Origin of the sequence: Haladaptatus cibarius D43 (assembly GCF_000710615.1) — an archaeon.
Taxonomy (GTDB): Archaea; Halobacteriota; Halobacteria; order Halobacteriales; family Haladaptataceae; genus Haladaptatus; species Haladaptatus cibarius.
Genome location: NZ_JDTH01000001.1, coordinates 1 through 111835, shown reverse-complemented (window position 1 = coordinate 111835; position 111835 = coordinate 1). Strand labels below are relative to the sequence as shown.

The 111835-nt window shown below is 58.1% G+C and carries 116 protein-coding genes, 3 tRNA genes, 1 rRNA gene and 2 pseudogenes (1 of these 122 cut by a window edge); 66 read left to right on the top strand and 56 right to left on the bottom strand.

From position 1 onward, the window contains the following. Positions 1–119, bottom strand: partial view of a TAXI family TRAP transporter solute-binding subunit gene (locus HL45_RS00595; protein ID WP_049970030.1) — the beginning only. Its footprint begins 922 nt before the window's first position; the window shows 119 of its 1041 coding nt (coding positions 1–119); it begins with the start codon at positions 117–119; its stop codon lies beyond the left edge, outside the window. Between the two features lie 181 nt (positions 120–300). Here HL45_RS00595 and HL45_RS00590 point away from each other — a divergent pair, with 181 nt between their 5' ends. Next, positions 301–2343 (top strand): S9 family peptidase, encoded by a 2043-nt coding sequence (locus HL45_RS00590; RefSeq protein WP_049969181.1) that lies wholly within the window; start codon positions 301–303, stop codon positions 2341–2343. Positions 2344–2655: 312 nt separating this feature from the next. Here HL45_RS00590 and HL45_RS00585 read toward each other — a convergent pair whose 3' ends face one another. Together HL45_RS00585 and HL45_RS00580 are read right to left on the bottom strand one after the other, a co-directional pair. Beyond that, positions 2656–2871, bottom strand: coding sequence for a DUF7569 family protein (locus tag HL45_RS00585; protein ID WP_049969180.1), 216 nt, complete (start codon positions 2869–2871; stop codon positions 2656–2658). 61 nt (positions 2872–2932) lie between these two features. Next, positions 2933–3694: a S24/S26 family peptidase gene (locus HL45_RS00580; RefSeq protein ID WP_084156762.1), complete on the bottom strand. Its 762-nt coding sequence runs from the start codon at positions 3692–3694 to the stop codon at positions 2933–2935. A gap of 83 nt (positions 3695–3777) precedes the next feature. Here HL45_RS00580 and HL45_RS00575 point away from each other — a divergent pair, with 83 nt between their 5' ends. From HL45_RS00575 to HL45_RS00565, 3 genes are all read left to right on the top strand, one after another. Next, positions 3778–5337, top strand: coding sequence for a DNA-directed DNA polymerase II small subunit (locus HL45_RS00575; protein ID WP_049969179.1), 1560 nt, complete (start codon positions 3778–3780; stop codon positions 5335–5337). A 327-nt stretch (positions 5338–5664) separates the two neighbouring features. Beyond that, the gene (locus tag HL45_RS00570) at positions 5665–6228 is read left to right on the top strand and encodes a hypothetical protein (RefSeq protein ID WP_144239976.1); all 564 of its coding nucleotides are present in this window, start codon (positions 5665–5667) and stop codon (positions 6226–6228) included. A gap of 231 nt (positions 6229–6459) precedes the next feature. Continuing rightward, on the top strand, positions 6460–7065 hold the full coding sequence (locus HL45_RS00565) for a hypothetical protein (RefSeq protein WP_049969176.1): 606 nt from the start codon (positions 6460–6462) through the stop codon (positions 7063–7065). 63 nt (positions 7066–7128) lie between these two features. Here the strand turns inward: HL45_RS00565 and lpdA are convergent, their stop codons facing one another. Beyond that, positions 7129–8553 carry a dihydrolipoyl dehydrogenase gene (gene lpdA / locus HL45_RS00560; RefSeq protein WP_049969175.1) on the bottom strand — a complete coding sequence of 475 codons (1425 nt, stop codon included), beginning with the start codon at positions 8551–8553 and terminating at the stop codon, positions 7129–7131. Between the two features lie 143 nt (positions 8554–8696). On the opposite strand from lpdA, the gene HL45_RS00555 reads away from it, so the two are divergent. Then, the gene (locus HL45_RS00555; protein ID WP_049970029.1) at positions 8697–9050 is read left to right on the top strand and encodes a hypothetical protein; all 354 of its coding nucleotides are present in this window, start codon (positions 8697–8699) and stop codon (positions 9048–9050) included. A 63-nt stretch (positions 9051–9113) separates the two neighbouring features. On the opposite strand, the gene HL45_RS00550 is transcribed toward HL45_RS00555, so the two are convergent. From HL45_RS00550 to lipA, 4 genes are all read right to left on the bottom strand, one after another. Further along, positions 9114–10610: a dihydrolipoamide acetyltransferase family protein gene (locus HL45_RS00550; protein WP_049969174.1), complete on the bottom strand. Its 1497-nt coding sequence runs from the start codon at positions 10608–10610 to the stop codon at positions 9114–9116. A 1-nt stretch (position 10611) separates the two neighbouring features. After that, complete coding sequence (locus HL45_RS00545) at positions 10612–11607, bottom strand: alpha-ketoacid dehydrogenase subunit beta (RefSeq protein WP_049969173.1); 996 nt, start codon at positions 11605–11607, stop codon at positions 10612–10614. Positions 11608–11610: 3 nt separating this feature from the next. Then, positions 11611–12732, bottom strand: a complete 1122-nt coding sequence (gene pdhA / locus HL45_RS00540; protein ID WP_394324781.1) for a pyruvate dehydrogenase (acetyl-transferring) E1 component subunit alpha — start codon at positions 12730–12732, stop codon at positions 11611–11613. Between the two features lie 305 nt (positions 12733–13037). Further along, positions 13038–13976, bottom strand: a complete 939-nt coding sequence (gene lipA, locus HL45_RS00535; protein ID WP_049969172.1) for a lipoyl synthase — start codon at positions 13974–13976, stop codon at positions 13038–13040. 177 nt (positions 13977–14153) lie between these two features. Here lipA and HL45_RS00530 point away from each other — a divergent pair, with 177 nt between their 5' ends. Together HL45_RS00530 and HL45_RS00525 are read left to right on the top strand one after the other, a co-directional pair. Further along, positions 14154–14465 (top strand): DUF378 domain-containing protein, encoded by a 312-nt coding sequence (locus HL45_RS00530; protein WP_049969170.1) that lies wholly within the window; start codon positions 14154–14156, stop codon positions 14463–14465. 114 nt (positions 14466–14579) lie between these two features. Beyond that, a complete protein-coding gene (locus HL45_RS00525) occupies positions 14580–15983 on the top strand; it encodes an MATE family efflux transporter (protein WP_049969169.1) in 1404 nt (467 codons plus the stop codon). A gap of 192 nt (positions 15984–16175) precedes the next feature. Here the strand turns inward: HL45_RS00525 and HL45_RS00520 are convergent, their stop codons facing one another. Together HL45_RS00520 and HL45_RS00515 are read right to left on the bottom strand one after the other, a co-directional pair. Then, a complete protein-coding gene (locus HL45_RS00520) occupies positions 16176–16562 on the bottom strand; it encodes a gamma-glutamylcyclotransferase family protein (RefSeq protein WP_049969167.1) in 387 nt (128 codons plus the stop codon). Further along, positions 16556–16981, bottom strand: a complete 426-nt coding sequence (locus HL45_RS00515; protein ID WP_049969166.1) for a DUF6884 domain-containing protein — start codon at positions 16979–16981, stop codon at positions 16556–16558. The genes HL45_RS00520 and HL45_RS00515 overlap by 7 nt, the downstream gene beginning before the upstream one ends. A gap of 188 nt (positions 16982–17169) precedes the next feature. Between HL45_RS00515 and HL45_RS00510 the strand changes: the two genes are divergently transcribed. The 3 genes from HL45_RS00510 to HL45_RS20210 all read left to right on the top strand — a co-directional run bounded on the left by HL45_RS00510 (position 17170) and on the right by HL45_RS20210 (position 19762). After that, a complete protein-coding gene (locus tag HL45_RS00510; protein ID WP_049970027.1) occupies positions 17170–18480 on the top strand; it encodes an MATE family efflux transporter in 1311 nt (436 codons plus the stop codon). Positions 18481–18560: 80 nt separating this feature from the next. Beyond that, positions 18561–19232, top strand: a complete 672-nt coding sequence (locus tag HL45_RS00505; protein WP_049969165.1) for an alpha/beta hydrolase — start codon at positions 18561–18563, stop codon at positions 19230–19232. A gap of 134 nt (positions 19233–19366) precedes the next feature. After that, positions 19367–19762 carry a hypothetical protein gene (locus HL45_RS20210; RefSeq protein WP_144239975.1) on the top strand — a complete coding sequence of 132 codons (396 nt, stop codon included), beginning with the start codon at positions 19367–19369 and terminating at the stop codon, positions 19760–19762. Between the two features lie 21 nt (positions 19763–19783). Here HL45_RS20210 and citZ read toward each other — a convergent pair whose 3' ends face one another. Continuing rightward, complete coding sequence (citZ, locus tag HL45_RS00500) at positions 19784–20923, bottom strand: citrate synthase (protein WP_049969164.1); 1140 nt, start codon at positions 20921–20923, stop codon at positions 19784–19786. Between the two features lie 169 nt (positions 20924–21092). Here citZ and HL45_RS00495 point away from each other — a divergent pair, with 169 nt between their 5' ends. Further along, complete coding sequence (locus HL45_RS00495) at positions 21093–22298, top strand: potassium channel family protein (protein ID WP_049969163.1); 1206 nt, start codon at positions 21093–21095, stop codon at positions 22296–22298. Between the two features lie 25 nt (positions 22299–22323). Here HL45_RS00495 and HL45_RS00490 read toward each other — a convergent pair whose 3' ends face one another. The 3 genes and pseudogenes from HL45_RS00490 to HL45_RS00480 all read right to left on the bottom strand — a co-directional run bounded on the left by HL45_RS00490 (position 22324) and on the right by HL45_RS00480 (position 24417). After that, entirely contained in the window at positions 22324–22599 is a 276-nt protein-coding gene (locus HL45_RS00490) for a DUF7536 family protein (protein WP_049969162.1), read from the bottom strand. A gap of 38 nt (positions 22600–22637) precedes the next feature. After that, positions 22638–23025, bottom strand: a pseudogene (locus HL45_RS00485) (Rid family hydrolase). Between the two features lie 69 nt (positions 23026–23094). Next, positions 23095–24417 (bottom strand): MFS transporter, encoded by a 1323-nt coding sequence (locus tag HL45_RS00480; RefSeq protein ID WP_049969161.1) that lies wholly within the window; start codon positions 24415–24417, stop codon positions 23095–23097. A gap of 145 nt (positions 24418–24562) precedes the next feature. On the opposite strand from HL45_RS00480, the gene HL45_RS00475 reads away from it, so the two are divergent. Both HL45_RS00475 and HL45_RS00470 read left to right on the top strand, forming a co-directional pair. After that, a complete protein-coding gene (locus HL45_RS00475; protein WP_049969160.1) occupies positions 24563–25519 on the top strand; it encodes a succinylglutamate desuccinylase/aspartoacylase family protein in 957 nt (318 codons plus the stop codon). 10 nt (positions 25520–25529) lie between these two features. After that, on the top strand, positions 25530–26636 hold the full coding sequence (locus HL45_RS00470; protein WP_049969159.1) for a threonine synthase: 1107 nt from the start codon (positions 25530–25532) through the stop codon (positions 26634–26636). A gap of 25 nt (positions 26637–26661) precedes the next feature. Here the strand turns inward: HL45_RS00470 and HL45_RS00465 are convergent, their stop codons facing one another. Then, positions 26662–27969 (bottom strand): tRNA(Ile)(2)-agmatinylcytidine synthase, encoded by a 1308-nt coding sequence (locus tag HL45_RS00465; protein ID WP_049969158.1) that lies wholly within the window; start codon positions 27967–27969, stop codon positions 26662–26664. Positions 27970–28115: 146 nt separating this feature from the next. Here HL45_RS00465 and HL45_RS00460 point away from each other — a divergent pair, with 146 nt between their 5' ends. After that, positions 28116–29063: a transcriptional regulator gene (locus HL45_RS00460; protein WP_049969157.1), complete on the top strand. Its 948-nt coding sequence runs from the start codon at positions 28116–28118 to the stop codon at positions 29061–29063. A gap of 3 nt (positions 29064–29066) precedes the next feature. On the opposite strand, the gene HL45_RS21030 is transcribed toward HL45_RS00460, so the two are convergent. The 7 genes from HL45_RS21030 to HL45_RS00425 form a co-directional block, all read right to left on the bottom strand. After that, the gene (locus tag HL45_RS21030) at positions 29067–29240 is read right to left on the bottom strand and encodes a hypothetical protein (protein WP_162833829.1); all 174 of its coding nucleotides are present in this window, start codon (positions 29238–29240) and stop codon (positions 29067–29069) included. 216 nt (positions 29241–29456) lie between these two features. Continuing rightward, complete coding sequence (locus HL45_RS00455) at positions 29457–29705, bottom strand: glutathione S-transferase N-terminal domain-containing protein (RefSeq protein ID WP_049969156.1); 249 nt, start codon at positions 29703–29705, stop codon at positions 29457–29459. Between the two features lie 219 nt (positions 29706–29924). After that, the gene (locus HL45_RS00450) at positions 29925–31370 is read right to left on the bottom strand and encodes an NCS2 family permease (RefSeq protein ID WP_049969155.1); all 1446 of its coding nucleotides are present in this window, start codon (positions 31368–31370) and stop codon (positions 29925–29927) included. Positions 31371–31528: 158 nt separating this feature from the next. Beyond that, positions 31529–32242, bottom strand: coding sequence for a phosphoribosyltransferase family protein (locus HL45_RS00445; RefSeq protein WP_049969154.1), 714 nt, complete (start codon positions 32240–32242; stop codon positions 31529–31531). A 153-nt stretch (positions 32243–32395) separates the two neighbouring features. Next, positions 32396–34336, bottom strand: a complete 1941-nt coding sequence (gene thrS / locus HL45_RS00440) for a threonine--tRNA ligase (RefSeq protein ID WP_049969153.1) — start codon at positions 34334–34336, stop codon at positions 32396–32398. 648 nt (positions 34337–34984) lie between these two features. After that, a complete protein-coding gene (gene pyrE / locus HL45_RS00430; protein WP_049969151.1) occupies positions 34985–35500 on the bottom strand; it encodes an orotate phosphoribosyltransferase in 516 nt (171 codons plus the stop codon). Positions 35501–35548: 48 nt separating this feature from the next. After that, positions 35549–36115: a CDP-2,3-bis-(O-geranylgeranyl)-sn-glycerol synthase gene (locus tag HL45_RS00425; protein WP_049969150.1), complete on the bottom strand. Its 567-nt coding sequence runs from the start codon at positions 36113–36115 to the stop codon at positions 35549–35551. A gap of 89 nt (positions 36116–36204) precedes the next feature. On the opposite strand from HL45_RS00425, the gene HL45_RS00420 reads away from it, so the two are divergent. From HL45_RS00420 to HL45_RS00400, 5 genes are all read left to right on the top strand, one after another. After that, the gene (locus tag HL45_RS00420; RefSeq protein ID WP_049969148.1) at positions 36205–37035 is read left to right on the top strand and encodes a proline dehydrogenase family protein; all 831 of its coding nucleotides are present in this window, start codon (positions 36205–36207) and stop codon (positions 37033–37035) included. Between the two features lie 50 nt (positions 37036–37085). After that, positions 37086–37742: a DUF502 domain-containing protein gene (locus HL45_RS00415; protein WP_049969147.1), complete on the top strand. Its 657-nt coding sequence runs from the start codon at positions 37086–37088 to the stop codon at positions 37740–37742. A 52-nt stretch (positions 37743–37794) separates the two neighbouring features. Then, a complete protein-coding gene (locus HL45_RS00410; RefSeq protein WP_049969146.1) occupies positions 37795–38190 on the top strand; it encodes a DUF6276 family protein in 396 nt (131 codons plus the stop codon). Between the two features lie 76 nt (positions 38191–38266). Further along, positions 38267–38692: an HIT family protein gene (locus tag HL45_RS00405; RefSeq protein WP_049969145.1), complete on the top strand. Its 426-nt coding sequence runs from the start codon at positions 38267–38269 to the stop codon at positions 38690–38692. 46 nt (positions 38693–38738) lie between these two features. After that, entirely contained in the window at positions 38739–39521 is a 783-nt protein-coding gene (locus HL45_RS00400; protein ID WP_049969144.1) for an AAA family ATPase, read from the top strand. A 63-nt stretch (positions 39522–39584) separates the two neighbouring features. On the opposite strand, the gene HL45_RS00395 is transcribed toward HL45_RS00400, so the two are convergent. Beyond that, positions 39585–40100, bottom strand: a complete 516-nt coding sequence (locus tag HL45_RS00395) for a DUF7858 family protein (protein WP_049969143.1) — start codon at positions 40098–40100, stop codon at positions 39585–39587. Positions 40101–40272: 172 nt separating this feature from the next. Here HL45_RS00395 and HL45_RS00390 point away from each other — a divergent pair, with 172 nt between their 5' ends. Beyond that, positions 40273–41151 carry a transcription initiation factor IIB gene (locus HL45_RS00390; RefSeq protein WP_049969142.1) on the top strand — a complete coding sequence of 293 codons (879 nt, stop codon included), beginning with the start codon at positions 40273–40275 and terminating at the stop codon, positions 41149–41151. On the opposite strand, the gene HL45_RS00385 is transcribed toward HL45_RS00390, so the two are convergent. The 8 genes from HL45_RS00385 to HL45_RS00350 form a co-directional block, all read right to left on the bottom strand. Then, the gene (locus tag HL45_RS00385; protein WP_049969141.1) at positions 41133–41795 is read right to left on the bottom strand and encodes a MinD/ParA family ATP-binding protein; all 663 of its coding nucleotides are present in this window, start codon (positions 41793–41795) and stop codon (positions 41133–41135) included. The two genes, HL45_RS00390 and HL45_RS00385, sit on opposite strands and share 19 nt — an antisense overlap. Next, complete coding sequence (locus HL45_RS00380; RefSeq protein WP_049969140.1) at positions 41792–42409, bottom strand: DUF7857 domain-containing protein; 618 nt, start codon at positions 42407–42409, stop codon at positions 41792–41794. Before HL45_RS00380 ends, HL45_RS00385 begins: the two co-directional genes overlap by 4 nt. A 26-nt stretch (positions 42410–42435) precedes the next feature. Then, positions 42436–43293 carry a DUF7856 family protein gene (locus HL45_RS00375; protein WP_049969139.1) on the bottom strand — a complete coding sequence of 286 codons (858 nt, stop codon included), beginning with the start codon at positions 43291–43293 and terminating at the stop codon, positions 42436–42438. Positions 43294–43306: 13 nt separating this feature from the next. After that, complete coding sequence (locus tag HL45_RS00370; protein ID WP_049969138.1) at positions 43307–43645, bottom strand: DUF7855 family protein; 339 nt, start codon at positions 43643–43645, stop codon at positions 43307–43309. Between the two features lie 46 nt (positions 43646–43691). Beyond that, positions 43692–44297 (bottom strand): DUF7504 family protein, encoded by a 606-nt coding sequence (locus HL45_RS00365; RefSeq protein WP_049969137.1) that lies wholly within the window; start codon positions 44295–44297, stop codon positions 43692–43694. Between the two features lie 219 nt (positions 44298–44516). Then, positions 44517–44795 (bottom strand): DUF7854 family protein, encoded by a 279-nt coding sequence (locus HL45_RS00360; RefSeq protein WP_049969135.1) that lies wholly within the window; start codon positions 44793–44795, stop codon positions 44517–44519. Position 44796: 1 nt separating this feature from the next. Beyond that, positions 44797–46893: a minichromosome maintenance protein MCM gene (locus HL45_RS00355; protein ID WP_049969134.1), complete on the bottom strand. Its 2097-nt coding sequence runs from the start codon at positions 46891–46893 to the stop codon at positions 44797–44799. A 47-nt stretch (positions 46894–46940) separates the two neighbouring features. Further along, the gene (locus HL45_RS00350) at positions 46941–47354 is read right to left on the bottom strand and encodes a helix-turn-helix transcriptional regulator (RefSeq protein WP_158413645.1); all 414 of its coding nucleotides are present in this window, start codon (positions 47352–47354) and stop codon (positions 46941–46943) included. A gap of 231 nt (positions 47355–47585) precedes the next feature. On the opposite strand from HL45_RS00350, the gene HL45_RS00345 reads away from it, so the two are divergent. After that, a complete protein-coding gene (locus HL45_RS00345; RefSeq protein ID WP_049969131.1) occupies positions 47586–47792 on the top strand; it encodes a hypothetical protein in 207 nt (68 codons plus the stop codon). A gap of 89 nt (positions 47793–47881) precedes the next feature. On the opposite strand, the gene HL45_RS00340 is transcribed toward HL45_RS00345, so the two are convergent. Both HL45_RS00340 and HL45_RS00335 read right to left on the bottom strand, forming a co-directional pair. Then, a tRNA-Pro gene (locus HL45_RS00340) sits at positions 47882–47954 on the bottom strand. A gap of 56 nt (positions 47955–48010) precedes the next feature. Continuing rightward, positions 48011–50065, bottom strand: coding sequence for a DEAD/DEAH box helicase (locus HL45_RS00335; protein WP_049969130.1), 2055 nt, complete (start codon positions 50063–50065; stop codon positions 48011–48013). Positions 50066–50324: 259 nt separating this feature from the next. Here HL45_RS00335 and HL45_RS21025 point away from each other — a divergent pair, with 259 nt between their 5' ends. Next, positions 50325–50501, top strand: coding sequence for a hypothetical protein (locus HL45_RS21025; protein WP_162833828.1), 177 nt, complete (start codon positions 50325–50327; stop codon positions 50499–50501). On the opposite strand, the gene HL45_RS00330 is transcribed toward HL45_RS21025, so the two are convergent. Beyond that, a complete protein-coding gene (locus tag HL45_RS00330; RefSeq protein WP_049969129.1) occupies positions 50498–50860 on the bottom strand; it encodes a cupin domain-containing protein in 363 nt (120 codons plus the stop codon). The two genes, HL45_RS21025 and HL45_RS00330, sit on opposite strands and share 4 nt — an antisense overlap. Before the next feature lie 24 nt (positions 50861–50884). Further along, the gene (locus HL45_RS00325) at positions 50885–52126 is read right to left on the bottom strand and encodes an RNA-guided endonuclease InsQ/TnpB family protein (RefSeq protein WP_049969127.1); all 1242 of its coding nucleotides are present in this window, start codon (positions 52124–52126) and stop codon (positions 50885–50887) included. A gap of 90 nt (positions 52127–52216) precedes the next feature. On the opposite strand from HL45_RS00325, the gene HL45_RS00320 reads away from it, so the two are divergent. The 4 genes from HL45_RS00320 (at position 52217) to HL45_RS00305 (ending at position 55291) form a co-directional block, all read left to right on the top strand. Beyond that, a complete protein-coding gene (locus HL45_RS00320) occupies positions 52217–53383 on the top strand; it encodes a M50 family metallopeptidase (protein WP_049969126.1) in 1167 nt (388 codons plus the stop codon). 59 nt (positions 53384–53442) lie between these two features. Beyond that, positions 53443–54123, top strand: coding sequence for an SOS response-associated peptidase (locus HL45_RS00315; RefSeq protein ID WP_049969124.1), 681 nt, complete (start codon positions 53443–53445; stop codon positions 54121–54123). Between the two features lie 160 nt (positions 54124–54283). Beyond that, entirely contained in the window at positions 54284–54958 is a 675-nt protein-coding gene (locus tag HL45_RS00310) for a hypothetical protein (protein WP_049969123.1), read from the top strand. A gap of 102 nt (positions 54959–55060) precedes the next feature. After that, the gene (locus tag HL45_RS00305; RefSeq protein ID WP_049969122.1) at positions 55061–55291 is read left to right on the top strand and encodes a DUF7120 family protein; all 231 of its coding nucleotides are present in this window, start codon (positions 55061–55063) and stop codon (positions 55289–55291) included. Positions 55292–55398: 107 nt separating this feature from the next. On the opposite strand, the gene HL45_RS00300 is transcribed toward HL45_RS00305, so the two are convergent. Together HL45_RS00300 and HL45_RS00295 are read right to left on the bottom strand one after the other, a co-directional pair. Beyond that, positions 55399–55471, bottom strand: a tRNA-His gene (locus HL45_RS00300). Positions 55472–55557: 86 nt separating this feature from the next. Then, a complete protein-coding gene (locus HL45_RS00295; RefSeq protein WP_049969121.1) occupies positions 55558–55950 on the bottom strand; it encodes a hypothetical protein in 393 nt (130 codons plus the stop codon). 71 nt (positions 55951–56021) lie between these two features. Here HL45_RS00295 and HL45_RS21875 point away from each other — a divergent pair. The 3 genes and pseudogenes from HL45_RS21875 to HL45_RS21510 all read left to right on the top strand — a co-directional run. Beyond that, positions 56022–56321: pseudogene (locus HL45_RS21875) on the top strand (recombinase RecA); the annotation flags it as partial. 62 nt (positions 56322–56383) lie between these two features. Beyond that, complete coding sequence (locus HL45_RS21515) at positions 56384–56881, top strand: hypothetical protein (protein ID WP_233274692.1); 498 nt, start codon at positions 56384–56386, stop codon at positions 56879–56881. Between the two features lie 9 nt (positions 56882–56890). Next, positions 56891–57067 carry a hypothetical protein gene (locus tag HL45_RS21510; RefSeq protein WP_233274648.1) on the top strand — a complete coding sequence of 59 codons (177 nt, stop codon included), beginning with the start codon at positions 56891–56893 and terminating at the stop codon, positions 57065–57067. A gap of 37 nt (positions 57068–57104) precedes the next feature. On the opposite strand, the gene HL45_RS00285 is transcribed toward HL45_RS21510, so the two are convergent. Beyond that, on the bottom strand, positions 57105–59429 hold the full coding sequence (locus tag HL45_RS00285) for a hypothetical protein (protein WP_049969120.1): 2325 nt from the start codon (positions 59427–59429) through the stop codon (positions 57105–57107). A gap of 228 nt (positions 59430–59657) precedes the next feature. Here HL45_RS00285 and HL45_RS00280 point away from each other — a divergent pair, with 228 nt between their 5' ends. Together HL45_RS00280 and HL45_RS00275 are read left to right on the top strand one after the other, a co-directional pair. Further along, positions 59658–61349 (top strand): outer membrane protein assembly factor BamB family protein, encoded by a 1692-nt coding sequence (locus HL45_RS00280; RefSeq protein WP_233274647.1) that lies wholly within the window; start codon positions 59658–59660, stop codon positions 61347–61349. 153 nt (positions 61350–61502) lie between these two features. Then, complete coding sequence (locus tag HL45_RS00275; RefSeq protein WP_049970025.1) at positions 61503–62687, top strand: aspartate kinase; 1185 nt, start codon at positions 61503–61505, stop codon at positions 62685–62687. Positions 62688–62718: 31 nt separating this feature from the next. On the opposite strand, the gene HL45_RS00270 is transcribed toward HL45_RS00275, so the two are convergent. Continuing rightward, entirely contained in the window at positions 62719–62961 is a 243-nt protein-coding gene (locus tag HL45_RS00270) for a hypothetical protein (RefSeq protein ID WP_049969119.1), read from the bottom strand. A 207-nt stretch (positions 62962–63168) separates the two neighbouring features. Between HL45_RS00270 and hemL the strand changes: the two genes are divergently transcribed. The 6 genes from hemL to HL45_RS00235 all read left to right on the top strand — a co-directional run bounded on the left by hemL (position 63169) and on the right by HL45_RS00235 (position 70110). Further along, positions 63169–64509, top strand: coding sequence for a glutamate-1-semialdehyde 2,1-aminomutase (hemL, locus tag HL45_RS00265; protein ID WP_049969118.1), 1341 nt, complete (start codon positions 63169–63171; stop codon positions 64507–64509). Between the two features lie 92 nt (positions 64510–64601). Further along, a complete protein-coding gene (locus tag HL45_RS00260; RefSeq protein WP_049969117.1) occupies positions 64602–65414 on the top strand; it encodes a DUF7847 domain-containing protein in 813 nt (270 codons plus the stop codon). 60 nt (positions 65415–65474) lie between these two features. Then, positions 65475–65930 carry a hypothetical protein gene (locus HL45_RS00255; RefSeq protein WP_049969116.1) on the top strand — a complete coding sequence of 152 codons (456 nt, stop codon included), beginning with the start codon at positions 65475–65477 and terminating at the stop codon, positions 65928–65930. Between the two features lie 875 nt (positions 65931–66805). Then, positions 66806–67918: a hydroxymethylbilane synthase gene (hemC, locus tag HL45_RS00245; RefSeq protein ID WP_049969114.1), complete on the top strand. Its 1113-nt coding sequence runs from the start codon at positions 66806–66808 to the stop codon at positions 67916–67918. Next, on the top strand, positions 67915–68655 hold the full coding sequence (locus HL45_RS00240) for a uroporphyrinogen-III synthase (protein WP_049969113.1): 741 nt from the start codon (positions 67915–67917) through the stop codon (positions 68653–68655). The genes hemC and HL45_RS00240 overlap by 4 nt, the downstream gene beginning before the upstream one ends. 27 nt (positions 68656–68682) lie before the next feature. After that, positions 68683–70110 (top strand): single-stranded-DNA-specific exonuclease RecJ, encoded by a 1428-nt coding sequence (locus tag HL45_RS00235; protein ID WP_049969112.1) that lies wholly within the window; start codon positions 68683–68685, stop codon positions 70108–70110. 28 nt (positions 70111–70138) lie between these two features. Here HL45_RS00235 and HL45_RS00230 read toward each other — a convergent pair whose 3' ends face one another. Then, positions 70139–71134, bottom strand: a complete 996-nt coding sequence (locus tag HL45_RS00230) for a YeiH family protein (RefSeq protein WP_049969111.1) — start codon at positions 71132–71134, stop codon at positions 70139–70141. A 263-nt stretch (positions 71135–71397) separates the two neighbouring features. Between HL45_RS00230 and HL45_RS00225 the strand changes: the two genes are divergently transcribed. The 5 genes from HL45_RS00225 to HL45_RS00205 all read left to right on the top strand — a co-directional run bounded on the left by HL45_RS00225 (position 71398) and on the right by HL45_RS00205 (position 75222). Continuing rightward, positions 71398–71754 (top strand): hypothetical protein, encoded by a 357-nt coding sequence (locus HL45_RS00225; RefSeq protein WP_049969110.1) that lies wholly within the window; start codon positions 71398–71400, stop codon positions 71752–71754. 48 nt (positions 71755–71802) lie between these two features. Continuing rightward, positions 71803–72129 (top strand): DUF5783 family protein, encoded by a 327-nt coding sequence (locus tag HL45_RS00220; RefSeq protein WP_049969109.1) that lies wholly within the window; start codon positions 71803–71805, stop codon positions 72127–72129. 107 nt (positions 72130–72236) lie between these two features. Then, a complete protein-coding gene (locus tag HL45_RS00215; RefSeq protein WP_049969108.1) occupies positions 72237–72590 on the top strand; it encodes an iron-sulfur cluster biogenesis protein NfuA in 354 nt (117 codons plus the stop codon). An 81-nt stretch (positions 72591–72671) separates the two neighbouring features. Next, positions 72672–74174 carry a sulfatase gene (locus HL45_RS00210; protein ID WP_049969107.1) on the top strand — a complete coding sequence of 501 codons (1503 nt, stop codon included), beginning with the start codon at positions 72672–72674 and terminating at the stop codon, positions 74172–74174. A 1-nt stretch (position 74175) separates the two neighbouring features. Next, positions 74176–75222: a lysylphosphatidylglycerol synthase transmembrane domain-containing protein gene (locus HL45_RS00205; RefSeq protein ID WP_049969106.1), complete on the top strand. Its 1047-nt coding sequence runs from the start codon at positions 74176–74178 to the stop codon at positions 75220–75222. Between the two features lie 18 nt (positions 75223–75240). Here HL45_RS00205 and HL45_RS00200 read toward each other — a convergent pair whose 3' ends face one another. Both HL45_RS00200 and HL45_RS00195 read right to left on the bottom strand, forming a co-directional pair. Further along, positions 75241–76152 carry a ketopantoate reductase family protein gene (locus HL45_RS00200; protein ID WP_049969105.1) on the bottom strand — a complete coding sequence of 304 codons (912 nt, stop codon included), beginning with the start codon at positions 76150–76152 and terminating at the stop codon, positions 75241–75243. 55 nt (positions 76153–76207) lie between these two features. Beyond that, a complete protein-coding gene (locus tag HL45_RS00195) occupies positions 76208–76531 on the bottom strand; it encodes a DUF7130 family rubredoxin-like protein (protein ID WP_049969104.1) in 324 nt (107 codons plus the stop codon). Positions 76532–76758: 227 nt separating this feature from the next. Between HL45_RS00195 and HL45_RS00190 the strand changes: the two genes are divergently transcribed. The 4 genes from HL45_RS00190 to HL45_RS00175 all read left to right on the top strand — a co-directional run bounded on the left by HL45_RS00190 (position 76759) and on the right by HL45_RS00175 (position 78980). After that, on the top strand, positions 76759–77103 hold the full coding sequence (locus HL45_RS00190; protein WP_049969103.1) for a hypothetical protein: 345 nt from the start codon (positions 76759–76761) through the stop codon (positions 77101–77103). Between the two features lie 48 nt (positions 77104–77151). Further along, positions 77152–77964: a prephenate dehydratase gene (gene pheA, locus HL45_RS00185; protein ID WP_049969102.1), complete on the top strand. Its 813-nt coding sequence runs from the start codon at positions 77152–77154 to the stop codon at positions 77962–77964. Positions 77965–78041: 77 nt separating this feature from the next. Then, positions 78042–78476: an archaeal heat shock protein Hsp14 gene (gene hsp14 / locus HL45_RS00180; protein WP_049969101.1), complete on the top strand. Its 435-nt coding sequence runs from the start codon at positions 78042–78044 to the stop codon at positions 78474–78476. Between the two features lie 51 nt (positions 78477–78527). Continuing rightward, on the top strand, positions 78528–78980 hold the full coding sequence (locus HL45_RS00175) for a peroxiredoxin (RefSeq protein WP_049969100.1): 453 nt from the start codon (positions 78528–78530) through the stop codon (positions 78978–78980). Between the two features lie 487 nt (positions 78981–79467). Here HL45_RS00175 and HL45_RS00170 read toward each other — a convergent pair whose 3' ends face one another. After that, positions 79468–79935, bottom strand: coding sequence for a hypothetical protein (locus HL45_RS00170; protein ID WP_049970024.1), 468 nt, complete (start codon positions 79933–79935; stop codon positions 79468–79470). A gap of 176 nt (positions 79936–80111) precedes the next feature. Here HL45_RS00170 and ilvA point away from each other — a divergent pair, with 176 nt between their 5' ends. From ilvA to HL45_RS00150, 4 genes are all read left to right on the top strand, one after another. Continuing rightward, the gene (gene ilvA / locus HL45_RS00165) at positions 80112–81323 is read left to right on the top strand and encodes a threonine ammonia-lyase (RefSeq protein WP_049969099.1); all 1212 of its coding nucleotides are present in this window, start codon (positions 80112–80114) and stop codon (positions 81321–81323) included. A gap of 120 nt (positions 81324–81443) precedes the next feature. Continuing rightward, entirely contained in the window at positions 81444–81824 is a 381-nt protein-coding gene (locus HL45_RS00160) for a Rid family detoxifying hydrolase (RefSeq protein WP_049970023.1), read from the top strand. A 3-nt stretch (positions 81825–81827) separates the two neighbouring features. After that, a complete protein-coding gene (locus HL45_RS00155; RefSeq protein WP_049969098.1) occupies positions 81828–82016 on the top strand; it encodes a hypothetical protein in 189 nt (62 codons plus the stop codon). A 42-nt stretch (positions 82017–82058) separates the two neighbouring features. Further along, positions 82059–82140, top strand: a tRNA-Ser gene (locus tag HL45_RS00150). Between the two features lie 225 nt (positions 82141–82365). Here the strand turns inward: HL45_RS00150 and HL45_RS00145 are convergent. The 4 genes from HL45_RS00145 to HL45_RS00130 form a co-directional block, all read right to left on the bottom strand. Then, positions 82366–82569, bottom strand: coding sequence for a hypothetical protein (locus HL45_RS00145; protein ID WP_049969097.1), 204 nt, complete (start codon positions 82567–82569; stop codon positions 82366–82368). Positions 82570–82639: 70 nt separating this feature from the next. After that, entirely contained in the window at positions 82640–84001 is a 1362-nt protein-coding gene (locus HL45_RS00140) for an ABC transporter ATP-binding protein (protein ID WP_084156759.1), read from the bottom strand. Next, on the bottom strand, positions 83998–85032 hold the full coding sequence (locus tag HL45_RS00135; RefSeq protein ID WP_049969095.1) for an ABC transporter ATP-binding protein: 1035 nt from the start codon (positions 85030–85032) through the stop codon (positions 83998–84000). Before HL45_RS00135 ends, HL45_RS00140 begins: the two co-directional genes overlap by 4 nt. Further along, a complete protein-coding gene (locus HL45_RS00130; protein ID WP_049969094.1) occupies positions 85029–86234 on the bottom strand; it encodes an ABC transporter permease in 1206 nt (401 codons plus the stop codon). Before HL45_RS00130 ends, HL45_RS00135 begins: the two co-directional genes overlap by 4 nt. 317 nt (positions 86235–86551) lie before the next feature. On the opposite strand from HL45_RS00130, the gene HL45_RS00125 reads away from it, so the two are divergent. Next, positions 86552–87508, top strand: coding sequence for an ABC transporter permease (locus tag HL45_RS00125; protein WP_049969093.1), 957 nt, complete (start codon positions 86552–86554; stop codon positions 87506–87508). Between the two features lie 22 nt (positions 87509–87530). Here HL45_RS00125 and HL45_RS00120 read toward each other — a convergent pair whose 3' ends face one another. Beyond that, positions 87531–87716, bottom strand: coding sequence for an HVO_2922 family protein (locus tag HL45_RS00120; protein WP_049969092.1), 186 nt, complete (start codon positions 87714–87716; stop codon positions 87531–87533). 181 nt (positions 87717–87897) lie between these two features. Between HL45_RS00120 and HL45_RS00115 the strand changes: the two genes are divergently transcribed. Together HL45_RS00115 and HL45_RS00110 are read left to right on the top strand one after the other, a co-directional pair. Next, entirely contained in the window at positions 87898–88515 is a 618-nt protein-coding gene (locus HL45_RS00115) for a CAP domain-containing protein (protein WP_049969091.1), read from the top strand. A gap of 72 nt (positions 88516–88587) precedes the next feature. After that, entirely contained in the window at positions 88588–89157 is a 570-nt protein-coding gene (locus HL45_RS00110; protein WP_049969090.1) for a DUF7344 domain-containing protein, read from the top strand. Between the two features lie 4 nt (positions 89158–89161). Here the strand turns inward: HL45_RS00110 and rtcA are convergent, their stop codons facing one another. Further along, a complete protein-coding gene (rtcA, locus tag HL45_RS00105) occupies positions 89162–90184 on the bottom strand; it encodes an RNA 3'-terminal phosphate cyclase (protein WP_049969089.1) in 1023 nt (340 codons plus the stop codon). A gap of 237 nt (positions 90185–90421) precedes the next feature. Between rtcA and thsB the strand changes: the two genes are divergently transcribed. From thsB to HL45_RS00090, 3 genes are all read left to right on the top strand, one after another. Continuing rightward, complete coding sequence (thsB, locus tag HL45_RS00100; RefSeq protein WP_049969088.1) at positions 90422–92071, top strand: thermosome subunit beta; 1650 nt, start codon at positions 90422–90424, stop codon at positions 92069–92071. Positions 92072–92488: 417 nt separating this feature from the next. After that, a complete protein-coding gene (locus HL45_RS00095) occupies positions 92489–93034 on the top strand; it encodes a hypothetical protein (protein WP_233274646.1) in 546 nt (181 codons plus the stop codon). A 169-nt stretch (positions 93035–93203) separates the two neighbouring features. Continuing rightward, on the top strand, positions 93204–94193 hold the full coding sequence (locus HL45_RS00090) for an ornithine cyclodeaminase family protein (protein ID WP_049969087.1): 990 nt from the start codon (positions 93204–93206) through the stop codon (positions 94191–94193). A gap of 33 nt (positions 94194–94226) precedes the next feature. Here the strand turns inward: HL45_RS00090 and HL45_RS00085 are convergent, their stop codons facing one another. Further along, positions 94227–94457, bottom strand: a complete 231-nt coding sequence (locus tag HL45_RS00085) for a DUF7535 family protein (RefSeq protein ID WP_049969086.1) — start codon at positions 94455–94457, stop codon at positions 94227–94229. 150 nt (positions 94458–94607) lie between these two features. Between HL45_RS00085 and HL45_RS00080 the strand changes: the two genes are divergently transcribed. Further along, positions 94608–96950 carry a DEAD/DEAH box helicase gene (locus HL45_RS00080; RefSeq protein ID WP_049970022.1) on the top strand — a complete coding sequence of 781 codons (2343 nt, stop codon included), beginning with the start codon at positions 94608–94610 and terminating at the stop codon, positions 96948–96950. A gap of 194 nt (positions 96951–97144) precedes the next feature. Then, positions 97145–98155: a hypothetical protein gene (locus tag HL45_RS00075; RefSeq protein ID WP_049969085.1), complete on the top strand. Its 1011-nt coding sequence runs from the start codon at positions 97145–97147 to the stop codon at positions 98153–98155. 57 nt (positions 98156–98212) lie between these two features. Here the strand turns inward: HL45_RS00075 and HL45_RS00070 are convergent, their stop codons facing one another. Beyond that, positions 98213–98890, bottom strand: coding sequence for an HAD family hydrolase (locus HL45_RS00070; RefSeq protein ID WP_049969084.1), 678 nt, complete (start codon positions 98888–98890; stop codon positions 98213–98215). Positions 98891–98966: 76 nt separating this feature from the next. Here HL45_RS00070 and HL45_RS00065 point away from each other — a divergent pair, with 76 nt between their 5' ends. After that, positions 98967–99716: a PDDEXK family nuclease gene (locus HL45_RS00065; RefSeq protein WP_049969083.1), complete on the top strand. Its 750-nt coding sequence runs from the start codon at positions 98967–98969 to the stop codon at positions 99714–99716. 437 nt (positions 99717–100153) lie between these two features. On the opposite strand, the gene HL45_RS21020 is transcribed toward HL45_RS00065, so the two are convergent. Beyond that, positions 100154–100360 (bottom strand): hypothetical protein, encoded by a 207-nt coding sequence (locus tag HL45_RS21020; protein ID WP_049969082.1) that lies wholly within the window; start codon positions 100358–100360, stop codon positions 100154–100156. A 133-nt stretch (positions 100361–100493) separates the two neighbouring features. Between HL45_RS21020 and endA the strand changes: the two genes are divergently transcribed. Next, positions 100494–101525 (top strand): tRNA-intron lyase, encoded by a 1032-nt coding sequence (endA, locus tag HL45_RS00055; RefSeq protein ID WP_049969081.1) that lies wholly within the window; start codon positions 100494–100496, stop codon positions 101523–101525. Beyond that, a complete protein-coding gene (locus tag HL45_RS00050) occupies positions 101522–103150 on the top strand; it encodes a tryptophan--tRNA ligase (protein ID WP_049969080.1) in 1629 nt (542 codons plus the stop codon). Before endA ends, HL45_RS00050 begins: the two co-directional genes overlap by 4 nt. 60 nt (positions 103151–103210) lie before the next feature. Here the strand turns inward: HL45_RS00050 and HL45_RS00045 are convergent, their stop codons facing one another. Together HL45_RS00045 and HL45_RS00040 are read right to left on the bottom strand one after the other, a co-directional pair. Next, the gene (locus tag HL45_RS00045; protein WP_049969079.1) at positions 103211–103747 is read right to left on the bottom strand and encodes a hypothetical protein; all 537 of its coding nucleotides are present in this window, start codon (positions 103745–103747) and stop codon (positions 103211–103213) included. Between the two features lie 54 nt (positions 103748–103801). Beyond that, complete coding sequence (locus HL45_RS00040) at positions 103802–104524, bottom strand: class I SAM-dependent methyltransferase (protein WP_233274645.1); 723 nt, start codon at positions 104522–104524, stop codon at positions 103802–103804. A 242-nt stretch (positions 104525–104766) separates the two neighbouring features. Between HL45_RS00040 and pheS the strand changes: the two genes are divergently transcribed. Genes pheS through HL45_RS00025 form a run of 3 tightly spaced genes read left to right on the top strand, consistent with a single transcriptional unit; the run spans position 104767 to position 108539 of the window. Beyond that, positions 104767–106275, top strand: a complete 1509-nt coding sequence (gene pheS / locus HL45_RS00035) for a phenylalanine--tRNA ligase subunit alpha (RefSeq protein ID WP_049969078.1) — start codon at positions 104767–104769, stop codon at positions 106273–106275. Next, positions 106275–108023: a phenylalanine--tRNA ligase subunit beta gene (gene pheT, locus HL45_RS00030; protein WP_049969077.1), complete on the top strand. Its 1749-nt coding sequence runs from the start codon at positions 106275–106277 to the stop codon at positions 108021–108023. Before pheS ends, pheT begins: the two co-directional genes overlap by 1 nt. A 45-nt stretch (positions 108024–108068) precedes the next feature. After that, on the top strand, positions 108069–108539 hold the full coding sequence (locus HL45_RS00025; protein ID WP_049969076.1) for a GNAT family N-acetyltransferase: 471 nt from the start codon (positions 108069–108071) through the stop codon (positions 108537–108539). A gap of 317 nt (positions 108540–108856) precedes the next feature. Here the strand turns inward: HL45_RS00025 and HL45_RS00020 are convergent, their stop codons facing one another. Next, complete coding sequence (locus tag HL45_RS00020; RefSeq protein WP_049969075.1) at positions 108857–109915, bottom strand: quinone-dependent dihydroorotate dehydrogenase; 1059 nt, start codon at positions 109913–109915, stop codon at positions 108857–108859. A gap of 47 nt (positions 109916–109962) precedes the next feature. Beyond that, complete coding sequence (locus HL45_RS00015) at positions 109963–110160, bottom strand: hypothetical protein (protein WP_007982308.1); 198 nt, start codon at positions 110158–110160, stop codon at positions 109963–109965. Positions 110161–110405: 245 nt separating this feature from the next. On the opposite strand from HL45_RS00015, the gene HL45_RS00010 reads away from it, so the two are divergent. Together HL45_RS00010 and HL45_RS00005 are read left to right on the top strand one after the other, a co-directional pair. Then, positions 110406–110714, top strand: coding sequence for a non-histone chromosomal MC1 family protein (locus HL45_RS00010; protein WP_049970020.1), 309 nt, complete (start codon positions 110406–110408; stop codon positions 110712–110714). Positions 110715–111601: 887 nt separating this feature from the next. After that, positions 111602–111835, top strand: a 16S ribosomal RNA gene (locus HL45_RS00005); the annotation flags it as partial.

Here is a 111835-nt window from a genome sequence, read left to right as displayed (position 1 = left end):
CCGGTTCCGCCTGCGAACCACGTTAATCGCTGTTGTGCCAGTACAGTCCCCGAAAATCCGAGAAGCCCCGCTGCTCCCACGGTTTTCACAAATCTGCGTCGGTTGAGTTCCCCCACCATGGTTCTGACCTCTCCGTGAATGTTCATATAGCCAACCGACGCTTCGAAATCGAAATATCACGCTACCGTGGCGAAATCCCGCGATACCGGGCGGTAACGGGAAATGGCGATAGGAAACGCTTCCGTAACCCGAGTGTTTCGAATCGAAAGTATATTTTGCACTCGTTCCGAGAGACGGTGTATGGAAACGATACATGCCAACGAATATCACGATATAGTCAAAGCCAGCGACCCGCAGGTCGCCCCGGACGGCGAGCGAGTGGCGTTCGTGCGTTCCGTCCCGGAAGATGGTGAGGGGTACGAATCGACCATTCACGTCGTTCCGCTTGGCGGCGGCGAACCGACGCAATTCACCATCAGCGAAGGCGTGGACAGTAGTCCGCGATGGAGTCCGAGCGGCGACCGCCTCGCCTTCGTGAGCACCCGTGGTGCGGACGACGACCGTCCACAACTTTGGGTACTCCCGACCGCAGGTGGCGAGGCTCGACAGGTGACCGACGTTGCCGGTGGCGTCTCACAACTCGCGTGGTCGCCCGACGGAACGCGAATCGCGTTCGTCCAGCAGAGTACGGAGGACGACCGCGAGAAAGAGCGAGACATCTCCCTTAACGGCGAGGAGTACGAACCGGAAACGCCCGACCCGCGCGTCATCGACCGGAAAGTGTACCGAGCAGGCCAGCGGTACTTCGACGGCAAACGAAGCCACGTCTATACTGCTGACCTCGACGACGATTCTGTCTCCCGACTCACTGACGGCGATTTCGACTTTTCCGGCCCGGAGTGGGGCGACGAGACGACGCTCTACTACGGCGTCAAGCGCGAGGGCGACCCGGACGACAACATCATTGTCGATATTGTGGCCTACGACACCGATTCCGGCGAAGAGGAAACACTGTTTCAGACGAGCGGCTGGGGTGCGTCCATGGCGGCAACTGAAGACGGGCGAATCGCCTACGTCTACAGTCCCGAGGAAAACGCGACACTCCGCCAGTCGGAAATAAAACTGTTCGACCGCGCAACCGAAGAAACGGTCACACTCACCGAATCGCTCGACAGGACGCTCTCGAATCCACCGCAGTGGGACGCAGACGAGGAGCGCGTTTATTTCGGAACGCCCGACGAGGGCGACTACGTCATATGGCGAGTCGCTGGCGACGGAAGCGACGAACCCCAGCAGGTCGTCGGCGAGGGTCATATCACCGATTTCTCTGTCGGTGCCGATGCCATCGCCTACGCGAAATCCGAGTGGGACCATCCCGGCGACGTGTTCGTCTCGACACCCGGCGGGGCCGAAACCCACCGACTCACCCGTCTCAATGCGGAGTACTTGGACGAACGGGCGGTCGGGCAACCGGAGGAACTGTGGTTCGAATCGGACGATGGCACCGAGGTTCAGGGTTGGGTGCTGACGCCGCCGGATTTCGATTCGGACGAGCAGTATCCGCTGGTCGTGGAGATTCACGGCGGGCCACACTCGATGTGGTCTACCACCGGTACGATGTGGCACGAGTTCCAGACGCTCGCGGCACAGGGCTACGTCGTCTTCTGGTCTAACCCGCGCGGTTCAACCGGTTACGGCGAGGAACATATGGCCGCAATCGAACGCGGTTGGGGAACCGTCGATTACGACGACGTAATGGCGGGAACCGACGCCATCGCGGAGCGCGAGTACGTGGACACGGATAACATGTTCGTCACGGGCGGCAGTTACGGTGGCTATCTCACCTCGTGGATTATCGGGCAAACTGACCGATTCAAAGGAGCGGTCACACAGCGCGGCGTGTACGAACTCAACAGTTTCTACGGTTCGACGGACGCCTTCAAACTCATCGAGTGGGATTTCGACACGACGCCGTGGGAAGAACCGGAGTTCCTGTGGGAACGCTCGCCGATGGCGCACGTCCAGAACGTAACCACGCCGACGCTCGTCGTTCACAGCGACAACGACTTCCGCGTCCCGGTGAACAACGCGGAGATGCTCTATCTCCTCCTCAAGAAGAACGACGTGGAAACCCGACTCGTGCGCTATCCGCGCGAGGGCCACGAACTCTCCCGGAGCGGCGAACCCGGCCACGTCGTTGACCGATTGGAGCGCATCGTTCGCTGGTTCGACGGCTATTCCGATTACCACGAAGTGCCAACGGCGTTAGAGCGCGGCGACGACGGACTGTCCGCGGCGGAAGAAAACGGAGACGAAGAAACGGATAGCGAAGACGAACAGTGACCGAAGACAAACCGCGATAACTGTTGGCATAGGGTGGTACGTTTCGTCCGCGGCTTCGATACCGAAAAATCGCCCGCATGCGGGCGATTTTCACCCGAAACGAAGGGGTTCGACTGACGCTCAAATCTTTCTATCGGACAGTTGAGAAACCAATATTATACCGTCTGCTACTGCTCTCGGTGTTCATCCTGCAGTAACTGTTTCTCTACAGCAGTACCGAGCACTCTGTACTGTCCGGTGGTCGGTTTCACTAGCAACAAAACTTATCTCTTCCCGGTGCCCCCGTCCGTTTTCGACTCGAAAGAAGGGGGTTCAGTCCACGATGATTTCCGAACCGCTGTTCTCGGATTCGTGCGTCGGTTGCATCTCGCTTTCGTAGCGGTCTATCCAGTCGGCAAAACATTCGGGACAGAGTCGTTGGCTGTCGATTTGTGAACGGTCAACCGTCAATCGAATCGTTCTGGCGAGAGCGTCCGTCAGTGGTTCTTGACAGTCGTCACACAGTTCCGGTTCGTCTTCGTCGCTCATGCGCGGTCAATGTGACGCAGGATATATAAAACTCGTTGGGTATCGGGCAGCGCAACGACGGTTACGCAGGCGGCGCGTACTGGGTTCCGTTCGGTGTTACCTGTGCTGGTTGTTGCGATTGGTACTGCACGTCCACGGGGACGCCTGTAGTGGCGAAGAACAGGCGAACGTGGCCGAGCCATGGGATTTTCACTTCGGCGGTGCCGCGAATCCAACTCGGCTTGACGGGGTCGCTAATGGCGGAGACTTGGTCGTACTGGTCGTTCGCATCACCCTTCGTGATGAATCCGGCGTATGGTGCAGGGCAGTTCGGCAGTTCTTGACAACTGTCTGCACCGTTCATGTACTGTGGATTCCCTCTGTCGTACCAGTTTTCGCCTTCGTCAACCCAGAACCGCGCTCGATGAATAATCGGCGTTCGGTACGCGCTTCCGTCCGGACGGTAGATTATCACGTCTCCGGCTTGATTGAAACTGTTGTAGCCGCTTTGTTGTCCCTGTTGATACGTGACGATTCCCGTTCCCTCCTGTGCGGCGTCCGGAACGAAGCGACTCTCATCCATGATGAAAATCAGGTCACCGCGCTCCATCTGTGGCTCCATACTGCCGCTTTCGACGGCGACCATCGGCGGCCAGACGCCGCTGATAGCAAAGAGAACGAGGCCGATTGCGGCGACGACGGCGGCGCTCTCCAACATTTCTCGAACGAACACCACCGTCCCGTTATCGGTGTGTCGGAACCAACGAAGCCACGAGACGACCCCTGACCCCTCCGGGCCGGTGTCCCGTACGTCGTCTGACGACGACTCGTCTGGGGGACTCATTACGGTTCTCTAAACTACCACGGGTTGTCAACCTTCTGGGTTAGTTCGCTATATTTTTTGCTCATCCGCGTCTTTACCGACTCGTGCCATTAGAAACCCCGGCTCGAATCGTCAGAGAACTCACGAGTCGCGGGTACAACGCCGACCGAGAGGCCGTGACGCTTCTTGCAAACGCGCCAGACCCAGACGGCGCGCTCAACGAGGCAGTCGAGTCCGCCCCCGAACACGCGCTGAAAATCTCCGTCGAACACGTCAGGAACGTTCTCGACTCGGCTTCATCGGAGTCAGCTTCATCGGCATCGTCTCTATCGGAGAACGGAGATGTTTCCATCCCCGATAATACCCCCTTTTCTACTGGAACGAAAAACACCGAATCCTCAGTGCATGAGGTGACCTCTCCAGTTGAAACAGAGGGGTCCATCTCACGGAACGAAGCCCTTCAGTCGGTCGGTATCGAGGGCGACGTAACCGGACAGAGCACTGGAACCGGCGAGTACGACGATTTCGTTACGGTGTTCCGCGACCGTTTCCAGCGGCTTTCGGGACAACTTCGTGGTCGTGTCAATGCTCGTCCAACGAACGCAGTCGCCAGCATGCCGGGCGGAAGCGACGCCGCCATGGTCGGGATGATAAGCGACATTCGTTCGACGGCGAGCGGACACTGGCTTGTCGAACTCGAAGACACGAACGGCACGTTCCCGTGTCTCATCATGAAGGACAAGGAGTTCGCCAGCGTCGTGAACGAACTCCTGTTGGACGAGACGATTGCCGTCGAGGGAACGCTTTCGAGCGATGCCGGAATCCTGTTCGTTGACTCGCTTCATTTCCCCGACGTTCCGCGAACCTACAAACCATCGACCGCCGACCGCCACGTACAAGCCGCACTCATCAGCGACGTTCACGTCGGCAGTCAGGAGTTCATGGCCGACGCGTGGTCGCGGTTCACCAGTTGGCTGCACACCGAGGAGGCAGAACACGTCGAATATCTCCTCATCGCAGGCGACATGGTGGAGGGCGTCGGTATCTATCCGAATCAGGACGAGGAACTCGACATCATCGACATCTTCGAGCAGTACGAGAAGTTCTCGGAGTATCTGAAAGAAGTCCCCGGCGACATGGAAATCGTCATGATTCCCGGCAACCACGACGCGGTTCGACTCGCCGAACCGCAACCGGGATTCGACGAGGAACTCCGCGACATCATGGATGTTCACGATGCCCGAATCACGGGCAATCCCTCTACAGTTACAGTCGAAGGCGTCTCGGTACTGATGTACCACGGCGTCTCGCTGGACGAGGTAATCGCGGAGATGCCGGAGGAAAAAGCGAGTTACGAGGAACCGCACAAGGCGATGTACCAACTCCTGAAAAAGCGTCACGTCGCCCCGCAGTACGGTGGCCACACCCGCGTTGCACCGGAGGAAAAGGACTACCTCGTCATCGACGAGGTTCCCGACATCTTCCACACTGGTCACGTCCACAAACTCGGATTCGGCAAGTACCACAACGTCCTCGCCATGAACTCCGGTTGCTGGCAATCACAGACGGATTTCCAGAAAAGCGTCAACATCAATCCTGATTCGGGATTCGCGCCAGTCGTGGATTTGGATACGTTGGACGTGACGGTTCACAAATTTGCTTGAGATGGTCTTTTCCTCCAGTTGAAACGAGGGGATTGATTTCTCCACCGTTCTATTTGTAACTTTGAAAGCGTTGTGTCTTCTTTTGACCCCACTGCTATTGATATTCGTTGTATTCTGTCTTATTGTTCCCCATCACTGCCACTCCATAGGATACACGTCTAGGTTAATCATACTATCGAGCACTTCGTACCGTGAAATATAACACTAATAAAAATAGTACAACTTTTATATTATAAAAAATTATATAACTATGGGCTTATGTCCAGACAAAACAACAACGGTCTAAGTCGGCGACAGATTTTGAAAGGTTCAGCGACCGGTGCGTTGGTGGCTTTTGGCTCGGCGAACGTTTCAGCGGAGCAGACAACTGAAATATCACAGGTTGAACAGGAGAAGCTCCTACGAGATTATCGGGACGCATACGTCGTTCGGGACATCGTTCACCAGCATTCTGACCTCCTTGAAGAACTCTCGGACGACGGCGTCCTTGACAACCCACGTATCGACGACTTGGAAGAGTTAACCGAACCCAGTGGCGGCGTCGGTGAGCGACTGACGACGTACAACCTCGGTAAAGGCCACACACCGGAGATTAAGGTGTTCCGGCGCGTCGAATCCGGTTATCTCTCTCTTCTGTTGTTCCCTGAAAAGGGTACTGCACGTGCGCTGTTCAACCCAGTTGAAGACGGTGAACAACTCGGTGAAGACCACATCGTAAAGTACGGTAGCATGCCGGACATGGAAGTCGAACCGGAAGCGTGCTTGTCTCCGTGGCAGTGTTACGGGTGTCATGGTTGTTCCACCTACTGTTGTAAGTTCAATGGTGAAGGTACCATTTGCGAGGAGATGTGTGAAGAGTGTTACTGCAGTTGTAGCTCTACGTGGTGCTGAGAGACTCCTACTGACATCCTCGTCGGATTTCGATTTTTATGGTTAAATTATTGGATTCCGCGCAGTAGCTCGGCAGTATTATTCGCAAATACCTAAATTAAATAAAATTCTACATATCCAGAATGTATATTTTTTACCGTAGTATTCATATATTAATATGGTATGTAAAATCAAAACAATACCGAGCTGAGTCGGCGTCAAATCTTGAAAGGAACCGCAACCGGAGCATTGGTGACACTCGCTCCAGCGAGCGCCGCCGCAGAACGGAGTAATCTCGCTACCACACAGCGCTTCGACCTCACGCGGTCGGAGCAAGATGCGTTTCTTCGCGACTACCGCGACGCAGACATCGTCAAAGCCGCCGTCCAACAGCAGTCGGACGTTCTCGAAGAACTCTCGGACGACGGCGTTATCGAGGAAGCAAAAATCGGCGACCTCCACGAACTGACCGACCCGACCGGTAGAATAGAGGGTGAACGGTTGACCGCCAACCAACTCGGCGACAGCCATACGCCACGGATTCTCATCATCCGCCGCGTCGAGGACGGCTATCTCTCTCTTTCCGTCTTCCCCGAAGAGGACACTGCCCACGCGATTCTCAACCCGGTCGAAGACGGCGAACCCCTCGGTGAAGACCATCTCGTCAGATACGGTTCCCTACCGGAACCCGAAGTCGACTGTGACAGCTCGCTCGGTCTGTGTGAAACCTGTGACTGTGAAACCGTCTGCTGTGAACGTCATCCAGACGATAATTCGTGCATCGCAGTCTGTGACGAATGCGATTGCTACTGCGAGTGTTGTGATTGTAGCGACAACTCGTGCGTTTACGAGTGTTGAACGAAAGAGAGCTGAATTTTTGAACGTCGGTGCCGCGGCCAGTCGTTTACTGCGGACGAAACCTCACCGATTCAGCGTGTGAATCGCGTGTCCGAGCGCGTTCTCGGCACACTCCATCACGGCTTCCGAGAGCGTCGGGTGGGTGTGAACCGTCGCGGCGAGGTCTTCGAGCGTTGCACCCATCTCGATTGCCAGTCCCAACTCGGCAATCAGTTCGGAGGCTTCCGGCCCGACAATCTGCGCGCCGAGGACGAACCCGCTCGGTTCGTCGGCGACGATTCGGACGAATCCTTCGGCGTGGCCCGTGGTCAGTGCGCGACCACTGGCTTGGAACGGGAACTTGCCGACGACCGGTTCGAAGCCTTGTGCCTCGGCTTCCGCTTCCGTCATGCCGACCGTGCCGATTTCGGGGTCGGTGAACACCGCGGCGGGCATGGCCTGATAGTCGAGGGCCGAGGGTTTGCCCGCGATGACTTCCGCGGCGACCTGTCCTTCCTTGCTGGCTTTGTGCGCGAGCATCGGTTCGCCCGCCACGTCACCGATTGCGAAGATGTGTTCTTGCTCGGTTCGGGCGCGGTCGTCCGTCTGGATGAAGCCCTTCTCGTCAGTTTCGATGCCCGCGTTTTCGAGTTCGAGCGTGTCCGTCACGGGTTGGCGACCGACCGCCACGAGCGCCTTTTCGGCACCGAACTCCGAGACTTCGCCGTCCTCGTTCTCGGTCATGACCGTAATACCGTCGCCTGATTCTTCCCACTCCTTCGCCGCCTGCCCGAAGTGGAAGTCGATTCCCAACTCGTCGGCCTTCTTTTTGACCGGGCGTGCGAGGTCGTCCTCGTAGCCGGGAAGCACCGAATCGAGCATTTCGACCACGGTCACGTCGGAACCGAGTTTGGCGAAGACGCCCGCCAGTTCCATGCCGATGTAGCCTGCGCCGACGATGACGATGCTCTCCGGAACGTCGTCCAGCGCGAGTGCTTCCCGCGAACTAAGGATGTGCTCGCCGTCGAACTCGAAGCCGGGAACCTCGATTGCTCGGCTTCCGGTCGAGACGATTGCATTCTCGAACTCGACGGTTTCCGAACCCTGTCCTTCGCCGCCGTGGACGACGCGAACCGATTTGTCGTCAGCGAACTCGGCACGGCCTTCCATCAGCGAGACGCCGTTTGCCTTGCAGAGCTTTTCGACGCCGCCGGTCAACTGGGAGACGACGTCGTCTTTCCAATCGACCATCTCGCCGTAGTTCACGTCGAGTTTGGTGTAGATTCCCATGTCCTCGGCGTTGTTCGCGTCGTAGGCCAAGTCGGACGCCGTAATCATTGCCTTCGACGGGATGCACCCGTAGTTCAGGCAGGTTCCGCCGTAGGCGTCCTTTTCGACGAGCGTTACGTCCAGACCCAGTTGCCCGGCGCGAATCGCGGCGACGTAGCCACCCGGTCCTGCGCCGATAACCAGCACGTCCGTTCCTGTCGAGATGTCTCCGACGACCATTAGGTGGACGGATGCGCTACCGGGTAAAAAATCAGGTGGATTACGAACCGGCAACCGAACGTATGTTGGCAAATCGCATGATTTTGTAGCGAGTTCGTTCTCGCTACAAGAAATATTATATCCTGATGACATCGATCGAGATTATGAATCGCCTTCTCCGCCACGCTATCGCCTTACTCGTCAGTATCGTCGTAACCGGCAGTGTCGCTTTCTTCGAATCGCCGACGGATGAATCTCTCATCCTCCTCGTCGGTATCGCGTCGGTGTACGGCGTTGGAACCGCAGTTGCGCTTCAATATGGGTCGCTTCTTCGAAGCACCGACGGGCCGAACTGGTTGAGCGGTGCGTTCGCCGGAGTCATGACGTTTGGTTGTCTGAGTCTACTCAATGGCGTCACCCCGACACCTAATTTCACCGTAATGGTGCTCGGCTATGGTCTCTCGATATTCGGATTCATATCCGGTGTTGGATTCGAACACGAGCGAGAAACCGAGTAGCTATCACCTTCTTCTTGTCAAATCGAAAAAACACAAATCGAAAACTCTGCAACGACTTTCGGACTACTCCAACAGGAGCAGTTTCGGATTGTGCAGGTACTCCAACAACTGGTTGGCGAACTGCGCGACGATTGCACCGTCGATGATGCGGTGGTCGATGGACATCGAAATCGGGAGCACCGGCCGCGCTTCCACCTCATCGTCCACGACGACCGGGCGCTTTTTCAGCGACCCCAGTCCGAGGATACCGACTTCGGGGTGGTTGATGATAGGCGTCGCGTGTTTTCCGCCAATCGCGCCGAAGTTCGTGATGGTGAACGTTCCGCCCTGCATCTCCTCGCGGGAGATGGTGCGGTCGCGGGCTTTCTCGACCAGTTCGTTCATCTCCGAGGCGAGTTGGAGCATATCCTTCTGGTCTACGTTCTTGATGACGGGAACCATCAGGCCGTCGTCGGTCGCCACTGCGATACCGATGTTGTAGTAGTTCTTGACGACGATTTCCTCGTTCTCCTCGTCCAGTGCGGAGTTGAGGTACGGGAAGTCCTTGAGCGCGGCGACGACCGCCTTCAGCACGAACGGCATGTAGGTAAGCTTGATACCCTGTTCGTCGGCGATACCGCGCAGTTCCTCGCGCGTCTCGACCAGTTCCGACACTTCCGTCGTGTCGTGGTGAGTGACGTGCGGCGCGGTGAACTTCGACTTCTGCATCTGCTTGCCGATAGTTCGCCGAATGCCGCGGTACGGAATCCGCTCTTCGCGTGGGCCAGTCTCGCCCGTTGCGACTGCGGCGGCGTCCGCTGCCTGCGCTTGCTGTTGAGCCTCGGCGTACTCCCGCACGGCTTCCGGCGTGACGAACGCCTGTCCGTCGTGCTCTTCGACCGCGGGTACGGCATTAAGATTGACACCCTGCTCGTCGGCGAGTCGCCGGGTTGCGGGTGCGGCCAGTGTTCGTTCGCGGTCAGCAGGTTCGACCGAATCCGGTGCCGGTCCGCCACCACCTGAACTTATGTTTTCAGGTTGAATGTCGAGGTCATCGTCCGGTTGGACTTCGTCGGTTTCCTGCTCGACTTCGTCCGTCGTGCTTTCGGCCGTCGTGCGAACGTCGTGTTCGGTTACGCGACCGCTCGGCCCGGTGCCTTCGACGGTTGCAATATCCACACCGAGTTCACGCGCGAGTCGGCGTGCGCTCGGTGCCGCGAAGACGCGTCCTTCGGGAGTCTCGGTTTCCTCCGAAACTTCTGGCTCCTCGGCGACTTCCTCTTGTGATTCCGTCGGCTCTTCGGATTCGGCGCTCTCGGTGGCCGTGTCCTCATCGTCCTCGCCCTCCACGTTGAACGTGATGATGACGTTGCCGACGGGGACGACTTCGCCCTCCTCTGCGCGGAGTTCGCGGACGCTCCCGTTAACCGGGGAGGGAACCTCCACGATTGCCTTGTCCGTCTCGACTTCCGCGACGGGTTGGTCTTCGCTGACCTCGTCGCCTTCCTCGACAAGCCAACTGACGAGTTCACCTTCGGCGACACCTTCGCCGACGTCGGGGAGTTTGAATTCGCGTACCATATTAGAAGTTCACCGCGTCTCGGATGCCTTCCTTGATGCGTGCTGGTTCGGGCAGGTAGTAGTCTTCGAGGCTGTAGAGCGGGAACGGCGTGTCGAAGCCGGTGATTCGTTCGACTGGTGCCTCCTGATACAGCAGGGCTTCCTCTTGAATCGTCGCCGCGATTTCACCGGCCAAACCGCCAGTTTTCGGAGCCTCGTGGACGACTGCCGCGCGTCCGGTCTTCTTGAACGATTCGATGATGGTGTCCTCGTCGAGTGGCGACACCGTTCTGAGGTCGACGACTTCCACGTCGATTTCGCCTTCCAGTTCCTCCGCGGCTTCCATCGTCGGTCGGGTCATCGCACCCCACGTGAACACCGAAATGTCTGCCCCTTCGCGGCGGACTGCGGCCTCGCCGAGCGGGACTTCGTAAGATTCCGTCGGCACTTCGCCGCGGAACGCGCGATAGATGAGTTTCGGTTCGAGGAAGATGACCGGGTCGGGGTCGCGGATTGCGGACGTGAGCAGTCCCTTCGTGTCGTAGGGCGTACTCGGCATAACGACCTTGAGGCCGGGCTGATGGGTGTAGAACGCTTCCATCGACTCGGAGTGGTGTTCCGGCGCACGGATTCCGCCACCGTATGGCGCGCGAACGACCATCGGACAGGTGAACCGGCCGCGACTTCGCGTGCGAAGTCGCGCCGCGTGGGAGACGATTTGGTCGAATGCCGGGTACATGAAGCCGGAGAACTGCATTTCCGGAACGGGCTTCAGACCGTAGGCGGCCATACCGATAGCCGTTCCAACGATACCGGACTCTGCTAGCGGGGTGTCGATGACGCGGTCGTCGCCGAACTCCTCGTAGAGTCCTTCCGTGGCGCGGAACACGCCGCCGTTCTTGCCGACGTCCTCGCCCATAACGATGACGTCGTCGTCCTGTTGCATTTCAGTGTACAGTCCGTCGCGGACTGCCTGCACGAGCGTAAGATTCTCGGATTCGGTAGTTGCCTGACTCATGTTTTAATCCTCCAGAAGCGCTTCGTCTCCGTACTTTTCTCGGATTTGCTCGAACGACTCCATCTGTTCTCGGAGTCGCCGTGGCATATCCGCATAGACGTGATTGAAGATTTCCTCGGGTTCGGGTCGCTCAACTGCTTCGGCCTCGTCGATGGCGTCTGCGACCTGCTGTTTGATGTCGGCCTCGATTTCTTCGACGCCTTCTTCGTCCAGACGGCCCGTGTTGAGCAGGAATTTCTCCATCCGCGGAATCGGATCCTTTTTCTTCCACTTTTTGACTTCTTCGTCATCACGGTAGACAGTCGGGTCGTCGGCAGTGGTGTGTGCACCGAAGCGGTACTGAACCGCCTCGATGAGTGTCGGACGCAGTTCGTCCTCGCCGGGGTTTTTGGCCTTCTCGACGGCCTCTTTCGTCACCTGGTACACTGCGAGTGGGTCCATCCCATCGACCTGTACGCCTTCGAAGCCGTATGCAGTGGCTTTCTGCGCGATGGTCTTCGAGGCGGTCTGGCGCTCTCGTGGCACCGAAATCGCCCACTGGTTGTTGTTACAGAAGAAAACTGCAGGTGCGTCGAAGACGCCTGCGAAGTTGAGTCCTTCGTGGAAGTCACCCTCGCTGGTTGCACCGTCACCAAAGTAACACATGAACGCCTTACTTTCGTCTTTCAGGCGGGATGCCCACGCTCCTCCCGTCGCGTGAAGGATTTGCGTTGCAATTGGCACTGAGACGGTGAAGATGTTGGAATCCTCCGCGATTTCGTTGCCTTTCTCGTGACCCATCCAGTAAAGCATGGTCTGGGTCAGCGAAAGACCACGGACGAGTGCGGCCCCGTGTTCGCGGTAACTCGGGTACATCCAGTCGTCGTCGGCCAGCGCGTAGACACTGCCGATTTGGGCACCTTCCTGTCCCGAGAGGGGCGGGTAGGTTCCCATTCGGCCTTGCCGTTGGAGGCTGACTGCTCGTTCGTCGAAGTGACGGGCGAGGCGCATCTGGTGGTACATATCCACCAGTTCCTCGTCGGAGAGGTCCGGCACTTCCGCACCGTCCAACACCGTTCCGTCTTCGTCCAGTATCTGTACTCGTTCCTGGGGGTCTTGGTGTACGATGCTCACGGTCGAACCCATCCTGACATGTACGAAAGAACTCTGGCGCAGGTTATAGGGTTTTCGTAATTAACTTCCCATAGAGATTGCTCCGTCTGCCATTTTTCGTATATTGTTCTTCGAGAACCGAATTAATTTCTCTATTTAAAATTTCTGGCCGGTTGTAAGTCGAATGATGGACAGGTCATCCGTGCTGTCGATTTCCCACTTCCCCCGACTTGTGTCGTCTAAAACAAATTTGTAACTGCTTTGTGATTCGAAGTTCGCACCTCCCAACCCACCGTGCCGGTTTCTCTCGTGCGTTCCGTCTTCCGACTCGACCGTTTTTATACGGAGGCTCTTCGGGCCTCTTTCCTCGCCTGCTCCACGCTTTTTCCATCTCGGAGGATGGCGTCCACGAACAGTTCGCCCGCTTTGTACGACGAGCGAACCATCGCACCGCTGGCGCAGTAGAGGAAGGACAACTCGTCTTCCGCGACCTGTCGCCATGTTTCGAACTTCGATGGATGGACGTACTCCTCCACGTCGAGGTGCGTCCGCGACGGTTGGAGATACTGCCCAAGCGTGACGATGTCCACGTCCGTCTCCCGGAGATCCGAAAGCGCCTGATACACTTCGTGGTCGTATTCTCCGAGGCCGAGCATCAGACTCGTTTTCGTGTAGATGTTCGACTCGCGTTTGACCTGTTCGAGAACGCCCAAACTCTGTTCGTATCCCGCACGCGGGTCACGAACCGGACGCTGCAGTCGTTCGACCGTCTCGACGTTGTGCGCAATCACGTCCGGTTCGGCGTCGATAATTTTTCGAACCAACTTTTCTTCGCCTTGGAAGTCGGGAATCAGCACTTCCACGAGGATGCCGGGATGGCGCTTTTTGATTTCCCGAATCGTCTGCGCGAAGTGTTCTGCGCCCTGTCCGTCGAGATCGTCCCGGTCAACCGACGTGAGAACTACGTAATCGAGGCCGATTTCCGCGATGGCGCTCGCCACGTTTACGGGTTCGTCCGGATCGAGCGGTTCGCCGCCGCCCGTATCCACGTCGCAGAACCCACAACTTCGGGTGCATTTGTGACCCATCAACATGAACGTGGCCGTGCCACCGCCGTCCGAACCCCGACCGCTCCAACATTCTCCGAGGTTTGGACAGTTCGCTTCCTCACAGACGGTGTTCAAGTCGTGTTCGCGGAGCGTCTGTTTGATTCCTGTAAACTCCTGACCCGACGGGGGCCGCATCTTCAACCAATCGGGTTTGCGCCGCCCACTCATTGCTCACGGTTTGGGGCCGGTACGACAAAAGGGTAGGGTATTGGCGAAGCCAGTTTGCCTGTTCCGTTTACAATCTCCGTGTAGTTCGGCGTTGCCGAATGGAAATCTCAAAATACCCTCGCCGGACGGCGGATAACTGCCAAATAACAATACCTCTCCTTCGTTTACTCACAGGTCATGGCTACCGACAGTACCGTGAGGACGAGTGGAGCGATGGAAACCAACGGACTGGACTGGTTCAGTATCCTCCTCGTCGTCATTGGCGCGCTCAACTGGGGAATCGTCGGTATAACGAGTCTCATCGGTAGACAGGTAAACGTCGTGCGACAAGGGATGGGTATGCTGTTTCTTCCCGATGTTGCACAGATACTTACGAATCTTATCTACGTTCTCGTCGGATTAGCGGGACTGTACTTCATCTACACCAGCTACAAAATCAGGCGCGCGAGTCGTCAGACGACTCGCCAAACGGTACAGCAAACCGAATAATCGCTTTTCGATTCGCCGCTGAAATTCAGTGTTACGAGATAACTATTCTCATATTTTCACTGGGATACTTATAAATACTATCAAGATTTTATAATCTGTGTAACGGCAAAAACCATGGTCGATGTGTCACGTGAGGAAATAACTGATGGGTCACTGATACGCTCTCTTCTGCTTCTTGCCGCCCCTCTCGTCATGCAGAATTTCGTACAGGTCGCCCAACAGGTCGTCGATACATTTTGGGTCGGCCGACTCGGGGAAGATGCGGTTGCCGCGGTGGGGCTAAGCTTCCCGTTGACCGCGTTTTTGTTCGCCGTCCTCATGATGACTAACATCGGAACACAGGTTCTCGTCTCCCAGCGCGTCGGGGCTGAAGAGGATTCGCTCGCGCGCCGCGCGGTGTTTCACGGTGTCACCCTCGCGTTCGTCCTCGGTTTGGCGCTCACCATTCTCGTGTTGATTTTCGGTGCCGATGCCATTTCCTTGTTCAGTGCCGAACCTGAAGTCACGTCGCTGACCGTCATCTATTTCACGACGTTTTCGCTCGGCCTGCCACTCGTGGGAATGGGCGACGCCATCGAGATGGGATTCATCGGATCGGGCGATTCGCGCGCGGCCCTCTACATCAACGTCGCTGCGGTCGCTATCAACATTGTTCTCGACCCGATTCTCATCTTTGGCTACGGGATTCCCGGATTCTCAGGGTTCGAAATCGCGGGCGCTGCACTAGCAACTATCCTCGGATACGGTATTTCGTCGCTGTTGGGTCTTGGAATGATGCTTCGCGGGCGAAACGGCTTCTCGCTTACGAAAGAGTCGATGACGTTCGAAATGAACGATTACCGTGAAATCGTCGATATTGGCCTTCCTATCTGCGGCCAACGCGCCGCCGGGCAATCGGTTCGACTGCTCATCGTCGGGGTTGTCGCCGCCGCTGGCGGGTCTGCTGCTCTCGCGGCCTACACTGTCGGTGCCCGTATCGCCAGCGTTGCATTCATTCCTGCCAGTGGTCTTTCGCAGGCCGCACAGAGCGTCATCGGTCAGAATATCGGTGCAGAAAAACCGAACCGTGCACGCCTCACTACGTGGGTGGGCGCAGGCATCGCCGCTGTCGGTTTGACCCTAATCGGTGTCTTCCAGTGGGTTGCTCCCGAACTACTGGTCAGAACGTTCGTTCCGGATATGACTTCTCAAGGATTCGACTTGACTGTCGAATATCTCCGGATTCTGGTGTACGGCTACTGGGCCATCGGTGCGATGTATCTGTTCAACGCGGGCTTTAACGGCGCACGTCGGACGAAAGTGAGTTTGGTGGCCGACTTGGTAAAATACTGGGGACTACGGCTCCCTATCGCCGCAATCGGCGTCCTCTGGCTCGACTACGGCGTGTCTGCCGTGTTCTGGGCCGTCACGATCTCCAATTGTGTCGCGGCGGTCGGTGCCGGTCTGTACTACTATTATACGACTCATAACGGGATGCTCGAACGGGCGGTCGAAGTCGCATCGAGTCCCTCGGATTGAGTCGGCACTGGTTCGGTGGGGAAAGGGGAAAGAACGGAGAGCGCGGAGCGTGTAACCGCGTCCGGAGAGTGAACTCCCGAGTATATAAAGCCATGGAGGGTGGAGTGAAAGTGAAATCACAAGCAAGCACCGAAGAAAGCTGTGTGTCTGACGGAAGGCAGACATCGCTGTCTGACGAACGTCATACATAAATCATGTGGCCGATTCCACCTGAACCCCTTCCTCACGAACGTACCGACGGACGCGCTGTTCGAACGTTTCACCGTCCGGCCACGAAACTGGCTTTTTCACGCCTAATCGAGTCGGGTCGCCGACGTACACCGCGACTTCCGTTTCCTCCATCGGAACTGTAACTCTGACGTACAGTCCTCGCCCGACACCTTCGTATGCGTCTAACATCGCTATATCCGGCGTTTCGAGCAGTCGTCCTTCCGTCTCGCCATCCGGTGCCAGTGTCGGGTACTCCCCATCGACGCGATGTAGTCCCGAGAGAACTGCATCGCCGACGAACTCGAACGTCTCAACGACGCTATCGGCCCGATTCGGGTCGGTGAGTGTTCCGTAGACGAACACTAACATGTGGATTCGTTCGTCTCCTTCGCCCCCTCATGCGGCGTCTGCTCGATACGCACCTGAATGTCATTCCTCTCTAACTCCTTCCAGAGCGGGGACAGCGGGCGAACGTACTCCGAATCGAGAAGCGCGACCAGTGCGTCGTAGTTGTCTTCCTCTACGACGAGTCGCTTGATTTCAACGCGCACCGCTCGCGCCCAGTCGTTTCGCTCGGACGGTGTCAACGAAGCGAGCGTGGCCTCGTCCAGTCCGATTCTAGCGTCGGGAGAGAACAGACCATGCTTTTCGGAGACGATTCGCCAATCGTCACACGTTTCCGCGTATTTCGCTTTCGACCTGAACTGTGGCGAAGCGTACTGCTCGCGCGCAGGTCGCCATCCACCGTACTGCTCCTCGCTGCCGTTGACGATTGCCAGCGTCCTCATCGTTGATTGGTGGTACGTACCCCGATAGAAGGGATAGTTATGGGCCGGTTAATCGCATTTTGTCCATTTCGCGTCGGTTGCCCGTTCCGGTACAGCCAAACCCCGCCGGACGGAATCACGTTCCAGTGACGCTTCGCGCGCGAACGATTGCCGTCTGGCGTCGAGTGCTTTCGCTCTCGTGGCCGGTGATGGCCGAGCAGGTGCTCCGAACGCTGATGCGGACGACCGACATCATCGTTACTGCCTTGTTCTCGCCCGCCGCGGTCGCGGCAATCGGTCTTGCAGACCTCTACGCGCGCCTGCCACTCAGAATCGGACTCGGACTCGGTGGCGGAGCGATTGCGCTCTCCAGTCAGGATACCGGCGTCGGCGCGACCGCGAACCGCGACGAGGCAATTACCCAAGCAATTTTGGTCGGTACGGTCGCCGGGATTCCGTTCGTTCTCTTCGGTCTGTTGTTCGCAGAACCTGCAATCGCCATTCTCGGCGCGCCCGAAAACGTCGCGCGGATGGGCGGCACGTATCTTCTCATCATCTTCCTCACGGCACCAGCGCGACACGTCGCGCTGGTTGCCGCGCGCTCCTTACAGGGTACTGGCGACACGAAAACGCCGATGTACATCAACGTCGTCTCCAATCTGCTCAACATCGGTGGAACCGTGGCGCTCGGACTCGGCCTCGGCCCGTTTCCGAACCTGCAAATCGTCGGTGTCGGCATTGCCACCGCCGTCGGCAATTTGTTCACCGCGACCGCACTTTTGCTTGCGATTAGCACCAATTGGACGCAGGCATCGTTTGTCCGACCGCAAAATCGCACCATTACGAAGCAACTGCTCGTCGTCAGCGCGCCCCGAATCGGTGAAGGAATCGCCGCGACGATTGCGGAGTTCCCGTTCAACGCAATTCTGCTCGCCTTCGGAACGGAAGTCAACGCGGCCTATCAAATCGGTCGCCGGGTGTACCAGCAAGTGACCGGGCCGCTCTCCCGAGGGTACAGTGTCGCCTCCAGCGTCGTCGTCGGCCAAGCCCTCGGCAGTGGCGACCCAGACAGAGCGCGCTTCGAAGGCTGGGCAACCGCCGCCCTCGGACTGCTAACGGTCGGTGGAATCGGCGGCCTGCTCTTTCTCACTGCCGAGCCATTGGTTCGGCTTTTCACCTCCGACCCGCCGACCCTCGAATACGCCGCAGATTTCGCCCGGGTGTACGGATTGGCTGCGCCGTTCCTCGTCCTCTTCGTCATTCTCGCCGGGTCACTGCAAGGCGGAAGCGACACGAAAACGCCCTTTTTCGCGCGTACTTCTGGAATGTTTCTGTTCATGGTCGGCTTTTCGTGGCTGGTTGGAGTGCAGATGGACTACGGCGTGATGGGCGTGTACGCCGGAATTTTGCTTCACTACGTCTGGTCGATGGGCATCGTCAGCGCGGGATTTTATTGGGGCGGATGGGCCTCCCGTGCCGCCGCGATGATGGAAGAACGCGGGAGTGCCGAGGAAACCTGAGAGGAGACAGTAAAACACCTAACGGCAGAAAATTCGGGTGCAGAAAACGGTAGGATGGAGGAGCACTATTTCTGAGATAGATGACGGATTTCCAGTTCACCACGGACGACGTAGATGGCCCGCACGCCGGACAACCGGTTGCAACTACAGGGACGGCTATCGACGACGCCGACACAGCGATGGTGCTCGTCCACGGGCGCGGTGCGACCGCCGAAAGCATTTTCGAACTGACTCAAGAATTTCAACACCCGGAAATCGCCTATCTCGCTCCGCAAGCGTCAAGAAACACGTGGTACCCACAATCGTTCCTCGCGCCGATAGAATCGAATCAGCCGTATTTATCGTCGGCGTTGGCGCTGCTCGAAACGATTTTCTCCGACCTCGAAGACGCGGGCATTTCCCCGGAACGAACCTTCATCCTCGGCTTCTCGCAGGGTGCCTGTCTGACGACCGAGTTCGTTGCACGAAACGCGGAGCGATACGGCGGTGTCGCTGGATTCAGTGGCGGTCTTATCGGCCCGGACGGGACGTCCCGAGAGTACGACGGGTCACTCGATGGTACACCGGTCTATCTCGGCTGTAGCGACCGCGACCCGCATATTCCTGTCGAGCGCGTCCACGAGACGCGAGACGTGCTCCGCGAACTCGACGGCGACGTGACCGAGCAAATCTTCGAGGAAATGGGCCACGGCGTCATCCCGGAGGAAATCGACCACGTCGGTGGAATGTTGGATGAACTGCTGAACGACTGAAATCGACTGAACCACGCCAAATTCGACCGTTCAGAATCGTTTACCACGTTTCGAACTGTTCATCGGCGGAAGAATCAGTGGAACGGAGGGGGAGCGTTGACCCGGCTTATGTAGCTCGTAGAAAATCACGGTGTATGAGCAATCCTCGCGGCTTCTCTTCGTGGGTCGCTTCGCCGGAAGAGTTCCGGTCAACGTTGAAGTTGCTACTCGGTCTTCATCACGACTCCTCGGCGCTGTTCGACCGGGCGTGGACGTTTCGGTATCCCGACAGTCACTATCGTGACTTGATGGTCGAAATCACGCGTCTTCTTCCTCTTGAGCCGCGGACAACGTCTTCCGGGTCAGTAGGTGACGCATCTACATCTTCTTCACTACCTCAATTCGATTCCATGCTTAGAGAACTACTGATGAAGGCACAGGACGGTCGAGTAGCGTTCGACCGGTCGTGGCGGTTCCGGTTCTCGGACGCCGACCGTCCGGATCTGATGGTCGAAATAACGTATCTCGAAAAGAAAGCGTCTAGTGCGTAAACCGACTGCCGAACGAGTTCGTTATCGCTCGTCGAGCGGGACGAAGTCGGCGTCTTCTTCGCCGATGTACTTCGCACGGGGGCGAATTAGGCGGTTGTCGTCGTACTGTTCCAGCACGTGGGCAATCCAGCCACCGACGCGCGAGACGGCGAAAATCGGCGTGTAGATGTCGATTGGGATTCCCATCTGGTAGTACGTCGAGGCGGAGTAGAAGTCCACGTTCGGTGCGAGTCCTTTCTCTTCGCTGATGTAGTCCTCGATGGCGACGGACATCTCGTACCATTTGGTGTCGCCTGCGGCCTCGCCGAGTTCCTCGCTCTGTTCGCCGAGAATCTTTGCGCGCGGGTCTTTTACGTTGTAGACGCGGTGGCCGAATCCGGCGACGCGGCGTCCCTCGTCGAGCGCATCCTGCACCCATTCGACTGGGTCTTGGTTCGCGTCGTCCACTTCCTTCAGCATCCGCATGACGTTAGCGTTCGCGCCGCCGTGGAGCGAACCGGACAGCGTGCCGATTGCGCTCGTCACCGCGCTGTGGAGGTCGGCAAGCGTGCTCGCCGTGACCATCGCGGAGAACGTCGAGGCGTTCAGGCCGTGGTCTGCGTGCAGGACGAGTGCTTGGTCGAACACGTCTGCGAGCACGTCGTCGGGTTCCTCGTCGTTGAGCATGTAGAGGAAGTTCTCGGCGTGTCCGAGGTCGGTTCGCGGTTCGACCCGGTCGTCACCGTTTCGGATGCGTGTGAAGGCTGCGAGAATGGTCGGCATCTTCGCGGTGATTCGTCGGCCCTTCCTGAGGTTTGCCTCGCGGTCTGCCGGGTCGGAGTCGGAATCGTCCGCGTCGTACGTTGCGAGCATCGAAACCGCAGTCCGGAGCGCCGCCATCGGGTTCGAATCCGATTCAGCGAGTTCGCGCACAGTGTCCATGACGCCGTCGTCCACTGCGCGTTCTTCCGCCATCGACTCGCTGAACGATTCTAGCTCCTCACGATTCGGAAGAGTACCGTGCCAAAGGAGATACAGCACTTCTTCGTAACTCGCATCTCGCGCGAGGTCTTCTATCGTATATCCTCGATAAACGAGTTTTCCCACGTCTCCATCGATGTGGCTGAGTGCTGATTCCGCGACGACCACGCCCTCTAAGCCTTTTTTGACCTCGTCTGCCATACCACGACAATTCACGGGGTACCCGCAAAAGGATTATCTTTCGTGGTCGTTCTGTCGGGACTTGTTCCCTGCAACATCTTTATCAGTCGATTCGGCGCACGAAACAGGGGTTACGCTGTCTTTCCATTTTCTACGAACGTTTTTACGGAAGAACGACCAACCCCGAACTATGGAACCCGCGAGCGGCGAGGTGGAGTACGAACCACGGAGTGTGAAGGAGGTTTTAGCGGAGATGAAAGACACCGCCGAACTGCTCATCGACCTCTCCTTTTCTGCCGTGTTCCACGGAAGCGACGACATCGCGTCCGAAGTACTCGCCCTCGAAGGGAAGATGGACGTGCTGGAATTACAGGCTCGAATGAGCCTGCTCATGGCCGCCAGAAGTCCGGAAGACGCGGAGGAACTCGCGCCGGTTTTCGGCGTCGTCGGGGCCGCCGAGAAAATCAGCGACGCGGCGGGTGACATCGCTAAAGTCGTCTTAGAGGACATCGGCCTGCCACAGACCATGCGCGCGGCACTTCCGGAGGCAATCGAAACGCTCGTTCGAGTTTCGATTGCGGATTCCTCGTCTCTCGCGGGGCAGACGCTCGGGCGGTTGAATCTCGAAACCGAAACCGGCGTTCGGGTCATCGCTATCCATCGCGGCGGGGACTGGATTCTGAATCCCGACAAGGACACCGACCTCCGGGTGGACGATCGGCTTCTCTTGCGCGGCCCTGACGAAGGAATCGGGTCGGTGTACGAGCAGGCAACCGGCGAAGAGTACGTACCGCCGGAACCGCCGGAAGACGACGACACCGACCTCGAACGCGCGGTCGATTCCATCGTGCTGATGAAGAACATGAGCGAACTCGCCGTTGACCTCGCCTACGGGAGCGTCCTCTTCGACAGTGCGGACGTGGCGGAGGAAGTCGTGGAACTCGAAGCGGAAGTCGATGCCCTCCAATCCCGGTTCGAAGCGTGGGTGTTGCAGGCCGCAAGCCGCGCGGACGACCCGGTTTCACTGCGCGGGCTCGTTCACCTCGCAAATAGCACCGAGGTCATCAGCGACGCCGCGGTCGAAATTAGCGAGGGGGTGCTCCACGGACTCGGAACTCATCCCGTCGTCGAACATGCCGTGCAAGAAAGCGACGAGGTCATCGTCCGGGTGACAGTTACGGACGCAAGCGATTTCGATGGAACCACGCTCGGTCACGAACGGGTCGAAACCGAAACCGGAATGCGAGTTATCGCGGTTCGCAGGCCGCGCGACGACTGGGTCATCTCGCCCGGCCCAGAAACAGAAATTCAGGCTGGCGATGTCCTACTGGCTAAGGGAACTCGGTCGGGCGCGGAACGACTCGCAGAACTAGCTGGGATGGTCGAACCGGAGTAGCATCGATACCGACCTGCATCCGAACTCAGTCGAGGTCGCGTGCGAGATTGCGCACTGAAATGAGGGTCAACGCCGCGGTAACAAGTGCGCCGAGCGTGAGCGCCAGCACGACAGCGAGTGCGAGAAACGAAAGCGGCGTCCCGGCCTGTCCCCGCACTTCGCCGATGAACATCACGCGGTAGGCGTACACGAGTACCGTGAACAGCGCACTCAGCGCGAACCCGATGATGGCGTTCCGGCGGAGGTTCAACGCCTCGATGAGGTTCGCCACTCCGGGGCGGTCAGGAATCTCTTCTTGCACGCTCGCCGGTTAGAACGCGTAGATAAAAGAGCCGTCGGTCAGCCGTCGAGTATCGCGTCGGCTTCGATTTCGACCAACGTTTCTGGAGCAGCCAGTCTACTCACTTCGACCATACTCGTCGCGGGCCGAACATCTCCGAAGAACTCGGCGTGGGCGTCACCGATTGCTTCACAACTCTCGATATTCGTCACATACATGCGTGTTCGAACCCACTTCGAGGCTTGTGCCTGCGGATTCGACCGTTGATTCGATGTTTTCGAGCGTTCGCCTTGTTGTGCGTAGGGGGTCGTCTACGCCGACGATTTCTCCGTTCTCGTCGGTAGCCGTGATGCCCGACACTCGAACGTCGTTTCCGACACGAACTGTGCGCGAGCAGCTGGCGCGATTTTCCCGCTCCATTCCGATAGAGACGGTTTCACGGGTCATGCTCAAGCAACGATGAACGAGCGCAAAAATTCACCTCGACCCTCTCTCCCCTCTATCTATACCTTCACTTCAGGCGTAGGCGTCGAGTTCCTGCCCGAAGACGAGGAAGTAGGCCGTTCCGGCGATACCAACGACGGTTGCCAAGCCGAACGCCAGTATCGGCCCGTCTACGGTGGCAAATCCAGCTTGCACCGATTCGATTCCGTACAGCCACCCGCCGAACGCGGCGCTCGGAATCGTAATCGCGTTTCTGACGAGATAGTACGACCCGACGACTCGTCCGCCCGCGTTCTCCTCGGCGGGGCCGACGATGAGGGCTTTGTGGGCGGGGAGTCCCGCGAATCGAAGTCCCGAGAAGGCGAACAGCAGGGCGACGATTCCGGCATCGTCGGGCGCGTTGACCAGCAGTGCGGGAAAGACGGCGTAGACGACGAACCCGATTCCGACGACCGGTTTCAGTCCGATTCGTTCCGCGAGTTTCGAGACGGGGAGCATCGTCAGTAGGGCGACTGCCATTTCGATTGCGAGGAGGACGCCGAAGAATGCCTCCGGGCCGAGATAGCCCACGAACGGGAGCGTCGCATCGACTTGTAGGTACTCGGTCACGGCGAGCACGACGAAGACGTACACCATTCCGTTGGCGAACCGAACCAACGTGTCGCCGACGAGGAGGGGCCGAAGTGGGGCGGGCATTCCCTTGAGGTCGTTCACAATTTGTGCGGTTCCGGCAAAGGATTTACCGAGTGAATCTTCGCTTGCCTCGTACAGAACGTGCTGTGTGAGGGTCGCCAGCAGTGCGAAGACCGCACCGACGGCGAGGACGTACCGAAAACCGAGTTCGAACTCGTAGGCAGCGATGAGACTGGCGGCGACGAGGGGGCCAATCAGGAACGCGGTTCGGCGGAACGTTTCAGTGCTGGCGAACCCCTGCGCGAGTTTGGAGGGCGGGACGCTCTGTTTGACGATGGCGAATGTCGCACCCAGTCCAAACGATTTCCACGCCTGCACCAACAGCAGGCCGACGAAAATCCACGCCCACGTCGGGAAGCCCGGAAACGTTGGAAGGTCGGGTGCACCGACCCAGAGGAGGAAGCCGATAGTCGAGCAGAAACCGAACAGAGTCAGTGCAGTTCGTGATCCGATTCTGTCCGACAGCGCTCCACCGGGATATGGATACATCGCCCCGATGAGGTTGCCGAAACTCCCGTACAGTCCGATGATGAGGCTGGTCGCCCCGAGCAGAGAAAGATAGCGCCCCATGTATCGCCCGGTCATCTGAAAGCCGAGGCTGAACGCGAACATCGCCATGGATAGCACGAGAACGTCACGTTCTAGCGAGACGAATTGTCGGAATGGTGCGAGAACGTCTACCGATTCGTCTTCGGTTGCCACGCGCGAATGATTCTACCAACTACTCATAGTTTCACTGAATGTGGCAACGTGACTGCCGACTGTGGCGATGTGACACTTCAATATCGAACTGTTAGCCGGTGGAAATACCGAACTGCTAAGGGAGTTCGGAAACGGTGTACCTGTAATGACAACGCTCGGTACGGCGAGCGCGGCCCCCGGAGAAATCGACACGGGCCGACTCGCGGTGGGAGAGACTCGCGATGGGAGTCAGTTCGGCCTCCCCGTCGCCGTGATAAATGGTGCGAACGAGGGAAAGACGCTGTACATACAGGCCGTAAGCGATGGTGACGAACTCAACGGACTCGGAGTCATCAAACGAGTCGTCCCACAACTCGCACCCGAAGAGATTTCGGGCACGATTCTCGTCGTCGGTCTGGTTAACTATCACGCTTTCCAAGTGGCGGAGCACCGCAACCCCATCGACGACACGAAGATGAACCGAGCGTTCCCCGGCAACGAATCGGGCACGTCCAGCGAGCGAATCGCGGCGGCCGTTTTCGAAGCGGCGTCCCGAGCCGACATGATTCTCGACCTGCATCAGGGTTCGACCAGCCGGATGATAAACGAAACTCGTGTGCGCTGTGGCAAGCGCCACCGAATGCACGACGAGTGTTTGGAACTCGCCAAGGTGTTCGGCTGTGGGCACATTCTCGACCAGAAAGGGCCGGACGGGCAACTCGCACGCGCTGGCCCCGACGAGGGCATTCCGACTATCGACCCCGAACTCGGCGGCTGTGTCGGCTGGGACGAAACAAGCATTCAGTACGGCGTCAATGGCGTGTTCAACGTCCTCCGATACTACGGCTTCCTCGACGGCGAGGCCGAGTTCGAACCACAGACTCGTGCAACCGGATTCGACCGCTACGGCGCGCCGAACGGCGGTATCGTGACGTTCAAAAAAGACCTCGGGGAGGAGGTGTCACCGGGCGAAACCCTGTTCGGGGTAACCGACGTGTTCGGCACGCTGAAAGCCGAAGTGACCGCCGACCGTTCCGGTATCTTCTGGCGCTCGCGTAGACTGCCGCAGGTCGCCACTGGTGAATACGTGTGCTCGGTCGGCATCAACATCGACGAATATTGACAAAATACTGATGAAAACTGACCTCATCTGTTCCGCGTGCAATCGTACGTATTCCGCCGGGCCGGACGAACCGTGGCGCTGTGACTGCGGCCAGCCGCTTGATTTCGCAACGCAACCGCTTCCCGATGCCGACCACCCCCCTGATTTCCGTGAAATCGACACCAGAGATGGGCTATGGGCGTTCGAAGAGTTCCTTCCCGTTCGTCGGGTCGTCTCACTCGGCGAAGGATTCACGCCGCTCACGGACGCAGACGAGTGGAACGCCCAGTTCAAACTCGACTGTGTGTTTCCTTCAGGAAGTTTCAAAGACCGCGGTGCGACCGCGACTCTGTCGCGGGCCGCGGAACTCGGCGTCGAAACCGTCCTCGAAGACTCCTCGGGCAACGCAGGTGCAGCAATCGCGCAGTACGCGGCCCGAGCAGGTATCGACGCCGAAATATACGTTCCGGCAGACGTGAAGGAATCGAAACTGACGGCCATCGAACGCGCTGGTGCGACCCCGGTTCGCGTCGAAGGAAGGAGGCAAGACGTAACCGACGCCTGCCTCGACTGCGTCGATGCAGGCGATGGCTGGTACGCGAGTCACGCGTGGAACCCGGCCTTCTTCGCGGGAACGATGACCTTCGCGCTAGAATTGGCTGCCCAGCGCGACTGGTCAGTGCCGGATGCCGTCGTCTCCCCGCTCGGCCACGGAACGCTCTTTCTCGGCATGTACCGCGGGTTCCAAGCCCTGTTCGACGCCGGGTGGACGGACGAGATGCCTCGACTGCTCGGCGTGCAGGCCGAAGGTGTCGCACCGATTGCGAGCGAATTGCAAGGAGATGGTGATACAGACAGCGACGAGAAAAACGACGTTGCGGACGGCATCCAAATTACCCAACCGGTTCGCAGCAATCAGATTGTCGATGCCATCGAAAAGACGGGCGGTGACGCGATTGCACTCGACGCGGAAACGACGCAGAATGCGCTCGACAAACTCCACCGAACCGGGTTTTACGTCGAACCGACGAGCGCGGTTGCTGTTGCTGGGCTGTCGGCATATCGTGAGCGAGGAACCATCGCAGACGATGCTGACGTGGTCGTTCCGCTCACCGGAAGCGGCCTGAAATCGTCGTAAACATTTTCGAGCGGTATTTTTACCGTTATCGTTCCGGATGGGTCTGTTCATCGAAGCCTCCGCGAACGAGCGGTTTAGCGATATGTCGCCGCGCTTCCGGTGGAACTTCGTACCATCCCGATTCCAACTCTCGGTCGATTTCCTGCTCGACCTTTCCGTCTGCTTGCGTTTTACAATCCCGACAGCGATAGCCCTGCCCTGCTCCCGCGCTTTTCATCGACCGACGACATTCGGGGCAGTTCGGCGTCACGAATTCCGTCGTATCGAGACTTCTCACTGCGAACTTTTCGAGTTTCAGCGTTCCACGGGAAACTTCGCCGCAGACCGTGATTTCGTCGCCGGGACGGATATTTCTGACGTGGTCGCGGAAGCGCTTCGTCGGTTCGAAGGCGGCACAGGGGAGGTTGCCGGTAGATTTGGACTCGGATTTAGACCCCAGTTCGGTATCTGACTCCGCAGAGAGCGTGAAAAAGACGTGCCCCCCTCGTCTCGTCTCGGGTTTCGAGACGACGGTTCCGGTGATTCTGTAGGCGTGATTCTGTTCGACCTCGCCGAGAGTTCCATCTTGCAGATGGGCGTCCGTGCCCTGATTCGTCACGAACAGCGCGGTTTGAACGACTGGTTCACCCTCGATTCTGTCGGCGACTCGCCGGACTGCGTCCGGGTCGTCGCCGCGAATCCCGTACAGAATTGGACAGGGTGTGTGTGGGATACAAACCGCTTCGCCGGTTCCGCGGTCTACGGTGTCCCAGACCGCAGGGTAATGGTCGTCCGAAGCCTCGAACACCGAATCGAAATCCACGTCGCGGGGCGTTCCCCATCGTTCCGATTCGCGGTAAGAAATGTGTTCGTGCGTCCACTCCGAGAAGGCGTTCCAACTTCCAACTGCCGCGAGTGCGCCGATTTTCCCGCGGGCGTTTTTCCATCCGGCGGAACGATAGCCCGCCGATTCGATTCGTCGTTCGGCTTCCCCGCGGGACAGGAGGGTTCGAACTGCGTGCCGAGCGAAATCCGAGATTTCACTCGGCGTGTTTTCCGGTGCGTGCGGCGCGACCACGAGGCCGGGATTCGTGTTCGGGTCGTCCGTTTCCGCGGCGGTTTCGAGTTCGTTTCGCGCGAGTTCGAACGCCGATTCCGGGTCGAGGTCGGTGTGAATTGCGAGGGCGGCGTTGCCCCGCGTTTTGTGCTTCACTGCGGGATTGAGACGAATTAGAAGCAGTCGCTCCACGTCCCCGCCCGCATCTTGCACCTCGTCTGCGATGCGCGCGGCGAGGTAGGTCGTACACATCCCGCGTTCTCGGGAGTCGGTGTCGTCCAGCCCGATAACCGTCACACGAGACTGTTGTCGCGTGTCGAACTAACGGGTTTCGAAGCTACCTTGTACTATATGAATCTATCGCCGATAAGTAGGAAAATCGCAAGACGGCGGTACGTTATTCAGCCAAAACGTATTTATATTGGACTCACTTACCTCTCACCATGTCCCGGTCTGCACTGGTCGGTAACGTAACCGCGATGCTCGAAGACGCGGGATTCGTGGTTAGTGACCGGTGTGCAATCCGACCAAAGAGTTTCGATGTAGCGGCACGACGCGGACCAGACCTGCTACTGTTGAAAATTCTTGGTAACATCGACGCGTTCGATGCGCAAACCGGCATGGAGATGCGACGACTCGGAACGTATCTCGATGCGACACCGATGGTCATCGGTCTGCGGACGAGAAATCAAGACCTCGAACCCGGCGTGGTGTACTTCCGACACGGCGTTCCGGTCTTCAACCCGGACACCGCCGTCGATTTGTTCGTGGAGGGAGTGCCACCGCTCGTCTACGCCGCGCCCGGCGGCCTGTACGTCAACATCGACGGCGACGTGCTGAAAGATGAGCGCAAGGGTCGCGGTTGGAGCCTCGGCCAACTCGCCTCCGAACTCGGCGTCTCCCGACGAACCGTCTCGAAGTACGAAGACGGGATGAACGCAAGCGTCGAGGTAGCAATCGAACTCGAAGAACTGTTCGAGGGCGAACTGACGAGTGCCGTCGAGGTGTTCGGCGGCGCGGACGAACTCACCGAAGAGGACGAACTGGACGGCTCCGAAACCGAACCGGAGGACGAACACATGTTCTCCACGCTGACCCGTGTCGGTTTCACCGTTCATCCGACGACTCGCGCGCCGTTCAAGACGGTGAGTGAGGACGATTACGAAGACCGCGTGCTAACCAGTCACTCGGCATTCACCCGAACCGCCGAGAAACGCGCTCGAATCATGAGTTCGATTAGTCAAGTCGCGCGCACTCGGTCGGTGTACTTCGTTGACGAAGCGCGGCGCGAAACCGTCGAAGATACCGCACTGGTCGAACGCGAGGAAGTCGAAGGCATCGAGGACGCCGACGAACTCCGAAAACTGATTCGAGAACGGGCGGAAGCGTAGGTTTCAGTCCCCGTTCTCACCGCCGCCATCTTCGCCGTCTCCCATTCCACCGCCATCTTCTCCACCGCCGCCACCACCATCTCCGTCTTCGCCACCGTCCTCGCCCGGCCCTGTACATCCCGCAAATCCGGCGATGAGCAGTCCGCCTGCGGTCAACAGTTTTCTTCTCGTCGTCATACTGCCCTAGAGGCATCGCTGAGAAGTAAATCAAATGGCCAGCAACTGAAATAATTGTGCTCCCGTGAGGGAACTGATGGCACCAGACTGTTTTCTTTGATTTGGTCGATTGTCGCCCAATACGCCACTACTGTTTCGTCTCTTGCCGACAGTTCGTCGTGACTGTGTCGATGGTGGTATTTCGGATAGTTCTCCGGCTTATAATCTGAAGCGGTTTTATGCGCCGTATGTTTTTTCGAGGTACTCCACGATGTCGTCGCTTTCCGGCATTCCTTCGACGCCGTGTTCTTCATCGACCAGTACGGGAACGCCAGTTTGCCCGCTGATTTCTTTCACTTCGGTTCGTTCGCTGTGAGCGCGGGGGACGAAGTGGGATTCGTAGTCGAGTCCGAGTTCGTCAAGCTTTGACGTTACTTTGGCGCAGAACGGGCATCCTTCGAGTTCGTACAGTTCGAGGTTCGACATGGACGCGGATAGGGGCGACTGAAATAAGAGTGTGGTGGAACTGAGCAACTCCACCGGATTTTCGAACAACGAAAGGTGCGGTTTGCCTTTCGGTAGTGAGCAACTCCACCGGATTTTCGAACAACGAAAGGTGCGGTTTGCCTTTCGGTAGTGAGCAACTCCACCGGATTTTCGAACAACGAAAGGTGCGGTTTGCCTTTCGGTAGTGAGGAGAATAGCTCAGACGTTGCCTTGCAACATTCCACTCGTCCGGACGAAGAAGTAGAGGACGAAGGCGGCCGCGAGTGCCCAGTGACCCGGTCGAGTGTCCTCCAGTTCGCCAGCCGCGAGTTTGACGATTGGGTAGGAGACGATACCTGCGGCGATACCGTAGGCGATGGAGAACGTAAAGGGCATGATGAGGATGGTCATGCCTGCCGGGACGGTGTTGGTGATGTCGTCCCACGCGATGTCAACGACGTTGCCGAGCATCACGACGCCGATAACGACCAGCGCGATGTGGGAGGCGTACTGCGGAATCGCGGCGGCCACGGGAACGAAGACCAGCGACAGTATGAACAGGAGTCCGACGACGAGCGCCGTCATTCCGGTTCGACCGCCCTCTTCGACACCCGAGGCGGATTCGATGTAGGTCGTCACGGTCGAAGTGCCGAGCATGCCGCCGACCGTCGTTCCGACCGCGTCGGCCATGAGCGGTTTGTCGATGTCCGGAAGGTTGCCTTTGTCGTTGAGGAAGCCGCCGACCTGTCCGACGCCGACGAGGGTTCCGGCGGTGTCGAAGAAGTCCACGAAGAAGAACGTGAACACGACGAGCGCGAACGAGAAGGCCTCGATGCCGCTGAGTCCCGAAATGAACGCTCCGGCGACCGGGGTAATGTCGTATGTCGCGCCCACCATCTGCGGGGTGAGCGTATTGGGCGCGACGAGGCCGAACCATTCTACTGCGTAACCGATGAGCGTCGTCAAGCCGATACCGATAATGATGGAACCCGGCGTGCCGCGGGCGTACAGCGCGAAGGTGAGGAAGAGGCCGAACACGGAGAGAATCGCCACGGGGTCGGACGCGACAGGGCCGAGCGTGACGTAGGTCGCGTCATCAGGAACGACGACGTTCATCGCCTGCAAGCCAATGATGGCGAGGAACAGTCCGATACCGGTTCCGACAGCGAACTTCACCGGTTCGGGAAACAGACGAATGACGTATTTTCGCGCGCCGATTGCGGTTAGCGCGATGAAAATGAGTCCTTCCACGAACACCGCGGCCAGTGCGGTCTGCCACGAAATTCCGAGCGCGCCGACGACCGTGAACGCGAAGAAGGCGTTCAGGCCGAGGCCGGGTGCCTGCGCGAACGGTCTGTTCGCGTAGAAAGCCATCGTCAGCGTTGCGACCGCGGCCGCGATGATAGTCACGACGGCGAGCATCGAAACCGTCTGACCGTAGGAGTATCCGGCTAGTTGGATGCCGTCCTGAATCGGAATCTCCGGGCTGTCTGCGAGGATACTCGGATTGACGACCACGATGTAACTCATCGTCAAGAAGGTCGTTATCCCCGCGACGACTTCCGTTCGTAAATCTGTGCCGTGTTCGTCGAAACCGAAGTAGTCTGCGAGGACACCGGCCATTCCCGAACTGGCGGTAGTGTCTGTAGTATCACTCGTCCCCATAATGCACGAGTGAGCATATCCGTGATAGCATACTTAACAGTTCCCATTGATTCTGAGCAGTTATGCGCAATCGTGTATAAAATATCAGAATAGACGATTTTAACCGTCTAATTTCGCATAGATGTGCCTACAATTTCGAATCGAAGAACGACGTATCGTCAGTCGAACGATGCTAGCGCACCGACGGGCGCGTCGGTGCGCGCTTTCGCACGCTCGATACCTTCGTCGCCCGCCGCGATGAGCGCGAAGACGCCGCCGACATCCGCGTCCGCGTCACTGGCGATTTCCAACAGCAGTTCTTGGGTTTCGCCGGAGCGAATCAGGTCGTCCACGACCAGGACGGTTTCGCCCGACCCGATGGCGGAGGATGGGAGATAGTAGGTGAGTTCGATACCCGAGGCGAGTCGCTGACGAGCCTCGATGAACTCCTCGACGGCGGTTTCCTTGGACTTCTTCGCGTAGGCACAGCGCGCCCCGAAGTAACTCGCCATCGCGGCGGCGAGCGTGATGCCGTCGGTTGCCGCGGTCAACACCACGTCGGGGTGTTCGAAATCGAACGTCTCGGCGGCGACCGGTGCGACGAGGTCAAGAAACGACTGGTCGAAAACGACGTCGGAGTTGTCCACGTAGCCCTCAGTGTCGAGTCGAGTGCGGGCTTGTAGTTCTTCCGCAAGTTCTTCCTTGCCGACGCCTTCGACGACCGCCTCCGCGCGGTCGGTACTCGGCAGAACGTGACCGTTCACGTAGCGGTTCAAATCGCCCGCAGGAAGACCGGTTACCTCCGCGAGTTCGTCGTAGGTTCGCGTCTCTTTCAACATCCGCAGAACTGAGACTGCCTGTAGCTGGAGAGTAGCTTTCTCTGCTCGATTCATACCCCTATACTCACCATCGTGCAACCTTGAACACTTCGATGGAGAATGTGGTGTGTATGAACACACCTGTGCTATTTCCCGTTCCGCTGTTCCATCCCATCTTTCCGTTTACACACCTCTTCTGCTCACTTTTTTTCGACGCGACTCGTCCACTTAGTCGAGGAAATCGGCCTCACGGCGCTTTTCCTCGTATTCCGATTCGAGATGTGCGCGAAACGCTGAACGTTCGATGTCTTCCTGTTGGCGTTCGTTTCTATCCCGAACCGAAATCGTCCCCGACTCCGCTTCGTCATTGCCGACGATAACCATGTACGGAACGTTGTCGTCGTGGCCAACACGAATCTTCTTGCCGAGCGTCCAGTCTCGATTATCCACTTCGACGCGGAAATCGCCGAGTTGCTCGGCGATTTCCCCTGCGTACTCCGCGTCCTCGTCCGTAATCGGAAGCACACGAACCTGTTCGGGTGCGAGCCACAGCGGAAAATTGCCCGCGAAGTGTTCGATACACACGCCCATGAACCGCTCTAGCGACCCGAGAAGCGCGCGGTGAATCATCACCGGGCGATGTTCCTCGTTGTCCTCGCCGACGTAACTGATGCCGATTCGCTCTGGCTGGACGAAATCCAACTGTACCGTTCCAATCGTCCACTCGCGTCCGATTGCGTCCTCCGCATTAATCGCGATTTTCGGCCCGTAGAACGCGCCTTCTCCCTCAGCAACTTCGTACTCCAGTTCCTCGTCCGAAAGCGCGTTTCGGAGAGCGTCGTGCGCTCGTTCCCAGAGTTCGTCGTCACCGATTGCGTCGTCGGGTTTCGTCTCCAGTTTCAGCAGGACATCCAGTCCGAAAACCGCGTACATCTCGCGGATGACTGCCAACGTTCGGGCGATTTCGCCTCGAATTTGGTCGGGTCGAACGAAGGCGTGGCCGTCGTCCTGCGTGAACCCGCGCACTCGCAGCATACCCGAGAGTTCGCCCGATTGCTCGTTTCGGTAGCACATCCCGAACTCCGAAAACCGGAGCGGGAGGTCACGATACGACCGTCTGTCGTGGTTGTAGAGATAGGCGTGATTCGCGCAGTTCATCGGCTTCAGGCCGTATTCGTGGCCGTCCTGCTCCCACGCGAACATCTCGCCTTCCTCTTTGAAATGCTCGTAGTGCCCCGACTTTTTCCACAGCTCGGTGCGGTTGAGTTCCGGCGTTTTCACTTCCTCGTAGCCCAACTCGGCGTTCTTCTCGCGCACGAACTCCTCCAATTCTCGGCGTATCGCCATCCCGTTCGGATGGAAATGCACGCACCCCGGTGAGTGGTCGGGAACCGAAAACAATTCCATTGCCGACCCGATTTTGCGGTGGTCGCGCTTTTCAGCTTCTTCCTTTCGTTCGAGGAACGCATCCAACTCGGATTCGCGGTCGAACGCCGTCCCATAAATTCGCGTCAACATGGCTTCGTCCTCGTCGCCATGCCAGTACGCGCCCGCTATTTCCAGCAGGGACAGCGCGCCGATTTCGTCCGTCGATTCGACGTGCGGGCCAGCACAGAGGTCAACGAACTCGCCCTGTCGGTAGAACGTCACCGGTTTGCCTGCTTCCTCGATTTCCGAAAGCAGTTCGAGTTTGTAGGGTTGGTCTGCCAGTCGCTCCCGCGCCTCCTCCGGCGACACCTCCTCGCGCACGATGTCGTAATCCTCGGCCACTATTTGTCGCATCTCGTCCTCGATTTCCGCGAGGTCGTCGCTGTCGATTTCGATGGAGTCGAAATCGTAGTAGAAGCCGTCATCCGTCGGCGGGCCGATGGCGAGTTTCGCGTCCGGGAAATGGCGGAGGACTGCCTGTGCAAGAACGTGCGACGCGGAATGGCGAAGGACGCGAACGTACTCGTCCGAATCCGGCGTGACGATTCGCAGGTTCGCGTCGGATTCGATTCGATACTCGGGCGCGACGAGGTCGCCGTCTACGATTGCGGCGACGCAATCCTTCCCGAGTCCCGGCCCGATGTCGTAGGCGACATCTCCGACTGATACGGGGTGGTCGAACTCGCGGTTCGACCCATCTGGAAGTGATACGACGACTACTGACTGTGATTGGTGGCTCATGGTTGTAACTGATGAGTATTTCTTGACTGCCCTGCTTCCCATTCGAGTGCGCAACAGACACCCGGACGCGAAATCTGCGGTGCATCCGCGAAGTTATTCGCGGACACATCGCTCCGCGTGTCAAAAGCGGGCGGGAAAACGACGATGGTGGTGACTAGGTTAGCGGGCGAGAACCCGGCGTGTAAAGCAGTCACCCAACATCGTGTTGCTTATCAGAATAGTAGTTCTGGGATGGTATTTATATTTTGTGCGGATTTGGAGTGTGCTTCGTGTTGATTGTGTTCTCTCGCTGTTTGGTATGGTTTTGTTCGGTGCCGTCCGCAAATCACGTCTCCAATCAGACCGCAACCGCACCGCGCTCGCGGTTCCACCGTCGTTTCGCGGCTTCGCCGCTCAACTGTCCGCGGAACTGCGTTCCGCGCTACTCGCAATCGAGATTTCGGAGAAATCTCGTTCGCCACATCCTCCCCAATCGTCTCCTTCGTCACTCCGTTCCTCAGTCATCCATCGTCGGAGACAAGCTCCGACGCGCCATTCGTTCGCTCCGCTCACGAAGACCTCGCGCGGGCGAACCTGACGGTTCACCTTCGCGCGCCAAGAACGACAGTCGATTTCAAAACAAGAGACACCCTCGATTCCCTACTCTTCCTATTCAAGCAAATCAGAGGCGGAAATAAGCGCTTCCATCTCCACACCTGCGTCTTCCAAATTCTCCCTGCCGCCTTCCTCCCTGTCCACGACGACGAGAATTCTGTTCACCTCTGCACCTGCATCTCGGAGGGCTTCCACGGCGTCAACCGCGCTCTGGCCCGTCGTCACGATGTCTTCGAGGACGACGACTTCTTCACCCTCTTCTAATCGACCTTCTACGAGGTTCGCCGTGCCGTACTCCTTTTTCTGTTTTCGCGCGATGACGTAGGGATTGCCCGTCTCGACGCTCGTGACAGCCACGAGTGGAACTGCACCGAGGGCGACTCCCGCGAGTTTCGTTTCTCCCAGTTGCTCCGCGAAGGCTTCCGCGATGAGTTCGAGGCAGTCCGGGTCGGTTTCGAACAGGTATTTATCTACGTAATAACTGCTCGTTCCGCCGTGCGAGAGTTCGAATTCGCCGTACTGGACGGCGTCCGCCGAGCGCAGGGCCGCGATGAGTTCCTGATTCGCCATGTGCGACAACGGGCGGGGAGGTGGGTTAAAAGTAGTTTTTTGCGGTCGCTACCACGGTTCGTTCTTCAACCCGAGCATGTACGCGAGCATGTTCGTCGTCAGATGCAAGAACGGCGTCACCACGACGACCACAGTGAGTACTGGAAGGGTAAACGTCTTCAACGTCCACCCCGGCGCAGCGAGCGACGTGAGCAAGAGCGCCATCACGACGAAGTCCAACTGGTCAACGCCCGGAAACGCCGCGCCGCGTTTTCGTCCAGTTCGACGCTTTAGGAAGGACGCCCCCATATCGCCGAGCATCGCACCGAGCGGCATTGCGACCATGACGGCCGCGGGAAATTCCGGCAGTGAGACATTCAGAACGTCCGCCGCCGTTCCATTTATGACGTTCAATCCGAGGGCGAGCAGTGCACCGACTGCGACTCCGGCGATGGTGCCGCGCCACGTCTTTCCGTCACCGAGGAGTCGTTCTCCGTTCCACGTCCGTCCTCCGTCGATGGGTGCGCCACCGCCCGCAACCACTGCTACATTGTTCGGCACGTACGCGGGCAACATTGCCCACACCGCGACGATGAGGACGCCGAAATCGAAAATATCCACGCCGAGTATATCCATATCGAGACAGAAACTCCCCGGGTCTTAAGAACCGACGGTCTGGCGCGGGTATATATAACCCTAAGGCACGGGGGTGCAAATCCCGAGATATGATACCTCCGATTGCCAGTCGGTTCGTCGCGGGAGAAACTCCGGCGGAGGCGCTCGAACATACGCAGGAACTCAATCAGCGAAACGTCAACGTCATTCTCAACCTTCTCGGCGAGCATTATCAGAATCGAAAACCGGCGGACGAGGACGCCGAAGTGTACATTCGACTGCTCGAAGACATCGACCGTTCCGACCTTTGCGCCTGCGTTTCAGTCAAGCCATCGCAGGTCGGACTCGACATCGGCACGCACGTCTTCCGGGAAAATATGGAACGCATCGCGGACGCCGCGAACGACACGTTCGTCTGGATTGATATGGAAGATCACGACACGACGGACGCGACCTTGGACGTGTTCGAGCAGTTGACCCGCGAACACGACGGCGGCGTCGGCGTCTGTATCCAAGCGAATCTAAAGCGCACGGAAGACGACCTCGAACGACTCGCTTCCCTCCCCGGCAAGGTTCGACTGGTCAAGGGTGCCTACGACGAACCGAAGGAAATCGCGTACAAAGACAAAGCGAAGGTCGATGCAGTGTACCGCGAGTACCTCGAATACATGTTTCAGGAGTTCGAGGACGGTATCGCTGTCGGCAGTCACGACCCGGCGATGATAGAGTACGCGAAGGAACTCCACGACGAGTACGGTACCGATTTCGAAATTCAGATGCTGATGGGCGTGCGCGAGGACGCCCAGTACGAACTCGCGGAGGAGTACGAAGTCTGGCAGTACGTTCCCTACGGCGGCAAATGGATGTCCTACTTCTACCGTCGCGTTATGGAACGCAAAGAAAACCTGCTGTTCGCGGCCCGCGCAGTGCTCGGTCGATAACGGAAACGTTGCAACTGGTTTATATTCCTGCACTCGTATGCTACACACAAATGTCTTCGTGGAAGCGTGACGCCGGAAGTGGTCTCATTGTTCTCGCCCCGTTACTGGTCACTGCGTACATCGTCGCATGGATGTTCCTGAAAATCGCTGGCTTGCCGTTTTTGGTGGATATTTCGGATTACACCGTTATTGAAGGAATACTGACTATTCCCGGGAGTCTCATTCGCGTCGGCATTGTGCTCACGGTGTTTTCGATGCTCGTGCTAAGCATGGGATATCTCATGCGAACGACCGTCGGTGGCATCGTCGAAAACGCCATCGACGGCGCGATGAATCAACTTCCGGGCCTCCGAATCGTCTACAATGCGTCCAAAATGGCCGCAGAAACCGCTCTTTCTGACACCAACCAACTCCAGAAACCAGTCAAAATCGAGACGTGGGAAGGGATGCGGATGACCGCCTTCAAAACTGGAAAGAAAACCGACGATGGACGCGAACTACTGTTTTTGCCCACCGCACCGAACATCACAACCGGATTCGTCGTGGAAGTCGACCCCGACCAGTTCACTGAAACTGACGAATCCGTCGAGGATGCCTTGACCCGTGTCCTCAGTGCCGGATTCGGCGAAAACAGCGAAAGTGGAATCCCCATCAACGTAACCGACGAGGGAGAGGACGGCACCAAGACACCGCCGCCGACCCGATAGTATCAGGGTGGGAACTAGTAGATTTTTCAACAAAGGGATTCTACGTTCATCTATGACGTGCCCCGACTGCGGAGAGGAACGACTTCCGTTTACCGTTCCATCTGCACTCCGCGAGGATGTGCCCGGCAAACCGTCTTCAGTACTCCTCTGTCCACACTGCCTCCAACTTGAATCAGTCGAAAATCCAGATGCCGAACTCACCGATTTCACCACGATAAGCGACGTGCTTCCGAAAGAGAAGGATGCCGCCGCCGCGATGGCGATTGCCACCGCGCTCCTTTCGTCGCTGGCCCTTCACCGTCAACACATCGACGCCCTGCTCGACAGGGTGGAAGCGGCCGGGGTTGACCCACTGCTCGTCCTTGACAGACTTGCGGACGACCCGGAACTCGAACCCAACTTCGACATCGAATCGCGGCGTCGGCAACTGCTCCAACTGCGGGAATAAATCAGCGCTTCCCTTTCTCGTCTCTCGTCCTCACGAAGCCTCAACTTTCATCATGCCGTCTCACAACTAGACGAGCATGGCCAACGACTGCATCTTCTGCCAAATCGTCGCAGGCGACATCCCGAGCAAGACCGTCTACGAGGACGACACCGTGTTCGCGTTCCTCGACGTGAATCCCCTCGCGCCGGGCCACACGCTCGTCATTCCGAAGACTCATCACGAAACGCTTTCCGATGTGCCCGAAGATACCGCCAGCGACCTGTTTTCGGTGCTTCACCGACTCACGCCCGCAGTCGAGGACGCGGTTGATGCCGACGCGAGCAACGTCGCGTTCAACAATGGCGAGGCGGCCGGACAGGAAGTTCCGCACGTTCACGCACACATTATCCCTCGATTCGACGGCGACGGCGGCAACCCGATTCACGCCATCGCGGGAAGCACGCCCGACCTCTCCGACGATGAACTGGATGAAATCGCCGGTGACATCGCCGACGCCCGGTAACTCCCAGATTTTTTATACCAGCACGAATCTATTCCGCGGTAGACCCGTGAAACGAACTACCGCATTTGTCGGTGCAACTGGCGGAGCAGGAACGACACGCCTCTGCGTCGAACTTGGGGCCATCCTCACACACGCTGGCCGCGACGTAGCAATTTTCGACGCCGCGTTCGCCACGCAAGGCTTGGCCCGCCACGTTCCCGGGCGTATCGACACCGACCTCACCGCGCTTCTGGCCGACGGCGAGATCGACCCTGACGAGGACGAACTGAACGAGGCGCTCATCGACCACCCTGTCGAAACGCCCGGGCGACTCGCGCTCTGTCCGGTGTACGCACCGTTCGAACGACTCGCACGCGCGAAGACAGTTGATGCGGCAAAGCGATTCGAAACGCTCGTCGAAACCGCGGCGAATCGGTTTGACCACGTTCTCATCGATACGCCGCCAGTCGCGTCGAATCAGGCCGTTGCGGCGGTAAATGCCGCCGATTCCATCGCACTGGTTGCGCCCGCGTCTCGTTATGGTTCGGACGCTGTGCAAGCCATGCGTGGCAGATTGGCCGACCTTGGGACGAGTGCGGACACTGTCATCGCCAATCGTGCAGGAGCGGACGGTGACCATCCACTCACCGACGAACTGGCAATTCCGCCGAGCGAAACGACTTCCACCGAAAACGCTCCGGCGAGTGCTCCCGACCTCGATACGTCGTTCTCACCTGCTGTCGCGCTCGCTGCCGAAATCGTCTTCGACACGTCGCTCGCCATCGAGTTTCCTGAAGACAGTCTCCTAGACATTGACCCGAACGACTATTTGCCGGAATCGCTTTCGTAATCGTCGATTGTCAATCGACGATTAAAAAATGATAACCGACGAAACGATTCTCTGCGCTTCGGATTAGAACAAGTCGCCGACACCGCTCATCGTCTCCGCCAGCGCATCCCGCTTTCTCACTGCGGCATCGCCGCCGAACGTTAACGCGCCTTCGACTACCTCCGCCGCACCCTCTATCGGTTCGTGCGTTTCGATAAACGTCGCCAGTGCGAACTCGGTTTCGTTCGCGCCGGTCAACGCCCGCGCTTCCGAGCGAGAAAGGTCGGCCGACAGCCAATCCCGAATGATTTCGTGACCCATCGGCGGAAGTGGCGAAACGCCGTGTACGCCGAGTAGATGGAGCGTCTTTGCCGCGGTAATCGGTGCGACTCCGCTTTTACGTGCACTTTCGCCGACAGATGTTCCGGAGGCGTGAGATTCCAATATTTTTTCCGCCGTGTCGGCATCACACGGAAGGCCGTTGGCAAACGCTTCCAGTCGTTCGCAGAGGTTTCGGCCGGTGTCGTCCACGGTTGCGACACCGCGGTTTCTCTGCTCGGTCGTCACCTCCAACCCTTCCGCAATATCCGACAGCGCCATATGGTCTTCTTGTCTTCTCACCGACTTGAATGTTTGTGACAGGTATCAAATTTGGTAATTATCTGACTGGGAGGACGTACCGGTAACCGGTACGCTCTGTTCCACCGAACCACTCCTTTACCCCGATTTCTCCGCTCGTTTAAATACCATCTCGGGAGAAGTTTTCACTGAGATGAGTACGACACAGACACACGGAAAAACGTGCCCAGAATGTAGAAGTCGAGTCCGCGAACACGGCGCAGAAGCCGTCTGCACCGAATGCGGCCTCGTCGTCGCAGAGGACAACTTAGACCGCGGGCCGGAGTGGCGGTCGTTCAGCGACGACGAGACGGACAAGAAACGAACCGGTGCGCCGCTGACGCGTTCCCGACACGACCGCGGCCTGTCCACCGAAATCGGCTATCGAGACAGTTCGGTTCGATTGACCGGTCGCAAACGACGGCAGATAACGCGAATGCGTCGGCAACACAACCGCGCCAGAATCTCCTCGAAATCCGAGCGGAATCAGGTGTACGGATTCACCGAGATTCGCCGTCTCGTCGGTGCGCTCCAACTCCCCATGAACGTGCGCGACCAAGCCTGCGTACTGTTCGAATCCGCACAAAACGAAGACTTACTTCGCGGTCGCTCGCTGGAAGGATTCGCCGCGGCGGCCGTCTACGCGACTTGCCGCACCGCAACCGTCTCGCGGACGCTCGACGAAGTCGTCGAAAAAGCACGTGCCGAACGGGACGAACTGACTGTCGCTTACGATGCACTGAACCGCGAACTTGGCCTTCCGACCGGCCCAATCGACCCACGCGAGTATCTCCCCCGATTCGCCAGCCAGCTCGACTTGCCGATGGCGGTTGAACGATGCGCGACGAAATTCGTCGAAGCGGCGGAAACACAAAATCTCGTCAGCGGCCGCAATCCGAGCGGCGTCGCCGCGGCCTGTCTCTACGCCGCCGCCCGCGAATGCAACGAGAAGGTCACCCAGCGCGCCGCCGCAGAAGTCGCAGACGTAACGCCGGTTACACTCCGTTCGACGTATCACGACCTACAGCGGTGAACCGCCCGTCCGAGCTCCGCGAATCGTTCCGCTGATTTGCTCTCCGGTGCAGCCGTTGCAACTGGCCGACCGTGTCGTTGTGCCTGCGCAACTGTTTTTGACTCCGGAATTGCGGTTACCGGTGCACCCAACGTTCGTTCGACGATTTCAACCGGTGGATTCTTTTCAGTTCTATTCAACACCACTCGTAAAAGACCAGTATCGAGTTGCCGTGCCAGCATTCTCGTCCGAACTGCATCCGCCAACGCGAATCGCTGGGGAATCGTGACGAGCAAACACGAATCCGCGGCGACCAGCGGCAGTCCCGCATCCGCGGCCATTCCTGCTGGGCAGTCGATGACGATGTGTTCGTATTCCTCTGTAATCTGTTCAATCACTTTAGTGAACGCCAGCAAATCGCATCCTCGCGCGCCAGCGAGAGTACGCCCGCAGGACAGCAGGGAAACCGTTCCGACCGTCGAAATCGCTTCGAGTGGTTCCGCACGCCCCGCAAGCACGTCGTGTAAGTCCGGACCGCGTGTCGTCGGAAGGTCTGCCATCGCAAGGTCTGCATCCACGACGACGGCATCGAGTTCGTTTCCGAGATTCAGCGCGACGGTCGATTTCCCGACCCCTCCTTTTCCACCCGTCACTGCCACAATCATCCGTCTGCTCCGACTTGCTCTCGCAGATTGGCAATTCGCTCTGCGACTGCACGAAGCGCCCGTTTGTCGTCCGCAAACGACTCTCCCCCGGTACGTCCCGTTCGTTTGCGGCGCTCGATTCGCGCTTCGACCCGCGATAGCCACGATTTAACCGCCTCCGGTAGTTCGGGATTGGTCGGTATCGCCACGACATCTGCGGGGGGTCGAGAATCGCCGAGCGCTCGAACGACGCTTTCTGCCGTCGGTTGAATCTCTTCGAACGCATCCCCACCGTCGAAATCGCTTCCTCCGAGCGTTTCCTCGCTTCGCGGTTCGGCCGCCCGTTCAGTCCAGACGATTTCGGCAGGAACGTCGTCCGGTTCGGTCAGTTTCGACGGACTCGCGTAGCCGAGCGACCGTCGTTCGCCAGCAGCCACGACGCCTTCGAATCCACCGTCGTCCCATCCGGTTTCCGGAACACCTTCTCGACGAGGTGGCCAAACCCGTCCATCGAGTCGATTGCCGACGCGTATCCGAACTGGCGTCTCCGTCGAGTTTTCGATTACCAGTTCGACCAACGTGATTGTTTTTCGTCCGTCCGACTGTTCGTCCGTGGCCCAGCGTAGCGTCACCATGCCCCGGGTTGGGTTCGTCTTCTCTCTTAAACCTGTAGCACAGGAGTATCGAGACAGTCGCTCGCCGATTTCGCAGTCTCGAATCGGCCGCACGAAAGAACGATTGGTGCCTGAATATTTGCGATTCGTGCCGTCGCTAACGCTGCAGTTATCGAGTCACCTTCGAACTGCCCCGGACGAGCCGAGTCCGTCATTTGTCTCTCTCCGTTTTCATCCCTCGGAACCGCCGAAACTGCGGATACGAACTCTTCTCGAATCTGCTGTGCGAGGTATTTTCGAGCGTCTCGTTCGAGATTCTCCTTCCGGTCGCGGAGGCGCAGATGTTCGGCCCGTTCGTCTCGTACCGAGTGCAGTCGTTTCTGTGCCTGTTCGAGCGCCTGTTGGGCGGCGATTCGCTCCGTTTCCATCTCCGAGAGTTTTTGTGTCGCCTCTCGAAGCCTCGATTCGGCCGATTCCGTATCCATGTCCGTTTCTCGGAGCGTCTGTACCCGTCCTCGAAGCGCCGCAACTTGCTCTCGAAGTTCCGTTTCCGACCCGCTGGCGTCCGCAACTCGCCGTCGCTTTGACCGGAGCGAAACGTCCCGCACATCGAACGAATTCATCTTTTTCGTGAGTATCGCTATCTCCTCGTCCTGTGGCGCGCTTAAACCGTTGGAGCGTGCGGCGCTGGCCATCGCAGGCCGAACGGCGAGCGACAGCTTCGGTTCGATGAGTCCGACGTGTTTGTGTACCGGTCTGGGTTCGGGGCCATCAACTGTGAGCGATCCGTCGTCTGCTTCTACGTTCTCTTGAACTGCGGCGACAGCCTCGATCGGCGTCACTGACCATTCTCGCAGGTCGATAGCGCGTCCGGTCAGGGTTTCACCGTTGATTCTAACTTTCATCGACGGCACGTCCTCACAGTTCTTCGTCGCGCATATTATCCGGAGACGGATGGTCAGTTCCGACCGCGAACTTGCTGTACGACGTGCTCGGATGTTCGCGATTTTCGTACGCGCACGCGGCGTCTCGAACCGATTCCGGCACTTCCTGAAACTCGTTCAGCGGCGTGGTACGTTCGATTTGTACGTCCGTCCCGTGTTTTTCGCGGAGACGAAGCGCGAGGAACGCACTCAGTTCCGTCTCACACAGTAAAACGGCACGCCCGAATCGGCGAACGACGCACTCCTCGTATGTCGTGCAGACGTTTCGAAGCGTCTGCCGAGCGGACTGAGAGTACGTAACCACTAGTAACATATCAACTATATTTATTTATCTTGGTCGATATGGTTTAAAAATTACTCTAGCGCGTTCTAACCGACCAATCGCCGTCATCGAGTTCCGCAACGGCGTCGAACAGCGTTTTCAGCGTGTTGATTGTTTGTAAATCGTGGGCTTCGGGGTCAAGGTGGAAATGAGCGCTCACGTCCGCGGTGGCGAAGCGTCCCGTGAGCACGTGAAGGAACTTGTAGACGGTTTGTACGTCGGAGTACTGGAGCAGGGCGGTGAGCGAATGGAAACACGCAACAGTCTCGTAGCCGTTTCCGTGCCACTGCTGGAGGATTTCGCTGACTTTGATTCCAAGTCCGGTCAAATCGCCGGGATTGGAGAGGGTGTCGATAACCGCTTCGTTCGGCGTCTCGTGCACGGACGAGGATGCGGCAACGGAGCGAACCGTCTCTCCCACGCTCAGAAACCGGAGATTTGCCGGACGTCCACCAGCGTGTGAGAGCCAATCCTGCAAACAGCCGTCCGGCGACCGAGTGAACGTGACCCAGAGAACGTTTTCCTGTTCCGACGGCGCTTGCGTGAGCAGATCGATGCACGTTTCGTCGGCCTCCGTGCTCATCGACGGTGCGAGAACTAAAATACTGGATTCGCCGTCCAAACTCGCCGGAACACCGCTCATACTAGGCTGCCCTCGGCGATACCGCGTTCGATCTTTGTGTGATCCGTCCCGTGCCATCCAGTGTGTATCGTTTGGCCACCTGCATTATTATGGGCTGGATAAGTCCCGAAATCTTTGTCGATGCTGTCCCATTTGATACACCTGCGAACGCAGTTCTATGTCTTTCCTATTCCCGGAGCATGTTTATTTATTTTTCCATATTCCAAATTTTGACAGTCGCTATATAATATCTACCCTGAAATCGACATCATGGTCGCCGAGCAGTTCATAAACCCGCGTTCGTGCGGATTCCGCTGACTCCGCAACGACGACGACACCGTCGGCCCGATTGTCTCCTCGTGCCCGATATGCGGACAAATTGCCCTCGCTCTCGAACTCGGTTGCGTATGTTCTCAGTACCGCTAGCACTTGCTGCTCTGTGGCTTGCAGGTCGTTCTCGCCGGATTCGAACGCGGAAAGTGCATCCTCGATGTTGCGGAGTGCGGAAATTCTGTCCATGTTAGGTCGTTCGAAGATGGTCGGTGGACGGTTCGTACACCTCGCCTTTCTGCTTTAGCTTGTTAATTTCGTGCTCTGCCTTGGACGGATCTAAACCGATTTCGTCCGCCCTGTCGAGGACGACTTCGACGGGAGCACCTTCGTCGTACTCCTCCTCGATACTCGCAATGAGCTGTTTGATATTTTTGATACGGTCGCGCTGGGTTTTCGACGTTCCCGTTTCGACCACGTCGGCGTCGAACTGCCCCGTTTCCGGGTCAACACCGATGTCCTGTAGACACGACCGAACGATTTCGATGACACGATTCGCGTCTTCCTGTTCGACCGTATCCGACAGCCGAACTCGGGCGCTGGCCTCCGCCAGTCGAACCAGTGCCTCTAGTTTTCGCGCGGTCACCGGAATCGGTGCGTCCTCGTCCGTACCTTTCGAACGCAAATCGACGTAGAAATCCCGAATCGCCTCCCGGGCCTCCGGTTTCATCGTCGGATAGATGTTCGATTTCGCGTAGGCGATGTACTTTCGAAGGAGTTCCGCGTCTATTGCCGGGGCGACCTCTTCCGTCTGGCTTTGCACCTGTTCTTCGCTGATGTTCGGGGCGTTGATTTCCGTCCGCTGCGTGTTCAGTTCGCCTGCAAAGTTGGTTTGTAGGATGTGTTCCGCGAGTCGTGCGTCGTGGTCTGGGTCGGGTTTGTCCGTCACCGTGAAGATGAGGTCGAACCGTGAGATGAGCGCGGGTTCGAGGTCGATTTGCTCCCCGATTGATTCGTACTGGTCGAATCGCCCGTACTTCGGGTTCGCCGCGCCAAGAAGCGAACAGCGGGACTTTAACGTCGCATTAATTCCGGCTTTGCTCACGCTGATTTTCTGCTGTTCCAATCCCTCGTGCATGGCGGAGCGGTCGTCCGGACTCATTTTGTCCAGTTCGTCCACTGCCGCGATTCCCTTGTCGGCGAGAACGAGCGCACCCGCTTCCAGTGTCCACTGTTGCCCGTCACCGAAGTCGTCGCGAACTGCCGCTGCGGTTAAACCTGCTGAGGAGGAGCCCTTACCGGAGGTGTAGACGGAACGAGGTGCAATGTGTTGAATATATGATAACATCTGACTCTTTCCGGTACCCGGATCACCGATAAGAAGCATATGCAAGTCGCCGCGAATCCGCGACCCGTCGGGGAGGTGTTTGGTCACGCCGGAAAAGAGCTGAAGAATCATCGCTATTTTCTCCTCCTCGTAGCCGTAGATGGCGGGTGCGATGGAATCGACCATCTGCTCGTAGATGTCCGGTTCGTTCGAGAGCTCGACGATTTCCTCTTTGTCCTCGTCTGTGATGTCCATGTCCTCGAACTCTTCGTCCTCGATGACGACCGAAACGCCGTCCATGTAGACGTCGAAAACGGCGGACTTCTCCTGTCCGCTTCCCTGCTGTTCGAGGTGGAGGATTCCAGTGACCGTCACGTGGTCGCCGGGAGAGACGTTGCCGGTGATGTCGTCCTCGATGTGGATGTCGATGCTCTGTGGCGTCTCACCGCCGCGGAGTCCTTCCGGACTCTCCTGCACGCGGAGTTTCTGCGAGTCGATGAACTCGGACTGGTCGAAGTTGATTCGGAACGGTCCCTGTCGCTCACAGCCCTGACATTCGTGCGGTTCCTGAAAATCGCCACCGGATTGCGGAATGAGCGTCAGCGTTCCACAACGCTGACATTCGAAGGCGGCCTCCTGAATCTTCGGTCGGACGCCCGTCGCCTTGCGGATGATTCCCTGCACGCTGACCATCGTATTGACGTGCCGGGCACGAATTGCGCGGATGTCCGTGTGCTCCGGCAGGTCTTGCAGGCGGACGTGTGCTTGGCCGAGGCTCACGTCCACGGGGAGGTCGTACAGGCGGAGTGCTTCCTCCGCGTACTCTTGCAACTGTTGTGGTTGCGCGAGGTAGTCGTCTGCGATGTCCGCGTCGTACCGATACAGGTCGTTCCAGTCGATGTACAGCGACCGCTTTTCGTTCGGGTACTGCTGGGCGAGTTCCCCGACTTGGTCGCCGTAATATCGCCGGTAGAACTGCTCGAATCGGTCTACCAGTTCCGTATTTTCCGCGCGAGCCATTCATCAACTCTTGGTCGCCGATTACGTAAGAACTTTCGCAAAATTCGTCAGCGTTCCGGGATTGGAACAGGGTCGATTCGGCGAGCAAACGTGGGCACAGAATCGGGGAGATAAACTACGTTTTTATTTCCGAGACGAACACGAACAATTTCGCCTCGTGCTTCCATCCTCCCGAGCAATCTGCTGACTGTCGAACGCGACCAGCCGGTTTCCGCAATGAGTTCCTGTTGGCGTCGTTTACCGCTGTGCCCTTCGAGCAGACGCACGATGTATTCCTCGGGTGTCAATCCACTTTCGGACGCGAAATCGGTCATCGACACTTGCTTTGGTTCCGATTCGGATTTCGCTCTCCGTTCGGGTTTCGATTCGATGATTTCGATTTGTTCTGCGTTCGCTCCCGCTTCGGCGTTGTTTCCCACCCCCGCGCGTTTTATCCATTTCTCGATAGCCTCACCATTCATCAGTTTTTGTATCACGGCCCAAATCATCGCTATCAAGTATGTGTTATGTGGCTATAAGTTATTCTATCTTTCTCTTCTCAATATTGTTCTTGATTGATGAGATTACGGTTACAGCGAGCCATCGCCATTCATGCTTTTCAGTCAATAAATCCAGCAATGACTGGGATACGTAATAATCCCCTTGCGATTGCAACCCCATCACCTTCTCCGCTGTGCACCAATCCATCCCCTATGCTTGGACCATTGACGGTCGGTAAAAAGGCCGCAAAGTTCGGATACCGAAAATTCGGCAAAGTCGGTGCAGTTGCGTTCGGCGCGATTGCAGTTGGCGGCTATTTCGTCGTCAAGCGAAAAATCAAGACGGCGATGGCCGGCGATTCGACCGAAACCGAGGAAGAGACCGCGGAGTCGGAAGCGCAGGCAGAACAGAGCCAGTAAGCGACGGAACTTCGCCGCATCTCCTTTTTCAAGCAACCGATTACCAAAATCAGACGGCTAGCGACGCTCACGGACTAAGAAATCAAGAATGGGATCGCCCGGATTTGAACCGGGGTTATCGGCACCCAAGGCCGAAAGGATACCAAGCTACCCCACGATCCCGTACTCACGAGTAGCGCACTTGCACTGTAAAGCGTTTCGTTTCGCGCTCGGGGTTGTTACTCGTCATCATCGAACAGTTCGAGGTCGGCAACGATGTCGAACGGATGTCTGTCTTTCCTGATGCCGTCCACGATTCGGAAGGCTTCGTCGGGTGCAAGGAAGTGACTCGTGATGACGCGCCCGAGGTGCGTCGGCGAAAAGCCGTCGATGAACTCGTATTCTAGCAGTTTGCCGAGTGCGTGCTTCGTCGGCACGTCGCCGATCATGCGGTCGTTCAGGCGTTTTGCGGCTCTGCCGCCGACGGTGACGTTTGCCAGCGTCTCCTCGATTGCGGCGCTTTCGTCGTAGAGCGTGCGAACGTCTTCCATCTCGCCTTTGAGGAGTTTGAACGCCACTTCGTCCTCCGACATCTCCATGCTGTTGTGATAGCTTCCGTCGGGTTCCACGAGGACGTACACTTTCCCGCGGTCGTGGTAGTCCGGGCGACCGGCGCGTCCGAGCATCTGGTGGAACTCCTGTACGGTGAGCCATTCGATACCCATCGCAAGCGAGTCGAAGATGACCTGCGAAGCAGGAAAATCGACACCCGCTGCCAGTGCCGCGGTCGTCACGACGGCCGAAAGCTCCTGTTCGGCGAACATGCGCTCGACCTTCTTCCGCCGTCCGTAATCCAGTCCGGCGTGGTACGGCGCGGCGTTGTACTCCAACTTTCGTGAAATCTCGTGACAACGTCGCCGCGAGTTGGTGAAGATGATGGTCTGGCCGCGATAGCCCTTCGATGATTCGCGGTCGAACTCGCGCTTGACGAGTTTGTTCTCGATGTTCGGTTTTTCCTGCCCGCTGGCGAAGGTGACGTGACGCTCCAGCGCGACCGGTCGTTCTTCGAACTCCACGAGATTCGCTTCGAGCGCCTGCCCGAGGTCGCGTGGATTGCCAACCGTCGCGGAGAGGTACACCCACTGCGCGCCGCCGTAGTTCTGTTTTTGCTTCGCGCGCTCCTCGCAGTAGTATTTCAACCGCGAGATGAGGCCGTCGAGTCGATGCCCGCGTTCTTGCTCTTGCAAGGTGTGAACTTCGTCGATGACGACGGTTCCGATGTCGCCCAAATCCCGCCCGGTTCGGAGCGCGTGGTCGATACCCTCGTAGGTGCCGACGATAATGTCTGCGCTCGGGTCGAACCTGTTTCCGTCATCGCGCACGCGACTCGCACCGACCCGGATAGTGACGTTTGCGAGGTCGCCGTACTCGTCTTTGAAATCCTCGTGTTTCTGGTTCGCCAGCGCGACGAGTGGCACGAGAAAGAGCATTTTGCCCTGCCCGTTCAGCACGCGGTCGAGACCGGTCATCTCGCCTACGAGGGTTTTCCCGGTCGCGGTCGCGCTGACGACGAGTTGGTCGTCGCCGTCGAGCAGTCCGTTCTGCACTGCGAGACTCTGCACGGGAAGCAGGGTATCGAATCGCGATTCGAGTAGATTTTGCACACCGGGATGGAGATTCAGCGAATCGACTCGTTTCAAGTCCACATCTTCAACGTTCGCGCTGATTTCGTCGAACTTCGTCAAATCCGGATCGAGTCGCCCCTTGAGCAAGTTCGTGATTCGCTGTAAATCTTGCACTTCCAGCAGGAGTTCTTCGAGTCTGTCTTGAGCAGACCCAGTTAGGTTCCCCCTGAAGGAGAGTTCGCGCTCCAACTCCTCCGTCGCGCAGTCGGGACAGATGTACTCTTCACCCGTATCGATCGCCGTCTCACCGCTGATTGGCGAATATTCTCCCTTGTTCGCACAGAGTCGGCAGGTTCGAACAGCCGTGGCATCGAGTTGATACCCCGACAGCATTTCCTTCAGCTCAGCTCGGCCATTAGGCGAGGTCTGCTGTGAAATCCGAATGCGGTCTGCACCCCGGGCGAGTTCGATGAACTCGCCCGGATTGCGTGGCTTTTCACTCGACCCGTCTTTCTGCATAAATCGCGCCGGACGCGGCCCGGCACTCGTTTCCTTAAGTTCGAGAATTGCCCGGAACAGCCGCTTTCCGCCCTGCTGGGCGACGACTCGATAGCCGCGGTCCGTTTCGTGGCAGAAGAGCGTCTCCACCTGCTGAGCCTGCTTCGACACGGCGAGTGCTACACGCTGAAGCTATTTTAGCGATTCGGACTGGCCGAATCGCGCCGTCGTTCAGTGACGCCGTTTTCCAGCCGTGTCAAGTGGTATCGGCTCTCCTGAAATCGGCCATTGAAAATCGTCAATGATAGAATAACGCTCGATCACGGGTGTTATTCCCAAAATACTGTTTCGGCAACCGGCTCATAACAAAGCCAGTCCATCCGTTAGCGCCAGTCAGCGCACAGTAGCGCCTCAAAGGTGACAGAACGTAATGGACGGCACGCAAGAAGAAACACTTCCACAGCGGTTCGACGAAAAGATTATCTTGGAGATAGAGGACGGTTCGGATAAGGAACAACCGCTAATCCGAATGCGCGATACGCGAGCAGAAGAAGCGTGGGTATCTGCGTCCATCGACACCGTGATTTCTCTCTCCGAGCACCGCTAGACGAGGTTGATTTCGTCGTCCCCGTTCGGCACTGCACAGAGGAACGCGCCCGATTCGTCGCCCTCGTTTCGATACCAGTGAACGACACCAGCAGGAATGAGCAGCGAGTCGCCAGCACTGACTTCGTACTCTTCGTCTTCGATGCCGACGGTGTACTCGCCTTCCAACACGTACTGTTCGTGTTCGACTTCGTTCGTGTGTTCCGGCACTTCTGCCCCGGATTCGAGGGTAAACCGCCGAATCGCAAAGTTCGGCGCGCCCTGTTCGTCGCCGATGAGGACGCCTTTCGCCATTCCTTCTGCGGCCCCGACTGTTTCGTACTCTATCTCGTCTCCGTTCCGCACGATTGGCTCGGCCATACACCGCCATTCACGCGGCAGGGGCTAAGGTTTTTGCACTTCCACGAGTTCCTCGTTCGGAACGAAATCCCCGTCCGGTGTGACTCGGCCCGACCCGAGCGCACAGTATTCCGCGCCGACGCCCCGCGACGAGAGTGGCCCGCGGCGAATGCATCGAAATCCGACGTTTTTCGCCGCATTGTAGTGGTCGTTCGCCTCGTTGCCACATTTCAAACATTCGAAATGAGTTCGTTCGACATCGCGATTCTGCGGGTGCGTGAACCCGCAGGACGTACATCGCTGACTGGTGTACTCCGGATTCACCTGTGCGACCCTGATTCCGCGCTCTTCTGCCCGGTAGGCGACGAAATCGAACAGTCGCTCCAACGCCCACGCGTGGAACTCGTCGGCCTCAGGAAGCAGTTCTCCGACCGCTTCGAGTTCGCCGAATGCGATGACCGAACAACCGTGCGTTTCGGCTTCCTCGACAATTCCACCCGCGACAGTGTGGAGGGTATCTCGCGCGAAATTATCGTTTCTGTCCCCCGCCTGTCGAAGCGTTCGGAGCGCGCTCCGGGTGTCCGTTTCGTGGAGGTCTGTACGGAGTTCCGAAAATTCACGGTGACGATGGTGGAGTTCTTCGCCCGAAAAGAATCGGGCCGTACTCGTCACTGCCACGTTTTCGACGCCGAGTGCGACCCCGAGAACCGTGGCGTCGCTTTCGCTCGATTCGACTTCGTCCGACGCGGCGATTTCCGGTCGCTCTGCCCGAAAGCCGAGATGCAAATCGAACTGGCCGTCACGATAGCGGAGGTTGCTCTTTGCCGGTTTCCACCGGTCATCGTTCAAATACTGCGTCTGATAGCTTCCATCAGGAAAAATGAGGTCGCAGTGAACGCGCTCTTCGGTCGTCGTCAAACTGACTGCCTTGTCGTCGAACAGCGTCATCGTTCGCGTGTCGTAGACGACTGTCGGACTGGTAAAAGTCGGCTTTTCGGCGTTTTCGGTCGTGCCGTCGTTCCTATCGAGAACGCCCTTTATCGCTTCCGCGGCGCGATGGGTGGCAAGGACAGCGTGCTGACTGCCGAGGTCGGTTCGCTCACGGAGGACATCGTATGCGAGTTTTTGTACCTCACTGCGCGTATGGCAGTTCCCCCACGCGGTGTTAACCGCGATTTGGCACCCTCGCTTCCATTCGCGTACCATCGCTAGCAGGTGCTCGTGGTCAGTCGAATCGACCGCGAGGCGAGTTACTGCTGTCCGTTTGAAATATTCAGGGCCGCTCACGCTATTTTCTCCCCAGAGCGCCCCCTTGAATACTTCGGAGACGATTTGAGCGCGAAGAAGTTTAAGACGCTTCCGACGCTAGATACTCTCATGCGTAGCTTCAGAATCGGGAGCGCGTTCGGCATCCCGATTAAACTCGACCTCACCTTCCTGCTCGTCCTGCCCGTGTTCGCGTGGCTCATCGGGACGCAAGTCGGTGATTTGGTCGAACTAATGAATCCACTGTTGGGACTCGGACTGACAACCGAACCGCTGACGACCGGAATGATGCCGTGGGTCGTCGGTACCGCCGCCGCAGTCGGCCTGTTTGCTGGCGTCGTCCTCCACGAACTCGGCCATTCGGTCGTCGCAATGCGTTTCGGTTTCCCGATAGAATCCATCACGCTGTGGATTTTCGGGGGTATCGCCCGCCTTACCGACCAACCGGAAAACTGGCTCGAAGAACTGCTCATCGCAATCGCGGGGCCGGTCGTCAGCATCGTTCTTGGCGTCGGTTCCTATCTCGCGCTGTTCGCCATTCCGGTGCAGATGGAAGCGCTTCGGTTCGTCGTCGGCTACCTCGCGCTCATGAACATCGTCCTCGCTGTGTTCAACCTTCTGCCCGGTTTCCCGATGGATGGTGGGCGAGTCTTGCGCGCACTGCTTGCTCGAACCCGTCCGTTTGCCGAAGCAACGCAAACCGCCGCCGAAGTCGGAAAACTGTTTGCCATCCTCCTCGGCCTGTTCGGCCTGTTCGCTGGCAACATCATCCTCATCGGTATCGCCTTTTTCATCTACATCGGTGCGACCGGCGAAGCCCAGCAAACCGTCCTCTCGGCGGCTTTCAGCGGCGTTCTCGTCCGCGACGTGATGACCGCCGAAGCGGACTTAGAAACCGTCTCGTCGGACACCTCCATCGCCGACCTGCTGGAAATGATGTTTCAACAGCGCCACACCGGCTATCCGGTTGTTGACGACGGCGAACTCGTCGGGATGATAACCCTAGACGACGCGCGGAGCGTTCGACAGGTCGAACGCGACGCCTACAGAGTTCGGGAAGTGATGTCTACCGACGTGAAGACGATTCCTGCCGACAGCGATGCCTTGGACGCCCTCGAAACGATTCAACAGCACGGAATCGGTCGCCTCCCCGTTATCGACGCCGAGGGGGAGATTGCGGGTATCATCTCCCGAACCGACCTGATGACGGCGTTCGACATCATCAAAAGCAGTGGTCGCTCGGAAGAAGAACTGACGCCCCGCGAACAGCCATCCTAACTGTCCTCCTGTTGACTCCTAACGTCGTGTTTAACTCCGTTCCGAGCGAACGTTCTTCCATGTGTGGTCGTCTCTCACTGTTCGCTCCCGAAGCCGACCTCACGGAGCGATTCGACGCAGTACCGGCCGGCCCGATTCGACCCCGATACAACGTCGCGCCGGGCCAAGACCATCCGGTCGTCCGAAACGACGCACCGGACGAAATGCGCTTTCCGACGTGGGGGTTCGTTCCCCACTGGGCCAACGAGTTCGACGGCGGTCACATCAACGCTCGTGCGGAGACGCTGGCGGAGAAACCGACGTTTCGGGATGCCTACCGCGAACGCCGCTGTCTCGTCCTCGTGGATGGCTTCTACGACTGGAAGAAGACGGCGACCGGAAAACAGCCCTACCGAATGACCAGAGCGGACGGAACGCCGTTTGCGATGGCCGGACTCTGGGAACCGTGGCAGAACGGCGAGCAGAAAACCTCGTTCACGGTGGTCACGACCGAACCGAACGACGTCGTCGGCGAGATTCACCATCGAATGCCCGTGATTCTGGCGGAAGCGGACGAATCACGGTGGCTTCACGGTGACGAGAGTGAACTGGAATCCGTGCTGGATACGTTCCCCGGCAACGAGATGCGAGCCTATCCCGTCTCGAAGCGGGTCAACAGTCCGAAAAACGATTCGCCGGAGTTGGTAGAGGAAGTGATGGCGGAGGAGGATGCACAGACTGGGTTGGGAGATTTTAGCTAAGCGGTTTTTCTGGACTGAGAACGAACCTCTGTAACTGTATTTCTATATTTTGTGCGCTTACTGCTCAGATTCAAATGGTTTTTCCTGATGCTTACGAAACGCATAATCCGCGGGTTACGGAGTCCATAATAATCCCACCACGGCGTTACGACGAGGATGGATGAAACGCAACGGACTTCTCACGATAGCGGTCGTTTTCATCGTCCTGTTGGCTGGCTGTAGCGGCTTCGGCTCGTCCGACACTACGACGACGGAAACGACGACTACGGGCACTTCCCCGACCGAACAGACCGCGACGGAAACATCGGACTCTTCTACGACGACAACCACCACGACGACGATGACCACCGAATCGGACTCTGAATCGTGGTCGGAACCGACCTCTCCGAACACGCCGCTCCAGAACAACATGGACGAGGAAGACCGCGACGAACCTCGAATCCAGAATATCGAACTCGTGGACACGACTGAAGCGAGCAGTGGCGGCTATTCGAACTTCAATCTGCAGATCAACGCTGACACGGTGATGGACAACATCGACCCGTCGGAACACGGCACTGTGCGGGGGGAACCGTACTTCCTCGTCTACGCTGACGGGTCGCTCACCAACGAGTCGCGTTTCGCTCGCACCGACGGCACGCTCATCGAGCGCACACAAGAGGTTTCCCAAGACGAAAACGGTGAATACGTCATCGACGTTCGGCCCGGTGGCCTCGAAGAAGCAGGAGCAGACGGTGAGGTTACGCTACTGATTCTGCTGATGGACGAGGACAAAGACTGGGACGACATCTACGGTGTCAGCAAGATAACCGTCGAATACTCCGCCGAGGAGTAGGCAGTCGGTGTTCTGACGCACTCGAACTCACATATTTTCACCGGTCGCTGACGCTCGCATCGAATCCGGCTATTTAATCCGTCTCTGGTACGGAGTGGATGTATGGCAAAATTCGAAGTGGCGATACCTGACCGTATCGACAGCGACATCGACCGTCTCGTTGACCAAGGCGATTTCCTGAACCGAGAGAAAGCGGTCGAAGACCTGCTCTCGCTCGGTATCTCGTCCTACGGGGCGGTTGACGACGCCGACGACCAACTGGACGACGACTTGTTCACGCAGGCGGTCGATGACCAGCACGACCCTGCCAGCCAGCGCGACGAACCGCTCTAATTTTCGAAGCATCTGTCGTTTCATCAGTGGATTTTGGTAGAACGGTATAGTGACATCAACGTGAGCACACGCTAGGCGGTGCTCACGGAGTTATGTACGGAAGAAAGGTCCAGGTGCGAGAATCGAACCCGCGTCCCAGCCTCCACAAGGCTGGAGGATAGTCCACTACCCCAACCCGGACACGCATATCGTGGTTACCCGGTGAGATTAAAATACGTTTCGAAAGTGGGCGTGTACTGTGGTTGTCTCTACCGTGCGAACGCGACTCACCTCTCCGGATTCTCCAGTCGAAACCGACGGGTTCGCTGGCCGTCGAACCATGGCCCGGATTCGGACTCCTCGAATCCGGCGTTCTCTGCAACCTCAGCGGTGTCTTCTTCCGGTTCTGGGAGAAGAATTTCGACCGGCATCGATTCACGTTCGGCGAACCGAATCGGTTCGTCGATGAGGCGCTCACAGGCCGTTTTCGCACCGAACAGGTGCGTGACGTGAACCGTCTCCTCGTCGGCCTCGAAGCCGACGAACCCCTCGATTTTCTCGTCGGATTCGGCCACGGAGACGGTTCGGTCGTGTACCACGTCGGCCATCACTTCGGTCGGAACGTCCGCGAGTGCCGCGAGGCGTCCCCCGTCCGCTTCCACTGCATCTCGAACGCGCATAGGTGGTGTTCTCACTCTCGCGCATTAAAAGTGGGAGTAGCTTCATTTCGTTCGCGTGCCAACGTTTGTTCATGAGTAACATACCCGGCGGAAATGAGCGAAATCGGTGTGATTTCTGTCGCCTTCCCTGTCCCGAGGAGTCTGTTCTGTCACAGTACGAGGCGGACACCTACGAATTTTGCTCAGAGATGTGCCGGGACGAGATGGCGGAAAACGACCGGGTGTTCACCGAATATCACGGATTTCGACAGATTGCCACGGGTGTTTCGGGATTGGATAACAGTCTTCCACAGGGGTTGCCACGCAACTCCTTCGTCCTCGTGTCGGGCGAAAGCGGCACGCGGGACAGTGCGATTCAGTCGGAACTCGTCTGGCGGGCGCTCGAACGCGATGACCCCGCGATTGTTGTTAGTTTCACCGAACCGCCGTCTCCGTGGTCGAACAGTTTCTCTCCTTGGAGTGGAACGTTCTGCCGTACCTCGAAACGGGACAACTGCACATCATCGACTGCTTTACCTACCGGGTTAGCGACCGAAAACGGATGTTCGCCCGAATGGACGATTGGAACCAGTTTCTTCATCGCGTCACCAGTTCCGCGACGACCACCGTGCGCGACCCCAGTGATACGAGCGAACTCCAAAACAAACTCGACAACTGCCTCGAATCGCTGTCGATGAGCGACTCGGGAATTGTCGTCATCGACTCGCTGACGGAGTTCGGAACGCTGGTGCAACCGGTGCAAGCCTACGATTTCGTAAAAGACGTGCGAGCGGACGTGTGCAAAGGTCGCTTCGTTCCGGTGTTTGCGGGTGCCACTTTCGCCGGAGAAGGCGACGTTTTTCCGTACAACATGGCCTACGTCATGGACGGCCTCATCGACTTGCAGTTGAACGGCTCAGTTATCGAGGACGTACTGGTCAAACGGATTTGAATCCGGAAGATGAACGGCGTCCTCACGATTCCCGAGTGGGTCGCTTGCGAGTACACCGGTGGAGATGGATCGGTTTCGTTCGACCCCCTCGAAGAACTCGAAAAATCGGAAGAGATGCTCGACGAACAATTTGAACCCGAACACCAACCCACGGACGAATCCACAGAAATCGACGCGACTGAGTGAGCGGTTCGCCGAAGTTGGATACCGTCTTCGGTCGGTATCAGATGGAACCTTCAAAAACGGCGTATCCGATTGCTTCCGTAGTGTGGGCCGTTTCGGTATCGGCGCTTTGCTCCTCTTGCACTCGGATGTCGACGCCTGTTCCGGTCAGGTTTCGATACCGGAGATTCGCCGTATCTTGCCCGTCGAACGTCTGCATGTCGGCAACGAACTTCGGGTCATCGTACTGCTGTTCGAACGAGAGACGAGTCCATTCGTCGGTAATCGAGTCTCCAGTTCGTTGCACTTCGAACGATTGCTCGTTGAGTTCTCCCGCCGCTTGTTGGAGCGCGATGTAACCGACCGTCTCGTTCGTGTGGGCTCCGTTCTCTTCTTCTTCTTGACACACGACTCCGAATGACTGAGTCGAGACGTTTGACAGTCGTGTGACGATTGGGTCGCTTCCATTGAACGTCTGTGACTGTGCCAAAACTACCGGCAGTTGATCGAAAAAGGAGTTCAACGAAACGGTCGTCTCCTCGCTAGAAACGGTTTCTCGCCCGGATTTCACCCGATACACTGACCCGTCTCCGAGTGGTAACTCGCGTTCACCCTGCTCGGCGGCGAGGGTGTGAAACGTCTCGCTAACGTGTCCACTATCCTGATACTCCCACTCTTCGAGTCGATACTCGTAGTTCCCGTCAGCGACGTTCCGGAGACGGACGTGCACCGGTTCACCGCCGTTAAACGACACCGGCTTTGCAATGACGACACCGTTCGGTTGCACGACCGATTCTGCCTGCTTCCACTGCCATGTGCCGTTGACGATGGTATTCGCGAGCAGTGCTTCCTCGCTTCCTGGCTCGTATACGTCTCCATCCACGGTCCACGTTGCAGGGCCGTCCGCTTCCGTCGAGACGATGCCACCCGTCACGTAGAAGGCGTACGATTTTCCTGCCGGAACCGTTCCAGTGGCAACCGCCGAATTGGGTGGCCGTCTCGGCTCTCCGTTCGGTCCCCACGACATGGTCATCGTTGCACCGTCGTTCGCCGCTGGGAGGACGTATTCCCCGGCGGTAATCTGGTACGTCGTCGGTGCACTGTTTCCGTCGTTATCGATTCGAATGAGCTGTGCGTCCTGCATCGGAATCTCGCCGAGCGGTGAAGGGGTCGGAAGCGGCGGTGTCGTATCCGGTGCGGTCGGATTTCCGTTGACGGTCATTCGCTCCCGCACGTACTCCGAATCGGTCTGCGCGCCGGTACCGCCGAGCACTCCCGACACGGTTCCCCACGTGTCCGGAACTTGTTCGATCGAAATGCCGTATTGTGAGCCGTGGTCGTTGCGAACGTGAACGTTCTCAAGTTGAAGATATTCGAGATTCAGCGGTGTTCCGTTGTTCATCCTCCCGTTCAGCGTGTAGATGGCATCGTGCTGCTTCGTAGAGATATAACTTATTCTAACGTTTTGGATGTCGAGTCGCTGGCATGGGGCTGGTGCCGTAATAGCCCCACCGCAACTGCTGTCTACGTAGCGATGGTAGAAGTCGCTGTCCGCGACGGTGAGCGTTCCGTCGTAGCTGTTGATTCCTCTCTCCGAAGCCGTGAGGGTGGTGGCTTCCGCGTTCACACCGCGCTGGAGCGACCCGTTCGACCATGCTTGCCGTGGATGCTCTGCGTTTTTGATGGAGACGCAGTTGCGAACCTCCGTGTTGCCACCGAGTCGAAGTCCGTTCTGTGAATTACGAACGAAACAGTTCAATATTTTTAATTTCCCTTCCGGTTTCTTCGCGTACACCGTGTTTTCGCCCCACGATTCGAACCAACATCGGTTGAAGGTGAGCGCACCGCTTCCGGATTCGACCAGTACCGCACGGCGATTGCTTGCCTCTGTTGGTTCACATGACCCTTCATGGAAATAGCAGTCCTGTAAGAGTCCGCGTGTCCCCTCGCTGACGGACAACCGAAAATACGTCCGTGCGTCGCCCGAGGTGCCTGACCCGACGTTCGTATCGGTTGCCGCTCTCACTTCCCCGCGAGTGATGAGCCGTCTGAGTTCCCAGTTTCCCGCTTCCGGGTTCATCCGCACGAACGGCGGCACCTCGACATCTCGCATATCGAGTTCGAAGCCATCCAGCACGAAACCGTTGGAGTACACGTCAATCCAGCGAATACTGTCGCCCGACCGCCCGGGGACGAGACGCGCCCCGTCCGGTGCGATGAGTTCGAAGTCGTCTGTTCCATCGGGAACGACGAGTTCGTTGAGCCTGTACGTGCCCGGTTCGAAGATGATGGTCGTGTCGTCCCCTGCGAGGTCGCTAAGCACGGGGTCGATAGCCGTGTCTCCGGTATCGTCCGCTCCCTGCTCTACGATGTTGTATGTCGGCATTCAGTCCTCTCCTCCGGATTGGCTCTCGCCGATGTGCATTCGCGCATTCAACGAGTGGTTCGATGCTGTCGTGCCGGAGGTGTTCGCTTGCCGACGTTCTGTTTCTCTATGGTTCACATTACATTTAATAGTGGAATATATTATTGTTATAGACTGCCTGAAGATGTGGCAAGATATTCAGGAACCTCATAACAATACTTCTGAACGGTGATTTTATAACCGTAACGCATGAGTGAGAAATCACACACTTGGGACGTCGGAAACAATCGCCGAACGTTTCTGAAAACGGTCGGCGTCACGATGAGCATCGTTGGCTACGGAAACACCTCCGCTATCCAAAATGAAAACGACGGGCTATCCGAGGATGACTCGAACGACGAAACACGGGGTATGCTGTGGACTGGGCCACGTTCTGGCCCGCAACGGACGGGCGCTATCGACGAACGTGGTCCAACGCCCTATCCTGAAACCGACTGGACGATGGATTTGGATGGGGGCATGTTCCACGTCGAGCCAATCGTCAGCGACGAAACTGTGTTTCTCTCGGTAGTGACAAACAACACCCCCGGAGAGGTTGACGGATACGTCAGCGCACACGACCCTGAAACGGGTACTCGACGATGGATTCGAAACGATTTCCCGAACCTGAAGACTCCCGCGGTGACCGACGACACTATCTACTTCGCCACCGGCTCGCCCGAAGCCTCGTCCCCCGATGACAGCGGTTTCTACGCCCTTGACGCCACTACCGGGGAGGAGAGATGGACACGAACGGATCATTCCGTCTGGTCACCTCCAGCGGTCATCGACGACAGGATATTCACCTCGAATCGCAATGCAACGTATGCACTCGACTCCGAGAGTGGCGATACTATCTGGAAAGCTCCCGGCATAAACAATACTGCAGACGATGTCGGTGATGCGCTGGCTCACGTGGATGGAACCGTCTTTACCAGCGACGGGGTCGCGTTGGATGCGGACGATGGAGCAACGCAATGGCGTGTCACCCCAGCAGACGAAATACTCGGTACTCCGGCGATCAACGATGACTTGGTGTACTACACCCGTACAGAGTCCATAGTCGGAGACGACGACCGCGTTACTATCGAAGCCCGACTGGCGGATTCCGGCACGTCCGAATGGATGTACGAATCGGATGGCGCTAACGGTTGGGACGGTCGGCCAGCCGTCACTGACGACCACGTCTTCCTCGTTCAATCCGAGGACGACGAATCGCTGGTGAGGGCACTCGATGCAAAGACTGGAGCGACTGTTTGGACGACGTGGGTTCACGGACGCCATCTCAGCAGCCCGGTTGCGGCGGGCGGAACCGTATACGTCGGCGGGCAGTACGTTCCGGAACGGAATCCATCGGATGGCCGAGCAGTCGTCCACGCCATCGACGCCGAAACTGGCGATAGAACGTGGACGTACTTGCTCGATAGCGACGACCTCGAAACGTCGCCGACCGACACACCCGCCGCCGGAACGCCCGTCGTGTCGGACGGAAAATTGTACACCGCGACGTATCCCGGTGGCGCGACGCTCGACTACAAATACGCCTACTACGCCAACTTCTTCGTCCTTGAACCCTCTTCCGAGCGACCGGAGCGAGGCGACTGTCTTCCAACGGACGACGAACCGGACGACAAGAAGACACCCGAGGCATGTATCGAGGTGACGCCAGATCCTGCTACCGAGAACTTCTCTCCAGGGGATACCGTCTGCCTCGATGCGTGCTGTTCGAGTGGACATGACCTCCGATACGAATGGAACACGAATGGCGACGGTCGATACGACGAGTCCGGGCGGTCGATTCGTGTGACTGTACCGACCGACGGAGCGATGATGGTCGAACTCAGAGTTACTGACTCCAACGACGATACTGACCTTGCGAGCGTGATGATTTCGCCGTACTGACCATCCCTGTTCGTACTATTCGTTCTTTTCCGGAATTTCTCATCGCGCTTGTGACTGACGCGAGCGACTGGCAGAAATTCCGGACATGAAAGCAGTTATCTTGCCGCCGTTGCTATGCCTGCGCATGAATCGCCGACCACGGATGGTGGTTCGGTGCGCGTAGTCGCCAAGTTCGGAGGCACGAGCCTCGGAAGCGGTGACCGCATCAACCGGGCCGCAGACTCCGTCGCCGCCGCAGTAGAGGCGGGACACGAAATCGCCGTCGTCGCCAGCGCGATGGGTAACACCACCGACGAACTGCTGGACGAAATCAAATTCGACGCGGACGAACCCGACCGCGCGGAAATCGTCAGCATGGGCGAGCGAACGAGCGTTCGAATGCTCAAAGCCGCCCTTTCCGCGCGCGGGGTGGATGCACTCTTTGTCGAACCGGGCCGGGATGAGTGGCCCATCGTCACTGACGCGCGCGGCGAAGTGAACGCCGAGAAAACCAGAGAGCGCGCCGCCGAACTCGCCAGCGAGTTGGACGGAACGGTTCCGGTTATCACGGGCTTCCTCGCCGAAAACGAGGAGGGCGGCGTCACCACCCTTGGACGCGGCGGAAGCGACACGACCGCCGTAATGCTCGGAACCTACATGGACGCCGACGAAGTCGTCATCGTGACCGACGTGGAGGGCGTCATGACCGGCGACCCGAGCGTCGTGGAAGGTGCCCGAAACGTCGGCGAAATTACGGTGGACGAACTCAGAAACCTGTCCTTCCGCGGGGCGGAAGTCGTCGCTCCGTCGGCCCTTTCGTACAAGGACGACGACCTTCACGTTCGCGTCGTTCACTACCAGCACGGCGACCTGCTCGCTGGTGGAACGAGCGTCACCGGCAAGTTCGAAAACTTAATTGACATGCGCGAATCGCCGCTTGCCTGCATGACGCTGGCCGGGCGTGCGATTCGAAACCGTCCCGGCATCCTTTCCGACCTCTCCACCGCGCTCGGCGACAGCGAAATCAACATCGACGCCGTGGCAAGCGGGATGGACAGTATCACGTTCTACGTCGATACCGAGTTCGCAGAACGCGCCGAAAATATCCTTCATCAGGAAGTTATCGGCGAGGATTCGTTATCCAGCGTTTCCGTCGATGACCCAATCGCCGTGATTCGGATTACTGGTGGCGAACTCCCGAACCAACCGGGCATCATCCACGAACTCGTTCAACCGGTCGCAGATGCCCACATCAACATCCACGACATGATTACCAGCGCGACCAGCGTTGCGTTGTTCGTGGACTGGGACGACCGCGAGAAGACGCTGGAAATCCTGCAAGACCACTTCCAGCAGTAAGCCGATTCGGTTTGAAGGGTTGTTTTCCAGTCTATTCACTCGCGTAGCTTTCGGCCAGTACTTTGTGAGCAATCGCAACGACGCTACTCAAAAACGCCATGCCACTTCCGAGAAGGAGGACGACTGCACCGAATGAGACGAGTGGCTGGAAGGAGGTCTGCAACACGAATTGGGACAGAAAAGCCAGAACCCACGACACAATGAGTACGCCGTAGAGTTTCAACATCTCGTCATCAGTCGCGTAGTCGAGGGCATCACGGGCGGAAACCGTCATTATGGATTTGTTCAAACTGTTGATGTAAATTCGTTTCGCAGAAAGAAGTCAATTTTCGTATTTCTGTAATCTGTGAATTAGCCGTCGCGTTACGAGACACAAATTCTGTCGTGACTCCTCGACTGACGACGATAGTTCAACAGCACACTTCGTCTCCACGATGTATTCTCGACAGTAACTTTACCCACCAGTCCGAACCCGCCAACCATGAACCGCGAGCGCTCTCGAAACCTGTACGACCGCGCGCTATCCGTGACGCCGGGCGGCGTCAACTCCCCAATCCGGGCAGTTCGGCCGCATCCGTTCTTCGTGAAACGTGGCGACGGCGCGCACGTCATCGATGCCGACGGAAACCGATATCTCGACTACGTGGGTGGCTACGGGCCGCTTCTGTTGGGTCACGACCTACCGCAGTCCGTGCAGTCCGCGCTTCAGTCCCAACTGGCGGACGGCCCGATGTACGGCGCGCCAGCGGAAGTTGAGGTCGAACTCGCGGAGTTCGTCAGCCGCCACGTTCCGAGCGTCGAGATGATTCGGTTCGTCAACAGCGGGACGGAGGCGACCGCGTCCGCCGTGCGCCTCGCCCGCGGCTACACCGGACGCGACAAAATCGTGGTTATGCAGGGCGGCTACCACGGCGCACAGGAATCGACGCTGGTGCAGGGCGCGTCGGGTCGAACCTCCGAACCGAGTTCCAGTGGGATTCCGGCGGCGTTCGCGGAGGAAACCATCACGCTTCCGTTCAACGACGCCGAGGCCGCGCGCGAACTGTTCGAAGAGCGTGGCGACGAAATCGCCTGTGTGATGACCGAACCGATTCTCGGCAACTACGCCAGCGTTCCGCCCGTCGATGGCTATCTGGAATCCCTGCGGGAACTGACCGACGAACACGGGTCTCTGCTCGTCTTCGACGAGGTGATGACCGGGTTCCGAATTGGCGGCTTGCAGTGCGCACAGGGCAAATTCGGCGTCACGCCCGACCTAACTACCTTCGCAAAAATCATCGGCGGCGGCTTCCCGGTTGGAGCAATCGGCGGCAGAGCGGACATCATCGAACAGTTTGCGCCGACCGGAAACGTGTTTCAGGCGGGTACCTACTCCGGCCACCCGCTCTCGCTGACCGCCGGATTGGAGATGCTTCGATTCGCCGCGAAAAACGACGTGTACGACCACGTCAACAGCCTCGGCGACGAACTTCGGTCGGGTCTGACTGACATCCTCGCAGACCGCGCGCCGGAGTACACCGTGGTCGGACAGGACAGCATGTTCAAGGTCATCTTCACGCGCGACGGGCCGCGGGATTTGGAAGGGCAGTGCGAGGCAGGATGCCAGCAGAATCCGGACTGTCCGCGATTCGACTACTGTCCGAAAGATAAAACCGACGTTGACCGCGCCGAGACTGAGCGGTGGGAACGTCTCTTCTGGCCAGCCATGCTCGAACAGGGCATCTTCCTCACGGCGAACCAGTTCGAGTCCCAGTTTATCAGCTACGCCCACACCGAGGAAGACATCGAGGAAACGTTGGAAGCGTACAAAGAAGCGCTGTAGACTGCGAAAGCTATCATTAAAATCCGTCTGATTACCGGGTGAGTCTCCAAAATGTAAGAAATTTAATCAGTTTGGATTGGGATGAATGATGTATGGCAGTCATTAGTGCCCTCCGAACTGCCGCTGGGGCAGTCCTCCGGAACCCTGTTATCATCCTCGTTACAGCCCTCTTCGGGCTGATTCAACTCCCGCAACTACTCGCGCAAGCTATCAATCCCCTCATTGCAGGCTTACTGTCGCTCGCTCTTAGCCTCCTGATGATATTCGTCACGCCCTTCATTCAAGCCGGACTTATCGGCATGGCAAACGAGGGAATCGAAGGAAAAACACGCTTTGGGACGTTCATCTCCGAAGGCAAATCCCACTACGTCCCAGTGTTCAGCGTCTATCTGCTCCTCATAGCAGTTGGATTCGTGATTAGTATCATGTTCGTCGTCGGAGCTTTCGTCGGCATCGGTACGATATTCGTCACCAATGGAGAACCGAGTCTCGCGGTGCTTGGCGTCTTCTCCCTCCTCGCCATACTCGTTTTCGGCGCGTTCTTCCTCACGTTCTTCTTCCTTCAGTTCTACGTGCAGGCCATCGTCATCGAGGACATCGGAGCCATCGCCGGATTGAAACACAGCTACCGATGCGTTCGTGCCCACCTCCTGAGCACGTTCGGCTATGTGATTCTCGCAACCGTCGCCGGTTCCGTCTTCGGCGTCTTCGGTGTGATTATGTCTATTTTCACGAATCCAGCGTCACAATCCGCCGAGATGCCGATTGCAGTTTCCGATCCATCGTTCGGGATTCTTCTCGCAATCGGGGCTCTGTTCGTCGTCTTTTCCGGCATTTTCGGCGGCTTCATGGCGACGTACTCGGTCGCGTTCTACCGCGAAATTCGGGTTCCGGTGTCTGCGTAAATCGGGAACCGTGTTCCACAGGCGACATTCGTTTTATCCCCCCGTCCTAACAACGTGGTAATGAGACGCCCACAGCTTTCCGGCGACCGGGTGCAATCGCGCTGGTGGTACTGGATTGCGGCGGTGCCCATCGTCTTCGGATTCTGGCTGGTGACCGTCGCGTGGGTCGCGTTCGCCATCTCGATGGAACCTGATTTGCTGTTCGGCCCGGACAACCCGCTCGAACATGCGCTGCTCGTCTCGATGGCCGCGATGGGGATTCCGTTCGCCATCCTCATCGTCATTCTCCCGTTGGCAGTGTTTCAGGATACGGTCGCCATCAACCGCGCCGAAACGGGCTGGGAGCCGTCGAGTCAAAATTTCGCCCTCGCAGGATTGCTCGGAGTCGTTTCTGCGATTCTCGTCGGCGTCCTCACCATCGACATTTCGCTCGCCCTCGTCGCTGGATTCGCACTGAGCGTTCCCCTCGCGCTGTACTATCTTCGGGAACGCCACCAGAACCTCGGCGTTCCGTGAAAAAGTATATTGTCGTGTTTGACGCTACTATTCTCTGAATACCCAGTACAGAAGGACGGAAATAAGGCTAATCACAACTCCCACGGTTAGATGGAGAACCAACGTTTCGTATGGTGAGACAGCGACAGGTTCCGGTTTGATGCCCTGATAATATACGAGATTGACGGTTGTTTCGAAGCGGTGTGGAAGTAGAAATCCACAGAAACTCAGAATACCGACAGAGAACGTCCAAAGGAGACGCTTCTGTTCTGATAACCCACGCCGAGTTGCGTCCATGTACACGAGAGCCGAAAAGACGGGAGCGACGACAAATACGGCGACGAATACCATATGGATAACTATAATATTATATATATGTAATTTTGGATAGCCGTCTAACTACTGTTTCAACTGGTGCTATCCGCATACGGACAGTCGTGCCGACCGCTGGCGCACGACTGTCCGCGCTCGCGGGTCGTTCCTCCCCGCTCGCAGCCGAGACAGAACGCTTGCCTCGTATTCCCCTCTCTTCCCCGGTATTCGTGGGCCTTCGCCGACCGCTGGCTCAGGCCCACTCACCGCGCATCCTGAAATCAACAGGCCGACCTACCTCGCGCTGTTGCCGGTGACACAACCGCCAAAGGGCTAGCAATTCTCCGCGAGTGAGGAGCGCTAGCGACGAACGAGCGGGCCGACGAGCGACCACTGTTCCCGCGAGCGAAGCGAGGGGAAGCACGGAAGACCGGAGGTCTTCCGGTGGAAGCGAGGAGTGCTTTTGGTCGAGCTTTTACAGGGAGACGGACAGGGTCTGCGCGAATCGCACAGACCCTGTCTCTTGACCGTCGTAAAAGGTCGGTTGCGAAGATGGTTTTACCGTCCGGTGCGCAGAGTGTGATATGAGCAATCGCGGAAAGGAGATTACATTGGCGACACGAGGATCTGACCTCGCTATTCGACAATCAGGGGAGGTAACGGCGGCGCTGGAAGACCGCCGGTTTTCGGTTGAACTGGTCGAAGTGAAAACGACGGGCGACAAACTGGACGACGCGCTCATCACAGAACTCGGGAAGACGGGTGCGTTCGTTCGGGATTTAGACCAGCGAGTGCTGGACGAAGACGTGGATGGGGCGATTCACTCGATGAAGGACATGCCGACAGAGCATCCGAGCGAACTCATCGTCGCGGGCGTCCCCGAGCGCGCGAGCGCGAACGACGTGTTGGTCACGCCGGATGGAAAGCCCATCGACGCGCTCCGCGAGGGTGCGGTGGTCGGTACGTCCAGCCTTCGCCGGAAAGCACAACTGCTGAACCACCGACCTGACCTCACAGTCGAACCGCTCCGCGGAAACGTCGATACGCGAATCGAGAAACTGCTCGCGCCGGTACTACAGGCCGAACACGAGGAGCGAACCGAGGAAGAAAAGGAGCGAAAGGCCCATTCTGGAAAGAAAGACAGCTACGAGTTCCCCTACGACAAGCGCGTCGAGGAGTGGTTCGACGACCTTTCTGAAATCAAACGGCGGGCACTTGAACGTGAGGTCGAGACGGAGTACGACGCAATCGTCCTCGCCGAGGCAGGACTCCAGCGAAGTGGACTCGCTCACCACGTCGAATACGACCGACTGCCACAGAGCCAGTTCGTTCCCGCGCCCGGACAGGGTGCGCTGGCGGTCACGACGCTCGACAACGAGCTTTCGCAGGACATCAACACGGTACTCGACCACCCACGGACACGGGTCGAAACGACCGTCGAACGGACGATTCTCCGCGAACTGAACGGCGGTTGTATCGCCCCGATTGGCGTCCACGCCATCATTCAGGGCGAGAACGTCCACGTCGAAGTCCAAGTGTTCAGTCAGGACGGGTCGGAAACCGTTTCGATGAAGCGCGACGTTCCGATTCAGACGCACGTTACCGGCGCGAAGAAAGTCGCGGCAGAACTGGCGGACAAAGGTGCTCGTGAACTCATCGCCGAGGCTCGAAAAGAGACGGGAGCTGATGCCGAATGAAAATCGCCGTTTTTCGCCCGGACGACGAGCGACTGGAGGATGCAGTCTCCCTCCTCGAATCACTCGACGCAGACCCGGTTCCCGACCCGATGCTCGCGGTTCATCCGGCAGGAAAGAAGCCCCAACTCGCGGATTTCGTCGTTCTGACGAGCAAGACGGGCGTCGAACTGGCATACGAAGCTGGCTGGAATCCCGGCGACGCCACAGTCTGCGCCATTGGTGAGGGAACCGCCGCGAGCCTTCGGGAGCACGACTACGAGGTCGATGTCGTCCCTGACAAATTCTCCTCGCGCGGCCTCGTCGCGGTGCTCGCAGACCGTGTGGACGGAAAACGCGTCGAAGTCGCCCGAAGCAACCACGGAAGCGACGTGTTGCTCGACGGCCTCGAAGACGCTGGCGCAGAGGTGCACGAAACTGTGCTTTACGAACTCGTTCGGCCGAAAGGGTCGGGAGAGTCCACGGAACTCGCCGCAGAGGGCGACCTCGACGCCGCTTTGTTCACCTCGTCGCTTACGGTCGAACATTTCTTGGAGGCCGCAGAAGAGCGCGGAATTCGAGACGAGACGCTGAACAACCTCGAAGACGTGACCGTTGGCGCGATTGGCGGGCCAACTCACGATACCGCCCGCGACCACGGGATTCGTGTCGATGTCGTCCCGCAGACGGCCTCGTTCGACCGACTGGCACGCGAAGCGGTCGAACAAATCACCGAGACGACCGACAGGGCGGAGATTTAAACGGGAAGACGAATCAAGGATGTACCGATGAGTGTCCCGGTTCCGGAACTAAGCGAGCGTGCGACGGCCTGTGCGGATAGATTACGCGACGCGGACGAAGTTCTCCTCGCTTCGCACATCGACGCAGACGGGCTGACGAGCGCCGCGATTGCGTCGTCCGCGCTCTCCCGCGCCGGGATTCCGTTCGAAACGGTGTTCAGCAAGCAACTCGACGCGGAGGAAATCGCGTCAATCGCAGCCACGGAGTACGAAACGGTGCTGTTCACCGACTTCGGAAGCGGCCAACTCGACATCATCGCGGAACACGAATCCGCTGGCGACTTTACGCCCGTCATCGCCGACCATCACCAGCCAGCCGACGCGGACACCGAATTTCATCTCAATCCTCTACTGTTCGGTCTCGACGGCTCGTCGGAACTCTCCGGTGCTGGGGCGAGTTACGTCCTCGCGCGGGCACTCGAATCCGAAAGCGCCGATGCTGGAAATCTCGACAACCGCGACCTCGCTGCGCTCGCAGTCGTCGGTGCAGTCGGCGACATGCAAATCTCGGACGGCGAACTCGTGGGAGCAAACATGGGAATCGTCGAGGAAGGAATCGAGGTCGGTGTCGTCGAAACCGGAACTGACCTCGCGCTGTACGGGAAACAGACCAGACCGCTCCCGAAACTGCTCGAATACGCGACTGACGTTTACATTCCCGGTATTTCGAACAACAAAAACGGCGTTCTTCGATTCCTCGACGGCGTCGGCATCGACCTGATGGAAGACGGCGACTGGCGGCGTTGGGTGGATTTGACTGACGAGGAACGCCAAACCGTCGCCAGCGCATTGGTCAAGCGCGCGATGCGGAAGGGCGTCCCAGCCAAGAAAATCGAGGGATTGGTCGGCACGTCCTACACGCTCGTTTCGGAACCCAAGGGAACCGAACTCCGCGACGTGAGCGAATTTTCGACCCTGCTCAACGCAACAGCGCGGTACGAACGGGCGGATGTCGGACTCGCCGTCTGTCTCGGCGACCGCGGCGATGCGCTGGAGCGCGCGCGAACACTGCTGACGAACCACCGACGCAATCTTTCGGAAGCCATCAGTTGGGTGCAGACCACGGGTGTCACGACGGAGGAAAACGTGCAGTGGTTCCACGCCGAAGACCGCGTCCGCGAAACCATCGTCGGTATCGTCGCAGGAATGGCGGTCGGCGCGAAGGGAATCGACCGCGGAACGCCAATCTTTGCCTTCGCCGAGAAAAACGAAGCGGAGGTGAAAGTCTCTGGACGAGGGACACCCGGACTCACGCGCAAGGGACTTGACCTTTCGGTCGTGATGAAAGAGTCGTCCCGCGCAGTCGGCGGCGACGGCGGCGGGCACGACGTTGCTGCCGGGGCGACGGTGCCGAAAGGAAAGGAATCCGCGTTTATCGAGCGCGCCGACGAAATCGTCGGCGAGCAGTTGGGATAAGCGGTTTTTGAGTTCCGTCAATTCGAGCTCACAGAACGACGTGGAGCACTGCAAGTACACTTCCACTCACGACGACGAAACTCACCAGTACCACCGCAATCGGTTCGAAGCCTGTTTCGCGCAGTTCGTCGAGTTGGAGCTCCAGACCCAACCCGGCAAAGGCGAGCATAAACAGCCAGTTCGAAGCGTGTTCCAGCGACGTAACGTGGTTCGCATCAATGACGCCGACGGTGGCTAGAACCATCAGGAACAGAAAGCCGAAAACGAACTTCGGAAAGGTTCGCCAGAGATGGCCAGTTTTGTGTGTGCTTTCGCTATCGTTCGTAGTTCGGAGATAGTACAGCGCGTATCCGGCGGCGGCGAGGCCGATGAGCGCATTTCGGGCCAGTTTAACCAGCACTGCCCACTCCCCTGCCGTGTCCGAAACCGAAAATCCGACCGCAGTGGCCGGGCCAGTGCTGAACATCGTCAATCCTGCCCAGATGCCGAAGACTTTGTCGGGGAGGGAAAACGCGTGCCCGAACATGGGATAGACGATGAGCGTCACGGTGTCGAACAGAAGGACGGTTCCGGCGGCGTAGGCGATTTGGCTCTCGTCGGCGTCGATACTACCAGCAACCGCGACGACGGCCGACACGCCACAGATGCTCGACCCGGCGGCGAGCAGTGACCCGGTTTTTTCGGTGATTCCGAAACAGTGGCGCGAGAGCAGTTCGACGGAGATAATGACGACTGCGACCGTTCCGAGAATGAGTAGGAGGAGGGTTGTCCCGGCGTCGGCAATGCGGTCGAAGGCAACGCTTGCACCGAGGAGGACGATTCCCGCCTCCAGCCAGAGTTTGTGCGTCTCGACGCCTGCTTTCGCCCACGCCGGTTTTCCGACCGTGTTTCCGACGAGGACGCCGACCAAAATCGTCGCAATGAGATAATCGAGAGACGGGAGGGCGAGCGAAATCGCTCGTCCGAGCAGGCCGATTGCAAAGAGAAGGAGGACGCCGAGAAGGTGATTTTTTCTGCTTTTCATCGTGTTACCATGGAACCGCCCCACCTGCTAGCACAAGACACAGGAGACAGAGGCCAACGAGCACTGCTTGCCAGTCCCGGTCGAGATTCCCGACCCACCGTTGTAGTGCTGTAAACACCCGAATCATGGATTTGCGTCTTTCACGGTTCGCTCAACTATGGTGTATCCAGTTCGTCCCGCCACGAATATATTCCCTTTCATGGCGGCCAACCAGTCGTGTCACTCACCCATACACTAATGGCGAACGGTTGAGTAGTATTGTCATGGATTCGAACAGTTCGGCTGGCGGTATCGACTGGCGACTTCTCGGTACGGCAGTCGGGACTGCCGGAATCACTGCACTCCTCACGGTTGCAGTCGTCGTTTTCGGCATCTCTGCTGGCTTCGGCGGGCCAGCCGCGTTGCTCGGCACCGGACTCGGCGCAGTCATGCTCCTCGGCTACTTCGCGGCGACGACTGCTACGCCAGCCAACACTGCACATGCCGCTGTCGAAATCGGCTACACTGCGAAAGACGCGCATCTGAACGCCGACAATGCATTTCACGTCGTGGATGCAGTTCTGTTCGTCGGCGTCGGTTTGGTTGCCGGTGGCCTCCTCGGTCTCGTCGTCGTGTGGTGAACGCTTCGAATAGTCCCATTTTTACCCGGCCCTCTCTACGTTTCGTCCATGACCGAGTTCGACCCCGAGAAGTTCGAGGACAAGTACGTTCATTACTTCAACGAACTCCAACGAGCGTACAAAAACGCCTTCAACTACATGAACGACAGATACGACTCACAAGTCATTCACGCCATCGACCAACAGGTGTTGAACGAGAGCGAACCGTTCTACGAGGGAGACGGCGAGTTCCGCGTCGAACTACCCGACGACCCGGTTGACCGGGTACAAGGAGTACTCGTGGACGACGAGAAGTTAGAAGAACTCCTCAATGCCTACGTTGAGCGAATCGAGTCGGAACTGACGCGTGTGTTCGGACTCCAATCGAGTAACTAACGTTTTCCGCGAATAACGCGAATCCACGGAAACAATCGGCAAAGCTCGTCAAATTCGACTCGTGGACAGTGGAAAGGCCTAAGGAGGCTGGAACCATATCTGGGCATATGAGCACCGAAACTCAGGGAGACGGCGACGACCTCGAAGAACGGGTCAGCAACTTCCTGCGACGTAACTTCCCGCAGATTCAGATGCACGGTGGCAGTGCCGCAATCCAGCACTTAGACCGTGAAACCGGTGAAGTAACCATCATGCTCGGTGGCGCGTGCAGCGGTTGTGGCATCTCCCCGATGACGATTCAGGCTATCAAGAGCCGAATGGTCAAAGAGATCCCGGAAATCGAGAAAGTCAACGCCGACACCGGAATGGGTGGCGGCGGTGGCGGAATGAGTCCATCCTTCCCCGGCGAAACTAGCGACGACGGCGACGACGACGACGAAGGGCCGCAGGCTCCCTTCTAACGCCAGTATTTTTAGTTTTCGGCCGATTCCACGCACCGAATCACGATATTTATCCCACCGGACGGTGTAGCAGGCGACAGTATGACGAACGACGACGCCACGGCGAAGAACGTGGTATTCGTTGTGATGGATACGGTGCGTAAAGACCACCTCTCCGTCTACGGATACGACAAACCGACGACGCCGGGCCTCGAACGGTTTGCGGAGGATGCAACTGTTTTCGAGCAAGCAGTTGCTCCCGCCCCTTGGACTCTGCCGGTTCACGCCTCGCTGTTCACTGGGATGTACCCCAGCGAACACGGCGCGAGTCAGGAAAACCCATATCTCGAGGGTGCGACGACGCTCGCAGAAACGCTTTCTGCCGCCGGATACGACACCTCCTGTTACTCTTCGAATGCGTGGATAACGCCGTACACCCATCTCACGGACGGCTTCGACGACCAAGACAACTTCTTCGAAGTGATGCCCGGTGACTTCCTCTCCGGGCCGATGGCGAAGGCGTGGAAGATGATGAACGACAACGAGAAACTCCGCACCGTCGCGGACAAACTCGTCAGTCTCGGCAACGTTGCCCACGAATATCTCGCCAGCGGCGAGGGTGCGGATTCGAAGACGCCGCAGGTCATTGACCAGACCATCGAGTTCATCGACAACTCCGACGGGCCGTACTTCTCGTTCATCAACCTGATGGACGCCCACCTGCCGTATCATCCGCCGAAGGAGTATCGACAGCAGTTCGCGCCGAACGTCGATTCGACCAAAGTGTGCCAGAACTCGAAGGAGTTCAACTGCGGTGCGCGCGACATCAGCGACAAAGAGTGGGACGCGATTCGCGGTCTCTACGATGCCGAAATTCGTCACATCGACGACCAACTTCAGCGACTGTTCGCGTGGATGCAGGCGAACGACGAGTGGGACGACACGATGGTCGTCATCTGTGCAGACCACGGCGAACTCCACGACGAACACGACCTGTACGGCCACGAATTCTGTATCTACGACCCGCTCATCAACGTTCCACTGATGGTCAAACATCCGGAACTAGACGCCGACGTGAGCGACGAACAGGTCGAACTCATCGACCTGTACCACACCGTTCTCGACCACGCTGGCGTCTCCGCGTCGCGTTCGACTCGCCCGCTGGATGAAGCGCGGTCGCTTCTCAACCAAGATTATCGTTCCTTTGCAGAGGATGTGCCGGGCGACGGCGACTGTGCCTTCGTGGAGTACTACCGCCCTGTCGTTGAACTGAAACAACTCGAAGAGAAAGCGAAGCGCGCGAACATTCAGTTAGACAAGGATTCACGGTTCTACTCCCGGATGCGTTCGGCTCGCCGTCCGGATGCTAAATACATCCGCAACGAACGCATCCCGGACGAGTTTTACCACTTGGACGACGACCCCGACGAACTTCACGACGCCCGTGGCGAAGGAAGCGAGGAAGAAGCCGAACTCGAATCGGCACTTTCGGAGTTCGAAGAATCCGTCGGCGGCGAGTGGAAGGACGTCTCCGACGACGACGTGTTGGGTGATATGAGCGACGACGCAAAGGGTCGATTGCAAGACCTCGGTTACATCGACTAACGTGACAGACGAGTCGGCACCGGACGGCGGAGAAGCGCTGTCCGAAGGGCTTTCGGAACGCTTGAGTACCGGAAAGCTACTGCTGGGGTTCGTCGTTGCAGGCGTCCTCCTCTATCTGCTCGTCGTCGTCGCCGGATGGCGGCGTGTGATTTCCGCACTGCAGGGAGCGGATTACACGTGGGTTTGGGTCGCCTGTGCCTCCACGGTCGTCGGCTTGGCCGCGTGGGGCAAAGCGTGGCAAATCGTCCTTGCAGTGCTCGACATCAAAGTGGAGTTCAAACGCCTCGTCGTCACGTATTTCGCGGCGACGTTCGCCAACTACGTCACACCGCTCGGACAGGCGGGTGGCGAGCCGTTTATCGCCTACATCCTGTCCCGTGATACGGAAGCGAGCTACGAAGATAGCCTCGCCAGCGTCGTGACGGCGGACTTGCTCAACCTCCTGCCGTTCTTTAATTTCGCGGCCCTCGGCTTGAGCTATCTCCTGTTGCAGGCGTCGCTTCCGGATAATGCGAAGACGCTCGCACAAGGACTCGTCGTGCTGGCGTTCGGTGTCCCGGCACTTGCCTACGCCGGATGGCGCTTCCGCGAGCGCGTCCAAGACCTCGTCCTTCGGCTTGCTCGTCCGTTCGCCAGTCGGACGAACCGAATCACGGTTGATGGCATTCGCACCCGAATCGAGCGGTTCTATGCGTCGTTGGAGCGAATCGCGGACGAACCGCGCGAACTCCTGTTCGCGCTGGTGTTTTCCTACACCGGGTGGGTTTTCTTCGCCCTGCCGCTGTACTTCGCCGGACGATCGCTCGGATTGCCGCTCGGACTCCTTCTCGTCCTGTTCATCGTTCCTGCAAGCACGCTGGCCGGATTGACGCCGACGCCGGGCGGACTGGCGGGCGTCGAGGCGGCGCTGGTCGTCCTCATTGTCGGCCTCGCGCCGATTACGACGGGGTCGGCCGTCGCGGCGACCCTCATCTACCGATTTGCGAGTTACTGGTTCGTTCTCGTTATCGGCGGTCTGGCGGCGCTGTTCGTAATTATGCGGTCGTGACACCCGCTGTTTTCCGTCTCATTCGTTTTCGTTTTTGTTTTCGCTTTCGCGCTCCCACGTTTTCACGAGTCCCGACAGCGTCCGGTTTACCGGCGTTTCGATACCGTGTTCTCTCCCCCGAGCCACAACAAATCCGTTTATCGCACCGATTTCCGTTTTCCGACCCGATTCCACGTCTTGGCGCATGGATGAGACGTTCGAAACGGTCGCAGCTGCGACCGTTTCGACGGCAGAAACGGCGTCTTCGTCGGTTAGTTCGACGCCATCTGCTCGGGCAACTCGCGCGGTTTCGCGAGCCGCAGTCGCCGCGATTTCGTTGGCTTCGTCGGACAGCACGGTACCGTTTTCCACCCGAGAGAGTGCGGTTATCGGATTGATTCCGGCGTTTACCGCGAGTTTCTCCCATAGTCGTCGCGGCATGTCGTCCGCGAGTTCCGTTTCGATTCCCGCGGTCGTGAAGGCGGTTTCAACGCGGCGCGCCACGTCGGAACCGCCCCCTTCTGGTGCTCCGAGAACAATTTGCCCGATTCCGGTGCATTCGACGGTTCCGGGGTCGGTCAGCACCGCGCCGTAACTCGCAGTTCCGGCGAGAATCGGACAGTCGAGGTGTTTCGCAAGAATCTCTTCGTTTCCCATTCCGTTCTGGAGCGAGAGCACGGCGTCGAACTCGCCGGTCGCCAACTGCTGGGCAGCGGCCTCTGTCTGAAACGCTTTGACCGTCACGATGCCGCAGTCGGCCCGCAGTTCGTTCCCGTCGCTGGTCGCGTTCGGATGAACGTGGAAATCGAACTCGCCACAGACCTGAAGACCGGATTCGCGCACTGCTGTCGCGTGCGGGTTGCGGGCGACGAGGGTGACCCTGTGCTCTCGGGCGAGCAACCCACCGATGAGGCTTCCGAGGCTTCCCGCACCGAACACGACGATGTCCATATCCGACCGAGGAAGTGGGCGGTGAAAAATGCAGTCTTCCGCTCAGTACGCGATTTTAATCTTCAGTCCAGTAGTAGAGTTCTTCTTTCGGCTTATCGCAGTTCGGACAGGTGTCGGGAAGGCCGTCGTCCAAATCCCCCATTTCGCCGCAGTTCGAACAGCGCCACATCAACTCCGCTTCGCCGAACTCGTGGCCTGCGCGGGCGTGCCCGACGGACAATGCTTCGTACCCTTCCCGCATCGTGACGTAAAATCCTGATTCGTCGAAGCCACGGATGGTGCCGAGTTTGGTTCCGTCGCCGTCGTAAATTTCCTGTCCGAGTTCGATTTTTTCCACGTCAGTTTCCTCGTCCGGCCGCTCGCCAGAGTCACTTACCATGCGAGATGAATCGTCGTTCTTCGTCTTAAATCCGACCGCCGCGTTGTATTTCGCTACTTTGTGTTCGGAACGCTGTTTTCCCTGTGTTCGAAACGCAACATATACCCTCTTTCCCGACCGAACCTGTTTACAGCACACCAGATGCCCGAACTCGTTCACATCTCCCTGCATTCGCAAGCATCAGGCTCAGGCACACGTTTCACTAACGGAATATTGTTCAGAAGAATATGACGGATGCCAATCTCGATACGGAGCACAGTCGAGTGACGACAGACCACCGGACTATCAGACAGTGGGTCGAGAAAAACGGTGGCAGTCCTGCCGTGGAAAAAGCGGGTGGAAAGGGCATCACCATCCCTCGGATTCTGTTCCCGGGCGACGGTTCGGACGACGACACGACTGCGGATGACGCGGGTGACGAAAACGACAAATCTCCCGTTTCGTGGAAACGGTGGTTCGACGCGTTCGATGCCGGTGATTTTGCGTTCGCGTATCAGGAACGAACCGCTGACGGCGATGCGGGTCGATTTTACAAACTGGTCGATAGAACGACTGCCAGAGAACACGCTTAATTTGCCGTCCCCGACGCGCTTTTCCCCGCCGAACAGAGATTCTTCCGCATGCAGGCAGTTACGCTCGGTCCGGCGGGAACGTACTCGCATCGTGCCGCCCGCGCAGTCTCGGACGACGTTTCGTTCCGCGAGTCGGTCACGTCCATCGTGGAATCGGTCGCCGACGGCGAGTATCACCGCGGTGTCGTTCCAATCGAGAACAGCATCGAAGGAAGCGTCACGACCACGCTCGACGCCCTCGCCGAAAACGACGTTGCCGTCGTCCGCGAACTCGTGACGCCGATTCGCCACGCCTTGATTTCCCAAACCGGCGATTTCGAGACAGTTGCCAGTCACGCACAGGCGCTCGCGCAGTGCCGGGCCTATCTCGAATCGGAGTATCCCGACGCGAATCGAGAGGCCGTCGCAAGCACCGCTCGCGGCGTCGAACGCGCCCGCGAAGACCCCTCCGTGGCGGCGATTGCCCATCCGGACAACGCCGAGGAGTTGACGGTTCTCGCGGAAGACATTCAGGAACGAACCTCGAACGCAACCCGATTCTTCGTCGTCGCACCCGCAAGCGAACGCTCGCGTGCAGGCGGCAAGACATCGCTCGTCGTCTATCCCAGCGCGAACTATCCCGGACTCTTGCTCTCGCTTCTCGAACCGTTCGCCGAGCGCGACATCAACCTTACGCGGGTCGAATCCCGCCCGAGCGGCGAACGCCTCGGGGATTACGTCTTCCACGTCGATTTCGAAGCTGGACTGTACGAAGAGCGAACCGAGGAGGCACTCGCGGAAGTCGAAGCGCTCGCGGAAAACGGTTGGGTTCGAAAACTCGGCTCCTACGACACGGAACACGTTCTGTTCGGGTCGAACTGACATTTGACTCGGCGCAGTGTTGAAATCGGCGTGAATTTTTAAGCGTTAGCGCGTTGAACCGATTTACAGGTAAGAGCATGTCACGACGAAAGAATCCGTTCGATGAACTAGAGGAGATGTTCGAGCGAATGAGCAGGCAGTTCGACGAGATGGGCGGCCAGTTCGGCGGCGGAATGGACTGGCAGACCGGCGGGATTTCGGTCGATGTGGTCGATAACGGCGACGAATACGTCGTTACCGCCGACTTACCCGGATTCGAAAAAAACGACCTCGATATCGCACTTCAGGAAAACCGCCTTCGAATCTCCGCGGAACACGAATCCGAAGTCGAGGAGGAAGGCGAGGAGTATCTCCGGCAGGAGCGAAGTCAGCGGTCGGTCAGCCGAACGGTCTCGCTCCCCGACCCAGTAGACGAATCGAGCGTTTCGGCCGAATACCGAAACGGCGTGCTGACGGTAACGCTCCCGAAAATCAGCGGGAGCGACGATTCGCACAACATCGAAATCAGCTAATTCGAAAGCGCAACCACAAACGGCTTGCCACTTCGGGCGTAATCGCCGGACATGACGCTCGAAGCAGGTGACGACGCGCCCGCAGTAACCGCGAACAATCAGCACGGCAAGACGGTTTCGCCGGAGTTCGAAGCCCCCACAGTCGTGTACTTTTATCCTCGCGACGACACGCCGGGATGCACCGTCGAAGCGAAGCAGTTCAACGCGGAACTGGAGTCGTACCGCGATGCAGGTGCGACGGTGTACGGCGTCTCGACCGACGATGTGGAGAGCCACGAGGCCTTCGCCGAGAAGTTCGACCTCGGATTCGACCTGCTGGCCGACCCCGACGGCGAGATTGCCGACGCATTCGGCGTGGAAGTCGAGGACGATTACACCCCAAGGACGACGTTCGTTTTGGCGGGCGGTGAGGTAGAAGCGGTTTACGACGGCGTTGACCCGGATGGCCACGCTCGGGAAGTACTGTCGGACATGCTCGACGACGAGCTCGTCGTTTTGGAGTAGGTAGGGTAGCGTCGAAAATGAAATACAGTTTTGGTTGAATTCTATCCGCAGTTCACGACTCCAATTCGGTGCAGGAGTTGCCTATCTGGATCTCTCCGCCCAGTTGAGTTCTGCGGGCAATTCACAACTCCACTGAAACCGCTACCGCAACAGACCACACGCCTCCCCAACCGATTCCTTCGTTCGCTCCTTTCGACGCTCACTCAGTCATCCCTCGCGCAGTAATCGGCAGGGCTTCGGATTTCCTCAGCCCTGCCGACGCACGCGCCAGAGTGATTGTGAGGATTCCGAAACTCAACGTTTCCATGTGGCGCGCGAAGGCAAACCAACGGTTCGCCCGCGCGAGGGAGGACTGAGCGAAGGAATCGGTTGGGGAGGGAGTGGTCTGTTGCGGTTGCGGTATTTGGAGTCGGCAACAGCTAGCTACGTAGGAAACAAGTCTCTGATGATCTAAATTGTAGCAACTGACAACTCTCATCGCGCCAACTCACACTCGGCGAACAATCTCCTCGACAGTCTCCTCGGCAACCGACTTCCACTCGTCGGGCCACTCGCCGCCCCGCTTCGGCGGTTCGAGGCCGAACGTTACCGGCGAAAACGAAACCTGCGAAAAAGAGTCCGCGGCCACGTCGCCGACGAATTCGGCGATTTCACGCTTCGATGAAATTCCGCCGGACGCCAAATCGTAGTAGCCGGTAAACACCTGAAAGACGGAAATTTGGTCGTATTCGGCCAGTTTGCCCTCGTCCACGTAGTAGAGCAGTTTGGCGGTGTTGTTTACCGGGTCGGCCCTGCGCCACTCCAGTTCGACGGCGACGAAATGGTCGTCAGTGTGGCCGACCACGTCAACTGGCGTTCGCTGAATCCGATGTTCCGTCTCCCAGACGAACCGCGGCAGACGCTCGGCGAGGGTATCGCGGATGTGGTCGCGCGCGGTTTCGGCGAACTTGCCCACGAGCTGGCCCAACTCATCGCCGTTAGTTCAGCCTTTCGACCTGTCGCAATAGCTGCCATAAACACACATTCTTTTCCGGAACTATTCACTCGAAATCGGGTTTTTACCCGAACTCCCGACCGACTCGACCGGTGTGCTTCCCAAACGATAAAGCGACCCGAAAACTACCGACCACCATGCTAGAACTAGAGGATGTGCAGGAGGCGCGTGAGCGCGTCGCCGAAACCTCTCGGCACACACCGCTCGACTACTCACACACTTTCTCTCGGATGACGGGCGCGGAAGTCCACCTGAAACTGGAAACGTTCCAGCGGACTGGGTCGTTCAAAATCCGCGGCGCGACGAACCGAATCACGACGCTCTCGGAGGACGAAAAGGCCGCAGGCGTCGTCACCGCCAGCGCGGGCAACCACGCACAGGGGGTCGCGCTCGCGGCCACGCGAAGCGATGTCGATTCGAAAATCGTCATGCCGGAACACGCCCCGATTTCGAAGGTGCGGGCCACCGAGAACTACGGCGCGGAAACCGTCCTCCACGGCGAGGACTACGATGAGGCCGCGGAACGCGCCCACGAAATCGAGGAGGAAGAAGGACGCACCTACGTCCACGCCTTCGACGACGAGATGGTGATGGCCGGACAGGGAACCATCGGCTTGGAAATCGTGGACGATTTGCCCGAGGTTGACACCGTCGTCGTCCCCATCGGCGGCGGCGGCCTCATCAGCGGCATCGCAACCGCCATCAAGGGCCACAATCCGGACGCACGAATCGTCGGGGTGCAATCCGAAGGCGCATCGAGCGTCGCCGACTCGCTCCAGAAGGGGTCGGTACAAACGCTCGACAGCGTGGACACCATCGCGGACGGAATCGCAACTCGGAGTGTCGGCTACAAGAACTTCGACATCATCGAATCCCGCGTTGACGAAGTCGTCACCGTCTCAGATTCGGAAACCGCGGTCGCACTCGCCTACCTGCTCGAACGCGGAAAAACGCTCGTGGAAGGTGCCGGTGCAGTCACCCTCGCGGCGACACTCGAAGGCAAGTTCGACTTCGAGGACGACGAGGTCGTAGTTCCGGTTCTGAGCGGCGGTAACATCGACATGAACATGCTCACCACGGTCATCATGCGCGGATTGGTGGAAACGGGGCGCTACCTGAAAATCAAAACCGTCCTCAAAGACCGCCCCGGGTCGCTTCGCCAACTGCTCGACGTGATTGAAGAAGCACAGGCGAACATCTACGCCATTCAGCACGACCGCACCTCCCGTGACATCGCCATGAACGCGACAGAAGTCGAACTTGACCTCGAAACGCGCGGCGAGGCACACGTCGAAGCGTTGCTCGAATCGCTTCGAGAAAGTGGTTTCGACGTGGAAGTTCTCGTCTGATTTGAATCGCTTTTTCACTCTGTTCTTTCGTTTATAGTTCGCTCTGATTTCCGGGTGAATCCGTCTGTCTTTCGTCTCCTTTTGACGTGGGTTTAAGTTATGGCGGGCGAACACACCGACATGAAGCGCGTTATTAGCACGCAGGACGCTCCCGAGGCGGTCGGCGCGTACAGTCAAGCAACCACGAACGGCGACATCCTGTTCACCGCTGGACAGATTCCGATGACGCCGGATGGCGACCTGCTCGACGACGAAGACATCGCGGTTCAGACCCGACAGAGTTTGGAGAACGTCAAAGGTATTCTCGAAGAAGAAGGGTTGACGATGCAGAACGTGCTGAAGGTAACCGTCTTCATGGACGACATCGAAGATTTCGACGAGATGAACGACTCCTACAAGGAGTATTTCCAAGACAACCCGCCAGCACGAAGCGCCGTCGAGGTCGCTAATCTGCCGAAAGGCGTCGGCGTCGAAATCGAAGCCATCGCCAGCACGGAATAAGCCATGCACCCCCGCGTCAAGGCGAGTCTCCTGTGGGGCGTCGTCGGCCTCCTCTCGTTTCTCGTTCTTTTGCAGGGGTACGAACTCTTCACCGACTATCGGTACTCCATCGGACTGAAAGTCGGGATGGCGCTCCTCGTCGCCGTCGGCGCGTCGGCTTCGACCTACGTCGCCGACGGCCTTCTCGATTAGAACAGAAGGGTTTAAAAGCTCCACCCGGTTACAAATTGGTAGGCCGGGATGGCCGAATGGCAAAGCGCACGCCTGGAAAGCGTGTTCCCTTATGGGATTCTGGGTTCAAATCCCAGTCCCGGCGTTTTCGAGTGAGTTAATCGGGGAGCATCGCGTAGCGTATGCTCGCCAAACCAGCGAACGAGAAACGATTTGACTGGATTTGAGCAGACGAGTCGCACGCCTGGAAAACGAACGTAGTGAGTGGCCCGGAACGTCTCGGCGAGTTCAAATCCCAGTCCCGGCGTATTTTCTGCGAACAAAACCGTGAGCACTGCGTGGTGGATGCCCCCTAAAACGGGAAACAAAGCTATTCTTTCAGCCGATATTTCGTCATTCCCTTCTCCCGCCGCCGCTCCACACGCTGTTCGACCACCAACTCGCTCAGCGCCTTTTCGACCGTTTCCCGCGAATCGTCCTCCACGAGCGAAACCAGCGAGCGCCCCGTCATCGGCCCCGGATACGCCCGTTCGAGTTTCGCAAGCACTGCCCGTTTCGTTCGTTCTGATGCCATTCTCCCACAGATTCGGTTTCGTGCCTCTTAGAACTCCGCACCCCGAACACAGTTCCAACCACACGCCGACTCAGTCCACCGAAACCCAGTTCCACTCTTCGTCCGTTTCTTCAATCTCGTGGAGATGGCAAGCCGCAGGATGGCCCGCATCAGTAGACTGCTCTCGTGGATTCTCTCGCTCGCAAATCGTCGAAAACTCACTCTGAAGTCGCTCATCTGCACCGGCAACGTCACCCGAAACGATGTCCGAGAGCGCGGACGCCAGCACCGTTTCAGCGTCTTCATCGCTCAAATTCGCTGGTATCTCGTACTCTTCCCGAATCGCAGACTGCAACTGTTCGGCGGAAACTGCATCCGCAGTTTCCGCTTCCTCTCGTGCGACGACGAGGGTTCGAAGCGAATCGAGGTCTACGTCGTCGTCCGAAACTGCAACCCGCAAATCCATCACCGAGCGCCACTCGTCCTGCTCGAAATCGTAGTTTTCGGGCGGAATGACGGCCGGACAGCGCGGATGAAATCGACAGCCCGACGGCGGCGATGCCGCGTCGGGCACGTCGCCGCGGAGCGTCACGCGACGTTGTTTCGCATCGGGGTCGGGCGTCGGAATCACGGAAACGAGCGCCTGCGTGTAGGGATGCTGCGGCTTCCGGAACAGGGCTTCGGTCGCCCCGCGTTCGACGATTTCGCCGAGGTACATCACCGCCACGCGGTCTGCGACTTCGCGCACGACGCCCATGTCGTGCGTGATGAGCAGCAGCGAGAGGTCGAACTCGGATTGCAAGTCGGACAGGAGCGTGAGAATTTCGGCCTGCACGGACACGTCGAGTCCTGACACCGGTTCGTCCAACACGAGCAGGTCGGGATTGAGAATCAGCGCCCGTGCCAGTGCTGCTCGCTGTTTTTGCCCACCCGAGAGTTCGTGTGGATAGCGGTCTGCCTGCTCCGCGGACAGACCGACCCGCGGGAGGATGTCCTCCGTAATCGCACGTCGCTGGTCGGCGTCGGTCATGCCGTGAATCGAAAGCGGTTCGGCCACCGATTCGCCGACGGTCATTCGTGGGTCAAAACTCGTCGTCGGGTCTTGGAACACCCTCTGTGCCCGGCGTCTGAACACCTTCTGTTCGGTTCGGTCGTACTCTCCAATCTCGTTGCCGTCGAAGCGAACGGTTCCAGCGGTTGGGTCTTCGAGATGCAAGAGGGCAGTCGCTGCTGTCGATTTACCGCTCCCGGATTCGCCGATGAGTCCGAGGGTTTCACCGCGATGCACGTCGAAGTCGATGCCATCGACCGCGTGGATGGTACCGACTTCCCGGCGGAGCGGCCCTTCCGTGACTGGATACTGCTGTTTCAATCCGCGAACCGAGAGCAGAGCTTGTTCATCCGAACTGCTCTCATCCGATTTCATCTTTGAATTCTCACTGTGATCGCTCATTGTACGTTCTCCCGCGTTCTTTCCGCTTCTCCCGCTTCTTCTGCCTCTCTGTCCAGTACGACGGACGAATCACGGTCGGAACGATGGAAAATGCACGACGCTTTCTGGTCGGTTCCGACGCCCTGTAGCGGCGGTTGTCCGTTTTGAGCGCACGCGTCGATTGCATGCGGACACCGCGGATGAAATCGACAGCCAGCGGGTGGCGAAATCGGGTCGGCCATCGACCCGCCGATCGGTTGCAAACCACTGCCTTGTCCCGGAAGACAGGCGAGAAGCGCCTGCGTGTAGGGATGCGAAGGCTGGTCGAAAATCGCCCGAACGTCCCCGCGTTCCATCACCTTTCCGGCGTACATCACGACGACTCTGTCGGCGATTTCGGCCACGACGCCGAGGTCGTGCGTGACGAACAGAATCGCCATGTCGCGTTCGTCTTGCAAATCGCGCAAGAGGTCTAAAATTTGGGCTTCGATGGTCACGTCCAATGCCGTCGTCGGTTCGTCCGCGATGAGCAGGTCGGGTTCGCCAGCCAGTGCCATCGCTATGACGACGCGTTGACGCATTCCACCCGAAAACTCGTGTGGATAATCCTTCGAGCGAACCTCGGCTTTCGGAATCCCGACGCGGTCGAGGAGGTCGATTGCCCGTTCTTTTGCACCCTCGTCGCTCACGTCCTGATGAAACTGCACCGACTCCGCGACCTGCGCGCCAACGGTGTAGACCGGGTCGAGGGCGTTTTGCGGGTTCTGGAACACGTAGGCGATTTTGTTGCCGCGAATCTCGCGGGACGAACAGTCGAGGACGTTCTGGCCGTCGAAAACGACTCGCCCGTCAGTGATGTCGCCGGGCGGCGATGCGATTAATCTCGTGATGGATTCGCAGGCGACGGTTTTTCCGGAACCGGATTCGCCGACGAGACAAACCGTCTCGCCGCGATGTACGTCGAAGTCGATGCCATCGACCGCCGTGACGGTTCCACGCGGCGTATCGAACGTCGTCCGAAGTCCCGAAACGGACAGCAGTGGGTCACTCATAGTCCCTCCCGGGTTCGCGGGTCGAGTATCTCTCGGAGCGCGTCACCGAGGAAGTTGAACGAGGCCACGGTGAGCATGAGGAAGACGACCGGAATGACTTCGGCCCACCAGAGAAGCGTCGGGTGGAAGTCGCTCAAAAACGCGGCGTATATCAGATACCCCCACGAGTTCTGTCCCGGGCCGTGCAGTTGGAAGTAGCCGAGCATCGCCTCGATGAGCAGGAGCATCGGAATCTGGAGCGTGATGGCCACGAGAACGGTGCTGGAGACGTTCGGAAGAATATGCTGTCGAATGATTTTCAGGCGACTGCTTCCGGCGTTTCGGGCGGCACGAATGTATCCCAACTCGCGCTTTTGCAGTGCTTCACTTCGAACGAGTCTCGCGGTACTGCCCCAACTTAGTAGCCCGAATACACCTATCATGAGGAGGATACTGCCGCCGTACAGCGCTTCGAGGAGCAGGAAGACGAACAGCGGCGGAATCGCCTGCTGGATGTCCACGTAGCGCATCAGCGCCTCATCGACCGACCCGCCGAAGTACGCCGCTACGATGCCGACGCCGGTTGCGAGGGGTGCGATGAGCGTCGCCGTGATGAGCGTCACCTGCAGCGCGATTCGCATCCCTTGCAGAATTTTGAGGAAGAGGTCTTCCCCGCTGGACGTCGTTCCGAACGGGTGGACGAAACTGCCGTGGCAAGCGTTGTTCGAGATGTCGCCGACGCAGTGCGTGATGCCGATTCCGTAGTACGGGGCGGAAAATCCGACTGGAGGCTGATACGGTGCCATTCCATACGCGAAGTCGTCCGCGGACGCGATTGCGTTCGTGAGGGGTTCGTGAACCATCGGGCCGAACAGTCCGCCGACGAAAAAGACGACGAGATAGCAGAGACTGGCCACCGCCACTCGATTCGTGCGAAGTTGTCGCCACCGCTCGCGGGTCAGTTCCCGGTTGAGATACAGCGGCGCGAGAACGTAGAAGGCGAACACCGAAAGCGAGAGCATGAACAACCAATCCAGCATAGTAACGTTCCATTCCCAAATGATGGGGTTGTCGTCTGGAAGAACGAAAACGTCGTACAGAAAGCCGAGCAGGAGTGCAGTTACGACGAGCGAAAACAGCTTCGTTCGCCACGATACTGACCGAGAAGCGGTCGTGTACTCGTCCCAGTCGATTGCATCGAATGTGTCGTGTGATGTGGCCATAAACCGTTGAATCCTCCTGTCCCGTCCCCTCGGAATGAGACAATTTTGTGACAGTCTGCCGTAGCTAATGCAGCCACAGTATAAAAATATGGGTTTTATTTCAGTCAATTTAGTCGTGGTATGCAGTAGTTTATCACCCTCCCGACTGTAACATCGGAAACATTTATTCGGCCCGAACGAATTGTGGTGGACAATACCATGGAGTCAGTGACTGTCTCCGAAACTGTATCGACGGTTTCGACCGGAAATAGAAACGGGCGGCCGGTGGAGTATGGCTGTCCGACGGAGCACAGCCATCCAACGGAGTTGCGATAGCCGTGCGCCGATATATCGCCCGTCGCGTTCTCTGGACGGTGTTTGCGGCGTACCTACTCCTTTCGTCCATCTTTCTCGTCTTTGCCTTCGCGCCTGACCCCGGACAGGAAACTGCCGGTGTCATGGCGGCATTGGGTGGCGGGTCGGCGGAAGCAGCCGAAAACGCCTATGCCGAGGCGAGAAACTACGACAAGCCGATTCTCGACCGATATATCGACTGGATAGTCGCCTACACGACGCTCGACTGGGGAACTGATATTCAAGGTGAACCAGTTACCGACCGCCTCGGAGACGCGCTCCCGATTACGCTCGTCTATCTCGTTCCGGCAGTCGTCCTGTCTGTCGTTTTAGGCTCCGCGATTGGACTGTATTCGGCAGTTCACCAACACGGCTACATCGACCGACTGGTTACCGCAATCACCTACCCCGGATTGGGGCTACCGAGTTTCTGGCTCGCGTCGTGGGCGTCCCTGCTCGTGCTCGAACGAATCGACATTCAGGCGTCGTACTTCGACGACCGGTACGGTCTTTGGTCGCCGGAAAACCTTCCCTTCATGTTCCTTCCGATGGCTGTGGTGACCATCAACCTGCTCGCGGTGCAGATTCGGTACACTCGTTCGACATCCCTCGAATACGTGCCCGCGGAGTTCGTGAAAACGCTTCGCTCGAACGGTGCCCGTGCGAGCGACGTTGGCCGTCACGTCATCCGCAACGCGGCGTTGCCACTCGTTTCGTTGTTTTTTGCGGAAACCCTTACAATCCTGTTTATCACGCTTCTCGTGGTCGAAACGGTGTTCGGTCTGCCCGGGTTCGGTGCCCTCGCGTTCCAAGCCATCAGAGCGAGGGATGCGGGTCTTATCTTAGCGACGACGATGATTCCCGTCTTCCTCGGACTGGCCGGGAATCTCCTCCAAGACATCGCCTACGCCGTTCTCGACCCACGAGTCGGGTACGACTGACGACAGAAGCCACTACGGCCGACTACTCCAGAATGTCGATTTTGGAACTCGACGCATTCGCCTGTACGCTCTCGATTCCTTGCTCCGCGGTTGCCTGCCGTTCGTATCCCTCTCCGCTGTCCGCGATGATGTTACCGTTGTCGTGAACCAGTCTCCAGCGCCATTCCTCACGGGCGTCCTGATACAGTTCGAAGGTTGCTTTGCTCATCGGCAATCGAAGAGACGGCCGCGACCGACGTAATACCCTGCTTTCTGCCAGTTTTTTGGACTATCGGGCTATCATTTCGCCGATTTCCCCAACGACTTTTGTTTTCGTCTGTGCGTCAGATTCACTCTGAAACTAAGATCGGGCATGGGGTTCATCTTTCTCCGGGTCGAAGGGAAACCGAATGCGTTCGCTCGTCCCTCCAATCCTCGTCTTCGCGGCACTGTTGTTTTTCGGCGCGTACTTCGTCGGCTATCCGGTTCCCGGCGGGGACACGCTCGATTCGTTTCAAGGTGCGGAAGTCATCGAGGTTCCCGAGGACAATCCCGAGGCAGTGACAGAACCGACTGACCCCGAGTTTCGTCGGTGGGCCGAGTTCTACATCCATCGCTACGTGAACGAGGAGCGAACCGACCACGGGCTAGAACCCGTCGAGTTCGACACCGCACTCCGGGACATCGCGCGCAATCACAGCGAGGAGATGGGCCGCGAGAGCTACTTTTCACACGTCTCTCCCTCCGGTGAGAGTCCAAGTGACCGCTATCGGGAAGCCGATTATCACTGCCTTCGGGGTGCGGGCGAAAACATCGCTTACACCTACTTCGACCGCCGGGTGCGAACGGAAAACGGCACCGTCGTTCGCTATCGAACCGCCGACGAACTCGCACGCGGCGTCGTCACGCAGTGGATGAACTCGCCGAGCCACCGCGAAAATATGCTTTCTGAAAACTGGGAACGCGAGGGAATCGGCGTCTACTACGCCGACAGCGAGCGCGTCTTTGCCACACAGAACTTCTGTTAGGATAGCACAAAAAATTAAGTACTTGTGGTGATACATTCCTGAAAAGAACATTCTTTCGGGAGGTAACGACAGATGGGAAGTCAAACGGGCGAGATGAAGCAGGTCGGCGAACCGCTGTCCAGAGACGTCGTGTTCCAAATATTGAGCAATCAACGACGGCGATACGCGCTTCATTATCTTCGCCAACACGAGCAACCGGTCGAAATCGGTGAGTTGGCGACCCAAATCGCGGCGTGGGAAAACGACATTTCCATTCCCGAAGTAGGTTCACAACAGCGAAAACGGGTGTATAACACACTTCAGCAGGCACATCTTCCGAAACTGGACGAAACTGGATTCATGGAGTACGACCCCGCTCATGGAAACATTTCGCTGACGGACAAGGCAGAGAAACTGACGGTGTATCTGGAGGTCGTTCCTGACAACGATCTGCCGTGGTCGCAGTACTACTTCGTCCTCGGTTGTGTCAGTCTGGCCCTCGTCACCGGCGCGTGGTTGGAGGCCGGGCCGCTCGGACTCGTTCCGGATTTCGGCTGGGCGCTTGGACTGGCGGTGTTAGTTACGCTCTCCGGCGCAATCAACGTCTATTATCATCGGAACCTCCACCGCGGCCACACCGAAGTTCCGGAACGGGACAGATAACCGATTATTCGCCGACCAGCATCGGATTCGGCTCACGAACCAGCGAAACGTCGTAGCCGAAGGCGGCCAGCAGTTCCAGACTCGTTTCGATGTGCGCCGTTATTTTCGGAATCGCCGCGCGCCCGCCCGCGAGCGCGAGGAAAATCAACAGTTGGTCGGCCATGTGCTCGTCCACGACTCCACAGCCGTCCTGAAACGCGGAAAACGTACCGACGACGCGTTTTGCGATGTCCTCCGCGGGAACACCGTGCTCGCCGAGTCCGTCGAATCCAGCGACGGAATAGTTCTCGCCCATCTCGCCGTATTCGCCACGGACGAGCAGACTGCTTCCAGTGGAGTTCGATTTTGCGTAGGTCGTCCGACGTTCGAGAACTGAGTGTCCCGCAGAACCGAGTCGTTCGCGTGCAGTTTCCGCCTGCCGTTCCGCGACGTTCTGCTCCGCGAGCGACGTTGATGCTTTCGAGTAAATCCGGACGCCGGTGAGTTCCCCGCGTTCCACGAGGTCGATTGTAGCAAGTGAAGACGGTGCGACCCACAGCGTTGCCTCTCCGCCACCTGCTGGGTAGTAGCCGGTTCGGGAACTATCGACACCGGCAAGCAGTCCGAATCGGCGACAGAGCGGGAGTTTCACATGGCGGAAGTAGTCGATTGTCGGCGACCACCGAACGTCTGTGCCGCCAGTGACGGTGACTAAGAGGGGTTTGCCGAGGGCCACTGCGAGTGGCAACAGTGCATCGAAAACCAACACCATGCTTCCCGCCGTTTCCACGTCAATCGAAAATCTACCACCGTCGGCGATTTTCGGTCGAAACGTCAGTGCCTCGGAACCGATTGTATTTCCGTACAGTTCCGCGTTGCAGGCACGAGCGACGGCGTGAACGGCGGCGAGGTGCTGTGGCCTGAGGCCGGGATTCGAACGACCCGCTCGAATCCCGGTCATTCGAAACGGTTCGCCGGAGAGGGCGGAAAGCGACACTGCGGAGCGAAGCAGTTGCCCACCGCCGGACGACCCGTCGAGCGAGTGCATTAGCCGGGGCTACGCGGTTCGACGTGAAAAATGGGAACCATCGCCGAATACAGTATATAAATCCTCGCTTCAGTCCGGTACGTAGTAACAGAGATTCATGTTAACTAGCGTCACGGCCTAAACACACCTTACCGCACTCTTGCGGTTTTTCGCATTTCCGATTGTCGTCTTACAGTGGTATCCTCACACACGAAATAAAGATTTATATAGAAGCACAAACATAGTCGCTTCTGTACTATGAGTCAGCGCATGCAAGGTCAGCCGATGATCGTAATGTCCGAGGATTCCCAGCGCGTCAAAGACAAAGACGCACAGGAACACAACATCACCGCGGCGCGAGCGGTCGCGGATGCTGTACGTTCCACACTCGGACCGAAAGGGATGGACAAGATGCTCGTCGATTCGATGGGCGACGTGACCATCACGAATGACGGCGTGACCATCCTCAAGGAGATGGACATCGACAACCCGACGGCCGAGATGATTATCGAGGTCGCCGAAACCCAAGAGGACGAGGCGGGAGACGGCACCACGACGGCCGTCGCAGTGACGGGCGAACTCCTCAAGAACGCGCAGAACCTCCTCGAACAGGACATCCACCCGACGGCGGTCATCAAAGGATTCCACCTCGCAAGCGAGAAGGCTCGCGAGGAAGTTGACAACATCGCGGAAAACGTCGACACCGACGACGAAGACCTCCTCCGCAAGGTCGCAGAAACTAGCATGACCGGCAAGGGCGCGGAACTCAATAAGGAAGTTCTCAGCCAAATCATCGTTGACGCCGTGCAGGCGGTCACCGTCGAGGACACCGTTGACCTCGAATTCATCAACATCGAGACGCAGACCGGTCGCTCCGCGGGCGAGTCCGAACTGCTCGAAGGTGCAGTCATCGACAAAGACCCCGTCCACGACAACATGCCGAAATCGGTCGAAGACGCCAAGGTTCTCCTCCTCAACGAAGCCGTCGAAGTCGAGGAAACCGATGTCGACACCGAAATCTCCATCAACGATCCAGACCAGCTCAAGAACTTCCTCGACCGCGAGGAAGCACAGCTGAAAGAGAAGGTCGAGCAAATCAAGGAAACGGGCGCGAACGTCGTCTTCTGCCAGAAAGGCATCGACGACCTCGCACAGCACTACCTCGCCAAGGAAGGCATCCTCGCCGTCCGACGCGCGAAAAAGAGCGACATTCAGTTCCTCCGCGAAGTTCTCGGCACGGACATCGTCTCGGACCTCGACAGCGCTTCCGAAATCGAACTCGGAGAAGGGAGCATCACCCGCGACGACAGCGACGAACTGTTCTACGTCTCCGGCGGCGACGACGCTCACGGTGTCACGCTTCTCCTGCGTGGTTCCACCGACCACGTCGTTGACGAACTCGAACGCGGCATCACGGACGCCCTCGACGTCGTTGCACAGACTGTCAGCGACGGTCGCGTCGTCTCCGGCGGCGGAGCAATCGAAGTCGAACTCGCCTCCCGACTCCGCGACTACTCCGACAGCGTGGAAGGCCGAGAACAGCTCGCAGTCGAAGCGTTCGCTGACTCGCTCGAACTCGTCCCACGCGTTCTCGCCGAGAACGCCGGACTTGACTCCATCGACACGCTCGTTGACCTCCGCGCGGCACACGAAGACGGCGAGAAACGCGCCGGTCTGAACGTCTTCAGCAGCGACGTCGAAGACACCTTCGAAGCAGGCATCGTCGAGCCAGCCCACGCGAAAGAGCAGGCACTTTCCAGTGCCACCGAGGCCGCGAACCTCGTCCTCAAAATCGACGACATCATCTCCGCAGGCGACCTCTCCACCGACAAAGGTGGCGACGAGGGCGCAGGCGGCCCACCAGCAGGCGGCATGGGTGGCATGGGCGGAATGGGCGGCGCGATGTGAAACCACCTTTTGTTGCGTGAACGAGCGCCACAGGCGCTCGTCCACTGACAAAAGCTGGATCAAAAGCACTGCGTCACCTCACTTCGGCGCGGCAACGCCGCGCCTCCGGAGGTTCCTTGGCCCGCTCACTCGTCGCGTTGCTCCTCGCTCGCGGTGAGTGCGCTGGTCACAACCGCCGGTTGAACCGCTCTCTAACCAGTTCCGGCCGTTTCGATTTTTTGCTCCTCAATCGACTAGCGGTGCGTTTTCTGGATAGTCGGCAGCCCTACAGTTCCTTTCGACAATCGTGCCAGAATCGCTATTCTCTCACCGTGATGATTTTCGGTTGCTGTGCCTTCCCAGAAAGACACTTCGGACGAGACGAATTCACACCAAACTAATCGCCGCAATTTCCTCACGGCCGGTGCCGGAGTTGCTGTGACCGCCCTCGCGGTTCCAACTCTCAGCAGTACCGCAGTTGCACATTTCCCGAACGAACTCGACATCGACGTGAAACCGGACGACGACTCGAACGAAATCAATCTCAATGGCCGCGGTGTCGTTCCCGTCGCTGTTTTCCAAACCGACGAGTTCGACCCGACCAGTGAAGCGGTTCGCTACCGATTCGGATCGCCCGCCGCCGTCGCCGACGGCGGCGGAGCGTGTCCGATTCACGGTGGACACGTCGAAGACGTCGATGGGGATGGCAATGATGAATTAGTTCTCCATTTCCGGGTTCAGGACGCCGGATTCGACGGCGACGAAATGGAGGCCGAACTTCGCTGGGAGAAAGACGATTCCGGCGAACACGGCTTTTCCGGGCGTGATTCCGTGACAATGGTGGGGAGCGACCACGAACACGGTGGAGAAGACGATTCGACGGACGAAGACGAGAGCGAGCAGCAACGCGGGAGTGAACACCAACACGACCACGGAGAGACGGACGAAGACGAAAGCGGACAGAAAGACGAAAGTGAGTGCTGAGCACTAGCGAGCACGCCTGAGCCGTTTTTTTCTTTCTCTCGATTCATTGCTCTCGACTATCCAAGGAACGATAGCTCGAAAAATACTCCAAACCCCCACAACTCTCGGCGAAAGCCGCGCGAAAACCGCAAAAGATGGAACTAAGTGGGAACCACGTTTCCCTCCGACTATGGAAACACTCCTGCTCAATCAGGATGCCGTAGACGAGAACACACAGATGCCCGAACTCATCCGGGCCATCGAGGACGCCTTCGCGGCGTATGCAACCGGGGACGCACAGATGCCTGCAAAATCCTATATCGACCTGCCGCAGTACAACGGCGACTTTCGGTCGATGCCCGCCTACCTCGACGCGGACGACTGGGATGCCGCGGGTATCAAGTGGGTGAACGTCCACCCCGACAATCCCGAGGAGTTCGACCTGCCGACCGTCATGGGGACGATGGTGTACAGCGACCCCGAAACCGCGTTCCCGCTGGCGATTATGGACGGCACCGAACTCACGATGAAGCGCACGGGCGCGGCGGCGGCAGTCGCAACCGACCACCTCGCCGTCGAGGACGCGACGAGCATGGGCCTCATCGGCGCAGGTGTCCAATCCTACACGCAGTTGGAGGCGATTTCGGAAATTCGCCCGATCGAGGACGTCGTCATCAGCGACCTGAACGAGGAAGCCGTCGCGGACTTCATCGACTACTTCGATGACGACTTCGACGTTCGCGCGGGTTCGATTTCCGAGGCCGCATCCTGCGACGTGCTTTCGACGGTTACGCCCGTCGAAACCCCGATCGTCTCCGCCGAGAACCTCGGCGAACATACGCACGTCAACGCCATGGGCGCGGACGCGGAAGGCAAACACGAACTCGCGGACGAAATCCTGCTAAACGCGAAACTCGTCATCGACGACCACGCACAGACGACCCACTCCGGCGAAATCAACGTCCCGTACAACGAGGGCGTCCTCTCGGACGACGACATCCACGGCGACATCGGCGACATCGTTATCGGTGACCTTTCCGGACGAACCGAGAATGACGGCGTCACCGTCTTCGACAGCACTGGACTGGCCATTCAGGACGTGGCCGCCGCTCACGTCGTCTACGAACACGCGAACGAAAACGACAACGGCTACCCGTTCGACCTCCTCGGCGTCCAGTAATCTCGTCGCGCTATTTTCGCTGCAGTGTTTTCGTCACTGCTCTTCGTCACCGATTGGTGCCTTCTGTGCAAGTGCTTCGGTCAGTTTCGAGATTGCCCACACGATGACCAGAAACGGCAACAGTGGCACCATCAGCACGAGCAGTCCGAGAAATATCGCGATACCGATGGCGTTCATTTCGCTGTCCGGATGCCCGTGATACGGTGGTGTCACCGTCCGAAACGCCTTTTTCACCGGTTGTATCTCCGATTCCCCCTGACTCATGTATCTATACTGGTCTGCAAAAATGATAAACGTTCTCACGGAACGCCGATTTCGGTACCACGGTACTCTCCTGCAGAGTTGACGGAACGAAACCGCTGTCACGAACGAGTACAGAAACGCCTTTCTGCCCACCACTCTGCCTACGAAACGATGCAGGTCTCCGAGGCGGTTCCCGAGTTCGCGGAGGCGTTCGCCTTCGAGGAGTTCAACCGGATGCAGAGAGAGATGCTCCCCGCACTGCTCGACAGCGGGGAGAACGTAGTCGCCAGCGCGCCGACCGCGAGCGGGAAAACCGCCCTCGCAGAACTGGCAATTTGTAAGGCGCTGGGCGACGGCGGCACCGCGCTGTTCATCGCGCCCATGCGCGCGCTGACGAACGAAAAGGAAACCGAATGGGAACGCTTCGAAGAACTCGGCTACTCGGTCTACGTCGTCACGGGCGAACGCGATTTGAACCCACGCCGGGCGAAACGCGCTGACATCCTCGTGATGACGCCGGAGAAAACTGATTCTGCGACCCGGAAACACGACTCCGCACGCTATTCGTTCATTACGAACGTGGACTGCTGTGTCATCGACGAGGTTCATCTGCTGGATTCGGACAAACGCGGGAGCGTCCTCGAAGTGACCATCTCCCGCCTGCGGAGACTTTGTGACCCCCGAATCGTCGCGCTTTCCGCGACGATGCCGAACGTGAAGGACGTGGCAAATTGGCTGGATGCACCGCCAGAAACCACCTTCGAGTTCGGCGACGACTACCGACCGGTGGATTTGCACGCGGACGTGAAGACCTACACTCACGGGGACAACTCCTTTGCGGACAAATATCGACGGCTCTATCGCGCGCTCGACCTCGCAGAGCCGCACGTCCGCGAGGACGGACAGGCCCTCGTGTTCGTTTCTTCGCGGCAGGATACGGTGCAGGCAGCGAAGAAGACCCGCGACGAAATAGCGGAGCGAGATATTCCAATCGGCGCGCGTGGAGACTACGATTTCCACACCGAAACGCAAGAACTGCGGAACGACACCCTTCGAAACTCGGTGCTCGACGGCGTTGCCTTCCATCACGCCGGGCTGTCGAAAAACGACCGCGACATGGTCGAAGAGTGGTTCAAGCAAGGAAAAATCCAAATCCTCTTTTCGACCTCCACGCTCGCGTGGGGGGTCAACCTCCCTGCCAGATGCGTGGTTTTGCGGGATACCAAACTCCACGACCCCCTTGAGGGCGAGGTGGATATGAGTCCCTTAGACGTACTCCAGATGCTCGGACGGGCAGGCAGACCGGGCTACGACGACGTTGGCTACGGATGGGTCGTCTGTGACTACGCGGACGCTGACAAATACCGAAAACTGCTCCGCGAGGGGAAGGAAATCGAATCCCGGCTGGCGGAGGATTTGGATTCCCATTTGAACGCCGAAATCGCCATGGGCACCATCTCGGATTTGGAGGACGTGATGTCGTGGCTCGAAACGACGTTCTACTACGTTCGGGCGCAAAGCAAACCAGAAAAATACGATTTCGAGAATATCCGCGAGCGCGTCCGAACCACGCTCAAACGCCTCGTTGACCGAGGCTTCGTGGAACGCGGCGACGACCTTTCAATCGACGGCACTGCACTCGCAATGCTGACCTCGAAGTTCTATCTCGACCTCGACACGGCGGAGCGATTCCGTAGACTGGCCGAAAAAGAGGAAATCGACACGCCCGCCATCCTCGAAGCAGTCGCCGGGGCCGCCGAGTTCGACAGCGTGAACGCCCGCCAATCCGAGCGTGACGCCATCAACTCCGTTCTCGTCGGGCAGGATTCGGGCGATTTGGAGGGCGGCGGGCGAAAAGTGCTCGCCATCCTCCGCGCCAGCATGACCGGTTCGACGCCGGGCGAACTCCGGAGCGATGCGTGGGTCATCCAGCAGAACGCAGTGCGACTCCTCGCCGCACTGCGTGCGTTTTTGAAGCGACTCGACCAGCCGATGGCCGCGAACCTCGCAACTCGCGTCGAAGCGCGATTGGAAAACGGCGTGGACGAGCGTTCCGTCGGTCTGACCGCAATCGACGGCGTGGGCGCTGGCCGAGCGAACAAGTTGGCGAAAGAAGGGCTGGAAACGCCCGCCGACGTGTGCGAGGCGGACGTGGACGGCCTGATTGAAGCAGGACTCTCCGAAGGTGTCGCCGAGCAGGTAGAAGAGAGCGCCCGCGAACTTCCCAACGTGGAAATCGAGTGGGGCGACTTCCCAACCCGAATCGCCCGCGGGGAGAACGATATGCGGGAGGTTACTCTCCGAAATCGTGGGCAGGGCGAGCAGGCGGTCGTCGAAGTCACCGTCAACGGCATCGAGATGACCACGAAATCGACGTACATCGACGCCGACGCGACGGTTCCCGTCGGCGTCTTCGGCGGCACCGACGACGAAATGGAGTTCGTGATTCGAGTTGCCTTCCCCGACCTTCCGGTAGTTCCGATTACCGACTCGCGGACTGTGAAAGTTGAGTAATCTCAATCGGGTTCTTACAGTGTTCGAAGTCGGAGTGTCTCGCGGTACCAAATGACCTGTGGAAACTTCCAGAAGTGGAGTATCGTCGACATTGATGTTGACCTCGCGTGGGGACTCGATTTGCACAGATATTGGGTCAACAAAACGACTAATAGCAAAGTCCTTACTTACTACTCCCATTTCTAGATGATATTGTGTCCCCGAACAAAACCTCCCGCCGATCCGTGCTCGCCGCTGGTGGTCTCGTCGCCACCCTCGGTATCGTTGCTGGCTCCCCCTTCGAGTTCTCCTCGGACGACGGGACACCCGGCGCGCTCGGATTCACGGCTGGTACGGCACCCATCGGGAGCGACCCACTCGTGCTGATCAACACTAGCGAGATCAGAGAGAACAACGTAGCGAAGCGCGTCGCTAGCACGCTGCTCGCCGCCAGACAGTTCGATGACATTCCTACTGTTCTCACCGGAATGTTTGCGAACAACTCGTCATCTTCAGTTGACGTGAGCCGTGTCGGGAAGTTGCTGTTGGTTGGTTCGGACCGATCCGATGACAGCGGTGGTGCCGTCGTTTGGGCCGACTGGGACGACGACGATGTCATTTCTGTCCTCGCCCCGACAGAAAAAGCGGAGATTCGAACTGAGTCATACGGGGGCCAAACGCTGTACACGTCCGGTGCGACGAGCGTGGTGGTGCTCGGTGATACCGAGTTTGCGTTCGGCACGACCGAGGTCGTTCGTACCATTGCCGATGTTTGGCATGGTGATAGCGACCCTGTCGGTGGAGAGACACTGGACTCTTTCGAACGCACACCGCTCCGGGCGACCGTTCGATTCTCGTTCGACACTCTGGGTGTACCGTGTAACGACGCATCCTCGCCGAATGTGTACGATAGCGTCACGCAAGTTTACGGTTCAGTCCCGTCTGATAGAAATACGGTTCGGCTGCACTTGCGCGTTGAATCGAACCACGTTCGCCACAAGGTGGCGACAGCAGTGAGGGACGACCTCGAAACAGTTAGCGTCGAGAGTGAAGAGGATGCGTCTGGTACTGGCAGTGAGAAGTTACCGTACGATGCTGTCGAGAATATTTCGGTCGATCACAAACACGACACTGTCACGCTCACATACCGTCCAGACGACAAAGACGACAAGTACGTCCATGCAGTCATTGAGACGCTCGTGTGTCTGATCGGTCGTTCACGGTAGTATACTTCCTTACTCCCGTTTCGAACCACGTACCAGTTTGGACTTTTCCAGCAGCATCTAAGCCGTCTCCGCAACCTTCGAGATTAGTTCCTCCCGCAGTTCCTCCGGCGACGAAACGACCACATCTGCTGACGACAAATCCAACTCCTTCGCACCGTTCGGATAGCCGATGCAGTAGGTTCCCGCGCGAACCGCCGATTCGACGCCGTTTTCGGAATCCTCGACTGCGGCGCATTCGTCGGCGTGTTTCCCGAGCAAGCCCGCGGCGTGCTCGAAAATCGCGGGTTCCGGTTTGCCGGGCGCGTTGATGTCCTCGGCGCTGACGACTTCCGAGAATTTGAGGTCGAAGCGGTCAAGAACGATGTCTATCCAGTGATGGGGCGACGACGAGACGAGGGCGATTTCGGTTCCGTTTTCGCGCAGGTCGGCGAGCAGGTCGTGAAAGCCATCCATCAGCGAGACGTGTTCGCCGTAGAGTTGCTTTGCGGCCTCGTCGTATATCGCGATGAACTCCTCTTTGGTCGCAGTCGTTTGGTACTCCGAATCGAGGTAGTCGTAGATTTCGCGGTAGTTCATTCCCGTGATTTCGTCGGCGGTTACGTCTTCTTCGACCACTTTCGGGAAGATGGTTTCCTCTTCGAGTTCGACCCAGAAATCCTCCGAGTTCACGATGACGCCGTCCATGTCGAACAGCACCGCGTTCGGTGGTTCGCGGTTCGTTTTCGTTCCGTCCATTTTCCCTTACTTCTCCCGGTTCCCTCAAAGGCCTTCGCCCGAATCTTTAAATCCGAAACCGCGACCACTCCGGGCCATGACCGAAACGATTCGCGTGTTCGCCGGCGACTGCACGATTACGACCGACGGCGACACGAAACAGAACCGACGCGGCGAGATGGTCGCGCTCCTGAAACCCGACGATACCCTGCTCGTCCACGATATTGATGGGTATCAGCCAGTCGAATGGCTCACACGGGCGGAAACCACTCACGCGAGTCTCGACGGCGATACGTTCACCCTCGTCGCGGCGACCAGCGACCGCCGGGTTCGAGTCGAGTGCCACACTAGCTACGACATTTCACGGTATCCGGGGTCAAAAGCCGGGATTCCGGTCGGAACCTGTCCACACTGTGACGGCGCACTGACCCGAGCGAAAGGGAGCGTCTCCTGTCTTGGCTGTCGCCGGGAGTACAGCATCCCCCGAAACGCCAGCGTTGGCGGGAACTCCTGCGACTGCGGCCTCCCGACCATGCGCGTCGAACGCGGCGCGGAGTTCGAACTCTGTCTCGACCGAAACTGCGGAACTGTACTTGCAGCAGTCCAGGAACGATTCGACCGCGAGTGGGACTGCCCCGAGTGCGGTGCCGACCTCCGTATTTTGCGTCGAGGTGGAATCATCGCGGGGTGTGACCGCTATCCCGATTGTGAAACCGGCTTCGGCGTTCCGAACGGGAGAATCGTGGATTCGTGCGCCTGTGGACTGCCGGTGTTTCGGACGCGAACCGGGCGGCGCTGTTTGGCCACCGATTGCGAGGAGTTCGAAAGCGAGGATTTGGAAGGGTGAGTGTACTCTTCTGACTCTCTAGAGATGATTGTTAACCTCGGAATAGATACACTTTCCAAACCACTGTGGTGCGCGCTGGCACAGCACCGGGGAGGTGAACTCCTCGGTGCTGTGCTGACAGTGTGCGAGGGATGAGTACCGGAACGAAGTGAGGAACGGAATCGGTTGGGGAGGGTGCGGCTGATGCGGTGTGGAGTGGTTTGCGGTTTTCATTAGAGTCGCGATTTGCCTAAGATACAACCAATCAGATTACTCGGTTAGCAGTAAGGACATCACGACTCCAGTGAAAACCGCCACAGCCACCGCCCACAGACCTCCCCAACTGACTCCCTCACTCGCTGTCGCTCGTTTCAGTCGTTGCTCGCACGCGCCGAGGGAGTTGGCTAATTCCGAGAAATCTGAAAACAGCGTCACAATCCGAAGAAGTAGACTGCTATTTAACGCTCATTTATCGCGTTTGTCGTCTGTTTTTCCGTTCTCTTTTCCTTTTTGGCATTGCTCTCGTGCTTCCCCAGTACCAGAATCCATCGAAATAGTGGAAGGTCTTTTCCCCAGTACCAGATTCCAAACAGCCCGAATCCGACAAGAACGACTACCTGGAGAAACGATTCTGATGTACTTGGAACCGGCCCGAACAGAATCATACTTCCTCATTGATTATTTTGTATTATTACTATTTTGTGTTTTCTACCGCTATCGTACGTCTGGTATTCTCACTGTCCGGAAAAATCCTCTCGAAGTCGCAGTGCCTTTGGCGGCGCACGTCACACAAAGTGTATGAACGGACGCCTACGCGCCGACGAAGTAATCGCTGGTGGTGATGCCCGCCAGCGCTACTACGATTCGCGGGGATACGGCAGACCACTCGACGGGAACGAAATCGCTCTCTCGCGGGTTGAGGCCGCCCATCTCCTGCTTCGTGACGACCTCGATTCGGTGGAGGGAATGAATTTCCGCGAGTTCCTTCAGGACTCGACTGGCGACGACTTTGCGGCCCGATTTTTCGTCTACGCCGATTTGCGAGAACGCGGGTTTTACCTCTCGCCCGACCGGGAAGGATGGGTGTCTGACCCACTCTCGGATTCCGATTTCGTCGTCTACCCACGCGGAGGCGGGCCGTGGGACGACGAGGTGCTGTACCGTCTTCGCGTCGCCAGCGAGCGCGAATCGATTCCGGCGTCACAGTTGGGAGACGTGGTGCTCGCAGTCGTGGACGAGGAGAGCGAAATCACCTACTTCGAAACCGACCGCATCGAGATTTCGGGCACGACGAACCACGACGTACCGACGAACGTTTCGGGATCGTTACTTGCCGACCGCGTGCTGGTCTGGGACGCGCCGGACGAACTGCACCACGAATCGTTTTACGGACAACCGATGGGCGGTAGAAATCCGGCAGGGGTCTTGCAGTTATCGCTGGTTGAGGCGGCGCATCTAGTCGCGGAGGGAAACCTCTCGGTTTCGGGCGAGTACGACGAAATCGTCGCCCGGGGACGGGACGTGAAAGGTGAGCGATTCGACCGCAGACTGTGTGTGTATCGCGCGCTCCGCGAAGGTAACGTGGTTCCGAAAACCGGCTTCAAATTCGGCGCGGATTTCCGAACCTACGCGGACGTGGAGTCGGTGGACAATCTGGGCCACTCCGAGTATCTGATTCGCGTGCTTGAGGACGGTCATACGTTCTCGCCCCGCGACCTCGCGCTGGACGTGCGGTTGGCTCACGGGGTGCGAAAGAAAATGATTTTTGCGCTCGTCACGGAAAACGAACGAATAACCGACTGGCTTTCGGTCACCCGACTTACACCATGACACGAGACGACACTGACACCACTGACACCACTGACACAACCGACACGAGCAACACTACCAACGCTGACGATACTGACGAATCATCACTCCGTCCCGACGGTGGAACCGCCGCGGGCGAGGACGACGTTGCACTCGACCCGTGGGGGTCGGCGACCGTCTCCGACTACCGAAAACTGTTCGAGGAGTTCGGTATCGAGGAGTTCGACGGCGTGCTTCCCGAGGTTCCGAATCCTCACTATCTGATGCGCAGAGGTGTCATCTTCGGCAACCGCGGCTATCGCCGGGTTGCCGAGGCGATGCAGAACGACGAACCTTTCGCGGCGCTGTCGGGGTTCATGCCAACGGGTGAACCGCACATCGGGCACAAACTGGTGTTCGACGAACTCATCTGGCACCAAAAACAGGGCGGGGACACCTACGGCCTCATCGCCGACCTCGAAGCCCACAGCGCCCGCGGCCTGTCGTGGGAGGAAATTGATGAACACTCGCGTGACTACCTCCTGTCGCTTCTCGCACTCGGATTCGACGCCGAGGACGGAACGCTCTACCGTCAGTCCGAAAATCGCGAACTGCAAGACCTTTCGTTCGAACTCGGGTCGAAAGCCAACTTCTCGGAGTTCCAATCCATCTACGGTTTCGACGGCGAAACCAACGTCTCGCACGTCCAGAGCGTCGTCACGCAGATGGCCGACATCCTCTACCCGCAACTGGACGAACCGAAACCGACCGTCATCCCGGTCGGCCCCGACCAAGACCCGCACGTCAGACTGGCCCGCGACTTGGCCGTCAGAATGCGGTTTTTCGGCGTGACGGAAGCCTACGCGAGTTTCGAACTGGACGAGGACGAACAGAAATTCGTCGCCGAACTGTACCGCACGCTCGACTCGGCCGACTTCGACGACGATTCGCTTCGCTGTGTCCACGTCGCGCAGGCAATCGACGGGATGACGCCGGACGAACTCGACGTTGACGCAGAAACCATCTCGTCCGCGAAGGCGAAACTCGACGAAGCAGGAATGGAACCCCTTCGACCCCGCGTTCGGTTCCTCGACCGAAATGCCACCGAGGAGGCCTTCCACGCCCTCATTGACGCCATCGACGGCGAAAAGCGCGTTTTCGACGAACACATCGACGTGTTCGACCTCTCGCGCGAGGAAGCCGAGGAACTCGCCCGCGAGGTGGAGATGGAGAACGACGGCTACGGCTTCATCATGCCCTCTTCGATTTACCATCGATTCATGACCGGCCTGACTGGTGGGAAAATGTCCTCGTCGGTTCCGGCGAGTCACATCAGCCTGATGGACGACCCGCAGGACGGTTATGACAAGGTCAAATCGGCCACGACGGGCGGCCGCGAGACTGCCGACCTCCAGCGCGAAAAAGGTGGCAAGGCCGACGAATGTCCCGTCTACGAACTGTACGCCTACCTGCTGTCGGGCGACGACGACGAGTTCGCCACGGAAGTGTACGAGGAGTGCGTCGGCGGCGAACGACTTTGTGGCGGATGCAAGGAACAAGCCGCGGAGTTAATGAAGGAGTTCCTCGAAGAGCATCAGGAAAAGCGCGAGGAAGCAGAAGAACTGCTGGAAGAGTTGGATATTCAGTTGAAATCCTCACGGCGATAAGCCGGTTCACGGTTCATTTTTGTCGCCGTTCGAAAGCAGGGAAAAGGTAGTACAGAACAGTTAGCTATCCGAGTCGGTGTCTGTATCTGCCCCGTCAGAGTCTGAATCGCCATCATCGCTGTCCGAATCCGTATCTCCATCGTCGGAATCCGAATCCGTATCTCCATCGTCGGAATCCGAATCCGTATCTCCATCACTCCCGTCCGAATCGGTGTCGCTGTCAGTCCCATCTGAATCGGTGTCTCCATCACTGCCATCCGAATCCGCATCCCCGTTGCCGGTATCCGAGTTGGTGTTTGGATTGGTATTCGCGTCTGCCCCGGATGTGGGTCGGTTGGTAGCGGTTTCCTGCGCGTCAGATTCCCTCCCGATGTCGGAGCCGATGCTGTAGAGGATGATGGGTGGGGCGATGTACGCGACAATCGCCAGTACCACGAACAGTCGGTCGATGAAGATGAGCAGACCGAATGCGGTGAGCGCCGCCGCCGAGGCGGCGTGAACCGCGGTGTGGGTGTACTCTCGGTAGTAGTCCCACAGTCCGCGGAGCCACTGCGTCGTTCCTGCTACGACTTCGCTTTCGGTTGTGATGGAGGACATTCAGAGCGTCTACGCTTCCGACACGCAAAAACCCGCACCTCCGAATTTCACATTTCACTTTTCGACGACGACGCAGGGAGTCGCGGAATCGACAAATTCCTCTCCCTCGGCATCGACCAGTTCCCAGTAGTTTCGCGTCTCGGCACCAGTCGCCTCCTGAACCACGTCTTCGCTAATCAGGTTCGCACCACTCAGCACCAACTCGAACGATTCGCGCTTTCGCCCCTCGAACTCCCTGTCAAACTGGGCTTGACTGGTTTCGTTCGGGTAGTTCAACACGAGGTGGCCGCCGTCTCGCACCCGTGAATACAGACTCTCGATTGCGCGTTTCGGCTCTTCTACGAAATAGAGCGTGGCGACACAGTACACCACGTCGAATTTTTGGTCGGTGTCGAGGTCGGGAAGCGAATCGACCGCAAACTGGAGGTTGTCGAGTCCTTGCTCCTCCGCTTTCTCCGCGTTGTCCCGAACGACCGTCTCCGAGAGGTCGAAGCCGAAAATCTCGGTTTCGGGGTGGCGTTCCGCAAGCAGGAAGGGGACGACTGCGGGGCCACAGCCAACCGAGGCGAAGTCGTCGGGGACGCCCCTCCAGTCGAAACATCGCTCCACGAGGTCGGCCATCCGTTCGCCGCCGATGTAGGCACAACGGTCGTAATCGGCACGTCGGTAGAACCGCTCCCAATCCATCATGAACTCCCAATCGTTCGAAATCGAGATAAATCCCTCCGGAAGGCTTTCGTCCGATTCTCCGGAACGTTTTTGTCGATTCTGGGCCATCCTCCACTCATGCCATCCGTATCCCATCGTGGCAGTATCGCAGTCCAGTCACGACCAGCGACCGGATTCGGATTTTTTACCGGGGTCTAGGCGCGCGGCGGACTCCTCTCACGGTGGGAGGATGAAACCGAGCGCAGTGGCCCAATGGGGCGCAGTCATCCGTTGGAGCACAGTCGTCCGACGGTCTTCAGAAGGGCTAAACCGGCGGACAGGGACATACGACCAACGACTATCAAGTAGCGATGAAACTACCAGAATCACAGGTCGCGGTGTTGGAAGCCGCGAGCGCGACAGACGAACAGAGTATCGAGGAACTGGCCGACAAGACGGGCCTGAAACCCGAGACGGCGACGGGTGCGGCTTTCGAACTCGAAGACGAAGGCTTGCTTTCCGTGGAAGAGCGAACCGACGAATCCGTCTCGCTGACAGAAGAGGGCGAGGAGTACGCCGGAGACGGCTTGCCGGAAATCAAACTCTACGAGGCGGCGCTCTCTGCGGGCGCGGACGAGGACGCGATTCAGATGGGCCAAGCGATTGGCCAGTCCGGATTGGGCGGCCCGCAGGTGAACATCGCCCTCTCGAACTACGCTCGGAAGGGCTACGGGAGCATCGACAGCGGCGAAATCGTCGCCGACCCCGATGCCGACCCAGAGAACGATTCGGAGGCGAGCGCGCTGGCCGCGCTCGCCGCTGGCGAAACGGTTGATGACGCCGATACGCTCGACCAACTGGAAAGCCGTGGTCTTATCGAACTGTCCGAATTGACGGTTCGCTCGGTGTTGCTCACGGACGACGGCGTGACGGCCCTGATGGAAGGTGTCGAGGCCGCCGAGACGGTGGATCAGTTGACGCCGGAAATGCTCACGACGGGCCAGTGGCGCGACGTGGAGTTCGCGGAGTACAACGTTGACGCCGACGCCGAGCGAATCGACGGCGGGAAGGTTCACATCCTGCGTCAGACGGCGAACCGGGTGAAGGACGTGCTCGTCGGGATGGGCTTCGAGGAGATGGACGGCCCGCACGCGGACGCGGACTTCTGGATTAACGACTGTCTGTTCATGCCCCAAGACCATCCTGCGCGGACCCACTGGGACAGATTCGCCCTATCGAATCCAACCGAAATCGGTGACCTGCCGGAGGAGTTGGTGGGGAAGGTTCGCCGGGCGCATCTCGAAGGAATCGGCGAAGACAGCGACGGCTACCACTCGCCGTGGGACGAGGAGTTCGCGCGAGCAATCGCGCTTCGTGGCCACACCACGTCGCTGTCGATGCGGTATCTCTCCGGGAACGCTATCGGGGAACTCGACCCGCCACAGCGATTCTTCAGCGTCGAGAAGGTGTACCGAAACGACACCCTCGACCCGACCCACCTGCTTGAGTTCTTCCAAATCGAGGGCTGGGTGATGGCCGAAGACCTCTCCGTGCGCGATTTGATGGGCACCTTCGAGGAGTTCTACGCGCAGTTCGGCATCACGGATATCCAGTTCAAACCGCACTACAACCCGTACACGGAGCCAAGTTTCGAACTGTTCGGACGGCACCCCGAGACGAACGAACTTATCGAAATCGGCAACAGCGGGATGTTTCGGCCCGAAGTGCTGGAACCGCTCGGTGTCGAGTGCGACGTGATGGCGTGGGGACTTGCCCTCGAACGCCTGCTCATGTTGATGTACGGCTTCGAGGACATCCGCGACGTTCACGGGACGCTGTGTGACCTCGAACTGCTCCGCGACGTGGAGGTGATTCACTGATGCCAACTGTAGACGTTTCCCCCGACGAACTGCGCCGACTGACCGGCCACGACGAAAAGGACGACGAAGAACTCAAAGACGACATGTTCGCACTCGGCTTGGAGTTCGAGGGCGAGACAGAAGAGGGCGACATGCAGTTGGAGTTCGCCCCCGACCGACTCGACCGACTCTCCATCGAGGGCGTGGCGCGGTCGCTTCGCTACCAGTACGGCGACGACCGGGGAATTTACACCCCGAAACCGAACGACCCTGACTGGACGATTGCGGTCGATGAAAGCGTTCCGGACGAGCGTCCCTACGTCACCGGTGCGATTGTTCGTGGCGTAAACCTCTCCGAGGAGGCGCTCGACTCGCTCATTCAGTTGCAGGAAAAACTCCACGCGACGATGGGCCGAAAGCGCGCGAAAGGCGCAATTGGGATTCACGACCTGACGATGCTGAAAGGTTCCTCTGCGACCGAAGAAGGCGGCAACAGCATCGAGTACGTCGGCGTCGAATCGGACGGCGACCGATTCGTTCCGCTCGATTCGGACGCGGAGATGACGCCCGATGAGGTTCTGCGCTCGCACCCGACCGGCGAGAAGTACGCAGACCTCGTCTCCGAATACGACCGATATCCGGCCATCTACGACGATATCGGCCTGTTCTCGTTCCCGCCGGTCATCAACGGTCGGCGAACCGAGGTCACCACGGATTCGCGTGACCTGTTCATCGAACTCACGGGCACTGACCAGTGGACTATCGACAAGATGTGTACCATCATCTGCTACGCGCTGGACGCTCGTGGCGCGACCATCGAGGAAGTCGAAGTCACCTACGACGACCACATGCTCGTCAGGCCGGATTTGGAAGTGACGACGAAATCCGTCACCCACGAGCAAGTCGAGACGCTTCTCGGTATCGACTTCACGCCGGACGAAGTGCTCGACCTGTTGGCCCGTTCTGGACTCTCCGGGGAAGCGAGCGAAGAAGAGGACTCGGTCGTCTACGAGGTCGAAATTCCGCCATACCGCGTGGACGTACTTCACCCGGTGGACATAGTGGACGACATCGGACGCGCCTACGGATTCAACGACCTCTCGCCGCGGTATCCCGACGTTGGAACGGTCGGTGGGCAACACGAACGCTCACAACTCGAAGACGCGGCCCGCGAGGTTCTCGTTGGTTTGGGCTTCGAAGACCTGCTCAACTTCCACATGATTAGCGCAGAAGAGAACTTCAGAAGGATGCGTGTAGAACAGGAATCCGACGTGGAACCGGAAACTGACGCGGAGGCCGGAACCGACGTGGTCGGCGGTGGCACTCCGGCGGCCATCAAAAATCCCTACAGCGAGGACTACACCATGCTTCGGACGTGGGCGCTCCCCTCGCTGATGATGGTGCTGGAGAACAACACCCATCGCTCCTATCCGCAGGACATCGCGGAAATCGGTCTGGCGGCGCAGGTCGATGAATCGGAGAACACGGGCGTCGCGGAACACCGAACCGTGGCGGGCGTTCTCGCGCGCCACGACGCCTCCTACGAGGACGCGAAGGCGCGCCTGCAAGCTATCGTTCGGAACTTCAACGCCGACCTCGAAACGCCACCGACCGAGCATCCGACGTTCATCTCCGGCCGTGCAGCGGACGTCGTGATTGGTGGCGAAACGGTCGGTGTCATCGGCGAAATTCATCCCGAAGTGCTGGTCGAGCACGACTTGGAACTACCAGTCGCCGGATTCGAGTTCCGACTGGACGCGCTGGAGTAGGGGCTGAATCGAAACGTTTGACAGTTCTTTCGACGATTTCGGGGTATGGAGTACGAATTTTCCCCGCTCTCTGCTGACGACGTAGACGCCATCGTCTCGTGGCACTACGACCCACCCTACGATTTCTACGACATGGAGAGCGACCCGGAGGATTTGGCGTTGTTTACGAATCCCGAGAATCGGGACGACAAGTACGCAGTTTTCGATTCGGCAGGTGACCGTGTCGGTTTCTTCTCGTTCGACATGGGCGACGATGGTGACATTCTCGAAATCGGGCTGGGGATGCATCCCACCTCGACTGGAAAGGGTCGCGGAAAGGCGTTCGCCGAGGCCGGAATGGAGTTTGCGGCGGAGACGTATGGTCCCGAAATCTACTCGTTGGCGGTGGCGACGTTCAACGACCGAGCGATTTCGGTGTACGAGGATGTTGGATTCGAACGTCAGGAGACGTTCATGCAGGAAACCAACGGCGGCGAGTACGAATTTCTCCGCATGACTTGCTCGGATTCATTGTAGTGACTTGCCATACGGGTTCGTCAGTGAACACCGAGGGCTTCGTTTGGAGTCGTGATTCGTCTACTCCCGTTTGATTATACTGTAGTTTCAGCAAATCACGACTCTAATGAAAACCGCAACCGCACCGTAACCGCCCACACACCTCCCCAACCGATTCCCTGCGTTCGTTCCACTCACTTCGGTCATCCCTCGCACGCTATCAGCACAGAGCTTCGGCGGTGAGCGCCTCAGCCCTGCGACAGCGCGCGCCACATGGTAAATGTATTTAGCGAATCGAGGGAGGAAAAATTCGATTGCTCGTAGAAACCGTCCTTTGTTCAATCGAGGTCTGCACCAATCGCATCTTCGATACTGTCGAACCCATCTCTGTCGAGCAGTTCAAGCAGGCCTTCGTTGATTTCGCGGGCAATCGACGGGCCGCGATAGACGAGGCCGGTGTACAACTGGACGACGTGCGCCCCGGCGCGAATCTTCCGGTAGGCGTCTTCCGCAGTGAAGATACCGCCGACGCCGATGACTGGCACGTCCACATGCTCAGCGGTGAACTGAATCATCTCCGTGGCGCGCGACTGGATGGGCCGTCCGGAGAGACCACCCTCTTCGTCGCGGTACTGACTGCGGAGGCTGCCGGGGCGCTCCGTCGTCGTGTTCGTGGCGATGACGCCGTCCAAATCGAGTTCGTTCACGAGGTCGAGGGCGTCTTCGATTGCGGGTTCCGGCAGGTCGGGCGAGAGCTTCACGAGGAGGGGACTCGTGCCCGCGTCCTGAAGCGTCGTCAGGATTCGCTCCAGATTTTCGCGGTTCTGGAGTTCGCGCAGGCCGGGAGTGTTCGGACTGGAGACGTTCACGACGAAGTAATTCGCGTGGGCTGACACGCGCTCGTAGGTGTACAGGTAATCCTCCTCGGCGCTTTCGAGGGGCGTGGTTTTCGACTTCCCGATGTTTGCACCGACAGGAACGTCGGGAAGCGACTGCATGGCCATGCGTGCCCCGATTCTGTCGGCACCGTGGTTGTTGAAGCCCATGCGATTGATGATGCCTTCGTCCTCACGAAGTCGGAACATCCGTGGTTTCGGGTTGCCGTCCTGTGCCTCCGCGGTGACGCCGCCGATTTCGACGTGGCCAAAGCCGAGGCTGGCAAGCGCAGACGGTATCTGTGCGTTCTTGTCGAACCCCGCGGCAACACCCACTGGGGTTGGGAACGACTGGCCGAATGCGGTGACGGCCAGTCTGGTGTCATCGACTCGGTACTGCGCGCGGAGCAGTTGCTCCACTGGCGTCCCCTGCACCCCCTTGAGCAACGAGTGAACAGTTCCGTGTGCAGTTTCTGCGGGCAACTGAAACAACAGCGGTCTGACGGCGTCGTATCCGTACATCGTTGTACCGATTGAGAAGGAAATCGCCTGCGGGTTTCCGCGGCGAGTTAGAACTCGTGTTCGACCTCGTCTTTGTCCGCCTTTTGGATAATAATCTTATCTTCTCGGACCCGGACGAAGACCTCATCACCGATTTCCATGCCAGCAACGGCCAGTTCGTCTTCATGAAGATTGACGTGAACGTTGTGGTATTCGCCGTCTTCGTCTTTCGCGCCACTCGGGCTGAGCTTCTTTTTCCGTACCATCGCGGTATCTTATCCAGTCCTTCGCCGTAGCATCTACTTAAATGTTTTCTACCGTACTGTTCTGTTTCACCGTTCTCACTGATTTCATATACACTGAAGCCACTTACCTTGCTCGGCCTTCGTTCCGTCCCTCGAAAAACCACGGGACGGCAAAACATAGTATAAATATCTATCGCCGAAAACCGCTCATATCGGCGATATATTTATAGTGGCCCCTGTGCTGGGTTGGCATGGAGGAGAAAACCATGGTACGTGACGATGGTAAGCGAAACTTTGCACTGCGCCAAACGGATGGAGATGAATCGAGTGTCTTCTCGGGCAACACCCCGCGACAGGCCGCGCTCAAAGCAGCGCGACGGCTCGACCCCGGTAGCTCCGAGGATGCCGCAGATCGAGTAGAACTGCGTCTTCGAGAGAAAGGAACCGACAAAGTCCACATCTACGAAGGATGGGCATGGCACGAAGAGGCCCCCGATGACAAACCTGACTGGATGCCGGGAGAAATCACTGAAGCGAACGTTTCCAAACAAGGCATCGAACACTTAGACGAGTGAAATGTTCTCGTTTTGACACCTATGCCTTTCACGAGGCACTCACAAGTAATATATAATTCTTCGCACGCACGTGAGTCCATTGACAAAGGTTTTTGCCTCCTCCACGTAACGTTGGGGATGCGCGGGGCACATCCGACCGGACTGAACGCACGACGCGTGGGATGACGGTTCGGCCTCCACTCGCGCGATACTTTGACTACGATGAGCCTTCGGCTTGTTTTTCGTCCGCACACTCTAATGCTAGTGAATATGCCTCAATGAGCTACTCATTCGACGGGCTTAAATGTATGCCTGCCATTCGTACAAATGCGAAGGTCGCACGGTGGTCTCCCACCGGGTGACTGCTCGACTCCCACGCCATTGTGGCTGAAAGTCGGAGTCGGGCGAAAGAAAACCCAATCCAATGGCCTTAAGTGTATAGGAGCATTCGGATGTAATGTCGATGGCGTCCCGCGGTTTGGGACGGTCAACACACATCTAATTCGGTGCCTTTAAGTATACAAGGCGATTCGGATTGAATGTGACACGCGCCCTCGGCGACACTCGCCGAGGACGAGCGAAATCCGACGCCCTTAAGTACAAACGGGACGTCGGATATGAACGCGAAGAAAGACTCAACACGCGATCTGCGAAGCGTTCAAACCGCTTCGCAATCTCGGACAACGAAGGTTCGATGGGTTTAATACCCTTCTCCGCCTTCAATCAAGTCCGAAGGAAATGAGGATTCCACCCCTGCGGTCAGCCGTACACGATGGAATCTGATGTTAGCCTTGGTAGTTCGGTGACACCTTGTCGGTTTACCGATGTGGTGTCTCGAACGTGTGATATGTGATACACTCTCTTCTGAGAGTGTCTCCGCCTAACATGCTGGACATTCGTCCAGCGGCATTCTGGTTGATCCTGCCAGAGGCCATTGCTATTGGAGTTCGATTTAGCCATGCTAGTTGCACGAACTTAGATTCGTAGCGGAAAGCTCAGTAACACGTGATCAAACTACCCTATAGACCAGCATAACCTCGGGAAACTGAGGCTAATACTGGATAACGCTCCTACGTTTGAATACGGGGAGCCGGAAACGCTCCGGCGCTATAGGATGTGATTGCGGCCGATTAGGTAGACGG

Excerpts from the sequence above, each read along its gene's own strand:
- HL45_RS00590 (WP_049969181.1), top strand. The coding sequence starts at position 301 with ATGGAAACGATACATGCCAACGAATATCACGATATAGTCAAAGCCAGC.
- HL45_RS00585 (WP_049969180.1), bottom strand. The coding sequence starts at position 2,871 with ATGAGCGACGAAGACGAACCGGAACTGTGTGACGACTGTCAAGAACCA.
- HL45_RS00580 (WP_084156762.1), bottom strand. The coding sequence starts at position 3,694 with ATGAGTCCCCCAGACGAGTCGTCGTCAGACGACGTACGGGACACCGGC.
- lpdA (WP_049969175.1), bottom strand. The coding sequence starts at position 8,553 with ATGGTCGTCGGAGACATCTCGACAGGAACGGACGTGCTGGTTATCGGC.
- HL45_RS00555 (WP_049970029.1), top strand. The coding sequence starts at position 8,697 with ATGAATCGCCTTCTCCGCCACGCTATCGCCTTACTCGTCAGTATCGTC.
- HL45_RS00550 (WP_049969174.1), bottom strand. The coding sequence starts at position 10,610 with ATGGTACGCGAATTCAAACTCCCCGACGTCGGCGAAGGTGTCGCCGAA.
- HL45_RS00545 (WP_049969173.1), bottom strand. The coding sequence starts at position 11,607 with ATGAGTCAGGCAACTACCGAATCCGAGAATCTTACGCTCGTGCAGGCA.
- pdhA (WP_394324781.1), bottom strand. The coding sequence starts at position 12,732 with ATGGGTTCGACCGTGAGCATCGTACACCAAGACCCCCAGGAACGAGTA.
- lipA (WP_049969172.1), bottom strand. The coding sequence starts at position 13,976 with ATGAGTGGGCGGCGCAAACCCGATTGGTTGAAGATGCGGCCCCCGTCG.
- HL45_RS00530 (WP_049969170.1), top strand. The coding sequence starts at position 14,154 with ATGGCTACCGACAGTACCGTGAGGACGAGTGGAGCGATGGAAACCAAC.
- HL45_RS00525 (WP_049969169.1), top strand. The coding sequence starts at position 14,580 with ATGGTCGATGTGTCACGTGAGGAAATAACTGATGGGTCACTGATACGC.
- HL45_RS00520 (WP_049969167.1), bottom strand. The coding sequence starts at position 16,562 with ATGTTAGTGTTCGTCTACGGAACACTCACCGACCCGAATCGGGCCGAT.
- HL45_RS00515 (WP_049969166.1), bottom strand. The coding sequence starts at position 16,981 with ATGAGGACGCTGGCAATCGTCAACGGCAGCGAGGAGCAGTACGGTGGA.
- HL45_RS00510 (WP_049970027.1), top strand. The coding sequence starts at position 17,170 with ATGGCCGAGCAGGTGCTCCGAACGCTGATGCGGACGACCGACATCATC.
- HL45_RS00505 (WP_049969165.1), top strand. The coding sequence starts at position 18,561 with ATGACGGATTTCCAGTTCACCACGGACGACGTAGATGGCCCGCACGCC.
- HL45_RS20210 (WP_144239975.1), top strand. The coding sequence starts at position 19,367 with ATGAGCAATCCTCGCGGCTTCTCTTCGTGGGTCGCTTCGCCGGAAGAG.
- citZ (WP_049969164.1), bottom strand. The coding sequence starts at position 20,923 with ATGGCAGACGAGGTCAAAAAAGGCTTAGAGGGCGTGGTCGTCGCGGAA.
- HL45_RS00495 (WP_049969163.1), top strand. The coding sequence starts at position 21,093 with ATGGAACCCGCGAGCGGCGAGGTGGAGTACGAACCACGGAGTGTGAAG.
- HL45_RS00475 (WP_049969160.1), top strand. The coding sequence starts at position 24,563 with ATGACAACGCTCGGTACGGCGAGCGCGGCCCCCGGAGAAATCGACACG.
- HL45_RS00470 (WP_049969159.1), top strand. The coding sequence starts at position 25,530 with ATGAAAACTGACCTCATCTGTTCCGCGTGCAATCGTACGTATTCCGCC.
- HL45_RS00460 (WP_049969157.1), top strand. The coding sequence starts at position 28,116 with ATGTCCCGGTCTGCACTGGTCGGTAACGTAACCGCGATGCTCGAAGAC.
- HL45_RS21030 (WP_162833829.1), bottom strand. The coding sequence starts at position 29,240 with ATGACGACGAGAAGAAAACTGTTGACCGCAGGCGGACTGCTCATCGCC.
- HL45_RS00455 (WP_049969156.1), bottom strand. The coding sequence starts at position 29,705 with ATGTCGAACCTCGAACTGTACGAACTCGAAGGATGCCCGTTCTGCGCC.
- HL45_RS00450 (WP_049969155.1), bottom strand. The coding sequence starts at position 31,370 with ATGGGGACGAGTGATACTACAGACACTACCGCCAGTTCGGGAATGGCC.
- HL45_RS00445 (WP_049969154.1), bottom strand. The coding sequence starts at position 32,242 with ATGAATCGAGCAGAGAAAGCTACTCTCCAGCTACAGGCAGTCTCAGTT.
- thrS (WP_049969153.1), bottom strand. The coding sequence starts at position 34,336 with ATGAGCCACCAATCACAGTCAGTAGTCGTCGTATCACTTCCAGATGGG.
- pyrE (WP_049969151.1), bottom strand. The coding sequence starts at position 35,500 with ATGGCGAATCAGGAACTCATCGCGGCCCTGCGCTCGGCGGACGCCGTC.
- HL45_RS00425 (WP_049969150.1), bottom strand. The coding sequence starts at position 36,115 with ATGGATATACTCGGCGTGGATATTTTCGATTTCGGCGTCCTCATCGTC.
- HL45_RS00420 (WP_049969148.1), top strand. The coding sequence starts at position 36,205 with ATGATACCTCCGATTGCCAGTCGGTTCGTCGCGGGAGAAACTCCGGCG.
- HL45_RS00415 (WP_049969147.1), top strand. The coding sequence starts at position 37,086 with ATGTCTTCGTGGAAGCGTGACGCCGGAAGTGGTCTCATTGTTCTCGCC.
- HL45_RS00410 (WP_049969146.1), top strand. The coding sequence starts at position 37,795 with ATGACGTGCCCCGACTGCGGAGAGGAACGACTTCCGTTTACCGTTCCA.
- HL45_RS00405 (WP_049969145.1), top strand. The coding sequence starts at position 38,267 with ATGGCCAACGACTGCATCTTCTGCCAAATCGTCGCAGGCGACATCCCG.
- HL45_RS00395 (WP_049969143.1), bottom strand. The coding sequence starts at position 40,100 with ATGGCGCTGTCGGATATTGCGGAAGGGTTGGAGGTGACGACCGAGCAG.
- HL45_RS00390 (WP_049969142.1), top strand. The coding sequence starts at position 40,273 with ATGAGTACGACACAGACACACGGAAAAACGTGCCCAGAATGTAGAAGT.
- HL45_RS00385 (WP_049969141.1), bottom strand. The coding sequence starts at position 41,795 with ATGATTGTGGCAGTGACGGGTGGAAAAGGAGGGGTCGGGAAATCGACC.
- HL45_RS00380 (WP_049969140.1), bottom strand. The coding sequence starts at position 42,409 with ATGGTGACGCTACGCTGGGCCACGGACGAACAGTCGGACGGACGAAAA.
- HL45_RS00375 (WP_049969139.1), bottom strand. The coding sequence starts at position 43,293 with ATGAAAGTTAGAATCAACGGTGAAACCCTGACCGGACGCGCTATCGAC.
- HL45_RS00370 (WP_049969138.1), bottom strand. The coding sequence starts at position 43,645 with ATGTTACTAGTGGTTACGTACTCTCAGTCCGCTCGGCAGACGCTTCGA.
- HL45_RS00365 (WP_049969137.1), bottom strand. The coding sequence starts at position 44,297 with ATGAGCGGTGTTCCGGCGAGTTTGGACGGCGAATCCAGTATTTTAGTT.
- HL45_RS00360 (WP_049969135.1), bottom strand. The coding sequence starts at position 44,795 with ATGGACAGAATTTCCGCACTCCGCAACATCGAGGATGCACTTTCCGCG.
- HL45_RS00355 (WP_049969134.1), bottom strand. The coding sequence starts at position 46,893 with ATGGCTCGCGCGGAAAATACGGAACTGGTAGACCGATTCGAGCAGTTC.
- HL45_RS00350 (WP_158413645.1), bottom strand. The coding sequence starts at position 47,354 with ATGAATGGTGAGGCTATCGAGAAATGGATAAAACGCGCGGGGGTGGGA.
- HL45_RS00345 (WP_049969131.1), top strand. The coding sequence starts at position 47,586 with ATGCTTGGACCATTGACGGTCGGTAAAAAGGCCGCAAAGTTCGGATAC.
- HL45_RS21025 (WP_162833828.1), top strand. The coding sequence starts at position 50,325 with ATGGACGGCACGCAAGAAGAAACACTTCCACAGCGGTTCGACGAAAAG.
- HL45_RS00330 (WP_049969129.1), bottom strand. The coding sequence starts at position 50,860 with ATGGCCGAGCCAATCGTGCGGAACGGAGACGAGATAGAGTACGAAACA.
- HL45_RS00320 (WP_049969126.1), top strand. The coding sequence starts at position 52,217 with ATGCGTAGCTTCAGAATCGGGAGCGCGTTCGGCATCCCGATTAAACTC.
- HL45_RS00315 (WP_049969124.1), top strand. The coding sequence starts at position 53,443 with ATGTGTGGTCGTCTCTCACTGTTCGCTCCCGAAGCCGACCTCACGGAG.
- HL45_RS00310 (WP_049969123.1), top strand. The coding sequence starts at position 54,284 with ATGAAACGCAACGGACTTCTCACGATAGCGGTCGTTTTCATCGTCCTG.
- HL45_RS00305 (WP_049969122.1), top strand. The coding sequence starts at position 55,061 with ATGGCAAAATTCGAAGTGGCGATACCTGACCGTATCGACAGCGACATC.
- HL45_RS00295 (WP_049969121.1), bottom strand. The coding sequence starts at position 55,950 with ATGCGCGTTCGAGATGCAGTGGAAGCGGACGGGGGACGCCTCGCGGCA.
- HL45_RS21510 (WP_233274648.1), top strand. The coding sequence starts at position 56,891 with ATGAACGGCGTCCTCACGATTCCCGAGTGGGTCGCTTGCGAGTACACC.
- HL45_RS00285 (WP_049969120.1), bottom strand. The coding sequence starts at position 59,429 with ATGCCGACATACAACATCGTAGAGCAGGGAGCGGACGATACCGGAGAC.
- HL45_RS00280 (WP_233274647.1), top strand. The coding sequence starts at position 59,658 with ATGAGTGAGAAATCACACACTTGGGACGTCGGAAACAATCGCCGAACG.
- HL45_RS00270 (WP_049969119.1), bottom strand. The coding sequence starts at position 62,961 with ATGACGGTTTCCGCCCGTGATGCCCTCGACTACGCGACTGATGACGAG.
- hemL (WP_049969118.1), top strand. The coding sequence starts at position 63,169 with ATGAACCGCGAGCGCTCTCGAAACCTGTACGACCGCGCGCTATCCGTG.
- HL45_RS00260 (WP_049969117.1), top strand. The coding sequence starts at position 64,602 with ATGGCAGTCATTAGTGCCCTCCGAACTGCCGCTGGGGCAGTCCTCCGG.
- HL45_RS00255 (WP_049969116.1), top strand. The coding sequence starts at position 65,475 with ATGAGACGCCCACAGCTTTCCGGCGACCGGGTGCAATCGCGCTGGTGG.
- hemC (WP_049969114.1), top strand. The coding sequence starts at position 66,806 with ATGAGCAATCGCGGAAAGGAGATTACATTGGCGACACGAGGATCTGAC.
- HL45_RS00240 (WP_049969113.1), top strand. The coding sequence starts at position 67,915 with ATGAAAATCGCCGTTTTTCGCCCGGACGACGAGCGACTGGAGGATGCA.
- HL45_RS00235 (WP_049969112.1), top strand. The coding sequence starts at position 68,683 with ATGAGTGTCCCGGTTCCGGAACTAAGCGAGCGTGCGACGGCCTGTGCG.
- HL45_RS00230 (WP_049969111.1), bottom strand. The coding sequence starts at position 71,134 with ATGAAAAGCAGAAAAAATCACCTTCTCGGCGTCCTCCTTCTCTTTGCA.
- HL45_RS00225 (WP_049969110.1), top strand. The coding sequence starts at position 71,398 with ATGGATTCGAACAGTTCGGCTGGCGGTATCGACTGGCGACTTCTCGGT.
- HL45_RS00220 (WP_049969109.1), top strand. The coding sequence starts at position 71,803 with ATGACCGAGTTCGACCCCGAGAAGTTCGAGGACAAGTACGTTCATTAC.
- HL45_RS00215 (WP_049969108.1), top strand. The coding sequence starts at position 72,237 with ATGAGCACCGAAACTCAGGGAGACGGCGACGACCTCGAAGAACGGGTC.
- HL45_RS00210 (WP_049969107.1), top strand. The coding sequence starts at position 72,672 with ATGACGAACGACGACGCCACGGCGAAGAACGTGGTATTCGTTGTGATG.
- HL45_RS00200 (WP_049969105.1), bottom strand. The coding sequence starts at position 76,152 with ATGGACATCGTCGTGTTCGGTGCGGGAAGCCTCGGAAGCCTCATCGGT.
- HL45_RS00195 (WP_049969104.1), bottom strand. The coding sequence starts at position 76,531 with ATGGTAAGTGACTCTGGCGAGCGGCCGGACGAGGAAACTGACGTGGAA.
- HL45_RS00190 (WP_049969103.1), top strand. The coding sequence starts at position 76,759 with ATGACGGATGCCAATCTCGATACGGAGCACAGTCGAGTGACGACAGAC.
- pheA (WP_049969102.1), top strand. The coding sequence starts at position 77,152 with ATGCAGGCAGTTACGCTCGGTCCGGCGGGAACGTACTCGCATCGTGCC.
- hsp14 (WP_049969101.1), top strand. The coding sequence starts at position 78,042 with ATGTCACGACGAAAGAATCCGTTCGATGAACTAGAGGAGATGTTCGAG.
- HL45_RS00175 (WP_049969100.1), top strand. The coding sequence starts at position 78,528 with ATGACGCTCGAAGCAGGTGACGACGCGCCCGCAGTAACCGCGAACAAT.
- ilvA (WP_049969099.1), top strand. The coding sequence starts at position 80,112 with ATGCTAGAACTAGAGGATGTGCAGGAGGCGCGTGAGCGCGTCGCCGAA.
- HL45_RS00160 (WP_049970023.1), top strand. The coding sequence starts at position 81,444 with ATGAAGCGCGTTATTAGCACGCAGGACGCTCCCGAGGCGGTCGGCGCG.
- HL45_RS00155 (WP_049969098.1), top strand. The coding sequence starts at position 81,828 with ATGCACCCCCGCGTCAAGGCGAGTCTCCTGTGGGGCGTCGTCGGCCTC.
- HL45_RS00145 (WP_049969097.1), bottom strand. The coding sequence starts at position 82,569 with ATGGCATCAGAACGAACGAAACGGGCAGTGCTTGCGAAACTCGAACGG.
- HL45_RS00140 (WP_084156759.1), bottom strand. The coding sequence starts at position 84,001 with ATGAGCGATCACAGTGAGAATTCAAAGATGAAATCGGATGAGAGCAGT.
- HL45_RS00135 (WP_049969095.1), bottom strand. The coding sequence starts at position 85,032 with ATGAGTGACCCACTGCTGTCCGTTTCGGGACTTCGGACGACGTTCGAT.
- HL45_RS00130 (WP_049969094.1), bottom strand. The coding sequence starts at position 86,234 with ATGGCCACATCACACGACACATTCGATGCAATCGACTGGGACGAGTAC.
- HL45_RS00120 (WP_049969092.1), bottom strand. The coding sequence starts at position 87,716 with ATGAGCAAAGCAACCTTCGAACTGTATCAGGACGCCCGTGAGGAATGG.
- HL45_RS00115 (WP_049969091.1), top strand. The coding sequence starts at position 87,898 with ATGCGTTCGCTCGTCCCTCCAATCCTCGTCTTCGCGGCACTGTTGTTT.
- HL45_RS00110 (WP_049969090.1), top strand. The coding sequence starts at position 88,588 with ATGGGAAGTCAAACGGGCGAGATGAAGCAGGTCGGCGAACCGCTGTCC.
- rtcA (WP_049969089.1), bottom strand. The coding sequence starts at position 90,184 with ATGCACTCGCTCGACGGGTCGTCCGGCGGTGGGCAACTGCTTCGCTCC.
- thsB (WP_049969088.1), top strand. The coding sequence starts at position 90,422 with ATGAGTCAGCGCATGCAAGGTCAGCCGATGATCGTAATGTCCGAGGAT.
- HL45_RS00090 (WP_049969087.1), top strand. The coding sequence starts at position 93,204 with ATGGAAACACTCCTGCTCAATCAGGATGCCGTAGACGAGAACACACAG.
- HL45_RS00085 (WP_049969086.1), bottom strand. The coding sequence starts at position 94,457 with ATGAGTCAGGGGGAATCGGAGATACAACCGGTGAAAAAGGCGTTTCGG.
- HL45_RS00080 (WP_049970022.1), top strand. The coding sequence starts at position 94,608 with ATGCAGGTCTCCGAGGCGGTTCCCGAGTTCGCGGAGGCGTTCGCCTTC.
- HL45_RS00070 (WP_049969084.1), bottom strand. The coding sequence starts at position 98,890 with ATGGACGGAACGAAAACGAACCGCGAACCACCGAACGCGGTGCTGTTC.
- HL45_RS00065 (WP_049969083.1), top strand. The coding sequence starts at position 98,967 with ATGACCGAAACGATTCGCGTGTTCGCCGGCGACTGCACGATTACGACC.
- HL45_RS21020 (WP_049969082.1), bottom strand. The coding sequence starts at position 100,360 with ATGATTCTGTTCGGGCCGGTTCCAAGTACATCAGAATCGTTTCTCCAG.
- endA (WP_049969081.1), top strand. The coding sequence starts at position 100,494 with ATGAACGGACGCCTACGCGCCGACGAAGTAATCGCTGGTGGTGATGCC.
- HL45_RS00050 (WP_049969080.1), top strand. The coding sequence starts at position 101,522 with ATGACACGAGACGACACTGACACCACTGACACCACTGACACAACCGAC.
- HL45_RS00045 (WP_049969079.1), bottom strand. The coding sequence starts at position 103,747 with ATGTCCTCCATCACAACCGAAAGCGAAGTCGTAGCAGGAACGACGCAG.
- HL45_RS00040 (WP_233274645.1), bottom strand. The coding sequence starts at position 104,524 with ATGGCCCAGAATCGACAAAAACGTTCCGGAGAATCGGACGAAAGCCTT.
- pheS (WP_049969078.1), top strand. The coding sequence starts at position 104,767 with ATGAAACTACCAGAATCACAGGTCGCGGTGTTGGAAGCCGCGAGCGCG.
- pheT (WP_049969077.1), top strand. The coding sequence starts at position 106,275 with ATGCCAACTGTAGACGTTTCCCCCGACGAACTGCGCCGACTGACCGGC.
- HL45_RS00025 (WP_049969076.1), top strand. The coding sequence starts at position 108,069 with ATGGAGTACGAATTTTCCCCGCTCTCTGCTGACGACGTAGACGCCATC.
- HL45_RS00020 (WP_049969075.1), bottom strand. The coding sequence starts at position 109,915 with ATGTACGGATACGACGCCGTCAGACCGCTGTTGTTTCAGTTGCCCGCA.
- HL45_RS00015 (WP_007982308.1), bottom strand. The coding sequence starts at position 110,160 with ATGGTACGGAAAAAGAAGCTCAGCCCGAGTGGCGCGAAAGACGAAGAC.
- HL45_RS00010 (WP_049970020.1), top strand. The coding sequence starts at position 110,406 with ATGGTACGTGACGATGGTAAGCGAAACTTTGCACTGCGCCAAACGGAT.